The sequence below is a fragment of the Kribbella capetownensis genome (assembly GCF_004331485.1).
Taxonomy (GTDB): domain Bacteria; phylum Actinomycetota; class Actinomycetes; order Propionibacteriales; family Kribbellaceae; genus Kribbella; species Kribbella capetownensis.
This window is the reverse complement of sequence record NZ_SJKD01000008.1, coordinates 333,816-447,185: the sequence shown is the minus strand read 5'-3', so window position 1 is coordinate 447,185 and position 113,370 is coordinate 333,816. Positions and strand designations below refer to the sequence as shown.

Below are 113,370 nucleotides of genomic sequence, written 5' to 3'. Positions count from 1 at the left end.
GCAACGTGTTCGGCATCCAGGGCAACGCGATCACCAACCTGAACAACGCGCAGGCGCAGCTCGCGAACAAGCGGGCCAAGGTCGCCCTGGCCGAGAAGACCGCGGCCGCTGCCCGGGCCGAAGCGGCTCGTACGGTCAAGCAGGTCACGGCGCTGACCAAGCAGGTCGCGGCCGACAAGGCTGAGGCCGCCGCGGTCGCCCAGGTGAAGCTGGTCGCGTTCAAGGCCGCGGAGCGCGAGAAGAACACCGAACAGGCGCAGTACAACGCCCTCGTCGCCGAGCGGAGCCGGGTCGAGCAGATCCTGATCGCCCGCGCGAAGGCCGAGAAGGCCGCGGCCGCACGCAAGAAGGCGGCCCGGGAGAAGGCCGAGCGGGAGAAGGCTCGCAAGGAAGGGCGGCCGCCGCGGAACATTCCGGACGACCCCGGAGGCGGCGGGCTGAGCTACCCGGTCAGCAGCTACATCACGTCGCCGTACGGAATGCGGTTCCACCCCGTGCTGCACTACTGGAAGCTGCACGACGGCACGGACTTCCGCGCCCCCTGCGGTACGCCGATCCGCGCGGCGGCGAGCGGGCGAGTGACGGACAAGTACTACAACGGTGGTTACGGCAACCGGCTGTTCGTGTCGCACGGAGTGATCGACGGCAGCTCCATCACCACGGTCTACAACCACTTGTCGCGGTACAAGGCACGCGTCGGCGAGCACGTCAGCAAGGGCGAGATCATCGGGTACGCCGGGACCACGGGGTACTCCACGGGCTGCCATCTGCACTTCATGGTCTACCAGGACGGCCGGGTGGTTAATCCGATGAAGTGGCTCTGAGCAGTCTGAGATACTGGTCGGATGGTGAAACAGACCGGCCAGCAGAAGCCGATCGCGCAGAACCGGAAGGCGCGACACGACTACCACATCGAGGACGTGGTGGAGGCCGGGCTGGTGCTGACCGGGACCGAGGTGAAGTCCCTGCGGCAAGGCCGGGCCTCCCTCGTCGACGCGTTCGCCGCTGTCCGCGGTAGCGAGTTGTGGCTACAGGGCATGCACATTCCGGAGTACAAGCACGGGACCTGGACCAACCACGAGCCGCGCCGGACCCGCAAGCTGCTGCTGCACAAGGACGAGGTGCAGAAGCTGATCCGGGCCGTCGAGCAGCAGGGCGTCTCGCTGATCCCGCTGTCGCTGTACTTCAAGGACGGGTACGCCAAGGTCGAGCTCGCCACCGGGCGAGGCAAGAAGGACTACGACAAGCGGCACGCGCTGGCCGAGCGCCAGGCCGACCGCGAGGCCCGGCGCGCCCTCTCGGAGCGCACCCGCCGCCGCGACTGAGGGGCCTGGGTAGGCAGGGCTGAGGGCTGCCTGGGGTCGGCTCAGGGGTGGCTGGGGGCTGCACCCGATGGGGCGGACGCCCTCCGGCGCGCAGAGTGGATGCATGTCCACTTCAGACCTGCTGGTGACGCCGGCCCAACGGGACCGCGCCGTCGAGATCCTGAAAGAAATGTACGCCGACGGCCGGCTGGACCACGCCGAGTTCGACACCCGGTTGGAGCTGGCTCTGAAGGCCCGCACCCGTGCCGAACTCAACAGCACCTTCGACGGACTCGTGTCCCGGCCAGTCCCGACGTACGCACCCGCCGCCTTCACCCGGCCGGCCCCGGTGCAGCAGTACTCCGGCGACGGCCGGGGGATGGGGACCGTCGCGCACTGGCTCGGGTACCCGACGTTCTTCGTCGGCCCGGCCATCGTGGTGGCGACCTCGGGCCAGAAGAACCCTGCCGTCCGCAGGCACGCGGTGGAGGCGCTGAACTTCCAGCTGAGCGCGTTCGGGGCGTTCGCGCTGCTGGGGATCATGACAGGGGTGACGGAGGGCTTCACCGGGTTCCTGTTCCCGATCCTCGGCATCCTGTGGTTCATCCTGACCGGGATCGGCGGCCTCGCCACCGCGGTCGGCACGAACTTCCGCTACCCGTTCACGCTGCGTCTGATCAAGTAGTGCCTCTACCCTGGCAGGCATGGCTGTTCCTGTCGGGGCGCGGTGGGAAGTCACGGCGTTCCTAAGCCTGACCGCGGCCACCGGGTTGATCGACGCGGTCAGCTACCTGAAGTTCGGACATACCTTCGTCGCGAACATGACCGGGAACGTCGTCTTCCTCGGCTTCGCGGTGTCGCCGGAGTCGGGGTTCCGGCTTGGTCCGCCGATCGCGGCCGTACTCGGGTTCGTGCTCGGCTCGCTCGCCGGCGGGCGAGCCGCGCGGGCGATGGAGTCGCGGCCTCGGCGGTGGCTGGCGTCGGCCTTCGGGGCGCAGACGATCTTGTTGTGGCTGTGCGCGTTGCTGGTCGGGGTCGGCGTACTCGAGGAGTCGGGCGGGACGTCGTACGTGCTGATCGTGGCGCTGGCAGCTTGCTTCGGGCTGCAGAACGCGACCGTCCGGCATGTCGCGCCGCGGGATATGACGACGACGGTGCTCACGCTGACGCTGACCGGGCTGGCAGCGGACAGCGTCCTCGGCAACGGTCGCTCCGTGAAACCTCACCGCCGGCTGGGGTCGATCGCCGCGATGCTGGTCGGTGCGGCGGTGGGGGCGTTGCTGCTCCGATGGACCACCGGGTGGGTGATCGCTCTGGCCGGGCTGATGGTCGCGGGCGCCGCGGTCATCTTCCTCCGCGCGCCCGAGGCGTCGCCGGCCGCTGACCGTGTGTAACGGGAATGTCGGGTGCGGGTCGCCTGTTGGACTTGGTAGTGTGGATCTTCCACCGCCCTGCGGGACCGGTGGGAGTTTGACAACTCAACAGGGGGTGAACGGTTTCGACTTTGGACGTCTGTTCCAAGGGAAGCGGGCCGAGGATCCAGGGTTATCTCGTTAACGATCTCTGGAAACCAATAACTGCCAATAACCAGCGCAGTAGCTTCGCTCTCGCCGCCTGACGGCCTGAGCACTTAAAGAAGCGGTCAGCCCGGGGATGCTCCCGCCCCGGCTCCTGGCCTCATTTAGGGAGCTTGCTGCACTAGCCCGGTCACGGGGCTGGTGTGGGACATTTACAGTGACTGAGCCTGTCAGCGACGTGTCTGTGAGAGCGCTGGGGCTGAGAAAACGCCTAACAGACTGCGCCCGGAGAAGCCTTGAAACACCGCCGAAGGACGCGGGTTCGATTCCCGCCACCTCCACCCCTGTGAGTACAAGAAGGCCGGTCCCCTTGGGACCGGCCTTCTTGCGTGCAGGTTCCCCCCACGCGACCGCTACGCGCGCTCCTACCGTCGCGTGCTCGCGGCCGCTTCCACCCGCCCCCTTTCCTTGCTTGCGCCGGACTCCTTCGTCGCCCGGCTTGCGACTGCCATGGGGTCTCGTCCCACGATGATTGGCTGTGACGACTCGATTGGGGCCGCACCGATCCGGGATGAACGGACGACGGCCCCAACACCACCGACCACCCTCTCGGCCACAGCACTCCGGTCCCTAGTCGACCGAGGAAGCACGTCTTGGCGACTCCACGGTGCTCTCACAAGCGGGCGACGCAGGAGTCCGCGCAGAGCAAGGAAGGGGCGGGTGGGAGCGGCTGCGAGCACGCGACGGCAGGAGCCGGCGTAGCGGACGCGTCGGGGTGAACCACCAGCCGGCAATCACGGGAGCGCGTCGGGGCTTAGGTGTTGAGGGTGGTGCTGGGGGATTGGCCGTAGGCGGTTCGGTATTGGTTGGCGAAGCGGCCTGGGTGGTGGAAGCCCCAGTGGGCGGCGATGGCGGTGACGGTGGTTTGGGTGGGGTCGGCGGCTTGGAGGTCGGCGTGGGCTTGGGCCAGGCGGACTTGGCGGAGGTAGGCCAGTGGGGTCGTGTCGAGATGCCTCCGGAACGCGAGTTGGATGGCTCGGTTGGTGACGCCGGCGGCGGTGGCGATATCGGCGATGGTGAGGTCGCGCTGGGGGTTCGCCTCGATGTAGCTGATCGCTCGGCGGAGGGTGGCGGGGTGGGCGTCGCGGCGGTTCTCGGCGGTGCGGTCGGTGCGGGTGTTGTTGGGGACCGTGGCCAGGACCATGGCGGCGAGGAACTGCGTGATGGTCGTGGAGATGAGGGGTTCGGAGACGAGAGCCGGGTTGGTGAGTGTCTGCGTGTGCACGTAGTCGATCGCGTCCCGCAATTGCCGCCGGGCCGCGGTCGTGGCGGGGCGGTGGCTGTGGAAGCTGAGCGCCGCGGGCCTTCGCCCCTCGAGTGCGGTCGCGGCAACCCGTTGCAGGACGGTGGGGTCGAGCATGAGGAGGAGCTCGCGCGGGTGCCGCAGCCTGCCCGTGAGCCCACGCTCTCCAGGCGGCAGGAGCAGTACGTCGCCCGGTCCAGCGGAGTACTCCGGGATCTCAACTCCACCGGAACGAAGGCTGCACAGAATGTAGTGGTCGAGCGGATCGGCACGGTAGGACAGATCGGCCCCGAGCTGGAACTCGTCGCTGGTCAGCCCGGGGAGGAAGGTTCGGACGATCCGGGTCCGGGTCGGTACGCCGTTGAGGCCGGACAGGTTCACCCGCGTGTATGTCTCGGACAGAAAGGCCTCGATCTCGTCGATCGTGGTGCTCTCGAAGACGACAGCCATCGCAGCTCAGCAACCCTCCTGGAGGGTCCGGCCTGGGCTGCGACCGTAGGCGGCGTGGTACGAGGCGGTGAATCGGGGGACGGAAAAGCCCCACCGGAAAGCGATCGTGCCGACAGTGACGCCGCTGGCGGGGTCGGTCGTCTGCAGGTCGTGGTGCGCGTGTTCAAGCCGGATCTGTCGTAGGTACTCGAACGGCGTACATTCCAGATGCCGGCGGAAGGCGTACTGGAGTGCACGGGCGCTCGTACCGACGGCCGCCGCGATGTCGTTGACGCCGATCGGTTCGGCGGCATGCGCGTCGATGTAATCCACGGCTCGTTGTACGGACGCCGGCGTCACCCACCCGGGTGAGGGGGCGTACGCGACCCGCAGCGTCGCGTTCGGGAAGACCGCGAGCATCGACGCGATGACGTGCGTGTGCAGTTGCTGGGCGACCAACGGACTGTCCGCGGACGACGGTGCGTCGGTCAGGACGCGGTGGACGTAGTGGCTCACCGACTGCCAGTACCCGCTGAGCCGGGCGTTGAGCGGCAGCCCGGTGCCCAGCCAGAAGTCACTGGGCGGTACGCCGTGCGCCGACTCGGCGGCCTCCTCGAGATCGCCGTAGCTGACCCGCGTCCCGATCGAGTCGAACGGCGGAAAGTCGAGCGTCATCGGGTCGTCCGGCGCACGCATCAGCGAGCCGCCGGCTGGGACCCGCAACTCCCCGCTCGGGACGGTCGCGACGGCCGGTCGCGAGAACCAGACAACGAGCGGTTCCTTGTACGGCTCCGTGTCCACCGCGAAGCCCAGGCCGATATGCCATCGATCGGAGCCCAACGGTCCGCACTGCGTCGTCTCGATCGTCACTGCCCCGGTGGACGGCTGGCCGCCGGCGACTCGCGGACTGGCGGAAGGAAAGATGGCATCCAAGGCGTCCACGACGGCGTCCGACCCCTCGCCGAGCATGAAACCTCGTACGACACCACCAATTCGGGTGCCGTCGGCTGCCGTCACGTTGTCAACCTCCACGAGGACTTCCTCCGAAGCTACGCCCACACACCACGCAGCGAAACCGGACAACCCTCATGGATCGAGCGGCCATGGACAGTGCTGGAACCGGCGCGCATCCTGAAAGCGGTGGGGTCGGGGGGCCCGGGCAAACCGGAGCCATGACCGCGCCAAGGGGGCGATTGGCATGGACAGAGCCGAACGAGGTCATCAACGCAACGAGGACGTCGAACAGATCGACATCGCGCAGGCTCCGGCAGTTCGATCAAATATCACAGCGGCGAAGTTCACCGGGATCGTCTTCATCGTGGCGACCGTGGCCTTCATGGTGGCCGCGACGGTGCTGTCGATGACGTTCGACTGGCCCGACATCCTGCGTCAACCGGCGGATGTGGTGTTGCCCGAGTACGTCGACGGCGGCACGAGCCTGGTCTGGACGTGGTTCGCGGTCGCCTGGACGTACGCGATCCTCGCCGTACCGATCCTGTTGCTGCCGACTGCGCTGAAGCGCCGGGACGACGCGGCTCTGCGGGTCGCGACCTGGGCGGGCGCGGCGTCTGTGCTGCTGGCGCTGATCGGATTCCTGCGCTGGGTTTTCGTAGTACCGCCGCTTGCCGACACGTACGTCAACGGCGACACGGCTACGCGTACGGCGGTCGCCGCGGCGTGGACCGCGCAGCATCAGTACGGCGGCGCGCTACTGGGTGAGCACCTGGGACAACTCCTGGGCATCGCGTGGTCGGTCACCGTCAGCATCATCATCCTGCGAACCAAGGTGATGCCGAGATGGGCAGGCTGGCTGGGGCTGCTCGCCAGCGTGCTGTACTTCACCAACCAAGGCGACATTCTCGCCACCGCGATCCCCAGTTTCCCGGTCTGGGACCTCGGCGGCCTCCTCGGCAGCTACCTGTGGGCAATCTGGCTACTAGTACTCGGCGTACTGCTCCTTCGCCGGCCGAACCCGCCGGCCAACTCCTAGACCATGCCGTTCTGAATCTCCGCGCCCGGACGGCTCAGTTCTTCCGCGCCTCTCAGCGATAGTCGCGGAATGTACGGCGGAGGTCGTCGGTCCACTCGGTGGGGAGTTCCCACGGGATGAAGTGGCCGCCGCCTGGGTGGGCGGTCAGGTTGACGTGGTTGTACCACTCGGCGCGGTCGCTGTTCAGGAAGTTCTGGACGCGTTCCTCGGGGGTGCTGACGCCGGGCGGGTCCTCGTGGCCGACGAACGTGATGCCTGTGGGTGCTTCGATGGCCGGCGTACGGTCGTGCGACGGCGTCCACGGGTAGCGGTTGTTGTTGGCGTAGGTGCGGATCGAGGTGTCGATCGCGTTGCCGGCCCAGTAGATCGTGGCGTTCGTCAGCAGGTCGTCGTCGCTGAACGCCTTGTCGCCGCCGGACCAGCTCAGCCACCGCTCGAGGATCCACGCGAGCATGCCGGCCGGTGAGTCGGCGAGGCCGAAACCGAGGGTGCTCGGGTCCAGGACATGCGTGGCCAGGTGGGCCGCGAACCGCCGTTCCAGCTCGATGATCCGGTCGTGGATCGCGGGCGGCAGGTTCGGCGGGATCGGGTTGCCACCGCTCAGGTCCCAGCCGCGGTCGCCGTTGAAGAACGTGAGTTTCAGGCCCGAGCCGATGTGGATCGCGTAGAGCTCATCGGCGTACTTGTGGCCGAGTTGCCCGGTGACGAGCGCGCCGACGTCGCACCCGGCGGCGGCGTACTTCGGGTACCCGAGGACGCCGGTCATCAGGTCGTGCCAGACGTCCGCGATCTTCCAGAAGTTCATGTCCGGCTGGTTCGTCAGCGGTGTCGAGAACCCGAACCCGGGCAGCGACGGCACGATCACGTCGAACGCGTCGGCCGGATCACCGCCGTACGCCGCTGGATCCGCGAGCGGACCGATCACCTTCGACCAGTGCCAGAACGTCCACGGCCAGCCGTGGCTCAGGATCAGCGGAATCGGTGCCGGCCCGACACCGGGCTTGCGCATGAAGTGGACAGGTACTCCGTTCACGTCGACACGGTAATGCTCGAAGGCGTTGATCGCCCGCTCGGCGGCACGCCAGTCGAACCCGTCGGCCCAGTACTCCACCAGTGCCTGCAGTTGAGTACGACGTACGCCGTAGAAACCGTCGTCGTTCCCGGCGTCGAGCGGCCACTTGGTGGCGGTGAGCCGGCGGCGCAGGTCGTCGAGGACGTCGTCCGGGACGTGGATCGGGCTTGGTTCCAAGGGAAAGCTGGTCATAGTCGCTCCTCAGCGGCGATCTCGGTCAGCCGGGTCAGCACGTCGATGGAGCTCGCGAGTACGTCGCGCTCCTCGGGCGTCAGCCGGTCGACCAGGCGGGAAAGCTTGGTGACCCGTTCGGTATGGCGGGACCGTACGACCTGCCGGCCGGCGCGCGTCAGCGACAGCAGCATCGCGCGGCCGTCGGTCGGGTCGGGGCGGCGTTGCAGGAGGCCGTCCTGCTCGAGCTTCGTGACCAGGCTGGTGAGTGCCGGCTGCTTGAGCTGCTCGGTCGCCAGCAGATCGGTCAACCGGAGTGTGCCGCTGCGCGACAACGTGTGCAGGACCGACAGCGTCGAGAAGTTGAACCTGCGCACCGCGGGCAACCGGATGAAGATCGGGTTGAAGTCCTCGATGGCTGTGGTCAGCCGCTCGACATCCACCTCTGCCGCCATGCCGGAACCGTATCAATAATCGATGTAAGTCCGCACGCGAATTTCTTCGAGTTGCCTGGAGCAACGGTTTCCGCAGGTGTCAGTTGCTGAGGGCAATACCGACGGCGACCGGGTTCTCACCGGACCTGAGGGTGACGGTCGCGGTCGTCAGATTGTCCGGCAGATGGCCCGTGAAGGTGATCGTGCCGTGCTCGGTACCGCCGGACGGGAACTTGCCCGGCCACTGGCTACGGGAGTCGTCGGCGCGGATCGCGTTGCCCTCCGGGCCGGTGAGGGCGACGTTGCTGTCGAGCGGCAGGGCGACCGACTGATCGCCGGCGTTCTTGACCGCAAGCTGCACGCGGGTGAAGTGGCTCGTGTACGTCACGTTCTCGACGGTGACGGTCAGCCCTTCGAATGCCTTCCCGACCGGCTTGACCAGGCGGGCCTCGCCGGACTCCTTACCGGTGACGTAGCCGGCGGCGTACTGGGCTGCGGCGGTGAGCGCGAACCCGCCGACGCCGACGCCGAGCAGTACGACGACGATCGCGACGACTACGGAGACGTTGAGACGGCCGGGGGCGCGTTCCTGCGGGCTGAGTGCGTCCATCAGGGCGACGACCATCGCGGTGATGAGTGCGATGACCGGCGGTACCAGCCAGCGGAGCGGCCCGCCGGGGCCGGAGGAGAGGAAGGTGATGATGAGGTTGATGAAGAGGCCGAGTGCGAGTAATGCGCCTGCTACTGCGAGCACACGGCCGAGCCTGACCTGGCCGACCTCATCCGCGTCTGCGGACCGTCGCGTCTTGGCTTTCGCGGCGCGCGCCTCCGCCGTGCGCGCCTGCCCTGTACGCGATGTCGGCCGGGCGCCGGCTGCACCGCGTGATGTCTGCGGCCCGCCGGCTGGGGCGACGCTTGCTTGGTCCTCGGCCCGACCGGTCTCGGGCCAGCCGGCCGACTCGTTCCGGCCGGCCTGCGACCGGTCGAACTGCACCGGCACAGTCATCCCAGCAGCCCACGGCGACCGAGCCGGCTCCGGATTGTCCGCCGACGGATAAGCCCCCCAGTCCCCAGCCCCAACCGCAACCCCCTCACCCACAACCCCACCAAGCCCCTCATCACCCCGCTCCCCACCCGCCGCCCCAAACTCCCCATCGGCAGGACCAAACGGACCCACACCCTCCTCAGCCCCAGCAGGCGCGAACGGGCTCGAACCCTGGCCACCCTCACCCGACCCGAAGCCGCCCGGCTCACCCCCACCCGGGCCGAACGGGCTAGCGCCCCGCTCGTCTCCGGGTGGGGCGAAGCCCCCCGGCTCAGCCTGGGCTGGCGGGAAGCTGCCTGGCTCGCCCTCGGCCGGGGCGAACGGGTTCGCGCGGTGCTCGCTCTCGGGTGGCGCGAAGCTGCCCGGCTCGCCTTCACGCGGTGCGAAGCCGCTGGGCTCGCTCTCTGGTGGGGCGAATGGGCTTGCGGCTTGCTCGGGTTGGGGTGGGGCGAAGGGGTTTGTGGCTCGGTCGGTCTCGGGTGGTGTGTGCGGGTTTGCGTGCTGGTTGGGGTCGGGTGGGGTGGAGGGGCTTGGTTCCTGGTGGCTGTTGGGTGGGGCGACTGGTCTCGGGCCGCGGTCGGCGAGGCTGGGGCCTCGGTCGGCGGGGTTGGGCGGGGTGAACGCGCTTGCGTCCTGGTCGGGATCAGGTGGCGTCGGCTGTTGCTGGTGGGCGGTGGGTGCGTACGGGCTCGGGTTGGGTTCGGACTCGGGCGGGGCGAAGGGGTTTTGGCCTTGGTCCGCGCGGCTGGTTGGAGGAGTGACCGGGGCGTACGCGGCTGGGTCGCCGAGCGCGAGGGGCTCCGCGAGGGAGAACCGGTCGGCAACCTGGGGCCGCTCTGCGGATCCGGAAGGTGTCGCCGCAGGAGGCTCGCCTGAGTCGGGGTGGTGCGCTGAGGCGTCCGGCTCTCGGTACGACGCCTCGTCGGGCGCGGCGTATGCACGGTCTGCCTGTCCTGAGAACGCGTCCTCCGCAGGCGCGCGGTACGGGTCCTCTGCCGGCGCGGAGTACTGCTCCGCGGGCTCGGCGTACTGGTCGTCCGCGGGCGCGGCGTACTGCTCGTTCGCCGGGGCGGGGTAGGCGTCGGCGGGGTGCGGGAAGTCGGCAGGTGGGGGATACGCGGCCGCTGGAGGGGGCTGAGGCGGAGAGAACGAGGCCGGTTGAGCGTCCGCGGGTGAAGCGAAGGAGCCGGGCGGCGCCTCTGCCTGTGTGAAGGAGGCGGGCGGGGTTTCCGCGGGGGTTAAGGAGGTGGGTGGGGCTTCTGGGGGTGGGGCGGCTTGGGTGGGGGTTTCGTGGAAGGTTAGGACTGAGCGGCCGATGTGGATTTGGTCGTTGTTGGTGAGGGGGGTGGGGGCGGCCAGGCGGCGGCCGTTGAGGGCGGTGCCGTTGCGGGACTCGTCGATGAGGGTCCAGGTGCTGCCCGAGCGCGTGAGGCGGGCGTGGATGCGGGAGATCTGGTCGTCCGCGGTCAGCCGGATGTCGGCGTTGGAGGCGCGCCCGATGGTGATCGAGTCGCTACCGTCCGACAGATCCCAGCGCTGACCGCCCAGCGACAGCGCATGTTCCATTTCCACTACGCCCTAACACCCCACGAAGCAGCCGACTCGTCTGCGCGATTCTGCCTGTACCACCCTCACCTGGTCCAGAGCACCAACAACGCACCGAGCCTAATCAACCGCCGGTACGGCGACCCCGACGGGGCCGCCGTACTGGGTGACGGACGGCACTACCCAAGCGTCATCCGGGGCTCACCGTTGAGCAGGCCGGTGCCGGAGATGGTGCAGGTGCCGCCGCGGTTCTGGGTGTAGGTCTGGCGGACGCAGGAGCGAAGCGCGAGCTGGGCCCAATAGTTCGGGTGCAGGCTCTCCTGGATGTAGTAGTTGGAGCCGACCGTGGTGACGGTGCGGATCTGGTTGATCCACTCGGTCTTGTCGACTGCTGTGGGCTGGGTCCACGAGCTCAGCCCGACCTCCTCGTAGAGACCGACCGAGCTCTCGCACAGCCGGCGGCCGTTGAAGGCTGACTGGAGCTCGAGCAGGCGGACGTTCCCGAGCCCGGACTGCCCGATCGCCGCGCGGACCGTGTTGTTGATGGTGACGAGCGCGGTGTTGTTTGCCCAGTCGGCGTCCGCATTCCAGAATCCGCAGCCGCCCACGCTCTGCCGCGTGTAGCCGCTCTGCCCGTACCGGAACCCACTCCCACCCGGAATCGGCGACGGGTACGTCTGCACCAGCAGCGTCCACGCGTTGTCGCCGTACCCGGCGTTCCGCATCGCGGTGCGCACGTTCTGGAAGGCGGTCGCGATCCTCCCGCGTACGGCGGTGACGTTGGCCGAGGTGAAGTTGGCGACGACCGAGGAGTCGTCCTTGCAGTAGTCCGGGAACCAGGACGGCGACAGCAGGAAGTCGGTCACACACTGCGTGACGATCGACGCGAACTTGAAGTCGTTGCCGCCGATCGAGACGACCACCTGCCGCACGTTGTGGCCGGCCGCGAACTGCTGCAGCATTTTCGCCTGCCCGAGATGCCCTGCGCCGTCGTCGTAGAAGTCGATGCCTGGCTTGAACTCGTCACCAGAGCTGGTCGCGGTGCTGGCGCCGGAGCAGGCCAGGTTCAGTCCGCCGACACCGCCGCCGATGAACGCCTCGGCGGAACTGCTGCGGTGGCACCGTGGGATCTGCTCGGCGGTGCGACTCGCGTTGTCGTGGTAGGCGTGCGCACCGAGCGCGTCGGCCGGTGCTTCGGAGTTGTTCGAGCTGCCGGCCCAGCGGCCTGCCTCGCCCGAGATGTAGGAGTCGCCGAGGGTGACGACGTACGGCGTCCCGGTGCCGGGACCGTCGGCCCGGGCGGGGGTGGCGACCAGGCAGAGCCCGGTCATGGAGAGCACGAGGAACGTGGACACTCGACGCACGAGTGAGCGGGACGGAATGTTCACCGGAGGACCTCTCTCGCCGGAGGGCGGCCGCGGGGCGGCGACTGCCGTGGCAAGAAAGGTACTCAGAAGTAACCGCGAGAGACAGACCGAGAGTGCTGGCACGTTTGCGCCCTGTCACCGCCGTGTCAGGGACGTAACGACAGGAGGTGCCGCCATTTCTCGCTAGTTTCCGCCGCCGAACACGCCTGACGACTCGGCGACGGTCGGGATACCTCCTGTCGTTACGTACCGGGCAGGCTGGCCGGCACGTAGTGCGTCTCCCACCAGGTCTTCCAGCGCGCGTCCAGTGCGTCCCGGTCGACGTCGCCGTACAGGCTGAGGATCGCCATCGCGGAGCCTTCCGGCTTGAGCTCGCCCGGCGGGATGTAGCTGAGCACGAGCAGACCGTTGCCCCAGGCATCGACTGTCAGGCCGACCTGGTGCTCCGAGGTGTACAGGACCTCGCCCTTCACCGCTTCGCCGACCAGGTCAAGCTCGTACGATGTACCGGCCGGCCGGATGTCGACACCCAGCTCATCGGTCAGCGAGGCGGCGCCGGTGCCGACGTAGAACAGCGTCCGCCGCTCGTCGTCCGGGTGCTGCTCCAGCGCGAACTTCAGCTGGTTGACGAACGTCGTCCAGCCCTCGGTGATGTCGTCGTAGTACGCCTCCCAGTCGGGATTCGCGCCGCGCGGCGACCGGGTCAGCGTGATCCGCGACCCGCCCTCGACCGGTTCGACCACGAACCGGTCGCCGTCCCCGAGGACCAGTGTCCCGACCTGGCTGTCGTCGACCTTGGTGAAGTAGATCAGGTCGATCTCCTCCTCCAGCCCGCCCTGGGTGCCTTCGTACTCCCAGCCGTGCCAGTGCCGGATCTTGTCCTTGTTCCGCAGTGCGTCCCAGACCGCCTCGGCCGGCGCGGCCACGGTCACCACGATCCGCGGTGTCTCCTCGCTCATCCTTGTTCTCCTTCGGTACGTCGTGATGCCGGGTGGCCGCCGGCGATCAGGCGATAGGGCCGCCCATTCTCAGTGTCGAACTGTTCGATGGTCCGCCGCACTGCCTCGGTCAGGGCATCGGTGAAGCGGTGTACGTCGCCCGGTTCGGCGAACCGCACCTCGGCCTCCAGCGTGAACGTGAGCAGCCGTTTGCCGTCGGCGTCGGCCGCGCTCTGCATCCGGGCCACGTCCCGGACCGTGCCGGCGGCCACGTCCACCAGGTGCTCGGCGGCGTACTGGTCCTGGATATCGGTGAACGCGTGACCCATCACGGCCGGATCGACCACCAGCGTCGCGGCCTTCGCGCGCAGGATCCGCTCGATGAATCCACGCCGCTGCCGCTCCTCGACGAGCGCGATCAGCCCGGCCTTCTCCAGCTCGCGCAGGTGGTAGTTCACCCGCTGCCGGGGCAGCTCCAGCGCAGCGGCGAGCTGGGTCGCCGAGGACGGCTCGCGGAGCAGTTCGAGCAGCCGCCGCCGGATCGGCGACAGTGCCACGCGCAGCTTCTCCGGCTCCTCGACGTATCCCAGCATGCGCCCAATCTCTCCTTGACAGAAAAATTTGTCAATAGAGTGAACTGCGCTGATGAAACGATGAGCGGCATGGGGTTGGTCGGGCCGCAGTTGCCGGTGGGGACGTAGGTGGTGATCCGGGTCGCGGCACCCGACGACCACGGCGGCACGGCGCAACGCGGGGCCACCGGCCGCGTCGCCGGCATCACCCCGGACGGCCGCTACACGGTGCGGCTCGCCGACGGCCGGGAGACGCTCGCGCGCCGCGACGAGTTGAGTCTGCGTACGGCGTACCAGGACGAGGCGATCGAATTGGACCAGCCGGACGGCCACCGGCTGGTGCTGGAGCACACGATCTACGCGGCGGTCATCGGTTCGAGGGCGTACGGGCTGCAGATCGAGACGTCGGACACGGACAGCCGCGGGGTCTATGTCGCGCCGACCGAGTCGTTCTGGTCGCTGGCCAAACCGCCGACGCACGTCGACGGACCCGAGGAGGAGTGGTTCTCCTGGGAGGTCGAACGGTTCTGTGAGCTGGCACTGAAGGCCAACCCGAATGTCCTCGAGGTGATCCATTCGCCGCTCGTGGTCCAGCAGACACCGTTGGGGGAGGAGATGCTCGAGCTCCGCGGCGCCTTTCTCTCGCAGCTCGTGTATCAGACGTACTCCGGTTATGTGCTGAGTCAGTTCAAGAAGCTGGAGACGGACATCCGCCGCGACGGTGCGCCGAAGTGGAAGCATGTGATGCACCTGATCTGGTTGTTGCTGGCCCGCACTCTGTTGTTGGAGGCAAAGCTCGTCGTCGACGCCGGCCCGTATCGGGATCGGCTGCTGGCGATCAGGCGTGGCGACGTGCCTTGGGCCGAGGTCGAGCAGTGGCGCCTCACCTTGCACGAAGAGCTCGACAAGGCCCTGCAGCGAACGGTTCTGCCGGCCACCCCCGACGTCGCCCGCATCGACGCCTGGCTCCGCTCGGTCCGGAAGAGGAGTCTCGCAACTCCGACGTCGAGCTGACGCCCCGCTCAGCATCTGACCTGCGGGGTCTTCCTTCGTTGTAAAGAGCCGGGGCGGAGCCCTAGGGTATTTACTTAACTTCGTGAAGCATTGACATCTGGGCTGGCGGGGTAAATAGTTCCGTCCTGAAATCAATCAGAAAGCGGAGTGAATCAACAGTGTCGAACATCGAGGTGCTGCAGCTTCGCGCTGCCGGGGTCAGCTTGGTGCTGGACTGCTCGGGTCCCACGCTTCCGTCCGTGCTGCACTGGGGTGCGGACCTGGGTGAGCTGGACGAGCGGGCTCTGCTGGAACTGAGGCGTGGGGCCGGCGCCGTGCAGGACGGCAGCGGTCTCGACGACAACCTTCCGGTCGCGATCCTGCCGGAGTACTCGGCGGGCTGGTTCGGTCTGCCGGGACTGAGCGGCCACCGTGACGGGCAGAACTTCTCCGCGAGCTTCCGGCTGGCCAGCGTCGCGCAGACCGACAACACCGTGCAGATCGACGCCGAGGACGCCGACGCGGCGCTCAAACTCCGCCTCACCATCGAGCTGACCGACTGCGGCCTGGTGCGGGCCAAGGCGGACCTCACCAACACCGGCGGGACGCCGTACACGGTGGACGGGCTGGTGCTCGCGCTGCCGGTTCCGACCGAGGCGACCGAACTGCTCGACCTGACCGGCCGGCACATCGGCGAGCGGCACCCGCAGCGGCACGCGTTCACGCAGGGCGCTCACGTCCGCGACAACCGCCGCGGCCGCACCGGCGCCGACGCAACCCTGCTGCTGATGACCGGCACCAAAGGCTTCGGCTTCCGCGACGGCGAGATCTGGGCCGTGCACACCGCCTGGAGCGGCAACCACCGGTCGTACGCCGAGCGCGGCATGAGCGGGTACGCCGTCATCGGCGGAGGCGAACTGCTGCTCCCAGGCGAGGGACGCGTGCAACCGCAGGGCACCTACAGCACGCCATGGCTCTACGGCTCGTACGGCGTTGGCCTCGACCAGGTGTCGGCCCGCTTCCACGAGCACCTGCGGTCCCGATCTGTCCACCCGCGGAGCGAGCGTCCCGTCGTACTGAACACCTGGGAGGCCGTGTACTTCGACCTCGACCTGGACAAGCTGAAGGCGCTCGCTGACGCGGCCGCCGAGGTCGGGGCAGAGCGGTTCGTGCTGGACGACGGGTGGTTCCGCGGCCGCCGTGACGACCACGCCGGTCTTGGCGACTGGTACGTCGACGAAGGGATCTGGCCGAAGGGCCTGCACCCGCTGGTCGACCACGTCAAGGGTCTCGGCCTGCAGTTCGGCCTCTGGGTCGAGCCGGAGATGGTGAACCCGGACTCGGATCTGGCCCGCGAGCACCCGGACTGGATCCTTGCCACCGGCCACCGGATGCCACCGACCGCGCGGCACCAGCAGGGCCTGAACCTCGGCGTACCGGCGGCGTACGACTACATCCTCGAGCGGCTCGACTCGCTTCTGACCGAGTACGACATCGCCTATCTGAAGTGGGACCACAACCGCGACTTCGTTGACGGCGGCAACCAGCTGACCGGGACGGCCGGCATCCACGAGCAGACGCTCGCGCTGTACCGGCTGATCGACGAGTTGAAGCGCCGGCACCCCGGGCTCGAGATCGAGTCCTGCTCGTCCGGCGGTGCCCGGGTCGATCTCGGCATCCTCGAGCGCACCGATCGGGTCTGGGGCAGTGACAGCAACGACGCGCTCGAACGCCAGACGATCCAGCGCTACACCGAGCTGCTGCTGCCGCCGGAGCTGATCGGCTGCCACGTCGGGCCGCCGAGGGCGCACACCACCGGCCGCACGCAGACGCTGTCGTTCAGAGCGATCACCGCGCTGTTCGGCCACTTCGGCATCGAGTGGGACATCGCGTCCGCCTCGCCGGAGGAGCGCCAGGAGTTGGCGGGCTGGGTTGCCTTGCACAAGGAGCTGCGGCCGCTGCTGCACACCGGCAAGGTGGTCCGTGCCGACCGCGGTCCGGACGACTTCCTGCTGCACGGCGTGGTCGCGCAGGACGGTTCGCGCGCCGTGTACGCCGCCGTACAGCTGACGCAATCGGTGACCTCGGCCGTCGGCCGGGTCCGGCTGCCCGGCCTCGACCCGCAGCGAACCTATCGGGTCCACAAGACCGTGACACCCGGGCCCGAGTCGCGCGCGGCGGCATGGTCGGCCGACGGTGGACAGGTAGAGCTGAACGGCGCAGCGCTGGTGGCGGTCGGCGTACACCTTCCCGCGCAGTGGCCTGAGAACGCGATCTTGCTGGATGTGACTGCGATCGACTGACCCCCAGTCGATCGGCGACTGAAAAGGAGATCCCCGTGACCGTGACAACCAATGCTCCACCTGACAGACAACACAGTCGCGGGGATACCCAGGCGCCGCCTGCTCGGCGGCGAAACCTGGGTGACCTGAAGGTCGCGATGATCTTCCTGGCCCCGGCCACCCTCGGCTTCGTCGTGTTCTACATCTGGCCGACCCTGCGCGGTGCGTACCTGAGCTTCACCGAGTACAGCCTGCTGACGGCGCCGCAGTTCAACGGGCTGGACAACTACCGGCGGATGATCCACGACAGCTTCTTCTGGAACGCGCTCGTGGTCACGGTCGAGTACGTCGTGATCAACATCGGCGTCCAGACCGTCCTGGCGGTCGGCATCGCGATGCTGATGTACCGGCTGACCAAGTCGATCACGGTCCGCGCGGCGATCCTGCTGCCGTACCTGGTCGCGAACGTGGTCGTCGCGCTGGTCTGGTACTGGATGCTCGACTTCCAGGTCGGCATCGTGAACCAGGGCCTCACCTGGATCGGGATCGATCCGGTCGCGTTCTTCGGCGACTCGCACTGGGCGATCCCGACCATCGCCGGCATCAACGTCTGGCGGCACATGGGCTACACCGCGCTGCTGGTGTTCGCCGGGCTGCAGACGATCCCGTCGTACGTCTATGAGGCGGCCGAGGTGGACGGGGCGAGCGAGTGGAAGTCGTTCTGGCGGATCACGCTGCCGCTGCTGCGGCCCGTTCTGGTGATGGTCCTGGTGGTCACCATGATCGGGTCGTTCCAGATCTTCGACACCGTCGCGGTGACGACGCAGGGCGGTCCGATCAACGCGACCCGGGTCATCTACTACTACATCTACGAGCGGGCGTTCACCCGGTTCGACTTCGGGTACGCCTCGGCGATGGCGCTGGTGCTGTTCGCCATCCTCGCGGTGGTCTCGTTGCTGCAGCTTCGGTTGCTCCGGGCAAGGGAGAGTGACCTCGCATGAGAAAGCCACTGAATCTGGGCCGGATCGTCGCGTGGGTCCTGTTGGTCCTGCTCCTGATCCTCACGATCTTCCCGTTCTACTGGATGTTGCGTACGGCGTTGTCCAACAACACCCAGCTCGCCGGCCACCCGAATTCGCTGCTCCCGGTGGAGACCACCCTGGGCGCGTTCAAGCGAGTGCTCGGGTTGTCGACCATCGAGGAGGCGCAGGCACAGGGCGGTTCAGGTGCCTCGGTCAACTTTTGGCTGTACCTGCGCAACTCGTTGGTCGTGGCAACGGTCACGACCGCGTGCCAGGTGTTCTTCAGCGCGATGGCGGCGTACGCGTTCGCCCGGCTGCGCTGGCCCGGGCGGGACAAGGTGTTCGCGCTGTTCCTGGCCGCGCTGATGGTGCCGCCGATCTTCACCACGCTGCCGAACTTCGTGCTGATCAAGAACCTCGGGCTGCTGAACAGCTTCGCCGGCATCATCCTGCCGGGCGCGTTCATGACGCCGTTCGCGATCTTCTTCCTGCGCCAGTTCTTCCTCGGCATCAGCCGGGAGCTGGAGGAGGCGGCGATGATCGACGGCGCCGGGCACCGCAAGATCTTCTTCGGGATGATCATCCCGATGAGTGCGGCGCCGATCGCGACGCTGGCGATCCTGACCTACATCAACTCCTGGAACGACTACTTCTGGCCGTTGCTGGTCGGTCAGCAGGAGAACGTCCGCGTGCTCACGGTCGCGCTCGGTGTGTTCCGGTCGCAGACCCCGCAGGGTGGACCGGACTGGGCCGGGCTGATGGCGGCGACGCTCGTCGCGGCGCTGCCGATGATCGTGCTGTTCCTGGCCTTCGCCAAGCGGATCACCAACTCCATCGGCTTCTCTGGGATCAAATGATGACACTTCTCTCCAGAAGGACCCTGCTGAAGGCAGGACTGGCGGGCCTCGCCGCCTCCGCGGTGGCCGGCTGCAACAACGGTGCCGCCTCGCGCGGCGAAGGCGAAGTCATCTACTGGCTCTGGGACTCCGCCCAGCTGCCGATGTACACCGAGTGCGCCAAGGTGTTCCACGAGCAGAACCCGCAGTACAGCGTGAAGATCGAGCAGTACGGCTGGAACGACTACTGGCCGAAGCTGGTCACCGGGTTCATCTCCGACACCGCGCCGGACGTGTTCACCGGACACTCGTCGAAGTACCCGCTCTTCGCGGACAAGGGCCAGGTGCTGGCGATCGACGACTATGTTGCGAAGGACAACGTTGATCTGAGCATCTACCAGAAGGGTCTGGCCGATCGCTGGATCGGTGCCGACGGCAAGCGGTACGGACTGCCGAAGGACTTCGACACCGAGGTGTACTTCTACAACAGCGCGTTCACCGAGGCGGCCGGGATCAGCACCGAGCAGCTGAACTCGATGACCTGGAACCCGCAGGACGGCGGCACCTTCGAGCAGATCGTCCGCCGGCTCACCGTGGACTCCAAGGACCGTCGCGGCGACCAGCCGGGGTTCGACAAGGACAACGTGAAGGTCTACGGCCTCGGGTACGCCGATGCCGGCGGCGCCGACGGGCAGACCAGTTGGAGCTGGTACACCGCGATCAACGGCTGGAAGTACTCCGAGGGCGAACCGTGGGGGACGAAGTTCTTCTACGGCGACCCGAAGTTCACCGAGACGATCGGCTGGTGGCGCGGCCTCATCACCAAGGGGTACATGCCGACGTACGCGCAGGCGAAGTCCGGGGTCGACGTGACCACGAGCTTCGGTGCGGGCAAGTACGGGATGACCCCGAACGGGTCGTGGATGCTGGCGACGTACGCCGGCCTGAAGCAGGTGAAGACCAAGCTGGCCCGGCTCCCGATCGGCCCGATCGGGAAGCGGATGTCGATGATGAACGGCCTCGCGGACACCATCTGGGCCGGGACCACCCGGCGCGAGGCGTCCTGGGCCTGGGTGAAGTTCCTCGGCTCGCAAACCGCCCAGGACATCGTCGCCAAGGCCGGCGTGGTCTTCCCCGCGGTCTCGGCCAGCCTGCCCGCGGCCAAGGCAGCGTACGCCGCCGACGGCTGGGACGTGACACCGTTCCTCGAGACGGTGGAGGCCGGCGACGTCTTCCCCTATCCCGCCAACCCCAACGCTGCTGACGTGACCGCGGTCATGACCCCCGCGATGGACGCAGTCATGTCCTTCGAAGCCGAACCCAGCTCCCTCACCAAAGCCAACAACGACGTCAACCAAATCCTCTCCACCACCACCTGACGTGGCGTCCGCCGGGGCCCGGCCGCGGGCCTCGGCGGGCTGGGCCGGGGGTTGGGGTCGGGGTTTGCCCGGGAGGGGTGTACGCCCGGGGGAGTACGTCGTACTGCGTCGGTGGGCGCAGGGTGCTCCTGCGGGGGTAGGTGAGGTGTCGCCGCTGAGGCGACGCGGTGACAGGGGATTGAAAGACACGCTTGGTGCAATCGCAGAAGTCGAGCACCGAGGAGTGTCATGAACGACGAGAGGCCGGGCGGACCGATCCGTATCGGCGACAGCGAACGCGAGGACGCGATCAGGCGTCTGGGCGAGCACTACGAAGCCGGCCGGCTCAGCGCGGAGGAGCACACCGAGCGCGTCGGTCAGGCACTGGAAGCGAAGACCGAGGCCGACCTGGCCGGGCTGTTCGCGGACCTTCCGGGTGAGCACCAGGGTGGTGCGAGCGAGAGCCAGGAGGGTTGGACCGGTCCGTGGGGCTGGCAGCGGCCGCCGTGGACGTCGCCGGAGAACGCCGCCGGCGCGACCGGGCCGGGTGGACGCGGGCCTGGTGGTCAAGGCAAGGGCGGACGAGGCAAGGGCGGACGCAGACGGCCGGAGTGGGCTGCTCGGGGACCGTTGGGCAAGATCCCGTTGCCGGTGCTGATCGTGCTCGGCGTGATCGGGCTGATCGCGTCGATCGGGTGCACCGTGGGCGGCGGGCATCCGCCGATCCTGCTGTTCGGACTGATCGTGGCCGCGGTCATCGTGATCCGTAAGCGCCGGCAGGAGCGCCGCGCATGAGGGCGACGTACCGGACCCTCGGTCTGCTGATCGCGATCGCGGTGGTGCTGCAGGTGGCAGCGATCGCGCTGGCCGGCTTCACCATCGCCAAGGATGCCGACGACGGAACCACGATCGGGGCGGACTACAGCAACTTCGGGCAGAGCTACCACAGCATCGCCGGTACGGCCATCGGTCTGCTCGCGCTGATCTTCCTGATCGTGTCGTTCCTGACCGACGTCCCGCGCGGCCGGACCCTGGCCGGGATCGTGGTCGGCCTGGTCGCACTGCAGTTCGTCCTCGCGGTGGTGTCCTTCGGGGTACCGGCGCTCGGCATCCTGCACGGCATCAACGGTCTGGCGATCGCCGGAGTGGCGGGTGCTGCCGCCCGACGCGCCGCCGTACCCAGCCAGACTGTGACCAGTGGCTGACGCGAAACCGCGCCGCTTGCGGGCCCGGTTGATCGCTCTGGGGATCGCTCTGGCGGTACTCGTACCGCTGGGGTATCTCTGGGCGACCAGCCTGGTCCCCGGCGAGTATTCCCCGACCGAGATGGGGTACGCCGACTTCGGCGGCGGACCGGAGTCCGGCGGGCACGAACACCACCACGGCATGAACGTCGCCGACCTCACCGGCCCGCGGACCGGTACGCCGGATGTCGCGGTGACGCTGACGGCGCGGAAGCAGAAGTTCCAGCTCGCGAGCGGTGAGACGGTCGAGGGCTACACGCTCAACGGGACCTCGCCGGGTCCGCTGATCCGGGCGAAGGTCGGCGATCTGGTCCAGGTCACGCTGGTGAACGAATCCGTCAAGGACGGCGCGACGCTGCACTGGCACGGGATCGACGTACCCAACGCCGAAGACGGTGTCGCCGGCGTGACGCAGGACGCCGTACCGGTCGGTGGCAACCACGTCTACCGCTTCCGCGCCGAGCAGGCCGGGACGTACTGGTACCACTCCCACCAGGTCTCCGCCGACGAGGTGAAGGGCGGCCTCTTCGGCACGATCGTGATCGCGCCCAAGGAGCCCGGCGAGGTTGTGGCCGCGATCCACACCTACGACGGGAAGCGGACGATCAACGGTCGGACTGGCTCACAACACATCGACCTGCCTGCCGGTACGACGGCCCGGGTGCGAGTTGTGAACACGGACAACTCGATCCTGCGCGTCGGTCTGATCGGTACGCCGTACAAGGTGGTCGCCGTGGACGGTCGCGACATCCACGGTCCGACAGCCGTCACAGCGGCGTACCCGCTGGCGGCCGGTGCTCGGGTCGACCTCGAGGCCGTGGTGCCCGCGGGTGGGATGCGGCTGGTAGCGGGCGCGGCCAACGTGTCGGTCGGGATCGGTCCGGCAGGCACTGAGCCGCCGTCGGCCGAGTTGCCGGCGAAGACGGTCGATCTGCTGAAGTACGGGACGCCGGCCGCGCTCGGGTTCGACCCGGGGAAGGCCGACCGGAACTTCGAGTACCGGATCGGACGGCGGCCCGGGTTCCTCGACGGGGTGCCAGGGCTGTGGTGGACGATCAACGGCCACAAGTACCCCGACGTACCGATGTACATGGTTGCCGAGGGCGACGTTGTACGGATGAAGATCTCCAACAGCAGCGGTCAGGCGCATCCGATGCACCTGCACGGTCACCACGCGGTTGTGTTGTCCCGCAACGGTGTCAAGACCACCGGCTCACCCTGGTGGATCGACACCCTCGAGGTCGGCAACGACGAGACCTACGAGATCGCGTTCGTCGCCGACAATCCCGGCGTCTGGATGGACCATTGCCACAACCTCCCGCACGCCTCCCAGGGCCTGATGACCCACCTCATGTACGAGGGCGTCAGCACGCCGTACCGGATCGGCGGGAAGTCAGCCAACGAGCCCGAGTGACTGCTCGGAGTGCTGGGCCAGATGCATCGCCGCGATCCGCGCGCACGCCGCGTCGATCGCGGCGCGCTGGGAGTCGTAGGAGCCGTACCAGAGCGGGTTGTCCGGCTGTGGGTCCAGTTCGTCCTCGATGTCGGCGTACCACGCGCCCGCGGTGCGAAACACCCGCGCGTGCAAGTGGATCTCCGTGCCCAGCTCGTTCACCGCACCACTCCCTGGAGTGAGACCGTGTACGTCTCCAGCATGGAACGGGCGAACCGCGGAATCGGCCAGCGACACGCGGAGTGATCAGGTCACCAGAACGCTGATCCGCTGGGCCGAGTTGTTGGCGAAACCACCGCGGTTCCACGGGGCCTCGATCGGCTGCTCGCGGCCGCTGGCGTCGTACGCGCGGACAGTGAGGACATGCTCGCCGGGTGTGGCATCCCAGTCGTGGGTGAAGGCCCGCCAGGCGTACTCGTCGTTGCCGGGGGCATCCAGTTTGACGGTCTGCCAGGTGACGCCGGCGTCGGTGCTGATCTCGACCCGCTCGATCGGCGCCCAGCCGGACCAGGCCCGGCCCTCCAGCGTGATGGTGCCTTCGGCAACGAACCGGTGCCGGCTCATGAAGTCCGGGAAGCCAGGCGGGACCAGCAACGCGCGCGGCTCGATCCGGCTCACCGGCGCGCCCGCATCGTCTTGTCCGGTGCGGAACCGGTACGCGACCGCGTTCTGGAAACCCCCGAACGCGTGGTCGATCAGCTCGATCGACCGGAGCCACTTGACGCTCGCCATCCCGTACCAGCCGGGGACGACGAGGCGCAGCGGATAACCGTGTTGCGGCGGCAACGGCTGCCCGTTCATCTCCCAGGCGATGATCGCGCCGGAGTCGACCGCCTCGGTGAGAGTCAGCCCACGCTGATAGTCCTGCTCGATCCCGCGCTCGACCCCGTGGTCCGCTCCGGTGAACACGACATCCACGGCATCGGAACGGATCCCGGCCGCCCGCAACAGATCGGACAGCAGCACCCCGGTCCACTCCGCCGTACCGACGGCCTCGGTCAGCCACGGCTGGCTGATCGGCCGCGGCTGCAACGTCGCCCGTCCGTTGCCCGCGCACTCCAACGTCACCCGGACGGTACGGCGACCCATCGCGCGCAACTCGGTCAGGCCGAACGACAACGGCTGCTCGACACAGCCGTCGACGGTGAGCCGCCAGTTGGACGCGTTCGTCATCGGGATGTCGTAGTGCACCAGCACGTAGTGCAGTCCGGCCGGCGTCACGTCGTACCGCAACGCCTCCATGGGCATCCCGTGATTACGTGCCGCGAGCTGCAACTCGTCACCGGTGATCCCCTCACCGGTGTCCGCCAACCGCCCCCGCACACTGAATTGCTCGACTGACATGCAGATCCCTCCCCTAGGGCCAACCCTAGAGGTCTCGACCTGTTACAACCAGCCGTTGTCCAGGGCGATGCGGGCGGCTTCGGCCCGGGTCCGGGCGCCGGTCTTGCCGATCGCGGCCGAGAGGTGGTTCCGGACGGTGCCCTCGGACAGGTGCAGATCCTTGGCGATGTCGGCGACGGTGCCTCCCTCGCGGGCGGCCCGCAGTACGTCGGACTCCCGGCCGGTGAGCGGGCTCGTCCCGGCGACGAGCGTTTCGGCGGCGAGTGACGGATCGACGACGCGCAGCCCCTGGTGCACCCGACGTACGGCGTCCGCGAGTTGGGCGGCGGGAGTGTCCTTGACGACGAAACCGGCCGCACCAGCCTCCATCGCGCGGCGCAGGTACCCTGGCCGGCCGAACGTGGTCACCATGAGCACCCGCACACCCGGTACGGCGGTCCGCAGCGCGGCGGCGGCCTCGATACCGTCCAGCCCGGGCATCTCGACGTCGAGCAGAGCGACGTCCGGCGTGGTCGCCTTCGCGGCTGCGATCACCTCGTCGCCGCGACCGACCTCGGACACCACATCCAGATCGGGTTCGAGGTCCAGCAGCGCGGCCAGGGCTCCACGGACCAGCGCCTGGTCGTCCGCGATCAGCAGTCGGATACTCACGGGCCAACTCTGACAGCCAGCCGGAATCCGCTTCCAGCCGCCTGGCCGACCTGCACACTCGCACCGGCCTCGTCGGCCCGTTCCCGCAGCCCGACGAGCCCGTGACCGGACGCGCCGCCGCCGGGCGTCGGCCCCTTCCCGTCGTCCAGTACTTCGATCTGGTTGGCGGTGATCCGGATCGTGCAACGCTTCGCACCGGAGTGGCGTACGACGTTCGTGACGCCCTCCCGGACCACCCACGCGAACAGCTCGCGGTTCTCCTCGGGCACCTCGTCGATCGTGGTCGGCAGGTCCGCCTTGATCTCGGCCGCCTGCAACGCGGCCCGCGCCGACACCAGCTCACCGGCGAGGCTGAGCTCCCTGTACCCGGCAACAGCCGCTCGTACGTCGGCCAGCGCCGCCCTGGCGAGGCTCTCCACATCCGCTACCTCGGCCGCGGCCCGCTCCGGGTTCGCCTCGATCAACCGGCCGGCCAGCTCGGCCTTGACCGTGATCACGGTCAGCGAGTGGCCGAGGATGTCGTGCAGGTCCCGGGCGAACCGGTTCCGTTCCTCCTGGACGGCCAGCCTGGCCATGTCCTGGCGAGTCGCGGTCAGCTCGATACTGCGCTGGATCGCCCGTCGCATCCCGAACACGGCCAGCGCGCCGAGGAAGATCGCGAACCCATAGCTCCCGTCGTCGCTCCAGCCCGGCACCAGTCGCATCGACAGCTCCGCGCCGCCGAGCAACACGGCCACGAGCGCCACCGCAACCCTCACGTCGAGGGCGATCATCGCGATCGCCGCGATGTAGACCAGGCAGGTGAGTGCCTTCTGGCCGGCCGTCGGGAGCATCAGGAACGTCAGTGCCAGCATCCCGGCCAGGTACACGAGCCGCTGCCACATCGGGATGGCGTTGGTCCCGAGGCCGACTCGGCGCATCCAGCCGAAGAATCCGAGGTACGCGATCGCGAAGAGGATCACCGTGGCCAGGCCGAACACCCGCATCGCGCCCTGCTGGGTGGTCGCGATCTCCTGGAACGGCTGGGCCAGGTAGAACAGCCAGATTCCGGCCGCCAGCCAACCCCACCGGCCCGGGCCGGAGCGGTCTCCGCGCTCGGCCAGCGCTTCCAGCAGGGTTGGCGTCCGGCTCATGGTGGTCACGGTATGCCCTGGCTCCGGCTCGCGTCCCTCAGGCCCGCGCGGTGTCGGCCTGGTACCGGCGCAGGCCGATGAAGCCGAGTACGACGGTCCAGCCCAGCACCACCAGCAGTGCCTGCATGTCCAGGCCGCTGTCCGTCAACGCGCTCCGGGAGCTCAGACCGGTCCAGTACGCCGGAGTCAGCTGTGCGATGTGCTTCATCAGCGACGGCATCGAGTCCACCGGCAGCCACAGTCCGCCGAAGGCCGCGATCAGCATCGTGGCCAGACCGGTGATCGGCTGCACGCTGTCCGGCTTGGCGACGTACCCGATGACCAGGCCGATCGCGGCGAACGGCAGGGCGCCCAGCCACGACACCAGCGCGACCGTCACCCACTGCCCGGCGTCCAGGTGCACGTGCCCGACGATCAGGCCGAACAGGAACACGACCAGCAGCGGCGGGATCGCCAGCAGCAGCGACAGGATCACCTTCGTGGTCACATACGCCTGCGGCTTCAGCGGGGTGAGCCGCAGGGTGCGGTTCCAGCCACCGTCGCGCTCGGCCGCGATCACGCCGCCGCTGCTCATCGCGGCCGACATCGAGCCGAACATCGCCATACTCACCATCACGTAGGCGATCGCCGAGATCCCGCCCTCGTTCGCGTCGTCCGGCAGCGTCAGGCCGAAGATCATGAACAGCACCAGGGGCATCAGGATCGAGAAGATCAGCACCCGCCGGTTCCGCAGCGTGCGGCGGATGTCGAACATCAGGTAGTCGCGGTTCATGCGAGGCTCTCCCGTTCCTGGTAGGCACTGTCTGCGCTGATCGCCAGGACGGCGTCCTCGAGATCCGCGGAAGTCACTTCGATGTCGTGGGCGGGGGTGTTGTTCAGCAGGTAGCGCAGGGTGTCGTCGGAGTCCGCGCACTGCAGCAGGACGACGTCGCCGCGGGTCTCGACGTTGCGGACACCCGGCAGCGATGCGAACGCCGCAAGATCGGCGCCAGGCACGGTCGCGCGGATGGTCCGGCCGGAGACGCTCGCCTTGATCTGCGCCGAGGTGCCGTCGGCAACGACCTTGCCGTTGCGCATCAGTACGACGCGGTCGGCGTACGAGTCGGCCTCTTCCAGGTAGTGGGTCGCGAACAGCACGGTCCGGCCGCGTGCGGTCTCGGCGTGCATCGACGCCCAGAAGTCGCGCCGCGACTCGACGTCCATCCCGGTCGTCGGCTCGTCCAGCACGATCAGGTCCGGCTGCGGCAGGATCGCCATCGCGAACCGCACCCGCTGCTTCTGACCGCCCGACAGGCCCTTCATCTTCCGGTCGGTCAGGTCCGCGATGCCGGCACTCTCGAGTGCTTCCCGCACCGGCATCGGGTTCGTGTGCAGGCCCGCGACCAGGTTCAGGAGTTCGCCGACCTTGGCGTCCTCGATGATGCCGCCGCTCTGCAGCATCACCCCGACCTGGCCCTTCGCGATCGCGTCGGTCGGCGTACCGCCGTACACTTGCACGCTGCCCTGGTCCGGCCGTACCAGCCCGAGCAGCATCTCGATCGTCGTGGACTTTCCGGCCCCGTTCGGCCCCAGCAGCGCGACCACTTCGCCGGCCCGGATGGACAGATCCACCCCGGCGACCGCCTGCACCGGCCCGTATTTCTTGGTCACGCCCGTCAGGCTGACCGCAGTCGTTGTCGTCATACCTGAAAGCTTCCGCGAGTACGCCGTTCCGCCCCTGGATCGCTCGTCACGACCCACCCATGACATCCGTCAGCCGGGTCTCAGGGTCGTTCCTCAGGGTCCTCCCGCACCCCGGCCAGATACGCACCGAGCCGACGCACGTAAGGCAACCGATCCTCGGCACTTGCGGGCTCGGCGAGGTGGCGGGTGTTGTAGAGGTTGTCGCCGGGATACCGCGGGAAGACGTGGACGTGGTAGTGCCAGGCGTCCTGGTAGCCGGCCGGCTCGTTGTGTTGCCGGGTGGAAACGCCTTCGCAGTCGTAGGTGTGACGAATCGCGATGGCCATCTCGCGCACAACATCATGTACGGCGTGGCCGTCGGGCGCCGGGAGGTCGTAGAGGTTCTCGTGGTGCGCGGTCGGGACGACCAACACGTGACCGCGATTGTTGGGCCACCAGCGGGAGGCTACGAAGGCGAGTGCGCGGTCCGTTCGCAGTACGACGTCGTCCTGGGTGGTGAGGGCGTCCCCGCCTCCGGCGGCCAGGCGGCAGAACGGGCAGTCGTAGTTGGGCGGCTCATGGTTGAACATTTCGACTCCGATGGAATTGGGTTGACCTGTGGGAGCAGGGCTGTGAGGCTCCGGTGCCGTGTCCAAGGTTCGCAAGTTGCACGACGACGAGGTCGATATCGACGCGTCGTTGGTGGCGCGTCTGCTGACGGAGCAGTTCCCGAGCTGGGCCGGCCTTCCGATCCGCGTGGTCGAATCGTCGGGCACGGACAACGTGACGTTCCGGGTCGGTGATGACCTGGCGGTGCGGCTGCCGCGGACCGCGTCGACGCAGGGGCAGGTCGAGAAGGATCTGACCTGGATGCCGAGGCTGGCTCCGCATCTGCCGCTCGCTGTACCGGCACCGCTGGCGCTCGGGAAGCCGGGAGCGGATTACCCCTTCACCTGGGGCGTGTACCGGTGGCTGGAGGGTGAAGCCTTCCAACTGGACCGGCTCGCCGACCCGGTGACCGCCGCGAGGGATCTCGCCGGATTCGTTCACGCCTTGCAGGAGGTCGACACGACCGGTGCCCCGGTTCCGCCGGACGATCCGTTCAGCCGGGGTACGCCGCTGGCCCCGCGGGACAAGCTGTTCCGCGAAGCGGTCGAGGAGTTGCGGGACGAGTTCGACACCGGAGTCCTGCTCGCGGCCTGGGAGGAGTCGCTGGCGGCGGACACCTGGGACGGTTCACCGCGGTGGATCCACGGTGATCTGATGCCCGGCAACCTACTGGTTGCCGATGGCAAGCTGTCGGCGGTGATCGACTTCGGCACCGCCTGGGCCGCCGATCCGGCGGCCGATCTGCTCGCCGCGTGGTACACCTTCAGAGGCGACTCGCGACGCGCATTCCGCGAGGCGATGGAGGTCGACCACGACACCTGGGCCCGGGCCCGCGCCTGGGTCCTGTCGTTGACGATCATCGCGACCCCGTACTACCGGACCCGCAACCCTGACGCCGTAGCCGGCGTTCACGACTTCGTCGACGAACTCCTGGCCGACTTCACCAACGACTAGTTGTCGAGCTGACAAGGAGCGAAGGCCGCCGGTCCAAGTCAGCTGAGGAAGAGCGAAGGCCGGCCGTCCACCTCAGCTGAGGATGAGCGGGAGGCGCGCGGTCAGATCGCCCAAGGTGGTTTCCTCCGCGTCGGTCGGCGTACGTCGACCGGTCCCCATCAGCAGGACATCCGTGTCGGAGAACTCTGTGGGGAAGGATGCCTCCGCGATCTCCTCGAGCAGGGCACGCGCTGCCGCGAGCGTCTCGGCCGGTGGCGCGTCGGCTGACGGCCGATGGGCGATCAGGTCGAGGTGGTGCAACGTCCACTCGAGCACGTACGCCGACAGGTAGTCGCCGACGGTCAGCACCTGTTCCTTCGTACTGACGCGCGCACCCCGATCAGCGAGTACGGCGGCCCGTCCCGCGGCAGACCCGAGGTCGTCCAGGTGGAACGTCAGCAGCCCTGGATCGCCGTACGCGGCAGCCAGTCGAGGGATCAACGCATCCAGCGGATCGTCACCGGTCGGCGGTGTGTGCGACACCTTCCAGTACGTCGCCGCGTTGCGCGTCGGCTCGGACTCGGCGGGTGTGGCCAGGGTGATCAGCACATCCTGCGCGTCGATGACCAGGTGACACACGAGGTCCCGGACCAACCATCCTGCACAGCCGGACGGCTTCCCGAAGTCCTCCTCCGGCGTCTCCGCGACCGCCGTACGCAACGCTGCCCATGACTCCGCGAACAGATCCACCGCGGTACGGTACCGCTGCTCAGGCGGTGCTGAGGGTTTGCAGACCTTGCCAGAGGAGATCTTGGAGGGTCCGGGCCACCTTCTCCGGAGTGGGTGGGGCGGGGACCCGGCTGCGCCAGATGGCCAGGCGTTCGGTGGCGCCGGAGATGCTTTGCGCGATGATCTCGATCTCGTCGTTGTCGGCGGTGCGGCCGGGTGGGAGGTTCATCCGGACCATCGCGGAGATCAGTTCGATGAAGGCGGCGCGGACCTCGTCGGTGGCGGCCGCTGCGGGGCCGGCGGCGGGGTTGGTGCTGAGCATGCCTTCGTCGATCAGGACGGACCAGGCCTGCGGGTGGTCGTCGAGGAACTGGAACCAGGCGACGAAGCCGGCGTACAGCGCGTCCTCTGCGTCGGTGGCAGCCATCACCGCGTCGGACACGGTCTCCAGGAGTTGGGCCCGGAGGCGGGCGAGGCAGGCGAGGAACAGGCCGTCCTTGGAGCCGTAGTACTGGTAGATCAGGGGCTTCGAGACCCCGACCTCGGCCGCGACGTCGTCCATCGACGTGCCCTGGTAGCCGCGCTCGCCGAAGATCCGCTCGGCGGCCTCCAGCATCTCGCGCTCTCGCGCAGCCCGATTCCGGCGCCGCTTCGGCGGCTCGACACCCTCCACCACCCCACTCTCCACGGCGCGTTCTGCGCCCGACTCAGCGCCGGATTTTGGGGCGGTGCTGACTGCCTGAGGGGATGGCTTGGGCGTGGGGGACGTCACTTGCACACTCTAACTGACTCCGAGTAACTTACTGGGAGTAAGTTGTTGTCCGGAGGCTGGAGGGCTCGATGGCGGACGAGGTCACGCGGGAGACCAGGCATCACCGGATCGTGGTGATCGGGACCGGATTCGCCGGGATCGGGATGGCCGTCCGGCTCAAGCAGGCCGGGTACGACGACTTCGTCGTACTGGAGCGTGCGGACGACGTCGGAGGCACCTGGCGGGACAACACCTATCCGGGCTGCCGGTGTGACGTGCCCTCGCATCTCTACTCGTTCTCCTTCGCGCCGAACCCGGACTGGTCGTCGACGTTCTCGCCGCAGCCCGAGATCGAGGACTACCTGCGCAAGGTCACCGACCGGTTCGGCGTCCGCCGGCACATCCGCTTCGGTCATGCCGTCGAGGCGGCGTCCTGGCAGGACGGTCAGTGGCGGATCCGGACCAGTCAGGGTGAGTTCACCGCCCAGTTGCTGCTGTCCGGGATGGGTCCGCTCGCCGAGCCGTCGGTGCCGACGCTTCCGGGGATCGAGTCGTTCGAGGGAGAGGTCTTCCACTCGGCGCAGTGGGATCATGACCTCGACCTCAGTGGCCGCAAGGTCGCGGTGATCGGGACCGGCGCGTCGGCGATCCAGTTCGTGCCGGCGATCCAGCCGGAGGTCGAGGAACTGCACCTGTTCCAGCGCACGCCGCCGTGGGTGCTGCCGCGGCCGGACCGCAGGATCACCGAGGCCGAGAAGGCCGTGTTCCGCCGGTTCCCCCTGGTGCAGAAGGCGGTCCGGGCCGGGATCTACTGGGGTCGCGAGTCGATGGTGCTCGGGTTCGCGAAGCTGCCGTCGATCATGAAGCAGGCGCAGAAGGTCGCCGAGAAGCACCTCGAGCACCAGGTCCGCGACCCGCTGCTGCGCGCGAAGCTGACGCCGGACTTCACCCTCGGCTGCAAGCGGGTGCTGATCTCCGACGACTACTACCCGGCGATCACGAAGCCGAATGTCGAGGTCGTCACCGACGGGGTCGCCGAGGTCACCCCGACCGGGATCGTCACCGCGGACGGTGTGAAGCACGAGGTCGACACGATCATCTACGGCACCGGCTTCCGGGTGACCGACCTGCCGGTGATGGACATGGTGCACGGCCGCGACGGCCTGTCGCTGCGTGACGCGTGGTCGGGCGGCATGGAGGCACACCTCGGTACGGCGGTCTCCGGCTTCCCGAACTTCTTCCTGCTGATCGGACCGAACACCGGCCTCGGCCACAGCTCGATGGTGTTCATGATCGAGTCGCAGATCGCTTACATCCTGGACGCGCTGAAGACGATGGACAGCGAGGGCCTGCAGCGGGTCGAGGTGCGGCCGGACGTGCAGCGCGCCTTCGTCGACGGCGTCCGGTCCTCGATGCGCAACACGGTGTGGACCCGCGGCGGCTGCACCAGTTGGTACCTCGACTCCGAGGGGCGCAACACCACGCTCTGGCCGTCGTTCACCTTCCGGTTCCGCCAGTTGACCCGCCGCTTCGATCCGGCCGAGTATCGAACTCTCGCTATGTGACATCGATCGTGTTACATTCGATCAGTCAGATAGCTGTGCTGATCGGAGGGCGATCCCGTGCTGGAGCTCTTGCTGCCGCTGCACGGGATCGGCGGGCGAGGCGACCTGCCGGTGCCGCTGTGGCTGGCGATCTACTCCGCCGGCGCGGCGGTGGCGGTCTCGTTCTTCGCCCTCGCCGCGTTCTGGTCGCGGCCGCGCTTCGAAGTTACTGCCGGTAAGTCACTCGACCACCTCACCCGGCTGGTCGACGCGAGGCCGACGCGCTGGATACTCAAGCTCGTCGGGCTGGCAGCACTCGCGCTGATGCTCGGCTCCGCCTGGTTCGGCAGCAGCGAGCCGGCTCTGAACCCGGCGCCGACCTGGCTGTATGTCTGGATCTGGGTCGGCATCATCCCGCTCTCGCTGGTCTTCGGCCCGATCTGGCGCCTGGCCAACCCGTTGCGCACGATCGCGGGCCTCGCGCGCAGGACGTCGTACCGGAAGTTGCCCGAGGGGATCGCCTACTGGCCGGCGGTCGCAGGGCTGGCCGGGTTCCTCTGGCTCGAGCTGGCGTATCCGGACGGCTCCGAGCCGATCGTCGTCGCGATCTTCGCGACGATGTACGCCGCCGCAAATGTTGCCGCGGGCATCGTCTACGGGCCGGCCTGGTTCAGCATCGGCGACAGCTTCGAGGTGTACGCCGAAGTCCTCGCACGACTGAGTCCGCTCGGCCGTGGTGCGGACGGTCGCCTGGAACTGCGGAATCCGCTGGCCGGCCTGGCCACCATGCCCCAGCAGCCGGGGATCGTTGGACTTCTGTGTCTGTTGCTCGGATCAACGGCCTTCGACGGGATCTCGCGCTGGTCTGCCTGGACGCGATTGACCGGCGACCTCAGCCGTACGCAGCACATCGCCGTACACACGCTCGGCCTGATGGTCGCGGTCGCGATCGTCACCGGCTTGTTCCTGCTGGCATCGCGGACGACCGGCGCGGCGCGGATCCGGCCGGGCGTGGTCGGGCGAGCCGGGTTGCCGGGAGCGTTCGTGCACTCGCTGGTGCCGATCGCGATCGGGTACGCCGTCGCGCACTATTTTTCGTTCGCGATGTTCCAGGGCCAGGAGGGTCTGCTGCTCGCCACGGATCCGTTCGGGCGGGGTTGGGACCTGCTCGGGACCAGCGGGATGCGGGTCGACTACGCGTTCCTCGGCACCGGGCTGATCGCGGGGGTCCAGATCGGTGCGATCGTGCTCGGACACGTACTCGGGGTGGTGTCCGCACACGATCGCGCTGCGGAGTTGTTCCGCCGCCGGCAGTTGCGACGGGCGCAGTACCCGATGCTGGCGGCCATGGTCGCCTTCTCCGCGGGCGGGATCGCGCTGGTGACGGCGTCATGATCGCACTGCACATGGGCGGTATCCCCGAGACCGCGATGGTGCTCGGTCCGCTGCTGCTGATCGCCGCCTTCATCCGGATCGCCCGCCGCCACGAGGCCGAAGGCCCGGACGACGAGTACGACGACTGGGACCCGGATCTCGGCGATCTTCCGGCCGAACCGACAGCGTCGGCGGAACCCGCGGAGGTCAGCGAGGGATCGGAGACCCTGACGATCAGGCCGCCTTCCTGATGATCAGGCGGCGAGGGTGAGGGCGCTCAGACGGGGCGGGTTCGGGTGGGCGGCGAGCTCGGCGAGGCGGGCGCAGCCGGCGGCCAGCGCCTCTTGCAGGGTCGGCCACTGGTCGACGCACCAGAACGGGTCGTCGGGCTGACGGTCGAGGTCGTCGTCGATGTCGGCGCACCAACCGCCGGTGAAGGCGTGGTGGACGTGCAGTCTGAGCTTCATGATCGTGGACGTTTCCGGGCGGGACAGCTGGATCAGAACGGTAGCGGGCGGCCGGACGGCGTACGGAGGTCCAGCAGCGTCGTGGTGGTACGGCGGGTGGTCGTCCGTCGGCTCGGCTTCCGGCGGATCTGGATCTGAATCTGGCGCATCATGCACTCCTGAGGACTGAGGACGTCTGGTAGATACACAGTCCCAACCCAGACGTTCGCGCACATGCGGAGAACTACCGAGATCGCCACCCAGACAGCCCTTAGGCAGACCCTCAGGGCGTCTAAGGGAGGAGGCCGGGGTCCTAGGGCGTGCCTCTTAACTCCCCGCCTACTGCGCGGAGTTAAGAGGCACGCCCTAGATGCCGGAGTCGTGGCGGTGGTAGACGTCCGACATCCGCCCCTCGGGGTCCAGGCGAGTAAGGATCGCGTCGGTGATCGCGGTCAGCTGAGTGACCTGCTCGGGGGTCAGCGCGTCGATCACGTGCTCGCGGACGGTGGCGACGTGACCCGGGGCGGCCTCGCGGATCTTGTCCCAGCCGGCGTCGGTCAGACGGGCGTTCGTGGCGCGGGCGTCGGTCGGGCAGGGGAAGCGCTCGATCAGTCCACGGTCCTCGAGCCGTCGTACGACGTGGGACAGGCGGGGGAGGGTGGCGCTGGTGTGCTGGGCGAGGGCGGTCATCCGCAGCGTCCGGTCCGGCGCCTCGGACAGCATCGCGAGCACGAAGTACTCGAAGTGGGTGAGCCCGTTGTCGCGGCGGAGCTGGGAGTCGAGGGCGCCCGGCAGCAGCTCGAGCACCGAGGCCAGCCGGATCCAGGCCGCGAGCTCCGGCTGATCGAGCCATTTCGTCGTCACGGAAACATTCTCCCAGCCAATGGTTGTAGAAACAACTGTCAGAGGTCTATGGTTGTCGCAACAACTGTTGAACACTCATCCAGGAGAAGGTCATGGCACACATCAGCATCATCGGCACCGGCACCATGGGTCAGGCGATCGCCGGACTGGCGGGCAAGGGCGGGCACGCGGTCCAGCTGCTCGGCCGCAACGACCAGGACAAGGTCGCGGGCGACATCGTCGTCCTCGCGGTTCCGTACCCGGAGGTCAAGCAGGTGCTCGCCGAGCGCGGCGACCAGCTGGCAGGCAAGACGGTCGTCGACATCACCAACCCGCTGAACTTCGAGACGTTCGACTCCCTCGTCGTACCGGCGGACTCCTCCGCGGCAGCCGGGATCGCGGCCACACTGCCCGACTCGAAGGTGCTGAAGGCCTTCAACACGAACTTCGCCGCTACGGTCTCGTCCGGCAAGGTCGGCGACGGCACGACTACGGTCCTGATCGCGGGTGACGACGCCGACGCGAAGGCCGAGCTGGCCGGCGTGATCACCGGCGGCGGTCTGCGCGCGATCGACGCCGGCTCGCTGTCGCGGGCCCGTGAGCTCGAGGCCATCGGCTTCGTCCAGCTCAGTCTGGCCGTCGGCGAGAAGATCGACTGGACCGGCGGCTTCACCCTGAACTGAGGTTTCCGACCTCGAGCCCGGGCTGACCGCGGAGCGTTAGCCGGGCGAGGGGAGGGCCTTCGGGTCGAGGCCGAGCTCTTCGTAGGCGACGATCTCGATCTCGCGCGCCATCGCTTCCCGGAACGCCGCGACAAGCGCCTGCCCGGCCAGCGGAATGATGTTCTCCAGCGTGCGCTGGATTTCCGGCCACCCCTCGGCCGGCAATCCGGCGTCGCTGAACTCGCGCCACACCGTGCTGCGGAACAGCTCGACGTACGTCTTGGCCACCGCGTCGGCCTGGGCGAACAGCTTGGGCAGCATCTCGAAGATCGCCTGCATGGGTACGCCGAGCTTGATCACCTCGAGCCCGGTCCGGAGCAGGTCCGGGTTCGGGATCCGGAGCCGGCCGTCGTCCTGCCGCTCCGCGATCCCCAGCTCGACCAGCCGCGTGATCACCGCCGGATCGTGCGGTACGCCGGCCCGCTCGGCCAGCTGGAACTCGTCCAGCACCTCCGGCTCGGACGGGGTCCACGGGTTCACCAGGGTCTCGAAGACGCCGAGCGCCATCGCGCCGTCCGGCAGTTCGCCCATCATCCGCTCGACCGCGGCCAGCGTGTAGCCCTTGCTCAGCAGCTCCTGGACCAGCTTCAACCGGGCGACGTGGTCGTGGCCGTAGTACCCGGTCCGCCCGACCAGGCGTGGCGGCGGGATCAGGCCGCGCCCGGCGTACGCGCGCACGTTGCGGACCGTCATGCCCACCTTGGCGGCGAGCTGGTCGACGGTGAGCTCCTCGTCGTGTGCTTCCACGGTTGACAGTCTTCCAGATCCGACGTTACATAGAAGATGTAACATCAGTCATGGCGCATGAGCGATGGAGGAGTCCGTCGAATGGCGATCCCGCTGGCCACCACCGGAACCGCGACGTTCGACCAGATCGCGATCGTCACCGGCCTGGTCGGACTGATGTACGTCGCACTCGCCGTACTCCTGTGGCGGGAACGGACCGGACGCGTCACGCTGGTAGGACGGCTTGCGGACACCATCGGGAGACTGGACGGAGTCCCCCGATGGGCCGCGCTGACGCCGTACCTGCACGCGGTCTCGCTGCTCGCCTGCGCCTTCGGCGTCTGGTGGGACATCGCCGTGCACATCGACCGCGGCCGCGACACCGGCCCGTTCGGTACGCCGGCGCACTACCCGATCTTCTTCGGCATCCTCGGTGTGATCATCTCCGGCGTCCTGCCGATCGCCCTGGCCCGCAAGCCACTGCCGGCCCGCACGCTCAAGCTCACCAACGGCTGGCGGATCCCGTGCAGCGCCGCGCTCGTCACGGTGTGCGGCACATTCGCGCTGGTCGGCTTCCCGCTGGACGACCTCTGGCACCGCCTGTTCGGTGAGGACGTCACGCTCTGGGGCCCGACCCACCTGCTGATGATCGGCGGCGTGGTCTTCTCGATCTTCGCGCGGCTGCTGGCGCTCGCCGAGGTGGAGCAGCTGCTCGGCATCAACAAGCGCCGCCTGTTCCAGGAGATCGTGTCGGTCGGCGCATTGCTGATTGCCTGGGATCTGTTCAGCACCGAGTTCAACTACGGCGTCCCGCAGTTCCCCTTGATACTGCAGCCGATCCTGATCGTCTTCGGTGCCGCGCTGGCGTTCACGGTGCTGCGGGCTCGACGTGGTCCGGGTACGGCGTTCGCCGCGCTGGCCGTGTACCTGGTGATCCGCGGCGGCATCGCCTGGGCAGTCGACCAGCCGCTGGGCGAGATCCTCGGGCACTTCCCGCTGCTCATCCTCGAGGCGGTGCTGGTCGAGCTGGTGGCGTTTGCCCTCGGCAACAAGAATCGCTTCCGCCTCGGTGCGGTCGCCGGCGCGCTGATCGGGACCGTCGGCGTGGTCGCGGAGTACGCCTGGAGCCACAGCTGGATGCCGATCGCGTGGCCGTCGTCCATGCTCCCGTCGGCTCTCGGGTACGGCGTTGTCACCGGGATTGGAGCCGGACTCGTCGGAGCCTGGCTGGCGACCCGGTACGCCGAGGTCGCGGGAGAGCGGCGTGCGATCGGCATCCGGAACGCGCGGTCGCAGGCGGTACGCCGCACCCATCAACTGGGCGCGGTCGGACTGGTCGCAGTCACGGCGACCGTGTTCTTCTGCGTGCCGCGATCGGCCGAGCCGGGCGTGACCGGGACGGTGTCGTTGGAGCGGGTGGCCACGGGGGCCGAGCCGACGGCGTACGTCACGGTCAAGCTGCAGCCGGGCGACGCGGCCGAGGGGGCGCGGTGGTTCGAGGCGATGGCCTGGCAGGGTGGTGGGCTGGTGACGCACCCGATGGTGAAGGTGGCCGACGGCACCTATCGGTCGGCGGACGCGCTGCCGATGTTCGGCAAGTGGAAGTCGATGATCCGGCTGCACCAGGGGCAGCGCGACCTGGTGGCGATGTGGGTGTACGCGCCGGAGGACCTGGCGATCGAGAAGCCGGCCGTCCAGGTGTCGAACGGGCAGACGGTCGATTTCGTCAACGAGCAGCAGGTGCTGCGGCGGGAGGAGCGGACCGACGTGCCACGATGGATGTGGAACGGCGGCTACGCCCTGCTCGGTGTGGTCGGTCTGCTCGAGATCGCCGGCATCGCCTGGCTGGTCGGGCGTGGCGCCCGTGGTGGGCGCCTGCGTGCCGCCCATCTGGACGCCGGCGAACGGGAACGGGAGAGTGCGTGACGATCCAGGCGGAACGGTCCGGTGTGACCACGACGGACGGCGTACGGCTGAATGTCGAGACGGCCGGATCACCGGATGCGCCGGTGACTGTCCTGCTGGTGCACGGCTGGACCTGCTCGACGCGGTCGTGGCACAACCAGGTCGAGGATCTGCCGCGGATCCTGGGGAACAACGGCGTCCGCGTGGTCACGTACGACCACCGTGGTCACGGTCGGTCGGAGGCCGCCCCGGCCGGGTCGATGCGGATCGAGCAACTGGCCGACGACCTCGAGACCGTGCTGGACAGGGTCGTCGGCGACGGTCCGGTTGTGTACGCCGGTCACTCGATGGGCGGGATGACGCTGATGGCGCTCGCGGACCAGCGACCCGACCTGTTCGGCTCCCGGATCGCGGCGGCGGCGCTGGTCAGTACGTCGTCCGGCCACATCGCGGAGGGCGCCTTCGGCCTCCCCAGGCGGTTTGACTCGGCGGCGGCCGTGGTCGCTCCGCGCGCGATGAACCTGCTCAGCACGCGGCTCGAACGACGTGCGCTCCGAGGACCGCGGCCGCTGTCGGTCCGGGTACGCCGGCCCGCCCTGCGGCAACTGGTGTTCGGGAAGAAGACCGACCCGGCCGAGGTCGATCTGTTCCTCGCGGACCTCGCCAGCCTGCCGGCTCCGTCGTACGGCGGGTTCTTCGAAGCGATCCTCCAGCACGAGCGCGATCAGGCACTCAAGGTGCTGGACCGGCTGCCGGTCGAGATCATGCACGGCACCCGCGACCGGCTGCTGCCACCCCGCCACGCCAACCGGATGGCCGCCGAGCTTCCCACCGCCCGGCTCTGGATGTATCCAGGCGCCGGTCACATGCTCATGCAGGAGCGTCCCCGCGACGTCACCCACCGCCTGGCCTCGCTGGCCCGCAAGGTCACCGCCTAGTCTCGTCGTCGTGCAGAACCTTCTCTCCGATGTCGTTGTCGTCGATCTGACTCGAGCGCTGGCCGGGCCGCATGCGGCGATGATGCTGGGGGATCTCGGCGCTCGCGTGATCAAGGTGGAGGCGCCCGGTGGTGGGGACGACAGCCGGGGCTGGGGGCCGCCGTTCGTCGAGGGCGAATCGACGTACTTCCTGTCCGCGAACCGGAACAAGGAGTCGGTGACGGCCGACCTCAAGTCCGAGGGCGGTCGCGAGTTCCTGACCAAGCTGGTGCAGCGGGCCGACGTACTGATCGAGAACTTCCGGCCGGGAGTGCTGGACCGGCTCGGGTTCGCCGTCGAGCGACTGCACGAGCTCAACCCGGGGCTGGTGATCCTGTCGATCACCGGCTTCGGGCACGACGGGCCGGACGGCGGGCGGGCCGGGTACGACCAGATCGCGCAGGGCGAGGGCGGTCTGATGAGCATCACCGGAGCGGTCGAGCCGACGAAGATCGGCGTACCGATCGCGGACCTGCTGGCCGGGATGTACGGCGCCTATGGTGCGCTGGCGGCGCTGCACGAGCGATCGATCACCGGTAAGGGGCGCGTGGTGCGGACGAGTTTGCTGGCGTCGGTGATCGGCGTGCATGCGTTCCACGGGACGAAGTGGACGGTCGCGGGTGAGCTGCCCGAGCGTGTCGGCAACCACCACGCGCAGATCGCGCCGTACGGGATGTACTCGACGGCGGACGACATCGTCCAGGTCGCGGTCGGCAGCCAGGGGCAGTGGCGGACGTTCGCACCGATCGTCGGACTGGATCCGGACGACGAGCGGTTCGCGGTCAACTCGCAACGGGTTGCCCACCGCAACGAACTGACCGCTGCGATCGAGGAGGCGTTCGCCCACGAGTCGGCGGATGTGTGGCTGGAACGCCTTGCGGAGAAGGGGATTCCGGCTGGCAAGGTGCGCGACTTCCAGCAGGTGTACGAATGGGAGCAGACGCTGTCACAGGGTCTGCTGATCGATGTCGAGCACCCGACGCTCGGCCGGATCCAGCTCCCCGGACCGCCGCTGCGTTTCGACGACCAGCCGTACGCCGGGGCACGCGAGAGCAACCTGCCGCCGCCACAGCTGGGCGAGCACAACGAGTCGGTCAGAGCCTGGCTGGACTCGCAGTAGAGGCGCGAACGACGAGTTCGGGACGGATCAAGGTCTTCCTCGGGCGCTCGCTCCCGCCGCTCTTGAGTCGCTGCATGAGCAGGTCGACGGCCGTCGTACCGACCTCGGCGGCGGGGAGACGGACTGTGGTGAGGGGCGTCTGCAGGTACGCCGCATAGGGGTGGTCGCCGTACCCGGTGATCGCGACGTCGTCGGGAACGGCCAGACCCAACTCGGCGAGCACGCGCAGCAAGCCCAGGGCGAAGTAGTCGTTCCCGGTCACGATCGCATCCGGATGACGGTCGCGCAGCAGCGTCTGCGCGAAGCGGTACGCCTCCTCCGGCTGCCACGGCAGGGCGAGAGAGTCGTAGCGCTTGGTCGGTACGGCGCGGATCGTGTCGTCCTTGACCTTCAGACCCGCGTCCGACATCGCTCGGCGGAAGCCGGCGACACGGTCAGCGGTTGTCGTGATCGGCAGATCTTCTTCCAGCACCAGCAGGCGGCGCGCACCGCCGGCGATCAGGTGGCTGGTCGCTTCGTACGTCCCGCGTTCGTTGTCGACCCCGACCATGTCGCAGTCGAGCTCGGGCACATCACGGTTGACGAACACCAACGGGATGCCGGCGTCACGGACGCGGCGCCAGTGGTCCCACTCGGCCTGGACCGGCACGACCACTGCGCCGTCGACCGCGGACCGCAGCAACGCCTCGGTGGCGCGCTGCTCGTTCTCCGCGCTCTCGTCGGTGACCAGCAGCAGCAACGAGTACCCCTGGGCGCGGACCCGGAGCTCGATGCTGCTGATCAGTTGGGCGTAGAAGGGGTTGGACGGGTTGGTGATGACGAGGCCCAGCGTCATCGCCGAGCCGAGCACGAGCGACCGCGCCAGCGTGTTCGGCACATAGCCGATCCGGGCCGCCTCGGCCTGCACGGCCGCGCGTGTCTTCGGACTGACGCTGTCCTTGTCGCCGAGCGCACGCGAGACGGTGTTCACCGACAGCCCGAGAGCTGCCGCGATGTCCCGCAACGTCGGGCGCCGTGCCTCCGTCATCTTCACCCCCTCGGGCAGCTTAAGCCTTCACAGCCAGGTGGATCCGCACCTGGACCGAACCGTCGACCTTGGCGCGCAGCCGCAACCAGTGGCCGAAACCGCTGACCGGCCAGCTGATCAGCTGTCCCGGCCCGACCCGGTGCTCGGTCGCGTCGAGATCGCACCACGTGATGCCGTCGGGTGAGACCTGGGTCAGGTACGTCGCGGTGCCGTCGCCGCCGACGTGGTGGACGAACCAGCGCGCCTCACCGGCCCAGGCGACCTCGTACGGCTCAGTGGCGAAGCGGGTGTCGAACGTGGTGTCGCGTTCCAGCACCGCCGTCATGGACTGTCGCATGGGCCTACCAATCAACCGAGATGAGGACGGAGTCGAGGAACAGGAAGTTCCTGACGTTGCTGTGGGTGCGGACCGAGAAGTAGAAGTTCAGCAGGTTCTCCAGCGTCTCGTAGCGCTCCTCGTACGGCGGGACCGGGACGTCGCTCATGTCCATCACCCGGTCGTTGACCTGGAGTTCGACGTTGCGCCGCTTCTCGGTGTCAACCACCCAGCGCAGGTAGTGCCAGTTCACCTTGGTCGGGACCTCGTTGTAGCAGAGCTCCTGCGGCTCGCCGAACTGCTGCCAGTCCTCCGGGTTGGGCGCGGTGAAGTCGGCGGCGTACTCCAGTTTCACCTTGCCCTCGAAGTGCTCGCGCGGCGTCGGCTCCGGGACGGTCGGAGCCATCCAGCGCCGGGTGAAGTGGTTGTCCATGTCGGTGTTCTGGTACCGCGCGACCGTGTGATAGCGCAGGCCGCCGTCGCCACACAGATCCGTGGCGACGGTGAAGGCACCGAACTGCGCCTCGGACGGATGCGTATTGCCGTCCCACTGCACGTCGCCGAAGGTGTCGAGCTCCGAGCCTCCGCCGAGCGTCGCCTCGGACTTGAAGGCGAAGTACGTCTCCAGTTGCACGAGCCCGCGGCCGCTCATGGTGAGCCGGCGGATCGCGACCGCGGTGTGGCCCTTGTGCGGCCGGGTGGCGAGCTTGAGCGCGTAGGTCCCGCTGAGCGCGCCGTGGGTGCCGATGTCGAAGAAGTTGCAGGCCGACAACTGCGGCGGCCGGAAGTCCCGCATGTGGTCGTCGACCGTGCTCAGGTCGCCGCGGCCGTTGTAGTTGCCGAGCAGCTCGCACCAGCCGTGCGTCCCGCTGTCGAACTCGTCGAAGGCCAGGATGCGCGGCAACGGCGAGAACTTGGACAGACGGGGATCGGCGGCCAGCAGCGCGCTCCGGACATCGGATGTCGTCACGCAGTGCCTCCCAGAGGATGGATCAGGTGGATGGTCAGTGAAGTTAACGTTCACGGGAATCGACCGTCAACGGGCCGTTTCGCCCTGAGCAACGGTGGTCTATTGACACGTAAATAACACGCTTCTACGGTGCATTAACGCTACCGTTAACGTTCACGGAATCGAGACACCATGCAGTCGCTGAGCCGCGCCCTGACCGTGCTGGCGGAGCTGAACCGTGAGGATCGGCCGTACGGCGTGACCGAACTGGCCGGCACCGTCGGCCTGCACAAGAGCACCGTGCACCGGATCCTGGTGACCTTCTGCGAGCACGGTCTGGCGAGCCGGGTCGACGACCACCGCTACACCGCTCTCGATGGGCTCGCGGCCCTGCGTCGTACGACCGACGGGCGGAGGGGGCCGGAGCGGGCCCTGGCTGATCTCGGTGATCGGCTCGGCCGGCTGGTTGTGCTGGCGAAGCCGTTGCCGAAGATGGCCGGTCGGGTGTTGCAGGTGTCCGCGGTGGCGGGCAGTGCGAGTGCCGCGCCCGTCGAGCCGGGTCATGCGGTGTCGCTGCATCGCAGTGCGCTCGGCCGCGCGTATCTGTCCGCTCTTCCTGCCGACCAGGTGACGGGTACGCCGGATCTGCTCGTCACGCTGCAGCGCATCCGGGTGTCCGGGTTCGCGCACAACTCCCGGCCGGTCGCCTCACTTCCGCGGATGGTCGCCGTACCGGTGCGGGACAACGACGGGCGGTGCGCCGGGGCGTTGGGCGCCGAACTGATTCAGGCGGGTTCGATCGAGGAGGTACGGCGCGTGGTGTCGGTACTGCGGAGCGGCGTCTGATGGGGGCGTACGTCGTCCGGCGGTTGGTGTTCTCGCTGTTCGTGTTGTGGGGCGCGGTGACGATCATCTTCGTCGTGCTGCGGCTGGTTCCCGGCGACCCGGCGTACATCATGCTCGGGCCGGATGCGGACCAGGCGCAGGTGGACGCGCTGCGGGCTCAGCTCGGGCTCGACCACTCGCTGATCCAGCAGTACGCGACGTACCTGGCGAACGTCGTACATCTGGACTTCGGGCAGTCGTTCCGGCTGAACGCGGACTCGATGAGCCTTGTGATGCAACGGGTTCCGGCCACGATCCAGCTGGCGACGACCGCTCTGCTGCTGTCGTTGCTGATCGGGTTGCCGCTCGGGGTGATCGCGGCATTGCGGGCGCACAGCTGGGTGGACCGGACCATCTCGGTGTTCTCGCTGATGGGGCAGTCGACGCCGTCGTTCTGGCTCGGGATCGTGCTGATCCTGGTGTTCGCGCGCGGTCTGAAGGTGTTGCCGAGCGCGGGTTCGGGGACGTGGTCGCATCTTGTCCTGCCGACGATCACGCTCGCGCTGCCGTTCCTGGCGATCCTGGTGCGGTTGACGCGCAGCGGTCTGCTCGAGGTGGTGCACGAGGGCTATGTGCAGACCGCTCGGGCGAAAGGTCTCGGCGAGGGGATCGTGATCCTCGTCCACGCGTTGCGGAACGCGCTGATCCCGATCGTCACCGTGGTCGGGCTGCAGTTCGGCGCACTGCTCGGCGGCACCGTGATCGTCGAGACCGTGTTCGCCTGGCCCGGCGTCGGCCGGCTGCTGATCGACTCGATCGGGCGCCGCGACTACGGCGTCGTCCAGGCCTCGATCTTGCTGGTGGCAACGATCTTTGTGGTGATCAATCTGCTTGTCGACCTCCTCTACGGCTTCCTGGACCCGCGGGTCCGTCTGGCTGGTGACTGACGTGACCTCGACCGAACTCGACCTCACCACCGCGACCGCGCCGCTGGTGAAGAGCAAACGGCGCGGACGGGCCGGATCGGCCCGGATCCGCTTCGGCTTCGTGGTGATCACGGTGTATGTGGTGGCCGCGATCTTCGGGCCTTGGCTGGTTCGGTACAACCCGGTCGACACGCGGACCGCGGACCGGCTGCGGCCGCCGTTCAGCCGGTTGTCCGATGGGTCGTACGCGATCTTCGGGACCGACCAGGTGGGGCAGGATCTGTTCGCGCAGATGTTGCAGGGGGCAAGGATCTCGATCGCGGTCGGGCTGGCGACGCTGGTCCTCGCCGGGACGATCGGGGTGACGATCGGGCTGTCCGCCGGGTACTTCGGTGGCTGGCTGGACGGCGTACTGATGCGATTGGCCGACATTCAGCTCGCGTTTCCCTCGATCTTGCTGGCGATCTTCATCGCGGCGCTGCTCGGACCGTCGGTGGTGAACGTCGTGATCGTGCTGGCGGTGTCCAACTGGGTGACGTTCGCTCGGGTCGCGCGAGGACAGGCGCTGGCGACACGGCGGCGTGAGTTCGTCGACGCGTCGCGGACGTTGGGTGCGGGGACGTGGCGGTTGATTTCGCGGTCGGTGTTGCCGGCCTGCGTCGCGCCCGTGCTGGTGGTGGCGACAGTTGAGATCGGGCACGTGATTCTGGCCGAGGCGTCGCTCAGTTTCCTCGGTCTCGGCACGCCGGCCAGTACGCCGAGTTGGGGCGTGACGATCGCGAACGGGCGCAACTATCTGGCCGATGCGTGGTGGATCTCGACGATTCCGGGAATCGCGCTGGCCTTCCTGGTGGTCTCACTCGGCGTACTCGGTGATGCGCTGCGGGACCGGTACGACCCGCGGCTGAGGAGCCTGTGATGACGGCCTTGATGAGAGTGCGTGAGTTGCGCGTCGAGTTCGACACGTCGGGTGGTGTGGTGACTGCTGTCGATGGCGCGTCGTTCGAGGTTGCTGCTGGCGAGACCGTTGCGCTGCTGGGTGAATCGGGCAGCGGGAAGAGTGTGACCGCGCAGGCCGTGATGGGCATCGTGCCCAAGCCGGCCGGGCGGATCGCCGGTGGGTCGATCACGTACGACGGGCGCGATCTGCTGACGCCCGGTGCCGCGAAGGGCTTGCGCGGGCGTGAGATCGCGATGGTGTTCCAGGATCCGTTGAGTTCGCTCAACCCGGTCTTCCGGGTGGGCGCGCAGATCGGGGAGATGTTCCGGCGGCATCGCGGGGCGTCGCGTCGTGAGGCGCGGGCGGCCGCGCTGGAGTTGATGAAGCGGGTCGGGATCCCGGCGGCGTCGAAGCGGCTGGACGACTATCCGCATCAGTTCTCCGGCGGGATGCGGCAGCGGGTGATGATCGCGATGGCGCTCGCGTTGTCGCCGCGGCTGCTGATCGCCGACGAACCGACCACCGCGCTCGACGTCACCGTGCAGGCGCAGATCATGGACCTGCTCGCCCGGCTCCAGGCCGAGGAGGGCATGTCACTCGTCCTCATCACGCACGACCTCGGAGTCGTCGCCGACGTCGCCGACCGCGTGGTCCTGATGTACGCCGGTCGCGTCGTGGAGACGGGACCGATCCGCGAGGTCTACGAACACAGCGGACACCCGTACACCGCCGGCCTGATGGGCTCGGTCCCCGTCCTCGACGGAGCGCGAGACCGCCTCACGCCCATCCAAGGCTCCCCACCAGATCTCCTGTCCCTCCCCACCGGCTGCTCCTTCCACCCCCGCTGCCACTACGCCGACCCCCTCTGCACCACCGACCAACCAAACCTCCGCCCCCTCCCCACCCCCCCCCCCCAACACCAAGCCGCCTGCCACCACCCGGAAGGAGTCCTCAACCATGCCCCCTAATCCGACTCCCACGGCGCCCTCCGCTCCTGTGTCCTCCATCTCTTCCCTCATCCCGCCGGCGGAGTCGGCGGGGGCAGCACCTTTGTTGTCGGTGCGGGACTTGCAGACTTCTTTTCCGTTGCGGTCGGCGTTGTTGCGGCGGGTGGTGGGAGAGATTCAGGCGGTGGCGGGGGTGTCGTTTGATATTCCGGCCGGTGGGACGTTGGGGTTGGTGGGGGAGTCCGGGTCGGGGAAGTCGACGGTGGCGCGGACGATCATCGGGCTGGAGAAGGCGCGGTCCGGCAGCATCGTGTTCGAGGGCGAGGAGCTCACCTCGTTGCCCAAGGCATCCATGCGCCGGGTCCGGCGGCAGTTGCAGATGATCTTCCAGGACCCGTACGCCTCGCTCAACCCGCGCGCCACCGTCGAACAGATCATCAGCGAAGCCTGGGAGATCCACCCCGACGTCGTACCTCGTAACCGCCATCGCGCCGAGGTTCGCGACCTGCTCGAACGCGTCGGCCTCAACCCCGATCACGCCAAGCGCTACCCGCACCAGTTCTCCGGCGGCCAGCGGCAGCGGATCGGCATCGCTCGCGCACTCGCGCTCCGTCCGAAGCTCGTCATCTGCGACGAGGCCGTCTCCGCGCTGGACGTTTCCGTGCAAGCCCAGGTGCTCAACCTGCTGGCGGACCTCCGCCGCGATCTCGGACTCGCGTACCTGTTCATCGCCCACGACCTGTCCGTCGTACGTCACATCTCTGATCAAGTCGCGGTGATGTACCTCGGGCGGGTGGTGGAGACCGCGACCCAGGACGAGTTGTTCCAGCGACCGCTGCACCCGTACACCCAGGCGCTGCTGTCCGCGGTCCCGGACCCGAAGCCGTGGACCAAGCCCGAACGCGAACCGATCATCATCGGCGGCGACGTACCCTCACCCGCCGATCCACCGTCCTGCTGCCGCTTCCGCACCCGCTGCTGGAAGGCCGAGGACATCTGCGCCGAGCAAGAACCCGTCCTCGAGACCAGGCTCGACCGCCACCCCACCGCCTGCCACTTCGCCACCGACCTAGCCGGAGCCACCCGATGAGCCGTACTGAACTTGTCCTGCTTCGCCACGGCGAATCCCTCTGGAACGCCGAGGACCGCTACCAGGGCCAGATGGGCACCGGCCTCAGTGCGTTCGGCCAGCAGCAAGCGAAGGAAGCCGCGGAGTACCTGCGGGCCGCGGACTTCGATCAGATCGTCGCCAGCGACCTGCAGCGCGTGACCGAAACCCTCCAGCCCTACCTGGACAGCGGTGACCTGCCGGCGGTGCGGGTCGATCGGCGGTGGCGGGAGATTGATGTGGGGTCTTGGGGTGGGCGGACGTTCGCTGATGTGTATGCGGCGGAGCCTGGGGTGGTTGAGGCGTTTGGGCGGGGGGAGGACGTGGCGCGGGGTGGTGGGGAGACGTTCGCTCAGTTGAGGGAACGGGTTTGGGATGCGATTCGGGAGATCGCCGGCTCGGGTGCAGGGCGGGTTCTTGTGGTGACGCATGGCGGGCCGATCAGGGTCGCGACCGCGTCGACGTTGCGGCTGCCGCCGGGCGGCGAGGTGTTGCTGGATCCACCGGTGAACTGCTCGCTGACAACCATCCAGGTCGACGACCTACTCGCAGTAACAACGCTGACGGCGTACAACGTCCCGACCTCGGGAACCGCCTCGACCGAGGAGCAACCGGCATGACGATTGCTTTGAGCAACTTCAGCTTCGTGACGATGACCTACAACCTGTGGGCGGAGTTCCATCTCGAGCAGCGGCAGGACGCGTTGACCGCGCTGTTCACGACCCGCCCGCCGGACCTGCTCGCCGTACAAGAGCTCCGCCCGTCCACCCGCAAGCTGATCGACGACGTACTGCCCGGACATGAACGCGTCGACGGAGCGGCCGGCTGGGAGACCCAGAGCAACCTCTGGTGGCGCCGCGACCTCTTCACCGCCATCGAGTACGGCGCCGAGGACGTCGGCATCCTGTCGCCGGACGCCCGCCTGTTCTGGGTCCGGCTGCGCCCGACCGACGGCCCCGAGCTGATCTTCAGTACGGCGCACCTGACCTGGCCCGGGCACCCGGACGAACGGACCGACCACCGCAACCGCCGTGTCACCCAGGCCCGAGCCATCGCGGAGGCACTGGAGCGCCTGGCCGGCGACGGCGCCTGCGTGTTCACCGTCGACATCAACGACATCGGCCCACCGCAGTGGGAACTCGCGAACGCCGGGTTCCTGGACAGCTTCACCGCACTCGGCCGGCACTCACCGGTGACCCACCCGGTCGTGCCGACGGTGGCCACCGGTCCGATCGGGACCCGGCTGTCACCGCTCGCTTCACCACCAAAGGCGATCGATTGGATCTTCGCCCGCGGCCCGCTCGCCGCCCGCACCAGTGAGGTCGTCGACTTCTTCCACGACGGCCGCGCGCCCTCCGACCACTACCCGGTCGTCGCCACCTACACCTTCACGCGGCCTCCCATCGACACCGCCTCGTGACCCCTGCCCTGCAAAGGAGAACCCCGTGTTGAGGAAGCGAATCGTGGCGGCGGTGGCCGTCGCCGCACTGGCCGCACTGAGTGCATGCTCGCCGGCGAGCGAGCCGAGCGCCGACGGTGGCGGCGAGCAGATCCTGCGCTACGCGCCGGCCATGTTCCCGGTGTCGCTGGACACCCACAAGTTCGCCGGTGAGGAGGCCGTGCAGACCGCGATCCAGCAGATCATGGAGCCGCTGGTCCGGGTCGAGGACGGCAAGATCGTCCCGGTCCTGGCGACCTCCTGGCAGAACCCGGACCCGGACACGTGGGTGTTCAAACTCCGGTCCGGCGTGAAGTTCTCCGACGGTACGCCGTTCACGGCCAAGGACGTGGTGGCGTCGTACGAGCGGCACAAGAAGCTCGATGGTCCGCTGGTTCCGCTCTATGCGACGGTGACGTCGTTCGCGGCGACCGACGACCAGACGGTGACGGTGAAGACGAGCAAGCCGCTGGGCACATTGCTGAGTTCGCTCACGCTGCTGTTCATCGGGCCGGCGGACAAGATCAACACCGACGGGTTCTTCAACAAGCCGATCGGGACCGGCCCGTTCTCGGTCACGGCGTTCCAGCCCGACGAGAAGCTCGAGCTGGCGGCCAACCCGACGTACTGGGACGGGGCGCCGAAGCTGAACAAGCTGGAGTTCGTGAACATCCCGGAGGTCGCCGGCCGGATCACGGCGCTGGAGAACGGCGAGGTCGACGTACTCACGCAGATCCCGCCGGACCAGGTCGGGGAGGTGAAGGGGAGCAGTGGGATCAGCTACGAGACGACGCCGAGCTGGACCTACTACTTCGACTGGTTCAACTCGAACCGGAAGCCGTTCAACGACAAGCGGGTCCGCCAGGCGATGTGGTACGGGCTGAACCTCGAGGGCACGGTCAAGGACCTGTTCGGTGACTTGGCGTCGGTGGCGCAGGCGCCGCTGGCCCAGGGGGTCATCGGTGCGCCGAAGCTGGCGCCGTACAAGTACGACCCGGCGAAGGCGAAGCAGTTGCTGACCGAGGCGGGGTACCCGAACGGGTTCAGTACGTCGATGCAGTGGCCGCTGGAAGGTGGTCCGAACATCCGGGCGCTGGCGCAGGCGATGATCTCGGATTGGGCCAAGATCGGCGTCACGGTCAAGCCGCTGGAGAAGGAACGGGCCCAGTGGCTGGAGGACTTCGGCAAGCTCAACTGGGACATGAACCTGCAGACCAACGTCACCGGCACCGGCGACGCGGACTACACCCTGGCCCGGCTCTACGTCTGCTCGGCCAAGCGCAACGGCTACTGCAACCCCGCCGTCGACAAGCTGCTGCTCGACGCCCGCTCGTCCGTCGACCAGGCGCAACGCCCGAAGCTGTACGAGCAAGCCGGCCAGATGCTGTGGACCGACGCGGTCGGCATCTTCCCCGCCGACCTGGCCTCCAACTCCGCCCACCGCTCCCGGGTCCAGAACTTCGTGATGCCCCCGAGCGGCCGCCCGCTGTTCACGAAGGTCAGTGTGTCGGGGAGCTAGCGGACGCCAGGCACTCAGCAACGATCGCCGTCCGCGCGAGTTCACGCTCACGCGGGCGGCGGTTCGCGTTCGCGGTGGACGTTGTTGAGTGCCGGCGGTCCGCCACCTTTCGACCCTGGTGGAAAAGGTGCCGTGGGAGCCGAAGCTGGGTTACGGATTGGTGCGGACAGTCGGTGAGGGGTTGACGGGCTGGGAGGGGGCGGTCTAGCGTCCGGGAAATCGATTACTCACCGGGTCGCGGAGGTGTCATGGCCGACGGCGCTGCCCTGGTCCGGATGGTCCGGATCGGGAAGCGGTACGGCGGTGTGCAGGCCTGCCGCGAGGTCGACTTCACCCTGGGCGCGGGCGAGGTGCACGCGCTGCTCGGCGAGAACGGCGCCGGCAAGAGCACGCTGATGAAGATCCTGTCCGGCGACGTCACCGACTATGACGGCACGATCGAGATCAACGGTCAGCAGGTCAGCTTCGGCGGACCCACCGACGCGCAGTCGGCCGGGATCGCGATGATCCACCAGGAACTCGACCTGGTCCCGGGCCTGTCCGTCGCCGACAACATCTTCCTCGGCCGCGAACTCCGTACCGCGCTGAAGACGGTCGACCGCCGCCGGATGGAGCGCGAGGCCCGCACGCTGCTGGAACGCAGTGGCGTCAAGCTCGACCCGCGCCGCCCGGTCGGTGAACTGCGCGTCGGCGAGCAGCAACTCGTCACGATCGCGAAGGCGATCTCGCTCGATGCGCGCGTCCTGATCATGGACGAGCCGACCTCCGCGCTGACCACCGCCGAGGTCGAGCGCCTCTTCGAGGTCATCCGCGAACTCCGCAGGTCCGGCGTCGGCATCGTCTACATCTCGCACCGGATGGAGGAGATCGCCCAGGTCGCCGACCGCGCGACCGTCCTCCGCAACGGCCAGATCGTCAGCAGCTTCGACCCCCGCAAGTTGAGCACCGCTGAGGTCGTCGAGGCGATGGTCGGCCGCCCGGTGCAGACCATGTTCACCACTCCCGACACCGACACCGGCGACGAACTTCTCCGCGTCGACAACCTCGCCCTGAGAGCCCGCCGGCCGAGACCCGGCCGCCGCGACCCCAACGGCATCTCGCTGACCGTCCGTTCCGGCGAGATCGTCGGCTTGGCCGGCCTGCTCGGCGCCGGCCGCACCGAACTGCTCGAGACCTTGTACGGCGTCGCCCCGGCGGGCACGCGGTCCGGCCGGATCCTCTTGCAGGGCCAGGAGATCCACCCGCGCCGACCACGCCAGGCACTTGCCCACGGCATCGGTTTCGTTCCCGAGGACCGACGCGCGTCCGGTCTGGTCCTGTTCCACTCGATCCTTGCGAACACGGTCGTCTCGAGCCTTCCGTCGTACGGGCGGCTGGGGGTGATCGCCCGGCGGATGGAGCGGGCCGCGTCGGTGCGGATGGCGGACCGGTTGCGGCTGAAGTTCGGCCGCCTGCAGGACGAGGTCGGCACGCTGTCCGGCGGTAACCAGCAGAAGGTCGTGTTCGGCCGGATGCTGTTGACCGAGCCGAAGTTGCTGCTGCTCGACGAACCCACCCGCGGCGTCGACGTCGGCGCGAAGTCCGAGATCTACCGCCTGCTCGGCGAGCTGGCCGGCCAGGGCATCGGCGTACTGCTGGCCTCGTCCGAGCTGCCGGAGTTGGTCGGCGTCTGCGATCGGGTCGTCGTACTGCGGGACGGGCGCGACGTGGCGTCGTTCAGTACGGCGGACTCCGGCGAAGGCGACCTGCTCGCCGCCGCCATGGGACAGGGCGAAGTGTTCGAAGAAGTGGGAGGAGCCCAGTGACCGTACAGGACGAGACAGCCGCGGCGACGCCGGTGGAGCAGAGCTCCGGCGGAGTGGTCGCCACGCTGTTCCGGTTCCAGAGTGTCTTCGGGCTGCTGGCCGTGTTCATCGCGGCGATCATCTTCTCGCCCCGCAAGGATGGCGAGATCCTGTTCATCAGCGCGGACAACCTCGCGAATGTGGTCCGCGCGGTGTCCGAGATCGGCATCATCGCGGTCGGGATGACGTTCGTGATCCTGATCGGCGGCATCGATCTGTCCGTCGGCGCGGTGCTCGGGCTGGCCGCGGTCGGGTCCGCGGTCCTGATGGTCGAGAACGACTGGGGATTCCTGCCGTCCGTCGTTCTCGTGCTCGCGATCGGCCTGGTCTTCGGTGCACTGCAAGGCGTCGCGACCGCGATGATCGGAATCCAGTCCTTCATCGTCACACTCGCCGGTCTGCAGATAGCCCGAGGTCTGGCCAGGATCTGGTCCGGCGGGCAGGGCGTCGCGATCGCGTACGGCGATGGGCCGCACGAGGCGCCGGACTCGTTCGCGATCCTCGGCGAGCGGACGTTCGGCGGCCTGGTCCCCATCCCGGTGCTGATCTTCGCGGTGGTCGCGATCGCCGCCGTCGTGTTCCTGCGGGTCAGTGCGTTCTCCCGCCATCTGTACGCCGTCGGCGGCAACGAGAAGGCCGCGCGACTGTCCGGCGTACCGGTGGTGCGGGTGAAGATCGCGGTCTTCGCGATCTGCGGTCTGCTCGCGTCGCTGGCCGGCATCGTGCACGCGGTCCAACTCAATCAGGGCAGCCCGAACGACGGGATCGGCTACGAACTGGACGCGATCGCCGCGGTGGTGATCGGCGGGACCAGTCTGGCCGGTGGCCGTGGATCGGTGGCCGGCACGGTCGCGGGCGCGCTGCTGCTCGGCGTACTCAACAACATCCTTGCCCTGAACAACATCGACTCCAACATCCAGCTCCTGATCAAGGGACTCGTCATCGTGGCCGCGGCCGCGCTGCAACGACTCCGCCCCACCTCGTGAGGAAGGTTCCCATGCGCTCTGTGAAGATTCCGCTGGCCGCCGCGGCGATCGCCGCCCTGGTACTGGCCGGCTGTGGCACGACCAACGAACGGACGTCGGACAGCCCGCAGGCGGGTGCGTCGAAGTCCTGCAAGGGGGCCGACGGCAAGTACACGATCGGGATGAGCCAGGCGAACGTGGCCGAGCCGTACCGGCAGCGGATGGACGACGACATCAAGGCAGCCGCCGCGACGGTGCCGCAGTTCGAGGTGAAGTTCGCCGACGCGGCGCAGGACAACGCCAAGCAGGTCGCCGACGTGGAGAACTACATCACCCAGCAGATCGACCTGCTGATCATCAGCCCGAACGAGGCCAAGCCGCTGACCGCGGTGGTGAAGAAGGCCTACGACAAGGGCATCCCCGTGATCGTGCTGGACCGCAAGGTCGAGGGTGACGCGTACACCGGCTTCATCGGCGGCGACAACGTCCAGATCGGCACCGAGGCCGGCAAGTACATCGCCGAGAAGTTGCTGCCGGACGGCGGCAACGTGGTCGAGCTGACGGGGCTGGCCGGTGCCACCCCGCAGGCTGAGCGGCACGAGGGCTTCCTGGCCGGCATCAAGGGCAACCCGAAGGTCAAGGTGATCGCCGCCGCCAGCGGCGACTGGCTGCGGGAGAAGGGCCAGGCGCAGATGGACGCGCTGTTGAAGGCGAACCCGAAGATCGACGTGGTCTACTCCCACAACGACCCGATGGCCGAGGGCGCGTACCTGGCCGCGAAGGCGGTCGGCCGGGAGAAGGAGATGAAGTTCACCGGCATCGACGCGTTGCCGATCCCGTCCGGTGGGATCAAGGCGGTCGAGCAGGGCCGGCTGAGCGCCACCTTCACCTACCCGACCAACGGCAAGGAAGCGATCGCCGCGGCGAAGAAGATCCTGGTCGACTGCGGCACGATCGAGAAGTCGCAGACCCTGCCCACGCGTCTGATCGACGCCTCCAACGCGGCCAAGATCTACGCCGAGGAGAACCCCAACGGCTGATAGGTGTGCAGCTCGACAGGAGGTACCCGCTTCAGCCAGCCGTTCGGCGGCCGGACACGCGGGAACGGCCGGCGCGGCCGGCCTATCTCCTGTTGAGCTGTACGCTGCTCGCCCGTTCGATCAAACGGGCGCCGAGAGTGGTGGTGGTTGGCGGCCGGCTGTTGTCGGCGATCCGGGCCAGCAGCAGCCGCGCCGCCACCGTGCCGATCTCGTACGCCGGTTGTGCGACGACGGACAGCGGTGGATCCACCAGCTCAGCCCACGGTGCGTCGTCGAACGCGACGAGTCCGACCTCGCGGCCGGCCCGGATGCCGCGTTCCTGAAGCGCCTGCAGTACGCCGACCGCCATCGCGCTGTTCGCGATCAGCAGCGCGTCCGGCGGCTCGGCCTGAGAAAGTAGCTCGAGCGCGGCACGATGTGCTCCGGCTGCCTTGTATTCGCTGCGACGTACGAGTCGAGTGGTGCTTCGGCGTTTGGCGGCCTTCAAGCCATCGCGGTAGCCGGCCAGCCGGTCGTCGGCCGTCCGTACGCCGGCGGGTCCGGTGATGCAGCCGATCCGCTCGTAGCCTTGGGCAACCAAATGTGCGGTCGCCTGCTTCGCGGCCTGCCGGGTGTCGACCAGCACCGCGTCGCTGTCCTGCTCGGGCAGCGGGCGGTCCACCGCGACGTACGCCGTACCCCGGCTTGCCAGCTTGGCGACGCTGGTCGCCGTACCGCTGGGGGACAGGATGACGCCGGCGACCCGTTCCTGGATCGCGACGTCGATGTAGCGGTTCTCCTTGTCGGCGTTCTCGTCGGAATTGCACAGCACGACCGAGTAGCCGACCTCGTGCGCGACGTCCTCGACGCCGCGGGCGAGCGCGGTGAAGAACGGGTTCTCCACATCGGAGATGATCAGCGCGACCACGGCCGCCTCCTGGCGGCGCAGCGCGCGAGCCGGGCCGTTCGGCTGGTACCCGAGCTCGGTGGCGGCCGTCCGGACCCGCGCGGCCAGGTCCGGGTCGACCGTGGCCTTGCCGTTCAGCGCCCGGGACACGGTGGCCGTGGACACCCCGGCCCGAGCCGCCACATCACTGATCGTCGGCACCGATCCTCCCTTCGCTGAGGGGAAGACTAGCCGCCCGAGTAAAGGATTACCCAGCGTTCTCTCATGCACTTAACGTACGGAACCTCGGAGCCTTACCAGTGACGTGAGAGGATCACCGGCGTGACTGCCTTGCCGAGTGTTTCGTATTCCATCACCGTTCGCCTCGAGGTGCCCGCGGGTGGCTCGACGGTGAGCAAGCTGACGACCGCGGTCGAGCAGGCCGGCGGTCTGGTCACCGCGCTCGACGTGACGGCCTCCGGCCACGAGCGGCTGCGGATCGACGTCACCTGCGCCGCCGCCGACACCGAGCACGCCGGGCGCTTGGTCGAGGCGATGCGCGCCGTACCGGGCGTCGAGATCGCCCGGGTGTCGGACCGGACGTTCCTGATGCACCTCGGCGGCAAGATCTCGATGGAGGCCAAGCATCCGATCCGCAACCGTGACGACCTGTCGATGATCTACACGCCGGGTGTCGCGCGGGTCTGCCTGGCGATCGCGAACAACCCCGAGGACGCGCGCCGGCTGACGATCAAGCGCAACAGCGTCGCGGTCGTCACCGACGGATCGGCCGTCCTCGGCCTCGGCAACATCGGCCCGAAGGCCGCGCTGCCGGTGATGGAGGGCAAGGCGGCGCTGTTCAAGCGGTTCGCCGGGATCGATGCCTGGCCGCTGTGCCTGGACACCCAGGACCCGGACGAGATCGTGTCGATCGTGAAGGCGATCGCGCCGGGGTTCGCCGGCATCAACCTGGAGGACATCTCCGCGCCGCGCTGCTTCGAGATCGAGGCCCGGCTGCGCGAAGAACTCGACATCCCGGTCTTCCACGACGACCAGCATGGTACGGCGGTCGTCGTACTGGGCGCGCTGTACAACGCGCTGCGCGTCGTCGGCAAGGACATCAGCAACGTGCGGGTCGTGATGTCCGGTGCGGGCGCCGCCGGTACGGCGATCCTGAAGCTGCTGCTCGCGGCCGGGGTCAAGGACACCTGCGTGGCGGACATCGGTGGCGTGATCCACCCGGAGCGCGACGGTCTGTCGCCGGAGCTGCGCTGGATCGCGGAGAACACCAACGCGGCCAAGTACAGCGGCGACCTGAAGGGCGCGCTGGCCGGAGCGGACGTGTTCATCGGGGTGTCGGCGCCGAACATCCTGACCGGTGCGGACATCGCCACGATGAACGACGACGCGATCGTGTTCGCGCTGGCCAACCCCGTGCCCGAGGTCGACCCCGCGGAGGCGGGCGAGCACGCGGCGGTGGTGGCCACCGGGCGGAGCGACTTCCCGAACCAGATCAACAACGTGCTGGTCTTCCCGGGTGTCTTCCGCGGCCTGCTCGACGCGCAGTCGTCGAAGGTCTCGATCCAGATGGAGCTGGCCGCCGCGAAGGCGCTGGCCGGGGTCGTCACCGACGAGGAGCTGAACGCGACGTACATCGTGCCGAGCGTCTTCCACCCGGAGGTGCACAACATGGTGGCGCACGCCGTCCGCGACGCGGCCGGCGGCAAGGCCCCCGCGCACGAGAACTTCCCGGACGACTCCCCGGGGCTGTAGTGACGGCAACGGTGACTCGGGACACCGGCTCGCGGGTGGCGGTGTGGGCGTGGCGGGTCGCGTTCGTGGCGGCCTGCCTGCTGCAGCTGTACGGCGTCTACGCGCCACGGGAGGCAGGTCCGCACGTCGGGATCCCGATGGCGGACAAGTTCGCGCACATGTTCCTGTTCGGGTCGGTCGCGTTCCTCGGGCTGAAGCTGCGGATCCCGGCGCGCTGGTTGCTGGGGGCACTGGTCGCGAACGCGGTCGTCAGCGAACTGGCGCAGTACTTCCTGCTGCCCCAGCGCGACGGCGACCCGTTCGACGTACTCGCGGATCTGATCGGCGTCGCGCTCGGCGCCTGGCTCGGGTTCCGAGTGTTCCGTGGTCCACGGGCGTCGCGCACGACATGATGGGGGTATGACGGCCTCGACTCTGACCGGTTCGCTGCTGGTGGCGACCCCGTTGCTCGACGAGCCGCCCTTCCGCCGGTCGGTGATCCTGCTGCTGGATCACGACGACGACGGCGCACTCGGGGTGGTGGTGAACCGTGCCGCCGACCTGGCCGTGGACCGGGTGCTGCCGGACTGGTCCACCACGGTGAACGAACCCGGGGTGCTGTTCATGGGCGGCCCTGTCGGCACCGACAGCGCGCTGGCCGTCGCCGAGGTGATCGAGACGGCCGACCCACCCGGCTGGCGTGAGTGCTTCGGCCGGATCGGGTTGATCGACCTCGACGTACCGCCGGCGCTGCTGGAGGGGGCGATCCAGCGGATGCGCATCTTCGCCGGGTACGCCGGCTGGTCCAGCGGGCAACTCGAGGGCGAGATCACCGAGGGCGCCTGGTACGTCGTCGAGTCCGAACCCGACGACGTGTTCAGCCTGCACCCGGACACGCTCTGGCGCCGGGTCCTGCGCCGCCAGAACGATCAGATGGCGTATCTGGCGACGTACCCGGACGACCCCACGCAGAACTGAGGCGCGCGCACTTCGGGTCGAGGCCGCGCGGCTCGGCGCGGCCTCTCGCCTGGGCGGGCCCTACTCGCCGCCCTCGTCGTCGCCTGGGTTCAGCGAGTCCCAGATCTCCTTGCACTCCGGGCAGACGGGGAAGCGCTGCGGGTCCCGGCTCGGCACCCACACCTTGCCGCACAGGGCGACGACCGGCGTCCCCATCACCATCGCCTCGGTCAGCTTGTCCTTCGGCACGTAGTGCGAGAACCGCTCGTGATCGCCGGGCTCTGCCGGCGCCGGCTGCGTCCGCTCGTCGACGACCGTCTCGGCCCCCGGGCTCAGCTGAGTACTCATGCCCCCGAGTGTAGGCCGACACACCAGTCGACCCGGGAACTTTCTCCACAGACCGGTCGTACTGCGACACGCCGGTCGGGGTTTGTCGGCGAAGTCAGGTAACGTTCCTGCACGGCCGACAGTCGACTAACGGGGGAGTATGCCGTCCGTGGATTCGAGCGTGCCAGCTGGACCAGCCGTGCTTCCGCCGGCGTATCCGGATCGCGCCGCGTGGGGTACCGCCAGCAAGCTGCGGGCCTGGCAGGCAGAGGCACTCAAGCATTACTTCGACAGCCAGCCGCGAGACTTCCTGGCCGTGGCGACGCCCGGAGCAGGTAAGACCACTTTCGCCCTCACCGTGGCCGCCGAGTTGCTGCATCGGCGGCTGATCGAGCGGGTGACCGTGGTGACGCCGACCGAGCATCTCAAGGTCCAGTGGGCCGAGGCGGCCGACAAGGCCGGGATCGCGATCGACCCGGCGTTCGCCGGCCGGCGCGGCAAGACCAACAAGGACTTCCAGGGCGTCGCGGTGACGTACGCCGGGGTCGCGGTGAACCCGCTCGCCTTCCGGGTCCGGACCGAGCGGTTCAAGACGCTGGTGATCCTGGACGAGGTGCACCACGGTGGTGACGCGCTCAGCTGGGGTGAGGGCGTGCGGGAGGCGTTCGAGCCCGCGGCCCGCCGGCTCTGCCTGACCGGTACGCCGTTCCGCAGCGACGACAACCCGATCCCGTTCGTGACCTACGAGACGGCCCACGACGGGGTCGCCCGGAGCAAGGCGGACTACACCTACGGCTACGGGCACGCGCTGCAGGACCACGTCGTACGCCCGGTGATCTTCATGTCGTACTCCGGCGAGATGCGGTGGCGCACCAAGGCCGGTGACGAGGTCGCGGCGCGGCTGGGCGAACCGCTCACGAAGGACCTGACCGCGCAGGCTCTGCGTACGGCGCTCGACCCGGCCGGCGAGTGGATGCCGGCGGTGCTGGCGGCCGCGGACAAGCGGCTGACCGAGGTCCGCCGGCACATGCCGGACGCGGGCGGTCTGGTCATCTCCGGCGATCAGAACACGGCCCGTGCGTACGCGAAGACGCTGCGCGAGATCACCGGCGAGGCGCCGACCGTGGTGCTGTCGGACGAGAAGGCCGCGAGCAAGAAGATCGCGAAGTTCTCCGCCGACGAGTCGCGCTGGATGGTCGCGGTCCGGATGGTGTCGGAGGGTGTCGACGTACCGCGGCTGGCCGTCGGGGTGTATGCGACGCCAACGTCGACGCCGCTGTTCTTCGCGCAGGCGGTCGGGCGGTTCGTCCGGGCCCGCAAGCGGGGTGAGACGGCGTCGGTGTTCGTGCCGTCGGTGACTCGGCTGCTCAGCTTCGCCGCTGAGATGGAGGTCGAGCGGGACCACGTGCTCGGGCGGAAGAACACGAACGACGATGGCGACATCTTCGCGCTCGAGGACGATCTGCTGGCGAAGGCGAACCAGGCAGAGGGGGCCAGCGACGACCTGGAGGCGAAGTTCGAGGCGCTCGGGTCGGATGCGAGCTTCGACCGGGTCGTGTTCGACGGTGGCGACTACGGGACCGGTGGGGACCAGGCCTCCGATGAGGAGCTGGACTTTCTCGGGTTGCCCGGGTTGCTGGAGCCGGATCAGGTGCGGGAGCTGCTGCGCAAGCGGCAGGCGAAGTCGATCGCTGCGCAGAAGCGGTCGCAGCGGCCGGGGTCGTCCGAGCGAGAGGACCCGACGCCGACCGAGCTGGCGACGCACGAGCAGGTCGCGTTGCTGCGCCGCGAGTTGAACGGTCTGGTCGCCGCCTGGCACCACCGCACCGGTCAACCGCACGGCGTCATCCACAACGACCTCCGCCGAAAGCTCGGCGGCCCAGCCGCGGCCCACGCCTCCTCCATCCAACTCAAGGAACGCATAGAACTAATCCGCGACTGGGCCACCCAACGCCGGGCGTAAAGCACCCGGCTTCGCCGGGGGTGGTGGGGGGTGGCTGGGCCACCCAACGCCGAGCCTAAAAACACCCGGCTCCGCCGGGGGTGGTGGGGAGTGGCTGGGCCACCCAACGCCGCGCCTAAAACACCCGGCTTCGCCGGGGAAAGAGCGCCCGGCTTCGCCGGGGTGGTGGGGTGTGGCTGGGCTTCGCCGGGGGAGGTGGGGAGAGAGGGCGAGGCCGGCCGCGCCGGTGGGTTGGGGTCGGCGGGTCGGCGGTTGGTCAGTGGGAGCAGTTGGACCAGAGGATTGGGCGGCTGAAGCCGTTGTCTCGGTCGCCGGCTGCGTCGTACGCCTGGCCGCGGTCGAAGAGGTAGGTCACCGTGTTGTACCCCTCGGCGTCGATGGCGACCGTCGTCCCGTCCGGGCGAGCCACCTCCGCCTTGCCGTCGTCGGTGGCGTACGCGACGTCTCCGGAACTGTTCACCGCGTCCAGGATCTTCCCCGGGAAGCTGACAACCTGCCCGCTCCGCGTGTTCCAGAGTCCGCCGCTGAAGCTGCCGTTCGCAGCGGTCTGGAGGCCGATGAACCAGCTGCCGCGGATCTCCCGCAGCGAGACGTTCGCCCCGTCCTGGCCGGTGACCAGCACGCCCTTCGCGTCCCAGAGCTTCCAGATCAGGCCGGCCTCGAGCTGCGAGTTCGTGGTGTTGCCGATCACGACACCGGCGTCGTTGATGTCGACGGGGTACGCCGAGCCGCTCGCGCGCAGGCGCTGCGGCCTGCTCCCGGCCGGCCAGACGACACCGATTCCCTTTCCGCTCACAGCGTCCACGCCATACCCGACGACGTCGCCCCGGTTGTTGAGAGCGCTGGCGGTGATCCTCGTGACGTGCGCCGGCGGCGTCAGCTTCCGCACGGTGCTCTTGCCAGCGAACAACCTCACGTCCACTCGATGCGTGGCCCGGACCGATGGTTGCGCGCGCTGTGCCGAAGTGTTGACGTACCGCGAGCGCTGCTGCAACATTCGACTCCCTGTCCTGCAAGAAATCAGCAAATCTACGAAATTTCTCGTCCTTCCCACCGCCCACGACGGAGGACCACTCGATGTCTCAGCAGAACGTTCGACGGCTCCTGCTCGCGCTTGTCCTGATCGCGGCCGGGCTGCTGCCCCTCACCGCGACCGCGACCGCGGCCGTCACCGCCGACCTCTCCAAGACCCTGTCCGCCAGCAGTTCGCTCGGGGAGTATCCGAGCACCAACGCCGGCGACGGCAACCAGAACACCTACTGGGAGAGCGCGAACAGTGCGTTCCCGCAGTGGATCCAGGCCGATCTCGGCTCCACCACTGACGTCAATCAGGTGACGCTGAGGCTCCCCGCGTCCTGGGGCGCCCGCTCCCAGACCATCACCGTCCAGGCCGGCACCAACGCTGCGTCGCTGAGCACCGTCGTCGGCAGTACGGCGTACTCCTTCGCGCCGACGGCGAACAACACCGTCACCATCAACTTCGCCACCACGTCCGCGCGCTACGTCCGGCTGACGGTGACGGCGAACAGTGGCTGGGCGGCCGCGCAACTGTCGGAGTTCGCCGTGGCCGGCCCTGGTGGCGGGCCGATCGAACCACCGACCGGGACGGACCTCGCCGCAAGCAAGCCCATCGAGGCATCCTCCTCGGCCTTCAACTTCGTCGCGACGAACGCGAACGACAACAACCTCGGCACGTACTGGGAGTCCAACGGCTACCCAGCGACGCTGACCGTCAAGCTCGGTTCGAACGCCGACCTCAGTTCAGTCGTGGTGAAGCTCAACCCCGACCCCGTCTGGGGTCCGCGGACGCAGAGCATCCAGGTGCTCGGCCGGGAGCAGGCAGCCACCGGCTTCACCTCGCTCGTCGACCGCACCGACTACCAGTTCAGCGCGTCCGGCAACCAGAACTCGATCACGATCCCCGTCACCGGCCGGTACGCCGACGTACGGCTCCAGGTCTTCACCAACACGGGCGCGCCGGGCGGCCAGGTCGCCGAGTTCCAGGTCTTCGGTACGGCGGCCCCGAACCCTGACTTGGTCGTCACCTCCGCCACGTGGAGCCCGCAGAACCCAACCGAAACCACCCCGATCACTCTGTCGGCCACGGTCAAGAACTCCGGCACAGCCGCGGCGTCGGCCAGCAGCCTGAACTTCCTGCTCGGCGGCTCGGTCGCCGGCACAGCATCCGTCGGCGCTCTCGCCGCCGGAGCCTCATCCACGGTCACCGCCAACGCCGGAACCCGTGCCCAAGGCAACTACACGCTCGCCGCGGTGGCCGATGCCACCAACACCGTCGTCGAGCAGAACGACAGCAACAACACCTTCCAATCACCCACCCAACTCACCGTCGGCCAAGCGGCCGGGCCGGACCTGCAAGTCACCGGCATCACTTCCAACCCAGCCAATCCGGCCCCCGGTGCCCAGGTCTCCTTCACAGTTGCGGTGAACAACCGCGGTACGACGGCGTCCGGTGCCGCGGTCACCCGGCTCACGATCGGCGGCACGACCCTCAACACCAACACGGCGGCGATCGCGGCCGGTGCGACCGCGAACGTCGCGATGACCGGCACCTGGACGGCCACCAACGGCGGCGCCACTCTGACCGCAACCGCCGACGCGACCAACACAGTTGCCGAGACCAACGAAACCAACAACACCCTGTCCAGGTCGATCGTGGTCGGCCGCGGTGCCGCCGTACCGTACACGTCGTACGAGGCGGAATCGGGCGACTACACCGGCACGCTGCTCACCTCGGATGCGGAGCGCACCTTCGGTCACACGAACTTCGCCACCGAGTCGTCCGGCCGCCAGTCGGTCCGGCTGAACTCGACCGGTCAGTTCGTCGAGTTCACCGCGACGGTGCCGGCCAACTCGATCGTGGTCCGCAACTCGATTCCCGACTCGGCCAACGGGCAGGGGCTCGAGGCAACCATCAGTCTGTACGTCAACGGCACCTTCAAGCAGAAGCTGACTCTGTCGTCGCACAACAGCTGGCTCTACGGAAACAGCGACGGACCGGAGTCGCTGACCAACACACCGGGTGGTGACGCGCGCCGCCTCTTCGACGAATCGCATGCCCTGCTCGGTACGTCGTACCCGGTCGGCACGAAGTTCAAGCTGCAGCGCGACTCCGGCGACAACGCGTCGTTCTACATCATCGACATGGTCGACCTGGAGCAGGTCGCGCCGGCGCTCACCCAGCCGGCCGGCTGTACGTCGATCACGCAGTACGGCGCCGTACCGAACGACGGGGTCGATGACGCGGATGCGATCCAGCGGGCCGTCACCGACGACCAGAACGGTGTCATCAGCTGCGTTTGGATCCCTGCCGGGCAATGGCGGCAGGAGAAGAAGATCCTGACCGACGACCCGCTGGACCGGGGTCAGTACAACCAGGTCGGGATCAGCAACACCACGATCCGCGGCGCGGGGATGTGGTACTCGCAGCTCTACTCGACCATCGAGCCGCAGAACGCCGGCGGCATCAACCATCCGCACGAAGGCAACTTCGGCTTCGACATCGACAAGAACGTGCAGTTGTCGGACATCGCGATCTTCGGGTCCGGCCGGATCCGCGGCGGTGACGGCAACGCCGAGGGTGGTGTCGCGCTGAACGGCCGGTTCGGCATCGGGACCAAGATCAGCAACGTCTGGATCGAGCACTCGAACGTCGGAGTCTGGGTCGGCCGCGACTACGACAACATCCCCGAACTGTGGGGTCCGGCAGACGCCCTGGAGTTCAGCGGGATGCGGATCCGCGACACCTACGCCGACGGCATCAACTTCGCCAACGGCACCCGCAACTCGAAGGTGTTCAACTCGTCGTTCCGGACCACCGGCGACGACGCGCTGGCGGTCTGGGCGAGCAAGTACGTCAAGGACCAGTCGGTCGACATCGGCCACGACAACGCGTTCACCAACAACACCGTCCAGTTGCCGTGGCGGGCGAACGGCATCGCGATCTACGGCGGCTACGGCAACAAGATCGAGAACAACCTGATCTACGACACCATGAACTACCCCGGCATCATGCTGGCGACCGACCACGACCCGCTGCCGTTCTCGGGCCAGACGCTGATCGCCAACAACGCGCTCTACCGCTGTGGCGGTGTGTTCTGGAACGAGGACCAGGAGTTCGGTGCGATCACGCTGTTCCCGGCGAACCTGCCGATCCCCGGCGTCACGATCCGCGACACCGAGATCTACGACTCGACGTACGACGGGCTGCAGTTCAAGACCGGTGGCGGTGAGATGCCGAACGTCGCGCTCACCAATCTGCGGATCGACAAGTCGAACAACGGCTCCGGCATCCTCGCCATGGGCGGTGCCCGGGGCAGTGCCACCCTCAGCAATGTCGTGGTCACCAACTCCCGCGACGGCGACATCGTGAAGGAGCCCGGATCGACCTTCATGTTCAGCGGCCAATAGCCGGGCCCAGCCCACGAGCCCTCGCACGCTACCCCGAGGTGCGGGGGCTCAGCCGTGGGACAGCGTCTGGGTGCCGATCACGTCGAGAAGGCGGAGCGCGTGGTCCGACGGCGAGCCGGGCTCAGCGGTGTAGATGACCACCCGCTGGTCGCGTTCGGGGATGACCAGGACCTCGCAGATCACGTCGATCCGGCCGACCTCGGGATGGAGGATCGTCTGGCACAGGCTCTGCTGCCGCGCGACCTCGTGCCTTGCCCAGAGCTCGGCGAACTCCGGACTCCCGGCGAGCAGATCGGACACCAGTTGCGCGATCGCCGGGTCGTCCGGGTAGGTCCCGGTCGCGGCCCGCAGGTCCGCCGCCGCCTCGCGCGCGAACGCCTGGGTCGCGTCCATCCCGTACCGCTCCGCCTGCCGATCGCCGTGCAGGAACCGCAACCGCAGCAGGTTCCGTTCCTTCACCGGCAGGGCGGAGAAGTCCGTCATCAGGGCCGCCGCCTGCCGGTTCCACGCGAGTACGTCGTACTTCGCGTCCAGCACGATCCCTGGTACGTCGAGCCGCCCGAGCATCCGCAGTACGCCGTCCCGCACGTCCGACGGCGGACCCGGGGGAGGACCCGGCTGCTCGCCGGCCAGCCGGAACAGGTGGTCGCGCTCGTCCTCGTTCAGCCGGAGGGCCCGCGCGAGTCCGGTCAGCACCGGGCGTGATGGCCGTGGCCCGCGGCCCTGCTCGAGCCGGGTGTAGTAGTCGGTCGACATGGTCGCGAGACTGGCGACCTCCTCGCGCCGGAGGCCGGGCGTACGTCGGCGCAGCCCGGCCGGTAGCCCGACGTCGGCAGGGGTCAGCCGCTCCCGCCGTACTCGCAGGAACTCCGCCAACTGACCCCGATCCACCTGTCCAGCATCGCAGCCGGGCGGTGACGCCAACCAGGGACTGCCGATCCCAGGGTGAGCTCGCTCTGCCTCGCGACGCCGCGGCTCACCAGTCTGGAGGGCATGACCGAGAAGAAGATCGCGCTCGTCACGGGCGCCAACAAGGGCATCGGCAAGGAGATCGCACGGCAGCTCGGGGAGGCGGGGTTCGTCGTGCTGGTCGGGTCGCGGGACCTGGCGCGTGGCGAGGCCGCGGCGAAGGAACTGGTTGCCGAGGGCCTCGATGCGGCCGCGGTTCAGTTGGAGGTGACCGATGAGCGGTCGGTCCAGGCGGCGGCGGAGATGATCGAGCGTAAGTACGGCCGGCTCGACGTGATTGTCAACAATGCGGCAATCATCCCGGTCGGCGACGACGCGGTGTCGCGGGTGGAGAGCGACGTACTGCGGGAGGCGTTCGAGACCAATGTGATCGGGCTGGTCGGGACGACTCGGGCGATGCTGCCGTTGCTGCGGAAGGCGGAGAGTGCGCGGATCGTGAACCTGTCGACGTCGCTGGCCTCGTTCAGCCAGGTGGGCGATCCGGAGTCGCGGATGTCGACCGTGCTGACTCTCGGCTACAACTCGTCGAAGGCGGCGGTGAACATGGTCACAGTGATGCTCGCCAACGAACTGCGCGGCAGCGGGATCCTGGTGAACGCGGCCGACCCGGGCAACTGCGCGACGGACATGGGTGGATGGGACGCGGCGCGGACGCCTGCGCAGGGCGCGTCCGTCGCGGTCCGGTTGGCAATGCTCGGCGCCGACGGCCCGACCGGCGAGGTCCACGCCGAGGCGGGCCGCCTAGCGTGGTGAACCCGCGCTGAGGTCAGACGAGTGCGCCGGACCAGGCGAGGGCTTGTTTGATCAGATGCCCGCGGCCGCCTTCGAGGTCGGTCAGGAAGGCCGGCTCGAGCGCTTCCTTCGGCGTCAGCCAGGTCAGGTCGAGCGCGTCCTGCCGCGGATTACAGTCGCCGGTCACCGGTACGACGTACACCAGCGCGACCGCGTGCTGGCGCGGATCGTGCAGCGGCGTGACACCGGGCAGCGGGAAGTACTCCGCGACCGTGAACGGCACCGGACTCGTTGGCAGCCGCGGGAACGCGGCCGGGCCGAGGTCCTTCTCGATGTTGCGCTGCAGGGCGTCGCGGATCGACTCGCCGTGCATGACCCGGCCGGACACCAAGGTCCGGATGATCTGCCCGGTCTCGGCCGCCCCGCGCAGCAGAACCCCGACATGCTCGATCTGGCCGGCGGCGTCGACGCGGGCCGGCACGGCCTCGACGTACAGGATCGGCACCCGGGAGCGGGTCTCTTGCAGCGCGATGTCGGAGAGCCAGCCGGGGTTCGGGTCAGGCGTACGAACAGACGTCATGGAGACATCTTTGCTTAAGGCGGCGTCTGGTGGTCCCGCGCCTACGGTCTGAAAGCGGCTCGGTACCGGGAGGGACTGAGGCCGAAGCAGGCGCGGAAGCGGCGGCTGGCGTGGCTCGGGTCGTGCCAGCCGACCATCGCCCCGACGGTCGCGACCGGCAGGTCGGACTCGATCAGCAGCCCGGCCGCCCGCTCGGCCCGGAGCCGGTTCAGGTAGGCCATCGGGGAGACACCGGCGGTCCGCCCGAACAGCCGGACCAGGTAGCCGGGCGCGAGGTTTACCGACGTGGCGAGCCGATCCAGTGTCCACGGCTCGTCGATGCTTGCCTCCAGCAAGCGCATCGCGTGCTGCACGGCCGGGTGCGCGAGGGTCGGCGGCCCGTCACTCGGGATCAGCGCCGCGGACAGCAGGCTGAAGATGTCGGCGCCGAGATAGGCGTTGCGTACTACGAGCCCGTCGCAGCCGGTGTACCCGTGCCAGTCGCCCGGCCGGAGGACGACGACCGAGTCGCGCTGCAACAGGACCTCACCGGCGGCCGAAACGTGCGTGCCCCGCCCGGCGAGCACGACGGCGATCTCGAAGAACGCGTGGCTGTGCGGTGCGACGTCGGCCACCAGCTCGAGGCGCTCGCCGGCGACCGGAAGCCGTTGGTCGGGGAACACCTCACTGCTCAGGATCTGGTGCACGACCGCCTCCAGGAGGTCAGGATCAGTCAAGTATCGGTCAAGGGAGGCCTGTCGCCGCGCACGGATCCAGGCGAGGCTGGAAAGACCTTCCCGCCAACGGATTCCAAGGAGTGGCCCGATGACCACGACCGACCCTACGGCACCCGCCGTACTCGATGAAGAGACCATTTCCGCCTATCGCCGCGCCGGGGTGGTCCGGATCCGGAACATCATCGGCGCCGACGAGGCGGCCCGGTTCCGCGACGCAGCGGTCGCCGCCACCGCGGGCGCCGACGACTACTCGAAGGGCTCGGCGATCTTCAACCAGTACGTCAACGTCTGGCGGCAGGACGACGTACTGCGTGAGCTCACGCTCGATCCTCGGCTGGCCGCCGCGGCGACTGCGCTGGCCGGGGTGCCGCTGCGGATCTGGCACGACCAGCTTTTGATCAAACCGCCGCACAACGGCGCGGCCACCGAGTTCCACCAGGACGCACCGTACTGGCCGCATGCCGGGTCGCGGCACTCGCTGTCCGCCTGGGTCGCGCTGGTCGACGTCCCCGTGGAGCGCGGGTGCATGACGTTCATCCCCGGCTCGCACGATCACCAGGACCTGCGCCGGCAGGACCTGGCCGATCGGGACGACATGTTCCGGGCCGCCCCCGACCTGCGCTGGGAGGAGCGGCTGACCATCCCGCTGCGGGCCGGCGACTGCACCTTCCACAACGCCTACCTGGCCCACTCCGCGACCCCGAACCTGACCGACGATCCGCGGATCGCCCACGTCGCGATCTACGTCGACGCCGAGGCGACGTACTCCGGTGCCGGGCACGTGGTCACTGACGGGCTCGGGCTGACGGTCGGTGAAGCGCTTGACCACGAGCTGTTCCCACGCGTCTGATCCTTCACGTCGTGACATAAGTTGTCACTGTGCCCCTGCTGACTGACATCCGCCCCCTGAAGGAATCGCCGGACTTCCGCCGGTTGTGGGTCGGGTCGACGGTTTCGCAGCTCGGGACGCAGATGACCGCGGTGACGGTCTCGATCCAGGTGTACGCGCTGACCCGGTCGACGTTCGCGGTCGGGCTGGTCGGGTTGTGCGCGCTGGTGCCGTTGGTCGTGTTCGGGCTGTACGGCGGGGCGATGGCCGACGCGATCGACCGGCGGATCCTCGCGCTCGTCTCGTCGACCGGGCTCTGGGTGCTCTCGATGATCCTGGTGCTGCAGTCGCAGCTGAACTGGGGCCAGGTGTGGATCCTGTACGCCGTCGTCGCCTGCCAGTCGGCGTGCTTCGCGGTGAACGGCCCGGCCCGGTCCGCGATCATCCCGCGGCTGATCCGGCCGGAACTGCTGCCGGCCGCGAACACGCTCAGCCAGGCCGCGTTCAACCTGGGCTTCACCGTCGGGCCGTTGGTCGGTGCGGCGGTGATCGCCTGGCACGGGTTCGCGGCGGCGTACCTGGTCGACGTGATCACGTTCACCGCGGCGCTCTACGCGCTGTTCCGGCTACCGGCCGTGCCGCCGACCGGGCTGGTCCGGCGGGCCGGTCTGCAGTCGGTGCTCGAGGGGTTCACGTTCCTGCGGGCGGCGCCGGCGCTGCTGGCGACGTTCCTGGCCGACATCCTCGCGATGGTGTTCGCGCAACCCCGCGCCCTGTTCCCGGCCGTGGCGGGCTCGTTCTTCGCCGGTGGCGTCCGGACCGTCGGCCTGCTGCAGGCGGCGCCGGCGATCGGTGCGCTGATCGGCGTGGTGTTCTCCGGCTGGGTGAGCCGGGTGCGAAGACAGGGAGTGGCGATCGTCGTCGCGATCACGGTCTACGCGGCAGCGGTCGGCCTGTTCGGGTTGTCCCGCACGATTTGGCTGGGTGTCGCGTTGCTCGCGTTGTCGGGGGCGGCTGACATGGTGAGTTCGGCGTACCGGAACACCGTGCTGCAGTCCGCCGCGCCGGATGCCATGCGTGGCCGGCTGCAGGGTGTGTTCACCGTGGTCGTGGCCGGCGGACCGCGCCTGGGCGACTTCGTCGTGGGTACGTCGGCCTCGCTGACGACCCCGACGATCGCGCTGCTCGGCGGGGCGACCGTCTGCATCGTCGGCCTGCTGATCCTGCTGGCCCGCAACCGCCCGTTCCGCGAGTACGACTCCAAGACCCGGGCGCTGAGCTGATCAGCCCCCGGTGACCAGCTTCTTCAGCACGGTCGGCCAGGAGTCGGCGTCGGGGTTGATCTCGCGCATCGGCTTGTCGTCGACGGTGACGACCTTCCGATCGCCCAGTGGCTTCTTCAGCTTGACCGAGCTGAGTGAGATCGCGTCCTCCGGCGGGCACGGCGTGTCCGAGTCGAGCAGGACCATCACCTTGTCGTCCTCCTCGACGACCTTCAGGTCCAGCGAGCAGTTGCTGCCCGAGCCGATCAGCAGGTCCACGTCGTCGTAGCTCGGGCCGTTCTGCATCCACTTCAGGTACTTCGGGTGCTTCTTGTGGATGAGCTGGTAGGTCTCGATCGGCTGCGGCTTCGCCTCCAGCGGCTTGAAGCCGGTCGGGTCGCCGAAGAAGCTGCCGAAGATCTTGTTGATGCACGGGTCCCGGTCGGCCTTCCCGGGGATCGCGCCCCAGGCCTCGGCGGCCTTGTAGCAGCCGTTCCGCTCCCGGTTCAGCGAGATGTTGAACCCGATCAGGGCGACCACCCCGACCACCAGCAGGACGGCGAGCATGCGCCTCGACTTGATCTGCTGCGGGCCGAGAATCCCGGCCGCGCGCCGCGCCTCGGCGGGCTGCAGCGCTGGGTCCTGGGCCGGGTCCACAGCCGGATCCGGCTGTTCCGGGACCTGCCGGAACAGCGCCAGCACCGAGCTCGTCCACTGCGGATTGATCAGCGTCGGGATCGCGTAGAGCAGCGTCAGCCCGATCACGATGGCGATGGCGGGGAGGAGCGCCCAGTAATTTCGCACGGCAGCAAGATACGGGGCCATCGGGCCGCGCCCGAAAAACGGATACTCTTCGAACGTGCCCGCAGAGACCTCGCAGACGCTCGACCGGGGACTCACTGTCCTCGAACTGCTCGCGGACGCCCCGGACGGTCTGTCGATCACCGAGCTGGCCGCCGCATTGGGGGTCAGCCGGACCGTGGTCTACCGGTTGGTGAACACCCTGGAGCTGCACCGGCTGGTCCGGCGCGACTCCGAAGGACGGGCCCGGCTCGGCCTGGCCGTGCTGCACTACAGCCGTCGCGTTCAGCCCACGCTGCGTGACGCCGCGCTTCCGGTACTGCGCTCACTCGCCGAGGACACCGGCGCGACGGCCCACCTGACCGTCGCGGATGGCGAGGAGGCGCTCGCGATCGCGGTGATCGAGCCGAGCTGGACCGATTACCACGTCTCCTACCGGATGGGGTCGCGGCACGCGCTCGACCAGGGCGCCGCCGGCAAGGCGATCCTGGCCGGTCGCCGGAAGCCGGATCCGGCTGGGCGACCGTTCGTGGTCACCTCCGGCGAGTTGCAGGCAGGTGCCCAGGGTGTGTCGTCGCCGGTACTCGGCGTGCCCGGAGTGGAGGCCTCCATCGGGGTCGTCGTACTCGGCAAGCTCGACCGCGAATTCGTCGGCCCGCGCGTTGCGCGGGCCGCCGTCGAAGTAGCCAAACGCCTGGCCTGAGCGGACCTCCCGCACTCACCAACCCCGTGCGCCCCGAGGAGCTCACGCCTGATGAGGTGCTGTCGGGCGCCGCTCGGCCGGGTTAGTGAGTGCTGGACGTCCGGGTTGCTGCCTCGACCAGGGGGAGCACGCGGTGCGGGATCTGCTCTGCGAGGGCGATCACCGTGGATGCCCGCTGGATGCCCTGGACGATCACCACCTGGTCGATCACCCTCTGCAGGTCGGCGTTCGAGCGAGCGACGATCCGGCACCACAGGTCCTCGGCGCCGGTGATCGTGTGGACCTCGAGCACCTCCGGGATCCGCGCCAGCGCCGCCGCGACCGTCGTATGCCCCGACCCCTGCTCGATCTGCAAAGTCGCGAACGCCGTGACCGGGTAGCCGATCGCGGTCGTGTCGATGTCCGGGCCCCAGCCGCGGACGACTCCGTCCCGCTGCAGCCGGTCGAGTCGCGCCTGCACAGTTCCCCGCGCGACCCCCAGCCGACGCGACGCCTCGAGGACGCCGACCCGTGGTTCGGCCGCGAACAGCCCGAGGATCCGGGCGTCCAGCGCATCGACCGACATACCGCGCCTCCCGTAGTGGTCAGACTGACCAAATAGTCCAGCAGGGTTGCCAGCATACTGAACAACCTGCGCAGCAAAACAACGATGTGTTGCGCAACCTGTGTCCTCACCACCAGGCTCAGGCCACGAATCCAACCTGGGAGGATCACGATGACCAGCACCGACCTCACCCCCGCAGAGCTCGACGCCGATCTCGACCTCGACCAGCTCAAGCAGCTCGTCGGCCTGGTGCCGTACGACGAGAGCACCGACCCGTTCCCGGTCACCGCGATGGACGCCGTGGTGTTCGTGGTCGGCAACGCGACCCAGACCGCGAAGTACTACCAGCTCGCCTTCGGGATGGACCTGGTCGCGTACTCCGGGCCCGAGACGGGCAACAAGGACAACAAGGAATTCGTGCTCAGGGCCGGCTCGGCCCGCTTCGTCGTCAGCGGCGGCGTCAGCCCGAAGAGCACGCTGCTCGACCATCACCGCAAGCACGGCGACGGCGTGGCCGACATCGCCCTCGAGGTGCCCGACGTGGACAAGTGCATCGAGCACGCCCGCGCGTGTGGTGCCGTCGTACTCGAGGAGCCGAACGACGTCACCGACGAGCACGGCACGATCCGTCGCGCTGCGATCGCGGCGTACGGCGACACCCGGCACACCCTGATCGACCGCAGCCGGTACGACGGTCCGTACCTGCCCGGGTTCGTTGCGGCGAGCACCCAGGTGACCCGGGCCGAGGGTCACCCGAAGCGGCTGTTCCAGGCGGTCGACCACGTCGTCGGCAACGTCGAGCTCGGCAAGATGGACGAGTGGGTCGGGTTCTACAACAAGGTGATGGGCTTCGTGAACATGGCGGAGTTCGTCGGCGACGACATCGCCACCGACTACTCCGCGCTGATGAGCAAGGTGGTCGCCAACGGCAACCACCGGGTCAAGTTCCCGCTGAACGAGCCGGCCGTCGCGAAGAAGAAGTCGCAGATCGACGAGTTCCTGGAGTTCTACGACGGCGCCGGCGCGCAGCACATCGCGCTGGCCACCAATGACATCCTGCGGACCGTGGACATCATGCGGGCCAACGGCGTCGAGTTCCTGAACACGCCGGACTCGTACTACGAGGACGCGGAGCTGCGGGCCCGGATCGGCGAGGTGCGGGTGCCGATCGAGGAGCTGCAGTCGCGCGGGATCCTGGTCGACCGCGACGAGGACGGGTACCTGCTGCAGATCTTCACCGCACCGATCGGCGACCGGCCGACGGTGTTCTACGAGCTGATCGAGCGGCACGGTTCGCTCGGCTTCGGCAAGGGCAACTTCAAGGCACTGTTCGAGGCGATCGAGCGCGAACAAGAGCGACGCGGCAACCTCTGATCCCCGCCGGCATTTCGACGGATATCCCTCCTGGTTGTCGGTTGTCTGCTCAGATTTCGAGGGAACAACCGGCAACCCCAGCGGTTGTCCGTCGAAGTGTTGGTGGGGGTGGGGTGGCGGTAAACCGGTTACCTGGTGGGGTAAAGATTGCCGGGAGCAACTGGACACGGTGTGTCGCCGTCCGATTACCGGAATGACTGTCGGGGCAGGGGCTGTTCGCGTAGTGTGCCCGGTGAATGGGCGTCGGGGCGTTCGTTCAGGAAGGGTTTCGTCATGAAGACACTGAGCATTCTGCTCAGCACCGCGGGCCTGGCCGGAGTGGGTGCGATCGCCCTCGCCGCGACCCCGGCCCAGGCGGCCGAAGCCGCCACCTGCTCGGGTGCGAGGTCCATCTCGTCGGCACCGATGCTGCGTGATCACAAGCCGCCCAGTTGGGGCACGATCCGCCTGGTCCGGGACAGTTGTTACCAGTACTGGGCCGAGGTCACCATGGTGTCCAAGATGCCGGCCAACGCGAAGGCCAACGCCTTCCTGGTCCAGTACGGCGGAGCCAACAGCGGTCGCGTGCTCAGCTGTGACAGCAGCGGCGGCAACGGCTCGGTGATCCAGGGCCAGCGCACCTGCCGCACACCCAAGGTCAAGGCCACCGCCGGCAGCATCACCTTCACCGCCATCGGCCGCGAGTACCACAACTACGGCGGCGGCTACGAAGAAATCTCCGAAAACGCCACCGCCCGCACCCGCTAACTCACGCCTGGTCCAGAACTGGACATGGTTACTCGAGCGTCAGGTCGGGGGGTGCTACTAGGCTCGCGGTATGAGTGATGTGGTGGAGTTGCTGGCGCAGGTGTTGCCGCGTGAGGCGTTGGTGACTGATCCGGATCGGATGGAGAGTTACCGGTACGACCGGGCGATGTTCTGCCCGGCGGGGATGCCGCTGGCCGTGGTGCTGGCGCGCGAGACGGCGCATGTGCAGGCGGCGGTGAAGATCGCGGCCGAGGCCGGGGTGCCGGTGGTGCCGCAGGGCGCTCGCTCCGGGCTGTCCGGGGCGGCGAACGCGCTGGACGGCTGCATCGTGATCTCGCTGGAGAAGATGGACAAGGTGCTGGCGATCGAGCCGATCGACCGGTACGTCGTCACCCAGCCGGGCGTATACAACGCCGTACTGTCCCGCGCGGTCGCCGAACACGGGCTGTTCTACCCGCCGGACCCGTCCAGCTGGGAGTTCTGCTCGATCGGCGGGAACCTGTCCACCAACTCGGGCGGCCTGTGCTGCGTGAAGTACGGCGTGACCACGGACTACGTGCTCGGCCTGGAGGTCGTGCTCGCGGACGGCCGCGTACTGCGGACCGGTCGGAAGACGGTCAAAGGTGTGGCCGGGTACGACCTGGCCAAGCTGATCGTCGGCAGCGAGGGGACGCTCGGCATCATCACCGAGGCGACCCTGGCGCTGCGTCCGCAGGCGGCCCAGCCGCGGACCATGGCCGCGCTGTTCGACTCCGGACCCGCAGCGGGCGAGGCGATCCTCGAGATCATCCGCAGCGGCGTTTCGCTCAGCCTGCTGGAGATCATGGACCAGACCACCATCCGCGCGGTGAACGCGTACAAGCGGATGGACCTGCCGGAAGAGGCCGCGGCGATGCTGATCGCCCAGTCCGACGCGGGCGGTGAGGCCGGCGCGGCCGACATCGCGATGGTGGCGAAGCTGTGCCGCGACAATGGTGCGATCGAGTGCATCGAGGCGGACGACCCGGCCGAGGGCGAGCTGCTGCTGGAGGCCCGGCGGGCGGCGCTGATCGCGCTCGACGAGCTCGGTACGACGATGATCGACGACGTCGCCGTTCCGCGGTCGCGACTGGCCGAGTTCATCGGCCTGTGCGAGGAGATCGCGAAGGACCTCGACATCACGATCGGCGTTCTCGGGCATGCCGGTGACGGCAACATGCACCCGACGGTGGTCTTCGACCAGACCGATCCGGCCCAGGCCGAGCGGGCGCAGCAGGCGTTCGACAAGGTGATGGAGGTCGGGCTCCAGCTCGGCGGCACGATCACCGGCGAGCACGGCGTCGGCGTACTCAAGCGGACCTGGCTGGCCGAGGAGATCGGCCCGGTCGCGCTCGACGTACACCGCGCGATCAAGCAGGCGATGGACCCGAAGAACATCCTGAACCCGGGCAAGGTCGTCGCCGAGTAAGGAGCCGAGCAGGCGAGAGGTTGCCGGGGCAGCGAACGGCGGGGCTGTGACTGAACCGCAATGGAACTGGTGGGGCCATTCGACGTCCATGGCCGTCGAATGTGACGTCCGGCCAGCACTATGGAAGGTAGTTGACTGAATCTCCGGGGGAATCGATGAGGCAGGGTAGGAGGCGCCCTATGCGCACGTGGCGAATCGGGCGCGCCGCCCCGCCGCTGCCGGGCGTACTCCGCCGTACCGTGCTGCCTGCCGTCGCGGCCGTTGTCGCCCTGACCGCACTGTCCGCCTGCGCGAACGGCAGCGGCCTGCGGGTCGAGGGCGCCGAGCCACCCCCGCCGAGCCCGTCTCCGACTCTCGCCTTCGGCACCACCGGGCCGGCCCCGCGGAGCACCCCCGTCGCGGCCGTCGATCTGCGCCAGGTCCGGGTGAAACTGCTCGCGGACAGGGCGCTGCCGGCGTACTCGCGGAAGGTGCTCGCGAATTGCACCAAGATTGAGCGTTGCCTCAGCCGGGGTAAGACCGTTGATGTTATGCACAGCGGTACGCCCCAGCAGATCGTCTTGATCCACACCGTGGACATGTTCGTCTTCGGCTACTTCGTGATCGCCGTGGAGCCCTCGGGCCTGCGATCGATCTGGAGCCAGAAGGTGGATCAGCCGACGATCACGGCCAGCCCGAAGGGTGACTTGGTGGTCGAGTCCGAGATCTTCACGATCGACGACCCGCCCTGCTGCCCGTCCGGACGGCGGGTCGAGGTTTACCGTTGGGCCGGTCGGCAGATGACCAAGGTGAGCTCGACGGACCAGTAGGGAGACTGAACTTCGGTGGTACCGGAAGAACCGGCAGCGCGCATCCTCATGGTCGAGGACGACGCGGTGATCCGTGAGGCGACCCAACTGACCCTCGAACGCCACGGGTACGACGTGACCACGGCCGAGGACGGCCTGGAGGCGATCGAACGCTTCGAGAAGATCCATCCGGACGTCGTGATGCTCGACATCATGCTGCCCGGCCTGGACGGGATCTCGGTGTGCCGCCGGATCCGGGAGAGCAGCACGGTCCCGATCGTGATGGTGTCCGCTCGTGGTGACGCGCTCGACGTCGTCCTCGGGCTGGAGGCCGGCGCCGACGACTACGTGACCAAGCCCTTCGACACCCAGGTGCTGGTGGCCCGGCTGCGGGCGGTGATGCGGCGGGCGGTGTCCGACCCGGAGCGCCCGGCGCCGTCGGCCGGCTCCGGCGTGGAGTCGTTCGGCGACCTGGAGCTGGACCGGGAGGCGCTCGAGGTACGGCGGGGTGGGAGCACCGTCCAGCTCACGCCGACCGAGCTCAAGCTCCTGATCGAGTTCGCGAACAACCCCGGTGTGGTGCTCAGTCGGTCCACGCTGCTGCAGCGGGTCTGGGACTACGAGTGGGGTGGCGACGGCCGCCTGGTCGACGTCCACCTGCAGCGGTTGCGGACCAAGATCGGCGCGGACCGGATCGAGACGGTCCGCGGATTCGGGTACAAGCTGCGGGCCTGACGTGGGACTGCGCGGCAAGCTCGGTCTCATCTTCCTGCTGGTCTCCTCGCTGGCGATCCTGGTCCTGTGCGTCGCGGTCTACACCCAGGCGCAGTCGGCCCGGCTGGACCGGACCCGCAGCTTCGCGGACGAGCGGATCCTGCTGGCGTCGCAGAGCTACGACCACGACGAGGTCCCGGTGTTCGGGTCCAAGCTGGACGATCCCGAGCTGCCGCCGCAGTTGCGGGAGGCGGTGCTGGAGGGTAAGCGGGCGACCTTCAAGACCGGGTCGCCGAACGCGAAGATGTGGGCCGCGGTCGGGGTCAAGGACGGCAGGATCCTCTCGATCGTGCAGGACTACGACACCAGTGACGACTCGATGGAGGCGCTGCAGCAGGCGCTGATCTTCGGCGGGATCGGAACGGTCGCACTGGTCGCCCTGGTCAGCGTGATCCTGGCCGGCAGCCTGTCGAAACGGATCGTCGCGGTCGCGGGGACGGCGCGCCGGATCGCGGCCGGCGATCTGGACGCGTCGGCGGCCGACACGGTTGGCAAAGGCAAGGACGAGGTGCAGTCGCTGGCCACCGCGCTGGACACGATGGCAACGTCGCTGCGTGGCCAGCTGGAGGCCGAGCGCCGGTTCACCGCGGATGTAGCCCATGATCTGCGTACGCCGGTCACCGGCCTGACCACCGCAGCCGAGCTGCTGCCACCCGGCCGGCCGAGCGAGCTCGTCCGGGACCGGGCGAAGGTGCTGCGCCGCCTGGTCGAGGACCTGCTCGAAATCGCCCGGTTCGACTCCGGTGTGGAGCAGGCGGACCTGGAGTTGGTCGGGCTGGGAGCGTTCGTCGGCTCCGCGGTCGGTCGCCTGCGGATGCAGCAGGCGCTCGCGCCGGACAGTGTGATCGTCCACCAGATCGGACCGGACGAGACGGTGTCGACCGACTCGCGCCGGATCGAGCGGATCCTGGCCAACCTGATCGTCAACGGGCTGCGGCACGGTCAGCCGCCGGTCGAGGTCACGGTCAGCGGCCGGACCGTCGAGGTGGTTGACCACGGCAACGGCTATCCGGAGGAACTGATTGCCGAGGGCCCGCGTCGGTTCCGGTCCGGGATGGCGGAGCGTGGCGTCGGGCACGGTCTCGGCCTGACCATCGCGGCCGGTCACGCGAAGGTGCTCGGCGCCGAGCTGACCTTCGGGTCAGCACCGGGTGGCGGTGCGCTGGCCCGATTGGTCCTCCCTGCGACTGAGACGCAGTCTTGACACAACTATTCACGCCGGCATCGCGTCTCCTCTTGCGTCGGGCTCGCCCAAGAAGCCCAATAAAACGAGGGGAAAGTTCCGCGTCGTGTCCGCGAAGACGGCCAGCGCCTCGGTGAACGTCAGCATCATTAAGTAGGTCGGCTGGGGATGAACAACAAGCGGGGGCCTTGAACAGGCAATAACCTGTTCAAGGCCCCCGCTTCCTGTGTCGGGGGTCCGTCAGCGGGTGCCGTAGACGTTGAGTTCCGCGGCCGATCCGAACACCGCGCCGTTGAGCGAACTGGTCCCGACGAACTTCACGAACCGTCCGGGCGTCGCGGTGAAGTTCACCCGCTGGGCGGCGATCGAATTCGGGAACTCACCGGTAGCGACCGGCGTACCCCAGGTCTGTCCGTCGGTGCTGACGTAGATCTCGTAGCCCTTGAACATCCCGTTCGTCCCGCTCTGCCGAGGCAGGTAGCTGAACCCGTCCACCTGGTACGTCGCTCCGAGGTCGAGCGTGATGTGATGCGGGTACGTCGCCGGAGTGGGCACCTCCGACCAGGCGGAATGCCAGATGGTGCTGGGGTTTCCGTCCAGTGCCTCGATGGCTGCTCCACCTGTTCCGACGTCCTCACTGCTGACGTCCGCCACCTTGATCCGCGACTGCGGCACGATGCCCGGCGGCAACACCGTTGCCTCGGTGGTCGTCGTCGCTCGGCCACCCGTTGCCGTCAGCACGTACTTTCCTTCCGGTGTCCCAGCCGGCGGAGTGACGTCCCAGCTGGTTGTCACACTGGCGCCTGGGGCAACGGTCGCATGTGTCGCCGGAGTGGCCGGAGTGACGGTCCAGCCGTCCGGCCCGGTCAGGCCGAGCGTGATGTGGTTCGCGGCAACGACATCGTTGTTGGTGAAGGTCGTAACGACCGTGTTCGCCTCACCGGAGACGAGGCCGGTCGCGCCTGACACCGCGATCGACGTACAGTCGGCCGGCTCGGACGTCGTACCGAGATCGGTGACGGCAAAGTCGTCCATGATGAAGTCGGCCTGGTCGCCACCGCCGGACAGCTTGCGCAGGCCGACCCAGTAGTCGCCGCCGCAGCCGGCCACGAACTCCTGGCTGAACGTCGCCTTGGTCCGCTGCTCACCGATCGGCGTCGACTTGACCTCGACCGAGTCGGGCCGGTCGACTCCCTGCACCCAGGCGTACTGACCGGCGCGGCCGCTGGCGTAATCGAAGCTCACCTTGTACTTGTGCCCGGGCTGGGAGTTCACTGTCGAAGGAATGGTCCGGTAGACGACGCCCTCGTTCTCCTCGTGTGACTTGAGCGACCAGTCGCCATCCAGAACGTCGTCGACGAGCTTCCCGTTCCAGCCGGCCTGCGTGTACGGCGCGTGCTTGCGAGCCATGCTGGTCCGTGGGTCGGTGACGCCACCGGAATCACCCTTCACGAACGGGCCCCAGCCCTGGTCGACGTTCTCGAAGTCCTCGACCAAGCCGCCACCGGACCGCTTCGTCTCGACCACTCGGACGTCGTCGATCCGGACCTTGGTTGCGCCAGCGACCGCACTGATGGCCAGGTCGGCACTGTTGCCTCTGGCATCGAAGACCACGCGCACGCGTTGGTAGTAGGCGTCATGCTTGTCGTCCGAGGCGACCATGTTCTGGGCCGTGGACCGAATGATCGTGTTCCGCACGCCGTCGACCGTCAGGGTGGTCGGACGGGACTTGCCTGGTTCGACCTCGACCCAGGCCGACGCGCTGTAGGTACGGCCGGGGGTGAGGCCGATGATGCGCTGCTTCAGCGTCGACGCCTTGGAGCCGAGGGACGCGGCCTGCTGGCCGTTCTCGAGGCTGTCGATCGTCGCGCCGCCGGTGGCCTTCCAGGCGGCAAGGTTGCCGGCGTTGAAGCCGGGGTCCTTCAGGTGCGTGCCATCGCCCCAGTTCGCCGGGCGTGGTGCCGGTGCGCTGATCGGATACAGCACGTACGGCTGGCCCGCGATCGCGTCGAGCGTGACGGCTCCCCGTCGTACCGGAACTGTGGCGACCTTCACGCGTCCGGTGTCGGTGAGTTTGTAGACGGCGAAGTTTGGTGCGTGGTCCAGGGCGGGCGGCACCTTCCAGGTGGTGCGGCCGCCGGCTGGGTTGTAGTGGTAAAGCTTCTTGTTGCCGTCCCAGGGGAGCAGGTACTTGTCGCCGTCGAGCACCTTGGCGTCGCCGACGTACACGGTCCGCTTGCCGTCCGCGACCGCGCCGCGGACGCCGCCGGTGAAGGTGATGTCGCTGCTGTTCCAGTCGGTGATCTTCTGCTGCTGGAGGAACTTGGCAGGCAGGTTCTGCTGCCAGATGTTGCGGTAGAACGCGTTCCAGTCGGTCTCGCCGGTCCAGCCCTCGAACTCGACCAGGCTGGCCTGACCGAGGATCGGGTCGTTGTTCCAGACATCCTTCTCGTCGTTGCGGACGAACCGGATGATCTGGGAGTTCAGCCCCTTGTTGGTCGGGCCGCCATAGTCGAGGTCGTTGGCCCAGTGCGACCACAGCGAGGTGCGCTCGTGCCGGTCGGCCCACTCGGTGGCGATCTGCCAGCCCTGGTCGGCGAGCTGCCGGGTCAGGCCGTCGGCGAGCCAGCCGGACTGGTAGTAGACGTCGATGTACAGCTCCTGCAGGTTCTTGTCGGTCTCGTCGCGCAGTTGCTGGAACCGCTTCACGATGTTGCCGGTGGCAAGGTCAGGGCGCTGCTTGATGTAGTAGCTCTGGTTCAGCCAGTTCCAGCCCTTGGAGCTCTTGTCCACCAGGTCCTCGTTGAACGCGTTCGCCTCCGGGTAGGACTCGGTCGCGTTCACGTGGACGCCGAACGCCGCGTTCCAGTCCTTGCCCTTCTTCAGCAGGCTGTTCAGGTCGGTCAGGCCGCCGGCGCGGGTGTTGTAGTTGCCGCCGTAGTCCGGGTGGGCCGAGTCGTGGCCTTCGGCGCCGTACCCCTTCAGCAGGGCCAGCTGGCCGAGTCCGTCGGTGGACAGCGAGATCCGCTTGACGTCGTCCAGGGTGCGCAGGAACGGGTGCGTCGCCTGGCTGGCGAAGTTGAACGGGATGTGCGTGACGACGCGGTCCTTGACCAGGTCGGCGCCCTTCGGCTCGGTCATGATCGAGCGGAACGCGATCGCGCCGTCCTGCCAGTCGACGGTCTTGTCCTTGTTCGCGTCCGGGGTGATCACGATCTTGGCCCAGGGCAACGGTTCGGTGTACGGCGAGGTGTCGGCGCGGTAGGTCCACTGGCCGCTCCACACGCCGACGCGGGTGCTGCCGTCGGCGGCCTTGCGGGCGCGGTGCCAGAACCGGGCGCCGTCGTCGACGGACTGGCCGGACGGCTTGTCGTAGACGGAGTTCGACTCGATCCCGGCGGCCAGGGCGCTGGTGTTCACGAACGCGTACGTCGCTCCGGTGGCGGATGCTTCGGCCGGGGTGGCGGCGGTGATCGGGGTGATCCTGTCGGCGGTGCGGGTGGAGTCCGGGTCGAGGGTGGTGAACGCGGTGGTCGCGCCGGCGTCCGTGCTCGCGACGGAGACGAGGTCGTGGTCCGGGATGTCGATCGTGTGCACCCGGGAGGCTTCGGTGTCGCGGATGGCGTCGATCGCGAAGGTCGTCACGCGGCCGGTGAGGCTGAGGCTCGCGTCGAGCTCCACGCCGGGGAGCGCGTCGAAGGCGAGCTTGTACGACGCCCGGCCGCGGTCGACTGCGGGCGGCGCGGTGAGGTGCGCCGTACGGGCGACGCCGTCGATGGTGACGGTCGAGATGGAGTCCGGTTGGCCGCCGAGGGCTTGGCCGGAGGCGTTGTCGACGTACCTGATCACCCGCGGGAAGTCGGCTCCGGCGGTGACCGTCAGGTCGTTCGATCGAAGCGTCAGATCGCCGGCGGCCTGCGCGCCCGCGGGCACGCTCAGGACACCGGCGGCCATGGTCACGGCCAGCACACAGATCCCCACTGAACGTTTCATGCGGAGAAAGTTCGCACGCAACCGCTAGTTCGTCAAGAGAAACGAACAGTTATGAACAGGATTAGCCAGAGATGATCGTTCCAGTGACCTCGCCTAGGCCGAGGGGTGTGCCGGTGGGGGTGGTGGCTGTGGCGGTGATGGTTACCTGGTCGCCGTCCTGCAGGAACGTGTGTTCTTTGCCGTCGATGACCAGGGGGTCGCGGCCGCCCCAGGTCAGTTCTATGAAGGAGCCTCGTTGGGTTTGGTCGGGGCCGCTGATGGTGCCGGAGGCGTAGAGGTCGCCGGTGCGGACGGAGGCTCCGTTGACGGTCAGGTGGGCGAGCATCTGGGCGGGTGACCAGTAGATGTCTCGGTACGGCGGGCTGCTCACCAGATGCCCGTTCAGGAACACCTGGAAGGTGATGTCGTAGTTGTTCAGGTTGTTGCCTGACAGGTACGGCAGCACGGGCGGATCCTGCGGCGGAAGCGGGACGGCGGCCGGCGAGAGGGCCTCCAGCGACACCACCCACGGCGAGATCGAGGTGGCGAACGACTTGCCCAGGAACGGGCCGAGCGGTACGTACTCCCACGCCTGCAGGTCCCGCGCGGACCAGTCGTTCACGAGTACGACGCCGTACACGTGCTCCTCGAACTCGTCGACGGACACCGGCCGGCCCAGTTGAGAGGGCGCCCCGACGACGTACCCGAGCTCCACCTCGATGTCGAGCCGCTGCGACGGTCCGTACGTCGGCGCGGCCGCGTCCGGTGCCTTCCGTTGGCCCGACGGCCGGACGATGTCGGTCCCGCTCGGTACGACGGTCCCGGCGCGACCGTGATAGCCGACCGGGAGGTGCTTCCAGTTCGGCAGCAGCGGTTCGGAGTCTGGCCGGAACAGCCGACCGAGGTTGGTCGCATGCTGCTCGGAGGCGTAGAAGTCGACGTAGTCCGCGACCTCGAACGGCAGTTGCATGGTCACCGCCGACTGCGGGATCAGATGCGGCTCGACGGTGTCGCGATCATTGGTGTTGCGCACGAGTTCGAGCAGCCAGCCGCGGGTCGCGCGCCAGGCCGGGCGGCCGAGGGCAAGGAAGTCGTTCAGCGACGGCTGCGCGAACAGTTGCGAGCCGTCCAGCATCTGCGCGGACGCGACCGGCGCGAGATCGATGATCTGGTCGCCGATCGCGGCGCCCACCCGCGGCTCCTCGTCGCCGAGCCGGAACACGCCGAGCGGCAGGTTGTCCGGCCCGAACGGCGAATCCGCGGGGATGTCGATCCAGCTCACAGGCCCTCCAGCAGGCTCAAGGCGGTCAGGTCGTGGCGAGGCTCCTCGATGCTGCACGAGCCGAACGACGTGAACCACCGGCGGGTCCCGGCAGCCTGCTGCTCGGACATCTCGCGTGCCCGGGCGGCCAGCGCATCGCCGTCACGAGAAGCCAGCACGGCGGCCACCTCGTCCAGCGAGGCTCCGTCGAGCGACGCCCGGGTGGCGAGCAGCACGTTCAGGAAGCCGTGATGCTCGAACCCGGTGTCCGCAGCGGTATGCCGGACCGCATTGTGCAACCCGGCCGTGCACTTGAACGCGACCTCGCGATCCAGGCAGGCAGTGATGAACGCCGCGATCTGACCCTCTGACGGGAACAACGAGGCATCGAGCCCGCCGGTACGCAGCTTGGCCGCGTACCCCGCGTCGGCGACCACGTCGAGAGCGCGCTCCCACGCTCCGTCCAGGCCGATCTCGACGTACGCCGTCTCCTCGTCGAGGCAGTCGTCACAGGCCCGGACCACGCGCAGTGCGTTCCGGGACAGGTCGTCCTCGTTGCGCAGCCGGACCTCGATCGCGGTGACCTCGACGTCGGTGGAGCGGTCGCCGTACCGGACCGCGGGCTCGATCCCGCCGGCGCCGCCGGTGATCACCACCGCGACCCGCAGCGGCTCGCGGCCGGTGCGGGCGGCCTCGGCGGCGACCTTCATCAAATCGTCGTCGGTGCACACGAAGGGCCCGACCAGATCGGCGTACGGCGCGGTGAGGTGGGCCCGGTGCGCCTCGACAGCCTCGGTCAGCGGCAGGTCCCCGGGCGGGAACATCGCGGCGTCGTCGACCAGGTGCCGGAACAGGGCAGGGACGGTTGACATGGCTCGAAGCCTAACGGATGCTTTCGGTAAGCGGACGCATGCGTTCGATTAACGTACACGGGAGCGGGAGAAATGACGTTCTACCGGCAGGTCGGGCAGGTTCCGCCGAAACGGCACACGCAGTTCCGGAAACCGGACGGTGGGCTGTACTACGAGGAGCTGATGGGGGAGGAGGGGTTCTCGTCTGACTCGTCGCTGCTGTACCACGCCGGCGTACCGTCCGCGATCGTGGACTCGCAGGTGTGGGACCTGCCCGACCTGGCCACCGTCCCGAACCATCCGCTCACGCCCCGGCACCTGAAACTGCACGACCTGTTCGCCGAGACCTCGAAGTCGAACGCCGTCGAGGACCGCCGGCTCGTGCTCGGCAACGGTGACGTCCGGATCTCGTACGCCGTCGCCGAGCAGCCGTCGCCGTACTACCGCAACGCCATCGGGGACGAGTGTGTGTACGTCGAGAAGGGCTCGGCCACCGTTGAGACGGTGTTCGGCGTCCTTAACGCGGTCGAGGGCGACTACGTGATCATCCCGCGGGCGACTACGCACCGCTGGCTGCCCGGGCCGGACGGTGTGTACGCGTACTGCATCGAGGCGAACAGCCACATCGCCCCGCCGAAGCGCTACCTGTCCCGCTACGGGCAGTTCCTCGAGCACTCGCCGTACTGCGAACGCGATCTGCACGCGGCGGGCGAGCCGCTCGTCGTCGAGGACACGGATGTCGAGGTGCTGGTGAAGCATCGCGGCAGCGGCCCGGGCGGGATCGTCGGCAGCCGGATGACGTACGCGACGCACCCGTTCGACGTGGTCGGCTGGGACGGCTGCCTGTACCCGTACACGTTCAACGTGAGCGACTACGAGCCGATCACCGGGCGGATCCACCAGCCGCCACCGGTGCACCAGGTGTTCGAGGGCAACAACTTCGTGGTCTGCAACTTCGTGCCCCGCAAGGTCGACTACCACCCGCTGTCGGTGCCGGTGCCGTACTACCACTCCAACGTCGACTCCGACGAGGTGATGTTCTACTGCGGCGGCGACTACGAGGCCCGGAAGGGTTCGGGGATCGGCCTCGGCTCGATCTCGCTGCACCCTGGCGGGTACGCCCACGGGCCGCAGCCGTCCGCGATCGAGGCGTCGCTCGGCGCGGAGCGGTTCGAGGAGCTCGCGGTGATGGTCGACACCTTCCGTCCGCTCGAGCTGGGCGAGGGCGGTACGGCCGTGGACGACGGCGTCTACGCGTGGAGCTGGGCCGGCCGGCGTAAGTCCTGAGACCCGTGTCGGCGGCGGCCCGCCGGGATGGGAGTGTTGGGGCATGAGCGAGCACCGGGAGGATGCGCAGGCCTTCGTCGTCGGCATCGATCGGGAGGCGGTGCGGGAACGGCGTGCGCTGGTCCGGAAGGTGCAGCGCCGCGGTGCCTGGGTGACGCTGGCGATCGGTGCCGTCGGCATCCTTGCCGCGCTGGTCGCGCTGATCGCCTTCCGTGGATCGGGGCTGTGGCCGTTCGCGCTGCTGTTGATCGTGGCCATGATCCCGCTGGTGCTGAGCACGGTCCTCGCGCTCCGGCTGATCGCCGAACGGCAACGCTGGTACGCCGCCAACGACGTGCAGCCGATCGCGATGCGGATGACTCCGCGCGCGCTCGAGCTGGCCTGCGAAGGAGCGTCGTACCCGGTCGTCCTGCCGTGGGCGACGGTGCGCGGCTTCCGTCAGGAGAAACTGTTCGGGCAGTACACGCTCGAGCTCGACCTGGCGCCGGGCGTGGGCGCCACCACAGCCGGCGTCCGCGGGCTGGACCAGCCGTCAGTGCGGACCGTGGTCAAACCGAACCCGCTGCTCCGACCGACCGGCCTGTTCCTGGTCAAGGCCCTCGATCAGCCGGTCCACGTCATCGACCAGGCCCTCCAGCACTTCTCCGGCGGCACCACCAGAGTCAACCGCTCCAACTAGCAGGGCAGGGAGCGGTAGGTGTAGCCCTGCTTGGTGAGTTTGGTCAGCGCCTGGTCCAGGGCGGCGACGGTTTCGGAGCGGTTGCCGCCGCCGTCGTGCATGAGGATGACGGCGCCCGGCCGCGCACCGGCCAGCAGTGCGTGCTCGATCTTTGCGACGCCTGGCTTGGTCCAGTCCTTGGTGTCGACGTCCCACAGCACCTGGCGCTGGTGCACCGCCGCCGCGGTCGCCTCGATCTTGGCGTTCGTCGCGCCGGTCGGCGGGCGCAGGCACTTCGACTTCACCCCGGACGTGATCTCCTGCCGCATCTTCGCGTCCGGCAGCAGGGTCAGGGTCTTGTGGTCCCAGGTGTGGTTGCCGACGTGGTGACCGGCCGCGCGTTCGAGCGTGACCAGCTCGGGAAACTGCGCGACCTGGATGCCGAGCACGAAGAAGGTCGCCTTCGCGTTGTGCTTGCGCAGTACCTGCAGGACCTTCGGCGTCCACTCGGGCTGCGGGCCGTCGTCGAAGGTCAGGTAGAGCACCTTGCCGTGACCGGTCAGGTTCCAGTCGTCCGCCGGAGCCGTGGTCCGCTGCTGCTCCCGCGACTGGTGCTTCTTCGGCCCGGGCTGGCTCGGCGGAGGCGTCGGCCGCGCCTTGACCGGGACGTTCAGCGGTGCGTGCGCGGCCGTCTGGACGGCAGGCGCGGCACTGGTCACCGATTGGTCGGACGGTTTGGCGGCTTGGGCGAGGACGGCACCGCAGAGGAGGGCGGCGACCAACGGCAGGAGCTTGCCGGGCGGCTTGGTCATGTCCGGCATCTTCTCGTGCCGTCAGGTTCAGCCCGAAATCGGGTCGCGGCGTGTCGCCGTATCGTGTGCCCCGGGCCGGAGACCCCGGCGACGGCGAGACTGCCAGCAGACACGGCGACAGGTGAGGCGGACGATGACGGACAGCGGCGAGCGGACGACGATGACGAGGCGAACGGTGATCGGAGGCGCCGCGGCGCTGGCGGCGGCCGGGTTCCAGGCGGTACCGGCGTACGCGGGTCACGATCCCAAGACGGTCCGGCTGACCGTGATGGGCACCACCGACCTGCACGGCAACGTCTTCAACTGGGACTATTTCAAGAACGCCGAGTACGACGACGCCGCGCACAACGACATCGGCCTGGCCAAGATCTCCACCCTGGTCACCGCGGTCCGGGACCGGGTCGCCGCCGAGCGCCGGGCGCCGCGCCCGCTGCTGCTGGACGCCGGCGACACCATCCAGGGCACTCCGCTGGCGTACTACTTCGCCAAGATCGAGCCCATCACCGGCGGGCACACCCACCCGATGGCCGCCGCGATGAACGAGATCGGGTACGACGCCGCCGCGCTGGGCAATCACGAGTTCAACTACGGCCTCGACATCCTGCGCAAGTTCCAGCGGCAACTGAGCTTCCCGCTGCTCGGCGCGAACGCCCAGGACTGGTCCACGGGGCTGCCGGTGTTCCCGCCGTACGCGCTCAAGCGGGTGCACGTGCCGGGCGAGAAGCCGATCACTGTCGGCATCCTCGGCCTGACGAACCCGGGCATCGCGATCTGGGACAAGGCGAACGTCGAGAACAAGGTCAAGTTCGGCGGCATCGTCGAGCTGGCGAAGATCTGGGTGCCGCGCGTCCGCAAGGCCGGCGCCGACGTGGTGATCGTGTCCGCGCACTCCGGCATGGACCTGTCCTCGTCGTACGGCGACGCCCTGCCGGTGCCGGAGAACGCGTCGGCCCTGATGGCCGAGACGGTCCCGGGCATCGACGCCGTACTGGTCGGCCACGCGCATCTGGAGATCCCCGAGCGGCTGGTGACCAACAAGACGACCGGCGAGCAGGTCGTGCTGAGCGAGCCGCTCAAGTGGGGCATGCGACTGTCGCTGTTCGACCTGGACCTGCAGAAGGTGCGCGGCCGCTGGAAGGTCGTCGGCCGGCACAGCCAGGTGCTGAACGCCAACACCGTCGACGCCGACCCGGAGGTGGTCGCCGTACTGCAGAAGGACCACGACAAGGTCATCGAGTACGTCAACTCGAAGATCGGCACCTGCACGGCGGCGATGTCCGCGGCGACCGCGCCGTGGGAGGACACCGCCGCGCTCGATTTCGTGAACTTCATCCAGGCCGACGCGGTGTCGAAGGCGCTCGTCGGTACGCCGCAGGCCGACCTGCCGGTGCTGGCCATCGCGGCACCGTTCAACCGGGAAGCAGCCATCCCGGCCGGTGACGTGTCGGTGCGGGACCTGGCCGGGCTCTACATCTTCGACAACACGCTCCTCGCGGTGACGATGACCGGTGCGCAGATCCAGGCCTACCTCGAGTTCTCCGCGCAGTACTTCAAGCAGGTGACCGGCGCCGGGCCGTTCCCGTCCGACCAGGTCACCAACGCGCCGACCCCGACCGCGCCGGGCGGGACGCCGGACTACAACTACGACGTGATGGGCGGCCTGACGAAGCCGCTCACGTACAAGATCGACATCGCGAAGCCGGTCGGTTCCCGGATCACCGACCTCGCGTACGACGGGACCGCGGTGGCCGCCGATCAGCAGTTCGTTGTCGCGGTCAACAACTACCGGCAGTCCGGTGGCGGCAACTTCCCGCACGTCTCGACCGCGCCGGTCGTCTACAACCGCCAGGTCGAGATCCGCCAGCTGATGATCGACTACGTGACCTCGACCGGCACCGTCGACCCCGCCACCTTCCACACCACCGACTGGTCGCTGACCTCGAACGGCGCCCCGATCGTGGTCACCGCCTGACGTCCGGTTTTCGGGGAACACGGTTGCAGGTACGCCGTCCGTGTGCACAAACTGCGGGGATGCGGACTCTGCTGAGGGCGGTCGCCGAGCCCAGGGCGACGCGGGCGGCGTACTGGAACGAGGTCGTGGCCGGGTGTCTCGGCGGGCTGGATCTGCGGCTGGACGACGGACCGGACGACCGGGACGAGCTGTTGATCGGGACGGTCGGTCCGCTCCAGGTGGCCGTGTCCCGATCCGGCCCGGGCGAGGCGACCCGGACCGCGGCGCACGCGCGCAGGGAGGACCCCGGGCGCTACGCGTTGTTCGTGCAGGCCGAGGGCCTCACGGTCAGTGAGCAGGACGGTCGTGTTGCCCGCTTCGCCCCGGGGGACATCGGGATCTGCGATCTCTCCCGGCCGCTGCACTGCGCGTACTCCGAGCGCCGGGCGGTCATGCTCTCCTATCCCAAGGCCCTGAGCCCGCTGCCGGAACACCGGGTGGCGGACCTGACCGGCGTCGGCATCCCAGGCTCGGACGGTACGGCGGCGCTGGTCTCCGGCCTGGTCCGGCAGCTGCCGGAGCACCTCGACGCCGACGATGGCGCAAGCGGAGCGCGGATCGGCACCGCCATTCTCGACCTGGTGAACGTCGGCCTGGCAGCCCGGCTGGACCAAGAGCGCACACTGCCTGTCGAGACCCGCACGCGTGCCCTCCTGCATCGATGCCGTGGCTTCATTGAGAGCCATCTGGCGGACACGGCTCTCACGCCGGCCGCGGTCGCCGCCGCCCACCACATCTCGCTGCGCTACCTGCACCGGTTGTTCGAGCCGACCGGTGAGAGCGTCGCCGCGCTGATCCGGTCGCGGCGGCTGGACCGGTGCCGGCGCGACCTGCTCGATCCCAGCCTGCAGGACCGGCCCGTCGCGGCGATCGGCGCGCGCTGGGGGCTGACCAGTCCGGCCCACTTCAACCGGGTCTTCAAGCTGCAGTTCGGGCTGCCGCCGGCCGAGTATCGCACCGTCCACGGTGCGTGGGACGGCAATCGCCTGGCACTGTAGGGCAACGACCGCCCGGCCCGGATGCGCCGACGCTGGGCGCATGAAGATCGCAATGCTTGCCCACGGCACCCGCGGAGACATCCAGCCCGCTCTGGCGATCGGATCGGTGCTGCGCGACCGCGGCCACTCGGTCCAGCTGTGCGTGAACGCCGACCTGGCTGAGTGGGCGGCCCGCTCAGGACTGGCGGTGACGTCGACCGACCTCGACGTCGGTCGGTTCCTGAACTCCGAGGAGGCCCGCGAGATCCTTGCCCACGGCAAGATCTCCACGCTGGTACGACGGGTCACCGCCGACGAGCGCAGGGCCGACGCGTCCATCGCCAACGCTGCCGTCGAGGTGGCGCACGGCGCCGATCTGATGCTGTCGACCCTCGGGATGGCGTTGCGTGGTGCCGCCCTGCACGAGGTGACGGGGCGGCCGGCGGCCAGCCTGTTGTGCGCGCCGATGACGCCGACCGCGGAGTGGGCCAGTCTGGCCGGTCCGGTGCGCGACTTCCGCGTCGGCCGGGTGAACCGTCTCACCTTCGCGGCGTTCGACAACCTGCTCTGGCGGCAGACCAAACCGAGCATCGACAGGCTCTGCCGGCAGTTGGGCGTCGCGCCGATCGACCGGCGGCTACGGATCGGAGAGCTGCCGGCTCTGCACGCCTACAGTCCCAGATTGGTCCCACGTCCATCCGATTGGGGCCCAGGGCAACATCTGGTCGGACCTGCGCTCGCCTCGGGAACCCTGCGATCGGCGCTGGGCGAGGCGGAGCTGCCTGCCGACCTGCGCGGGTGGCTGGCCGCTGGCGAACCTCCGGTGTACTTCGGCTTCGGCAGCATGCCGGTGCCGAAGCCGCGGCAGTTGCTGGACGACATCATGGCGATCTCCGAGCAACTCGGCGTACGAGGCTTAGTTGCTGCTGGATGGACCGACTACGGCGTCGATTCCGCTGAGCTGCCGGATCACGTGTTCCTCACCGGGTCGGACCTGAACCATGACGAGATTCTCCCGCGATGTGTGGCGGCGGTCCACCACGGCGGCTCGGGTACCACCGCCGCCGTGACGCGCGCGGGCATTCCGTCGGTCGTCGTCAGCGTCTTCCTCGACCAGCCCTTCTGGGGTTGGCGTTTGAGCAGCCTGGGCCTCGGCGTGAGCCTCCCCTTCCGTTCGCTGAATCGCTCCCGCCTGGCCAGTTGCCTCACCCAGGTTCTCGATCCGACGTACGCCGCCAGATCCCGTGCGTACGGCGATCTCCTGCGAACCGAGAATGGCCCCGAACAAGCAGCCGACGTCGTCGAGCAGGAGCTGTCCGGCGATCATGCGGGCTGATCGGTGGGGAGGGTGCCGGGTGGACCGAGGACGACGTCACCGAGCTCGGTGGTGACAGCCATGAACAGGTCCAGGTCCATCTCGGTGTCGGGCGTCGCGAGGCGGGCCGGAGTGGCGGAGCGCGCGATCAGCTCGGCGAATCCGGCCGGCGTGGAGATGTGGAGGGCGTGGCAGCCCATCGGTCCACTACGGATCGCGTGCGGGACGTTCATCGGGATCCGGAGGAAGTCACCCGACCGGAGCTCGACGAAGTCGTCACCCGCCCACACGCTCAGGCCACCCGACACCACCCACAACCGCTCCTCGTACCGGGTGTGCAGGTGCAGCGGCGTCATCTCGCCGGCCGGCTGCCAGGTGTTGCTGAGATCGTGCCTCCCGCCCGTCTCCTCTCCGGTGGTGAGAATGGTTGCCCGGAGCCCTTGCCCGAGCACGTAGCTGCGCTCACCGATGTCGGTCATCCGTCCTGCCTCTCTCGCTGCGGTGTCTTCCGCGACCGTAGGTGCGCCGTACCCCGGCCGGTCAACGAGCGGCGGCCGACTGTGCGCGCGGTGTCAATTCCGGTGCGCTGCCGGACCACACGTGAGAGATTCTGGACTGCACCTGTAAGTCCACGCCCCGGCCGGACAGAGACCGGGTATGACGCAACTGCAGACGACGGCCCGTCCGGGGTCAGGGCAGGGCCGACTCGCCATCGTCGTCCACGACGCGGGCCTGGCCTAAGACCTCGGAATGACCCCTGTCCCGACCACAGACTGACGTCCGGCTGATCAGGAACCCCTTCGACGGTCACCGGTGTCCGGGTGAACGGCGTACGCACGCTGCCCGAGCTCCGAGGTCTTGACCTCGGCAAAGGCTAAGTGATTTAGTCAGTTTGTGACTTACTCAGCAGCCGAGGTGCCGCCCAGTCTGTCCGATCGACTGACGGAGTCGATCCTGCAGATCATCTGGGAGCGTCGTCTGAGCCCTGGCGACCCGATTCCGTCCGCGCGTGAGCTGGCGAAGAAGTTCGCGATCACGACGCCGACGGTGCGCGAGGCGCTGCGGAAGCTGGAGGCGACCGGTGCGGTGGAGTTCCGGCACGGGTCCGGGACGTACGTCGGCCCGACGATCAACAACCTGATCCTCGCCAACCCGCACCGTCCGCCGATCACCAAGGAGTCGGTCCTGCAGCTGATCAGCGCCCGGCTGGTGATCGAGCCGGCGATCGCCTGGGAGTCCGCGCTCGCCGCCCGGCCGGAGAACGTCGAGCGGCTCGAGGCTGCTGTCACCAACGCCCTCGTCCCACCGGGCGGCCCGGCGTTCGCGCTGAACTTCCACGTCGAGCTGGCCGCCGCGGCCGGCAACCCGCTGCTCGCCGAGGTGCTGACCTCGCTGCTGAAGGTCAGGGTGCGCGAGCAACAGCAGATCCGGCAGCTGTACGACAACCGTCAGCGCGATCACGAGGAGCACCGCGCGATCGCCGACGCGGTCCGGAAGCATGACGCGGAGGCGGCGCAGGAGCTGACCCGGCAGCATCTCGCCAACATCCGCACGGCGGTCCGAGCCGCGCCGGAGCTGTCATGACCGGCGGCTTTCCGGAAGAAAAGCGTCACCAGGCGGCGAGAAGTTTCCGAAGACTGGCAGAGTTGACGACCGACGAGGCGGCCGAAGCGGTACGCCGTTCTCCGCTCGTCATCATCCCGGTCGGAGCGCAGGAGCAGCACGGCGGCGGCATGGCGATGGCCACCGACACCGTGCGGGCCGTCGGCGTCGCGGATCGGGTGGCCGAACGGCTGGCCGGTCGCGCCGTGATCGCCCCGGTCGTTCCGTACGGCATTTCGCCGCACCACATGGCCTTTGCCGGGACCGTGTCGTTGTCCCCGGCAACCTTCATGCAGGTGCTGCGGGATGTGATCGCGAGTCTGCAGGACCACGGCTGGCGGCAGTTTCTCGTCATCACCGGCCACGGCGGGAACAATGCTGCACTGTCTGTCCTGGCACAGGAGTACGTCCGCCAGGACCTCACCTTCGCGTGGACACCGATCACCTCCGTGGTGTCCGACCTGATCGTCGATGTCAGCGAGGTCCACGGTCACTCCGGTGAAGCCGAGACCGCGCAGATGCTGTACCTCGCCCCCGACCTCGTCCAGGCCGACCGCCTGGAGCCTGGTGCCACCACGCTCGACGAGTTGACCACCCCGGCCCGGCTGTCCCGGCAGGCGCACGGACCGCGTCTGTCCGTCGGGTTCGACGTGTACCACAAGCGTGGCGTGCTGGGAGATCCCCGTCGCGCCACTGCCGAGGACGGCCGTCTCCTGGTCGAGACGGCCGCCGACCGCATAGCCGCCTTCGCCGACGAACTGCTCTCGGCCTGACCCCAAAGACCCCCGCTCACTGGACCCCGGCTCAGGTGGTCCAGGCGCGAGCCTGCCCGCTCGCCTGCCCGAGGAGGCACCCCTGATGAACCTTTCACGCCCCAAAACGCTCGGCGCGCTCCTGATCGCCGCCGGCCTGCTGACGATCGGGTTGCCATCGGCAACTGCCGCCACAGACTCCCGGAGTACCGGTTGCGGCAAGCAAGCAGTCTCCACCGGCGACTACGAGGTCGTCAGCGGTGGACTCACCCGGACGTACCGCCTGCATGTCCCGGCGAAGTACAACTCCAGCAAGGCGTCTCCGTTGATCGTCGTCTACCACGGCCGCGGCAAGACCGGCGCGCAGACGGAGGCCTTCTCCGACCTGTCCAAGCTCGACGCGATCGTTGCCTACCCCAACGGTGTGATCGGTGACGAGGACAAGCAGGCCTGGCAAGGCGCGCCGTACTCGGCCCAGGGCGTCGACGACGTCAAGTTCACCGCCGACCTGCTGGACAAGCTGGAAGGCGAGCTCTGCGTCGACACCGACGCCGTCTACGCGACCGGCAAGTCGAACGGCGCCGGCTTCACCGGCATCCTGGCCTGCCAGATGGCCGACCGGATCGCCGCGATCGCTCCGGTCTCCGGCGCCTTCTACATCGAGGGCAAGCGCTGCGCGCCCAGCCGCCCGGTTCCGGTGCTCGACATCCACGGCACCGGCGACACCACGATCCCGTACGGCGGCGACGGCCAGCGCGACCTGCCGAGCGTTCAGACCTGGGTTCGTGACTGGTCCGTTCGCGACCACTGCGACCAGGACCCGCGGATGTCCCAGCAGGGCGACGACGTACTGAAGTTCACCCACAAGGGATGCAAGGCCGATGTCGTCCACGTCGCCGTCACGGATGGCGGGCACTCCTGGCCGGGGTCGGACTCGACCTCGGGACCGGGCTACGTCACCCAGACGTTCGAGGCGCACGAGCTGATCGGCGCCTTCTTCACGACGCACAAGCTGAGGCACTGACATGAGTACGACGACCGACACAAGGGAGCAGTTGCCACGCCTGGTCCGGGCGATGGCGGTGATCGAGCGGGCCGGGAACGCGCTGCCGCATCCGTTCTGGTTGTTCTGGATCCTGTCCGGGATCCTCGCGGTGGTGAGCGCGATCCTGGCCGGGTTCGACATCTCGGTGGTGTCGCCGAAGGACGGCAAGACCGTTGCGGTGCAGAACCTGCTGTCCGGCGACGGCCTGCAGATGGCGGTGTCGACGGCGATCTCGAACTTCGCCGAGTTCCCGCCGATGGCGACCATCGTGGTAGTGATCATGGGCGTCGCGCTGGCCGAGCGGACCGGGTTCCTGCAGGCGCTGATGCGGGTCAGCGTGTCCCGGGTGCCGCAGTCGATGGTGGTGTTCGCGGTGGCGTTCGCCGGCACGATGGCGCACGTGGCGTCGGCCGCGGCGTACATCATCCTGGTGCCGCTCGGCGGACTCGCGTTCCGCGCGGTCGGCCGGTCGCCGATCCTCGGCATCGTGGTGGCGTACACCGCGATCGCCTCCGGGTACGACGCCAGCCCGATCCCCACCCCGAACGACGCGATCTTCGCCGGCATCACCACGGCGGCGGCAAAGACAGTGGACCCGAACGCCTACATTTCGCCGCTGTCGAACTGGTTCTTCAACATCGCATCCTCCGTCCTGCTGGCGTTGGTGATCACGCTGGTCACCCGGCTGGTACTGAGCAAGCGGACCGATCTCGAGGCCGACCCGGATGCGCCTGGTGACGATCCGGACCAGCTCAAGGTGTCCGTTGCCGAACGCACCGGTCTGCGCCGGGCCGGGATCGTCTTCCTGCTCGCGGCCGTCGCGATCGTCGCCGTACTGGTGCCGCACGACTCACCACTCCGAGGTGAGAACGGAAGCATCGTCGAGTCGCCGTTCCTGGACGGGATCGCGATGGTCGTCGCCGTGCTGTTCGGCATCGTCGGCATCACGTACGGCGTGACGGTGAAGGCGATCGAGCGGGCGGCCGACGTACCGAAACTGATGGCCGAGGGCATCAAACAGATGGCGCCGGTACTGGTGCTGTTCTTCGCGATCGCGCAGTTCCTGGCGTACTTCGACTGGAGCAACATCGGCGATCTGCTGTCCGCGGAGTCGGCGCGGGTGCTCGGTGATCTCGGCGCACCGAAGGTGGTGATCTTCCTCGGCATCCTGGTGCTGCTGACGGTGATCAACGTGCTGGTGACGAGCGGATCGGCGATGTGGTCGCTGACCGCGCCGATCCTGGTGCCGATGATGCTGCTGCTGAGTGTGCCGGCCGAGACCACGCAGGCGCTGTTCCGGATCGCCGACTCGGGATCGACCGCGATCACACCGATGAGCCCGTACTTCGTGATGGCGCTCGGGTTCCTGCAGCGGTACCGCAAGGACGCCGGCGTCGGCACGCTGGCGTCGTACACGGTGCCGCTGGCGATCGCGATGACGGTCGCCTGGACCCTGCTGTTCCTGGCCTGGTGGGCGCTCGGGATCCCGCTCGGTCCGGGGGCCCCGGTCAGGTGACGTTGACGCCGGCGGTGCGGAGATCGGTCAAGGCCTGCTGCGTGCTACCCGGCGCCACGCCCGCGGTCAGGGTGGTGAGAACCGTCGTACCGAAGCCCTCTTTGCGGGCGTCGAGCGCGGTCGCCCGGACGCAGTAGTCGGTCGCGATCCCGCAGACGTCGACGTCGGTCACGCCCTTGGTCCGAAGCCAGTCGGCGAGTGCGTGGCCGCCCTCGTGGGACTTCCCCTCGAAGCCCGAGTAGGCGGCCGCGTACTCGCCCTTGTCGAAGATCGCGTCGAACGGCTGGGGGTCGAGGTTCGGATGGAAGCTCACGCCATCGGTGCCGGCCACACAGTGCCGCGGCCAGGAGTGGACGAAGTCGGGGTCGTCGGAGAAGTGGTCGCCCGGGTCGATGTGGTGGTCCCGGGTGGCCACGACGTATGCGTACTGACGGTCCCTCGGCTCGGCCTCGTGCCACTTGTGCAGCAGTTCGCCGATCCGGAACGCGACATCGGCTCCACCGCTCACGGCCAGGCTCCCGCCCTCGCAGAAGTCGTTCTGCACATCCACCACGATCAGTGCCCGGGCCATCGCGACGCTCCTTTTCCAGGTGTCCCTGAGGCCACGGTACAAGCGTGAACGCCGCTCGGTGCCCAGCGCGCGCCGCGCCGCGCTACTCCGGCAGCAGCGAACCGCCCGTGACACGCAGGATCTCGCCCTGGATCGCCCGGGTCCGCGGCGACGTGAGGAACACGATCGCGTCGGCCAGGTCAGTGGTCTCGGGCAGCCGCCGGGCGCTGAACCTGCTGGCGAACTGATCCACCGCGGGCTTCGGCAGGGCCCGGTGCCGGCCGTTCTCCAAGGTGATGCCGGGCATCACGACGTTGACCAGGACACCGTCCTGACCGAGATCGTGCTGCAGGCTCGCGACCAGTCCGTGCAGCCCTGCCTTCGCGGCGCTGTACGGCCAGGCGCCGGCCATACCCCGCTCGGCCAGGTCCGTGGAGATCAGCACCAGCCGCCCGTGCTCCGACCGGCGCAAGGCCGGTGCGACCTGCTGCACGAGGTGGAAGTTCCCCTCGAGATTCGCCCGCATGACCGGGATCCACCAGTCGGGCTTGGCATCCTCGACCTTCGTCGGCCGATCGTGAAACCCCGCGCTGCCCCAGTCGACTGCGTTCCCCACGACCGCATCCAGCCCACCCCACTGCCCGACCGTCGCCTCGACTGCAGCCGCGATCGTCTCCGGCTCGCTCAGATCCATCGGTACGACGTACGCCGTACCGCCGGCCGCCTCGATCTCCTCCGCGACCCCTTCCGCAGCGTCCTTCCGCGAGTTGTAGGTGATCGCAACCCGCGCCCCCTCCCGCCCGTACGCCACCGCGGTCGCCCGCCCGATCCCCGAAGACCCACCGGTCACCAACACCGCCGCGTCGTTCAGCCCCAGTTCCATGACCCGCTCCTCCTGCAATAGTTAGTCGGCTAATCACAAAACTTAGCCAACTAACTATCCACGCGCAAGCCGCCGTTCGGCGGAGGCGCTGTCAGGGTGGCCTGAGCTGACAGTTATCGTGTCGTGGCAGAAAGTCACGGGCCCGGAGAGGCTCGCCGGTTTCAGGGGGCTGAGGGCGTCGATGAAGAAGGCAGTTCTGGCAGTTGTCGCGGGTGCGGCTGTGGTCGCCGCGGCACTGGTTCCGTCGGGGCCGCCGGTTGCGGCGGCGATGTCGGGGTTCGGGTCGGCCGTGTCCGCGGTCGGGAAGGTGACGTGGCAGACCAACGACAGCGTGAACGCGCTCGCCGTTGCGGGTGACACGGTGTACGCCGGGGGTCTGTTCACCCGGATCCGGCAGCCCGGCAAGGTGGAAGGGCAGGGGGAAGCGGCCCGCACCTACCTGGCCGCCTTCGATCGGACCACCGGTACGCCGACCGTCTTCGCGCCGAAGCTCAACGGCGCGGTCTGGAGCATCGCCAGCTCCCTGGATGGCAAGTGGGTCGTGGTCGGCGGTGACTTCACCACCGTCGACGGCGTGGCCAGACAGCACATCGCGATGTTCAGCGTTGCCACCGGCAAGCTGGTGGCCGGCTGGGATCCGGCGGTGAGCTACCGGGTCGCGGCGCTGGCGATCCAGGGCACCTCCGTCTACCTGGGTGGCTCGTTCCAGCGGGTCGACAAAGCGGTGCGCAACCGGGTGGCAGCGGTCGCGCTGAGCACCGGCGCGCTGCTGCCGTGGGATCCGGACGCGGACAACGACGTGTACGCGCTCAAGTCGTCCGACGACGGCACCCGCATCTTCGTGGGCGGTGGCTTCAGCGAGCTGAACGGCGATCACCACTGGGCCCTGGCGATGGTGAACCCGACGACCGGTGCCGTCTTCGACATGCCCGCCGCGGATGCCATCCCCGAACCGTCGCCGGACTGCATGAGCCGGGTCAGGGACATCGACACGGCCGATGGCCGAGTCTTCGTCGCCAACGCCGGCAGCGGGATCGGCTGCTACGACGGCGTCCTGGCTGCCGACGAGACGACCGGCAAGCTGCTGTGGCAGAGCCAGTGCCTGGGTGCGACCGAGGCGATCAAGGTCATCGGCAACTGGCTCTACAAGGGCTCGCACGCGCACGACTGCAGCAAGGACGGTGGCTTCCCGGACAAGACCGGCATGCACCACCTGCTGGTGGAGAGCGTGATCAACGGCAAGCTCGGCCCCTGGTACCCGAACACCGACGCGGGCGGCGAGACCCTGGTCGGACCGCTGGCCTTCGCGTCCGGCGGCAACGACCTGTGGGTCGGCGGTGACTTCACCACGGTGAACGGCAAGCCGCAGCAGGGCCTCACGCGGTTCGACAACGCACCCGGCGGTGCCAAGCCGGCCGTGCCCGCGGCGCCGAAGGTCGCCAGCACCCGAGCCAACCAGAGTTCCGTCAGCTTCACGACAGTGGTCGATGCAGACAACATCGCGCTGAGCTACGTCCTGTACCGCGGCACGACGAAGGTCGCCAGCTGGTCGCGCAGCTCGTACTCCTGGACCCAGCCGACCGTGCAGACCTTCACCGACACCGCGGTGCGCAGCGGCCAGACCGTCAGCTACCACGTCGAGGTCGGCGACGGCCGCAACCTGAGCAAGAGTGCGGCCGTGGCGGTAAAAATCCGCTGACCTGCGCGGCGGGCTCGGGGTAGGCTCGGCGCGACCTCGAGGAGTTGGGACATGGTCGGCAGATCTCGCACGCGTTGACCTCAGCCGTCATCGCGTGCTGCTTCCACCGAGCGGCACAGCGAGCCTTCGCCTGCCCGGGTGTCGCCGTACCCGGGTGTCTCAAGGGACTCCTTCTCGTGCCGCTGTCTTTCCGTGCGCCCACGCTGTGGGCCGATCGTGACTTCCTCCGGCTCTGGCTCGGCCAGTCCGCCTCACAGTTCGGCGCCTTCGCCAGTCAGGTGACGCTGCCGCTGGTGGCGGTGACCTCGCTCGGGGCGAGCGCCGCGCATCTCGGCGCGCTCCGGGCCGTGCAACAGGTGCCGATCCTGCTGATCTCGCTGTTCGTCGGCGTCCTGGTCGACCGCTGGCGATCCCGCGCCGTGATGGTGTACGCCGACCTCGGCCGCGCGCTCGCCCTCGCGGCGGTCCCGCTCGGCTGGATGCTGGGGATGCCGTTCCTGTACGTCGTGGCGTTCGCCGTCGGCGTGTTCACGGTCTGCTTCGACGTGGCGTTACAGGCGTCGTTCCCGCGGCTGGTCGACCGCGATCAGCTTGCTCAGGGCAACAGCATGCTGGAGACCACCCGATCGGCCGCGCAGATCTGCGGACCGGCCCTCGGCGGTGGGCTGGCCTCGTTGCTCACCGCCCCGATCGCCGTGCTGGCCAGCGCCGCCTTCTTCGTGGTCTCCAGCCTGTCGATCGGACGCATCCGTGGTCTGACGAGCACACCCTCGGCCGATCGAGTTCGTCTCGGCCGGCAGATCAGGGAAGGTCTTCGGATCGTCATCCGCGACGGTTCGCTGCGGGCGGTGGCGATTGCGACCTGCATCTACCAGTTCTCCTTCACGGCGCTGACTACCGTCTACCTGCTCTTCCTGGCGCGCACCCTCGAGCTGCCGAGTGCCGTCGTGGGTCTGGTTCTCGCCGCGTTCGGACCGGGCGTCCTGATCGGCTCACTCCTGTCCGGATGGCTGCCCAGGTGGTTCGGCTACGGCCGGGTCGTGGTGTTCGCCGCCCTCATCTCCGATGTCGTCATGCTGTGCACCTCCGGTCTGCACGGCTCCGGACCGGCGACCGTCGCCGCCCTGATCGCGATCAACGTCCTGTACGGCGTCTTCAGTCAGACCGTCGATGTCGCCGTGACGGCGATCCGCCAGGCCATCACCCCGCTGCCGATCCAGGGCCGGGTCGTCGCCACGATCAACTTCCTCGGCATGGGCCTGACGCCACTAGGCGCGCTGCTGGGCGGTGCCGTGGCCGGCGCCTTCGGCATCCGGATCGCGCTTCTGCTCGCGACCGCGGGCATGTTCCTCTCGCCGTTGGCCCTGAGCCTGTCTCCACTGGCTCGGCTGGGGACTAGCCTGGCGCGATGAAGCGGATCTTGGTGACCGGAGTGTCCGGCGTCGGGAAGTCCACCGTCGTGGCGCGCCTGGCCGAGCTGGGTCACCACGCCGTGGATCTCGATTCGCCGGAGTGGTCGGAATGGGTCGACAGCGCGGACGGTTCCGGACCGACTCCGTCGCAGTCGGGCAAGGACTGGCAGTGGCGGGAGGACCGGGTCCGGAAGCTGCTGGCGGACGACAGTGACGGCGTACTGTTCGTCAGTGGGTGTGCGGCGAACATGGGTATCTTCCGCGACCGCTTCACCGGTGTCGTCCTGCTCAGCATTCCAGCGGAACTGATGGCCGAACGGCTCACCCACCGGACGACGAACGCGTACGGAAAGGATCCGGCGGAACTCGCCCGCAGCCTCGATTTCAAGGACTCGGTAGAACCGTTGCTGCGAGCAACAGCCGACCTGGAGCTGGACGGCACCGAACCGCTCGCGCAACTCGTCAGCCGGATCGAGCGTTTCGCCGCCGACCTCTGAGCTGCGCCGCCGCGTCGAGCGCGGCGAGTCGGTCGCGAAGCCCGGCCGAGTGGACCGGCAGGAACTCTCCGGCCATGGCGAGGGCCTGCCGCAGGTCATCGGCGCTCCGCTCGGGCTCCCCGGTCGCCGCCGCGTGATCGGCCAGGCTTTCCAGCCGTGCATCAGGTACTGGTGGTGCTTGTCGGCCATCGCGGCGTGCAGGACCTCGTTGAACAGGCCGGCACCCTCGTCCAGGTCGCCGTTCGCCAGCAAGCTGTCACCCAGGCTGAGCCGTCCTTGCCACGGGATCTGCAGCGGCCCCAGCAGCTCGATCCGTAGCGGAACGTTCACCCACCGCAGTCTGCCTTGCGACAGGAGCACCCAGCAATCGATTGTCTCATCGGCTGATCGGGCGCCGGCGGACCGCGTGATGCTCGTCTCGGATGCCGCTCGCGGTGAGATTTTGCCGGGTTGTTGGTCGCGATCGTGGTTGGCTGGCGGGTGATGGACGAGATGACGGTGAGCGCGTGACCGGCCCAGAGCACCTGGCGGTGGTGGCCGCGGGACTCGGGGCGGGGGTGCTCACCTCGACGGTCGGAGTCGCTTCCCTGATTAGCTTCCCGGTCCTGATCGCGCTCGGGATCCCGCCGGTTGTCGCCAACGCGTCGAACACGGTCGGACTGCTGCCGGGTGCGCTGAGCGGATCGTTCGGCTATCGCCGCGAGCTCCGCGAGGTGCCGCGACCGCACACGATCGCCGTCGTCCTGACCTGCGCGATCGGGGCGATCGGGGGTGCCGCGCTGCTGCTGGCGTTGCCGGCGGAGGTGTTCGCAGCGGCGGCGCCGTGGCTGATCCTCTTCACCTGCTTGATCGTCGGCGTACAGCCGTGGATCTCGACCTGGCTGCGATCGCGGCACGAGCAGCCGGCCGGGGAGCGGACGAGGATGTCGCCGGCGACCACCTTCTTCGCCGCGCTGACCGGCGTGTACGGCGGGTACTTCGGTGCCGGCGCCGGCGTGATGATGATGGCGGTGCTCGGCCTGGGCCTCGACCTGGAACTGCGGATCGTCAATGCCCTCAAGACCCTGGCCCTGCTGGCCGCGAACCTTGTTGCCAGCGTGATCTTCGTCTTCGTCGCCGACCTCAACCTGACCGCCGCCGCCCTCCTGGCCGCAGGCTCTGTTGTCGGTGGGTACGTCGGCTCACACATCGGCCGCCGCCTCCCGAGCGGACTGCTGCGTGCTTTGATCGTGCTGGCCGGAATCACTGCCGCGGTCCTGATGCTGCGCTGACAACGGAGGTGCCCAATCACCGAACTGCCGAACGATCTGCCGATCCTCGAGCGCGACGCCGTCCGTCTCGTCGTTCGTGACAGCAAGGACCGCATCCTGCTCTTCCACACGCGTGAGGTGACCGCGCCCGAGCTGGGCGAGTGGTGGGAGCTGCCCGGCGGCGGCATCGACGAGGGCGAGACCCCGCTGGACGCCGCGCTCCGCGAGCTGCGCGAGGAGACCGGGATCAAGGCGACCCCCGACCAGGTGAGTACGCCGACCTGGCGACGTACGGCGTCGTTCCGCCATCGCGACGTACGGCACCTCCAGCACGAGGTGGTGTGCGAGGTGAGGCTCGACGGGCCGGGACCGGACGTCGACGAGACCGAGCGGTTCGACTACGAGAAAGAGGACTACTTCGGCTTCCGCTGGTGGCCCATCGCCGACGTGGTGGCGAGTCAGGACGTGTTCTACCCGGGCAACCTGCCGGGGCTGCTGACGTCGTTCCTGGCCGGGGACGAGATCGACGAGCCGTTCGAACTCTGGTCCTAGACGTGCTGCAGGATCGCGCCGGCGGTGATCAGTAGGCAGATGCCGCCGTTGATGTACTTGTGTGAGTACAGGATCGCGACGAACTCGCGGATCGTTGCCGTCGGCCAGTAGTACGCCGCGGTCGGGGAGCCGACCACCTGCCCGTTCACCTTCGCCTTCCGCGCGGTGAGTGCGGCCCGGAAGGCGTGGAAGTTGTTCGTCACGATCAGGCAGCGGTACGCCGGCACCCGGCTCACCATCAGTTCCCGGCTGAAGGTCAGGTTCTCCGTCGTACTCGTCGACCGGTCCTCACGCAGGATCCGGTCCGCAGGCACACCCCCATCGATCAGGTACGACGCCATCGCGTGCGACTCGGGCACGTCCTCGTCGGGCCCCTGTCCGCCCGACGTGATGATCATCGGCGAGCGGCCCTTGCGGACAGCCCGCCCGTACACCTGCTTGGCCCGGTCCAGCCGGCTCGCCAGCAGTGGCGGGACGCGTGAGCCGCGCAGCCCGGACCCGAGAACGACGACGAAGTCGACCTTCCGGGACGAGCGCACCCGGCTGTAGACGAACGCGTAGGCGAGGAAACAGACGAACAGGAACGAGATGTAGGTCAGCACCCCGACCAGGATCGACCGGACCGCATCGAATGGTTCCCAGCTGAGCTGCTGGACCGCGATGCCGAAGATGACCAGCCCGATGATGCCGAGACCGGCGAGCAGCGACAGCAGGGTGGCCGGCCGGCGGCCCTCCCGGCGCAGCATCGTGACGCCGTTGATCACGAGGAAGATCGCGAGCACCACGATCGCCACCGGGATGGCGACCACGATCGCCAGCACCAGCCAGCGCGCGGCGGTGCCGCTGACGGAGTCGAGCGCGAAGATCACCCCGAGCCCGGCGAACATCAGCGTCAGGACCAGGAAGATCCCGTTGCGGAACAGCCGCCGGTCGTGCAGGAAGCTGAGCGCGAAGACGAGGAACCAGAACCCGGCGATTCCGAACGAGATGAGCATCGGGCGCCATCAAACCATCTGATGGCGCCCGATCGCTCACGCCAGGCTGGTCAGTGACGAGATCGAGGCCTTGTGCAGGTGGGTGATCGCGGTGCCGGTGGACAGGGCGCCTCCGACCCTTCGTGATGTGCGAGAGTCGTGGCGGGACCGGCGCGTGAGGAAGGTGTACTTCATGACAAATGTCACGAACTGGGCGGGGAACGTCAGCTTCGCGAGCGCGCTGCGGCGGCCGGGGTCGGTGGGCGAACTGCAGGAGATCGTGGCGTCGAGCGAGAAGGTGCGCGTGCTCGGCACCGGGCACTCGTTCAACCGGATCGCCGACACCACCGGCACATTGGTCAGCGTCGCGGACCTGTCGCAGGTGATCGAGGTCGGCGAGCGTGGGGTGACGGTCTCGGCCGGACTCCGGTACGGCGAGATCACGGCGGCTCTCGAGGCCCGAGGGCTCGCGCTGCACAACCTCGGTTCGCTGCCGCACATCTCGGTGGCCGGTGCCTGCTCCACCGGCACCCATGGCTCGGGCGACACGAACGGTCCGCTCGCGGATGCGGTCAACGCGATCACGTTCGTCGACGCGTCTGGCGAGCTCGTCACGCTGACCCGTGACGACCCGGACTTCGCCGGCGCGGTGGTCTCGCTCGGCGCGCTCGGTGTCACTGTCAGCCTCACGCTCGACGTCCAGCCGTCGTACCAGATCAGTCAGGTCGTGTACGACGGTCTGCCGGTGGAGCGGCTGGCCTCGGACTTCGCCGCGGTGATGGGCAGCGCGTACAGCGTCAGCGCCTTCACGGACTGGGTCGATCCGGACGTGATGGTGTGGCGCAAGCGGCGTGGCGACGCCCCGATCGAGGCGGAGTGGCTGGGCGCGAAGGTCGCCGACGGCCCCCGTCACCCGATCAAGGTGATGCCGGCCGACTACGCCACCCAGCAGGGCGGCGTACCGGGTCCGTGGAACGAGCGGCTGCCGCACTTCCGGCTCGAGTTCACCCCGAGCAACGGAGACGAACTGCAGTCCGAGTACTTCGTCCCGCGGGAGCGGGCGGCCGAGGCGTTCGACGTACTGCGGGCCCTGGGCAACCAATTCACGCCGGTCCTCCAGGTGTCCGAGGTACGAACGATCGCGGCCGACGAGCTGTGGTTGAGTCCGAGCCAGGGCCGGGACACGGTTGCGCTCCATTTCACCTGGATCCAGGACGAGGACGCCGTACGGCCGGTCGTGGCCGCGCTCGAGGAGGCGCTGGACTCGCTGGACGTGCGGCCGCACTGGGGCAAGGTCTTCGCCGCCGACGCCGCCTTGCTCCGGGCGCGTTATCCCAGGGTGCCCGACTTCATCGCACTCGCGGCGAAGTACGACCCCGCCGGCAAGTTCCGCAATCCCTACCTGGACACGTATCTACCCAGTGTCCCGTGAGTGGTGTAGCTCGACCACCGACAGCGGCAGATCCTCGATCCGGTACGACGGTGACGGTGCGCGCAGGAGGGTCCCGCTCACGTGGTGGGCGCTGTTGCTCAGCACGACCCGGCCCTGGTCGTTGACGATGGCAACCTTCCGGTGGGTCGCCCGTAGGCACGGCAGGATCGCCTTCTCGAAGGTGAACACCCGGACGTCCGCGCCGGCCACGCCGACGAACCGGTCGTCGACCACGACGGGCACGGTGAAGGTCAGGGTGTAGTCGTCGGTGCAGAGGTAGTCGACGTACGGGCCGGTGATGTGGCGACGGCCGGTGGTCCGCGGTACGTCGTACCAGGGCAGAGAGCCGTAGTCGTAGAAGTTCTCACCGCGCGGATCGGTGTCGACGATCAGGCGCTCGGCCGAACCGTTGCTCAGCATGAACCACTCCAGCCACCAGCGGGAGTCGGCCAACGTGTCGACGGCCGCGACGAATCCCGCGCCCTGGATCAGGCCGTCCGGATCCTCGAGCGCCGGGCCGACGAGCGTCGTGACCGCGCCCAGGTCGCCGCGCCGGACCGTCGGCTGATCGGTGAACACGGCACCGACGTCCGCGGCGATCCGGTCCGCGAGCCCGAAGGCCGCGCCGACCACCACCCCGACCTGCTCCAGGACGGCGTCGACTCCAGCATCTGGTGCAAGGTCCGTGCTCATCAGTCCTCCAGGGCCAGTCTGAGGTCGATCAGCCGCGCCGTCGAGTCTGCGACGCGCTCTTCCGCGGCCGTCCGTGCGGCATCGCCGTTGGTTCGCTCGATCGCCGCGACGACATCCCGGCAGCTCTGCACGGTCCGGCGGTGGCTCTCGTCGTCGCCGAACGCCAGCCAGAGCAGCGTGCCGACCTCGGCCTGCAGACTCACCTCGGCGCGGTAGAGCCGGGTGGACTGCGCGGTCGCGGCCACTTCGATGTGGAACTGCGCATCCGCGCGGCGACGGGCGCCGAGACCCTCGGCGTTCTCCAGGCTGTCGCACACCACGCCGAGGCGCTGTACGTCGTCCGGCGTCGCCCGCTCGGCCGCGAGTCTGGCCGCCGTACCCGCGATGGCGCTGTAGTGGTCGCCGAGATCGCGAAGCTGCGCGAGGCTCAACTCCTCCAGCCGGTCCCGGACGATCGCGGCGGACATCTCCTCCTGGGCCCGGACGAAGCTGCCACCGCCCCGCCCGCGCCGGGTGTGGATCAGGCCGCGCAACCGCAGTGACGACAGGGCCTCGCGCACCGTGGTGGTGGAGACGCCGAAGATGCCGGCCAGGTCGGACTCGCCCGGCAGTTGCTCCGAGTCCGGGAGCAGGCCCAGCGCGATCGCGTCGGTCAGGCGGCGCTCGACCAGTTCCGAGCGGCTCAGCGTCTCCAGCGGTGCGAACACCGCCGCCGCGCCACTGCCGTAGAACCGCAGCGCCATCCCGCCCCTGCCTTTCTCGGTCACCCGGACACAACTCCGGAACATTCGCACCGATCTCTTGAACTTTAACATCTGATTTCATATGTTTACGGCCACCAGAGACAGTCCCCGGCCACGGGAGTGTGCGCGATGCGAACTGTGCGGAATCTGATCAACGGAACCCCGCGAGACGCGCTCAGCGGCGCCACCAGCGAGCTCGTCGATCCGGCCACCGGCAAGGTCTTCGGTACGGCGCCACTGTCCGGCGACGAGGACGTGGACGCGGCGTACCGGGCGGCGGACGCCGCTGCGCCGGGCTGGGCCAGGGCGACTCCGAGCGAGCGGCAACGCGCACTGCTGCGGTTCGCCGACAGGGTCGAGGCGGAGGCGGAGGCCCTGGTCGCCGCCGAGTCGGAGAACACCGGCAAGCTGCTCGAGCTGACCCGCACCGAGGAACTCGACGTCATGGTCGACCAGTTGCGCTTCTTCGCGGGCGCAGCGCGGCTCCTCGAAGGCAAGTCCGCGGGTGAGTACCTGGCCGGTCACACGTCCTGGGTCCGCCGTGAGCCGATCGGTGTCGTCGGCCAGATCACGCCGTGGAACTACCCGATGATGATGGCGGTCTGGAAGTTCGGTCCGGCCCTTGCCGCGGGCAACACCGTGGTCCTGAAGCCGGCCGAGACCACCCCGGTGACGACGGTGATGCTCGCGGAGCTCGCGGCCGAGGTGCTGCCGCCTGGCGTGTTCAACGTCGTCTGTGGTGACCGTGCGACCGGGCAGGCCGTGGTTGCGCATCCGGTCCCAGGCCAGGTCAGCATCACCGGCTCGACCCGGGCCGGTTCCGAGGTCGCCAGTACGGCGGCTCTCGATCTCAAGCGCACGCACCTCGAACTCGGCGGCAAAGCACCGGCTGTCGTCTTCGCGGACGCGGACCTCGCCGCGGCGGTCGAGGCGATCGGGGTCGGTGGCTACTTCAACGCCGGCCAGGACTGTACGGCGGCCTGCCGGGTGATCGTCGACGCCTCGGTGCATGACGAGTTCGTGCAGACGCTGGTCGACTGGGCGCGGTCGAACGCGCGCCCGGGGCTCGCGAACGACGGCGACGCGCTGTTCGGGCCGCTGAACAGCAGCCTGCAGCTGGACCGGGTCCACGGCTTCCTGGCCCGCATGCCCGAGCACGGCTCGATCGCATTGGGTGGCGAGCGATCCGGAGGAGCCCTTGCCGACGGCTACTTCCTGGACGCGACCGTCGTCACTGGGCTGCGGCAGGACGACGAGATGATCCAGGACGAGGTGTTCGGTCCGGTCATCACTGTGCAGTCGTTCAGCGACGAGGACGAGGCCCTGCGGATGGCCAACGGCGTGCGCTTCGGTCTCGCGTCGAGTGTGTTCACCACCGACCACTCGCGGGCACTGCGGATGTCCGCGGCCCTCGACTTCGGCTGCGTCTGGATCAACACGCACATCCCGCTCGTGGCCGAGATGCCGCACGGCGGCTTCAAGCACTCCGGGCACGGCAAGGACCTGTCCCTGTACGGCGTCGAGGACTACACCCGGGTCAAGCACGTGATGTCGGCGATCGGATGACGAGCTTGGGTGAGCAGGTGACGACCCAGACGCCGCCGGACACGGCGGCGGCGGTCAGCCTGCGCGGCCTGCGGAAGACGTTCGGCGAGGTCGCCGCGGTCGACGGTGTCGACCTCGACCTGGCCGAGGGCGAGTTCTTCTCGATGCTCGGCCCGTCCGGCTCCGGCAAGACCACGGTGCTGCGGATGATCGCCGGCTTCGAGGAGCCCACCGCCGGCCGGATCCTGCTCGGGGGCGTCGACGTCACCGAGCGGCCGCCGTACGCGCGGGATGTGAACACGGTCTTCCAGGACTACGCGCTGTTCCCGCACATGAGTGTGTTGCAGAACGTCGAGTACGGGTTACGGGTGAAGGGTGTCGACCGGCGGTCGCGCCGTACCAGGGCTCTCGAGGCGCTGGAGACGGTCCGGCTGGAGGGGTTCGGGGACCGCCGGCCGAGCCAGCTGTCCGGTGGCCAGCGGCAACGAGTGGCGCTGGCCCGGGCCTTGGTGAACCGCCCGAAGCTGCTGTTGCTGGACGAGCCGCTCGGGGCCCTCGACCTGAAGCTGCGCCGGGAGATGCAGCTCGAGCTCAAGGCGTTGCAGCGTGATGTCGGCATCACCTTCGTGTTCGTCACCCACGACCAGGAGGAGGCGCTGACGATGAGCGACCGGATCGCCGTGTTCAACGGCGGCCGGATCGAGCAGCTGGCCGGTCCGGCCGAGCTGTACGAGCATCCGGCGAGCGCGTTCGTCGCCGGGTTCGTCGGTACCTCCAACCTGCTCGAGGGCGACGTCGCAGCGGCCGTCCTCGGTACGCCGGGCCTGTTCACCGTCCGGCCCGAGAAGATCGACATGCACACCCGGGACGCCGCCGCCGGCCCGGGGAGCTGTACCGCCACCGGTGTGGTCCGCGAAGTGGTGTACCTCGGCTCGGCCACGCAGGCCGTGGTCGACCTGGACGCCGGTGGCTCGCTGATCGTCCTGCAGCAGAACCGTTCCGTGCAGGACCAGCTCGCGCATCGGGGTGCGCAGGTCCGCCTCACCTGGCGCCGCGAACACACCGTCGAGATCGGCGGTTCCGCCTAGCAAGTCCCACCGCCCCAACCCTTTGGCAAGGAGCTTTCGATGAAGAGACTCAGTGCGGCGGCGAGCCTGGCAGTGCTCGCTCTGATCGTGGCAGCGTGCGGCACGTCCGGTGGTTCCGACGACAGCTCTGATGACGGGGCGGCCGGGACGAGCGGGTTCACCCCGCCGGACCTGAAGAAGCTCGACACGCTCGGAGCCGGGGAGGGCAAGCTCAGCGTGCTCGCCTGGCCCGGGTACGCCGAGGACGGCTCGAACGACCCGAAGGTGGACTGGGTCTCGTCGTTCGAGAAGGAGACCGGCTGCCAAGTCACGGTGAAGACGTTCGGTACGTCGGACGAGGCCGTCAGCCTGATGAAGACCGGGCAGTACGACGTGGTGTCGGCCTCCGGCGACGCGTCGTTGCGGCTGATCGCGGGCGGACAGGTGGAGCCCGTGAACACCGACCTGATCCCGAACTACGCCGACGTCTACCCGTTCCTGAAGGACCGGCCGTGGAACTCGGTGAAGGGCCAGATGTACGGCGTACCGCACGGGTACGGCGCGAACCTGCTGATGTGGCGGACGGACAAGGTGACGCCGGCGCCGACGTCGTGGGGCGTGGTCTTCGACGCCAACTCGCCGTACAAGGGTGCGGTGACGGCGTACGACTCGCCGATCTACATCGCCGACGCCGCGATGTACCTGATGGCGACGAAGCCTGACCTGGGGATCAAGAACCCGTACGCGCTGGACGAGAAGCAGTTCACCGCGACCGTGGATCTGCTCAAGCAGCAGAAGGCGCTGGTGTCGGAGTACTGGTCGGACTACCTCAAGGAGGTGCAGGCGTTCACCAGCGGCAACTCGGTGGTCGGCACCACCTGGCAGGTGATCGCGAACGTGGCGACCGGCGAGAAGGTCCCGGTGCAGGTGACGGTCCCGACCGAGGGCGTGACCGGCTGGTCCGACACCTGGATGCTGAGCGCGACCTCGAAGAACAAGAACTGCGGCTACCTGTGGATGAACCACATCGTCAGCCCGGAGGCGAACGCGGCTGTGGCCGAGTACTTCGGCGAGTCCCCGGCGAACGCGAAGGCTTGTGCGCAAACCGCGGACAAGAACCACTGCACCACGTTCCACGCCGGTGACGAGGCCTACTCGCAGAAGATCTGGTACTGGACCACCCCGATCGAGCAATGCCTGGACGGCCGGACCGACGTCAAGTGCACCGACTACAGCCGCTGGACCCAAGCCTGGACCCAGATCAAGGGATGATGAGCAGTCTTCATCGCCATCCGCGGGTTCGGTTGGGGTTGTTGCTGGGTCCGCCGATCTTGTGGCTTGGGGTTGCGTACCTGGGGGCGTTGGCGGCGTTGTTCGTCACCGCCCTCTGGTCGCAGAACAGCTTTACCGGGGTGATCGAGCGGGAGTGGACGCTGGACAGCTTCCGGACGCTGTTCACAGTCGAGGTGTACCGGACCATCGCCTTGCGCACGATCGGGGTCGCCCTTCTGGTGACCTTGATCGATGCGGTGGTCGCGTTCCCGATCGCGCTGTACATGTCGAAGGTGGCGCGTCCGGGGCTGCGCCGGTTCCTGCTGGTGGCGGTGCTGATGCCGTTGTGGGCCAGCTATCTGGTCAAGGCGTACGCGTGGCGTGGGATGTTCGCCGAAGGCGGCCTGGTGTCGTCGATGTTCGAGGCGGTCGGGCTGAAGTCGCCAGGGTTCGGCCTGACCGCGACGGTGGTCACGCTGGCCTACCTATGGCTGCCGTACATGATCCTGCCGATCTACGCCGGCCTCGAACGGCTGCCGGATTCGTTGCTGGAGGCCTCGGCCGATCTCGGTGCGAAGACCCCGCAGACGATCCGGCGGGTGATCCTGCCGGTGGTGGTGCCGGCCATGGTGGCCGGGTCGATCTTCACCTTCAGCCTGACGCTGGGCGACTACATCGCCGTCCGGATCGTCGGCGGCACCAATCAGTTGCTGGGCAACGTTGTGTACGACAACGTGGGTGCGGCCAACAACCTGCCGTTCGCGGCCGCGGTCGCCACCATCCCGGTCGTGGTGATGCTGGGGTACCTGGCCGCGGTACGTCGTACCGGAGCGATGGAGAGTCTGTGATGACGATCTCCGGACCGACGCGGATGGTGTTGAGGATCCTCACCATCGTGATCCTCGCGATCATCTACATCCCGTTGCTGTTGGTGCTGGTGAACTCGTTCAACGTGAACAAGACGTTCGCGTGGCCGCCGCGGGACTTCACGCTGGAGTGGTGGCGGCGCGCGGCCGAGAGCCAGGGTGCGCTGGATGCGCTCTGGGTGAGTGTGCGGGTCGGGCTGGTGGCGACAGTGATCGCGCTGGTGCTGGGGACGATGATCGCGTTCGCGCTGCAGCGGTTCAGCTTCTACGGGCGCGACTCGGTATCGCTGCTGGTGATCCTGCCGATCGCGCTGCCTGGCATCGTCACCGGGATCGCCCTGAACAACGCGTTCCGGACCATCTTCGGGTTCGAACTCGGGTTCGGCACGATCGTGATCGCGCACGCGACGTTCTGCATCGTGACGGTCTTCAACAACGTGATCGCGCGGCTGCGGCGCACCGGCGTACATCTGGAGCAGGCATCGGCCGACCTCGGTGCGTCCGGGTTCACGACCTTCCGCCTGGTCACGTTCCCGCTGATCCGGTCGGCGCTGCTGGCCGGCGGGCTGCTCGCGTTCGCGCTGTCGTTCGACGAGATCATCGTGACCACGTTCACGGCCGGCGCGAACCAGCAGACGCTGCCGATCTGGATCTTCAACAACCTGTTCCGGCCGAACCAGGCGCCGATCGTCAACGTGGTCGCGGCCGCGCTGATCGTGTTCTCGGTCATCCCGGTCTGGCTGGCACAGAAACTCTCGGGCGACGCGGAATCACTAGGAGCAGGACGATGACGGTGGGGCAGGAACGCAAGCTGGTCACGGAGATCCCCGGACCGCGCTCGGTCGAGTTGATGGCACGGGTACGGCGGTCCGTCGCGCGGGGGATCGGGATCGCGCTGCCAGTGTTCGTCACCGAGGCCGGTGGCGGGATCGTGGTGGATGCCGATGGCAACCAGCTGATCGATCTCGGCTCTGGGATCGCGGTGACGAACGTCGGCAACGCGGCACCGCAGGTGGTGAGCGCGGTGCAGGAGCAGGTGGCGCGGTTCACCCACACCTGCTTCATGGTCACGCCGTATGCCGGCTACCTCGAGGTGTGCGAGGCGCTGAACCGGATCACGCCCGGGGACCACGAGAAGCGGTCGGTGCTGCTGAACTCCGGTGCCGAGGCGGTCGAGAACGCGGTGAAGATCGCGCGCTCGCACACCCGGCGGAACGCGGTGGTGGTGTTCGACCACGGGTATCACGGGCGGACCAACCTGACCATGGCGATGACGGCGAAGAACGCGCCGTACAAGGACGGGTTCGGCCCGTTCGCGCCGGAGGTGTACCGGGTGCCGACGTCGTACCCGTATCGGGACGGCCTGAGTGGACCGGAGGCCGCGGCCCGGGCGGTGGCGTCGATCGAGAAGTACGTCGGTGCGTCGAACGTCGCGTGTGTGGTGATCGAACCGATCCACGGCGAGGGCGGGTTCGTCGTACCTGCTCCCGGGTTCTTGCCGGCGGTGGCCGAGTGGTGCCGTTCGGCTGGGGTGGTGTTCGTCGCGGACGAGATCCAGACCGGGTTCGGGCGGACCGGCGACCTGTTCGCGTGCTCGCACGAGGGCGTCGTACCTGATCTGATCACACTGGCGAAGGGCATCGCGGGCGGTCTGCCGCTGGCAGCCGTGACTGGGCGCGCGGAGATCATGGATGCGCCGCACGTGAGTGGTCTCGGCGGCACGTACGGCGGGAACCCGGTGGCATGTGCCGCGTCGCTGGCGGCGATCTCGATGATGGAAGCCGAGGACCTGCCGGCCCGGGCGCGGGAGATCGGCGAGATCATGCTGCCCGCGTTGCGCGATCTGGCGGCGCGACACCCGATCATCGGCGATGTCCGCGGGCGGGGCGCGATGATCGCCATCGAACTGGTCACGGCGTCCGGTGAGCCGGATCCGATCGCGACCGG

110 protein-coding genes, 1 other RNA gene and 1 pseudogene (2 of these 112 running past the window's edge) are annotated in these 113,370 nt (G+C 68.4%); 70 read left to right on the top strand and 42 right to left on the bottom strand.

The window, feature by feature from the left end:
* The 5 genes from E0H75_RS32900 to ssrA form a co-directional block, all read left to right on the top strand.
* Positions 1-824 carry the 3' portion of a M23 family metallopeptidase gene (locus tag E0H75_RS32900; RefSeq protein ID WP_131517581.1) on the top strand. 604 nt of this gene lie to the left of the window's left edge, so 824 of the gene's 1,428 nt are visible here — the last part of the coding sequence; the start codon falls outside the window, past its left edge; the stop codon is at positions 822-824.
* 21 nt (positions 825-845) lie between these two features.
* The gene (gene smpB / locus E0H75_RS32895; RefSeq protein WP_131517580.1) at positions 846-1,325 is read left to right on the top strand and encodes an SsrA-binding protein SmpB; all 480 of its coding nucleotides are present in this window, start codon (positions 846-848) and stop codon (positions 1,323-1,325) included.
* 103 nt (positions 1,326-1,428) lie between these two features.
* On the top strand, positions 1,429-1,989 hold the full coding sequence (locus E0H75_RS32890; RefSeq protein ID WP_238163401.1) for a DUF1707 and DUF4870 domain-containing protein: 561 nt from the start codon (positions 1,429-1,431) through the stop codon (positions 1,987-1,989).
* 19 nt (positions 1,990-2,008) lie between these two features.
* On the top strand, positions 2,009-2,698 hold the full coding sequence (locus E0H75_RS32885) for a YoaK family protein (RefSeq protein WP_131517578.1): 690 nt from the start codon (positions 2,009-2,011) through the stop codon (positions 2,696-2,698).
* Between the two features lie 90 nt (positions 2,699-2,788).
* Positions 2,789-3,165, top strand: a transfer-messenger RNA (tmRNA) gene (gene ssrA, locus E0H75_RS32880).
* Between the two features lie 470 nt (positions 3,166-3,635).
* Here ssrA and E0H75_RS32875 read toward each other — a convergent pair.
* Positions 3,636-4,574 (bottom strand): AraC family transcriptional regulator, encoded by a 939-nt coding sequence (locus tag E0H75_RS32875; RefSeq protein ID WP_131517577.1) that lies wholly within the window; start codon positions 4,572-4,574, stop codon positions 3,636-3,638.
* A 6-nt stretch (positions 4,575-4,580) separates the two neighbouring features.
* Positions 4,581-5,585 (bottom strand): helix-turn-helix transcriptional regulator, encoded by a 1,005-nt coding sequence (locus E0H75_RS32870; RefSeq protein WP_131517576.1) that lies wholly within the window; start codon positions 5,583-5,585, stop codon positions 4,581-4,583.
* Between the two features lie 166 nt (positions 5,586-5,751).
* Here E0H75_RS32870 and E0H75_RS32865 point away from each other — a divergent pair, with 166 nt between their 5' ends.
* Positions 5,752-6,543, top strand: coding sequence for a DUF4386 domain-containing protein (locus E0H75_RS32865; RefSeq protein ID WP_131517575.1), 792 nt, complete (start codon positions 5,752-5,754; stop codon positions 6,541-6,543).
* A 52-nt stretch (positions 6,544-6,595) separates the two neighbouring features.
* Here E0H75_RS32865 and E0H75_RS32860 read toward each other — a convergent pair whose 3' ends face one another.
* The 7 genes and pseudogenes from E0H75_RS32860 to E0H75_RS32835 form a co-directional block, all read right to left on the bottom strand.
* Positions 6,596-7,807 (bottom strand): epoxide hydrolase family protein, encoded by a 1,212-nt coding sequence (locus tag E0H75_RS32860; RefSeq protein ID WP_131517574.1) that lies wholly within the window; start codon positions 7,805-7,807, stop codon positions 6,596-6,598.
* The gene (locus E0H75_RS32855) at positions 7,804-8,241 is read right to left on the bottom strand and encodes a MarR family transcriptional regulator (RefSeq protein ID WP_131517573.1); all 438 of its coding nucleotides are present in this window, start codon (positions 8,239-8,241) and stop codon (positions 7,804-7,806) included. Before E0H75_RS32855 ends, E0H75_RS32860 begins: the two co-directional genes overlap by 4 nt.
* 79 nt (positions 8,242-8,320) lie before the next feature.
* Positions 8,321-9,226, bottom strand: coding sequence for a hypothetical protein (locus tag E0H75_RS44350; RefSeq protein WP_238163400.1), 906 nt, complete (start codon positions 9,224-9,226; stop codon positions 8,321-8,323).
* Positions 9,227-10,615: 1,389 nt separating this feature from the next.
* A pseudogene (locus E0H75_RS45105) lies at positions 10,616-10,831 on the bottom strand (FHA domain-containing protein); the annotation flags it as partial.
* 158 nt (positions 10,832-10,989) lie between these two features.
* Positions 10,990-12,198 carry an SGNH/GDSL hydrolase family protein gene (locus E0H75_RS32845; RefSeq protein ID WP_238163398.1) on the bottom strand — a complete coding sequence of 403 codons (1,209 nt, stop codon included), beginning with the start codon at positions 12,196-12,198 and terminating at the stop codon, positions 10,990-10,992.
* Positions 12,199-12,419: 221 nt separating this feature from the next.
* Complete coding sequence (locus E0H75_RS32840; protein ID WP_131517571.1) at positions 12,420-13,136, bottom strand: SRPBCC family protein; 717 nt, start codon at positions 13,134-13,136, stop codon at positions 12,420-12,422.
* A complete protein-coding gene (locus tag E0H75_RS32835; RefSeq protein ID WP_238163397.1) occupies positions 13,133-13,708 on the bottom strand; it encodes a winged helix-turn-helix domain-containing protein in 576 nt (191 codons plus the stop codon). The genes E0H75_RS32840 and E0H75_RS32835 overlap by 4 nt, the downstream gene beginning before the upstream one ends.
* Before the next feature lie 111 nt (positions 13,709-13,819).
* Between E0H75_RS32835 and E0H75_RS32830 the strand changes: the two genes are divergently transcribed.
* The 8 genes from E0H75_RS32830 (at position 13,820) to E0H75_RS32795 (ending at position 22,836) form a co-directional block, all read left to right on the top strand.
* Positions 13,820-14,701 carry a nucleotidyltransferase domain-containing protein gene (locus E0H75_RS32830; RefSeq protein WP_238163396.1) on the top strand — a complete coding sequence of 294 codons (882 nt, stop codon included), beginning with the start codon at positions 13,820-13,822 and terminating at the stop codon, positions 14,699-14,701.
* A gap of 158 nt (positions 14,702-14,859) precedes the next feature.
* Entirely contained in the window at positions 14,860-16,983 is a 2,124-nt protein-coding gene (locus tag E0H75_RS32825; protein WP_131517570.1) for an alpha-galactosidase, read from the top strand.
* A gap of 137 nt (positions 16,984-17,120) precedes the next feature.
* The gene (locus E0H75_RS32820) at positions 17,121-17,963 is read left to right on the top strand and encodes a carbohydrate ABC transporter permease (protein WP_202873289.1); all 843 of its coding nucleotides are present in this window, start codon (positions 17,121-17,123) and stop codon (positions 17,961-17,963) included.
* Complete coding sequence (locus E0H75_RS32815; protein ID WP_131517569.1) at positions 17,960-18,841, top strand: carbohydrate ABC transporter permease; 882 nt, start codon at positions 17,960-17,962, stop codon at positions 18,839-18,841. Before E0H75_RS32820 ends, E0H75_RS32815 begins: the two co-directional genes overlap by 4 nt.
* Positions 18,838-20,199 (top strand): ABC transporter substrate-binding protein, encoded by a 1,362-nt coding sequence (locus E0H75_RS32810; RefSeq protein WP_131517568.1) that lies wholly within the window; start codon positions 18,838-18,840, stop codon positions 20,197-20,199. Before E0H75_RS32815 ends, E0H75_RS32810 begins: the two co-directional genes overlap by 4 nt.
* Positions 20,200-20,427: 228 nt before the next feature.
* Positions 20,428-20,973, top strand: a complete 546-nt coding sequence (locus E0H75_RS32805; RefSeq protein WP_131517567.1) for a DUF1707 SHOCT-like domain-containing protein — start codon at positions 20,428-20,430, stop codon at positions 20,971-20,973.
* Positions 20,970-21,383: a hypothetical protein gene (locus tag E0H75_RS32800; protein WP_131517566.1), complete on the top strand. Its 414-nt coding sequence runs from the start codon at positions 20,970-20,972 to the stop codon at positions 21,381-21,383. Before E0H75_RS32805 ends, E0H75_RS32800 begins: the two co-directional genes overlap by 4 nt.
* Positions 21,376-22,836, top strand: coding sequence for a multicopper oxidase family protein (locus tag E0H75_RS32795; protein WP_238163395.1), 1,461 nt, complete (start codon positions 21,376-21,378; stop codon positions 22,834-22,836). The genes E0H75_RS32800 and E0H75_RS32795 overlap by 8 nt, the downstream gene beginning before the upstream one ends.
* Here E0H75_RS32795 and E0H75_RS32790 read toward each other — a convergent pair.
* The 7 genes from E0H75_RS32790 to E0H75_RS32760 form a co-directional block, all read right to left on the bottom strand.
* The gene (locus tag E0H75_RS32790) at positions 22,816-23,037 is read right to left on the bottom strand and encodes a hypothetical protein (RefSeq protein WP_131517565.1); all 222 of its coding nucleotides are present in this window, start codon (positions 23,035-23,037) and stop codon (positions 22,816-22,818) included. The genes E0H75_RS32795 and E0H75_RS32790 overlap by 21 nt on opposite strands.
* Before the next feature lie 84 nt (positions 23,038-23,121).
* Entirely contained in the window at positions 23,122-24,219 is a 1,098-nt protein-coding gene (locus E0H75_RS32785) for a sulfite oxidase (RefSeq protein ID WP_131517564.1), read from the bottom strand.
* Positions 24,220-24,261: 42 nt separating this feature from the next.
* Positions 24,262-24,870 (bottom strand): response regulator transcription factor, encoded by a 609-nt coding sequence (locus E0H75_RS32780; protein WP_131517563.1) that lies wholly within the window; start codon positions 24,868-24,870, stop codon positions 24,262-24,264.
* A complete protein-coding gene (locus tag E0H75_RS32775; RefSeq protein ID WP_131517562.1) occupies positions 24,867-26,003 on the bottom strand; it encodes a sensor histidine kinase in 1,137 nt (378 codons plus the stop codon). The genes E0H75_RS32780 and E0H75_RS32775 overlap by 4 nt, the downstream gene beginning before the upstream one ends.
* A gap of 37 nt (positions 26,004-26,040) precedes the next feature.
* Positions 26,041-26,775 (bottom strand): ABC transporter permease, encoded by a 735-nt coding sequence (locus tag E0H75_RS32770; RefSeq protein ID WP_131517561.1) that lies wholly within the window; start codon positions 26,773-26,775, stop codon positions 26,041-26,043.
* Complete coding sequence (locus E0H75_RS32765) at positions 26,772-27,686, bottom strand: ABC transporter ATP-binding protein (RefSeq protein WP_131517560.1); 915 nt, start codon at positions 27,684-27,686, stop codon at positions 26,772-26,774. The genes E0H75_RS32770 and E0H75_RS32765 overlap by 4 nt, the downstream gene beginning before the upstream one ends.
* A gap of 80 nt (positions 27,687-27,766) precedes the next feature.
* The gene (locus tag E0H75_RS32760) at positions 27,767-28,255 is read right to left on the bottom strand and encodes an HIT family protein (RefSeq protein WP_131517559.1); all 489 of its coding nucleotides are present in this window, start codon (positions 28,253-28,255) and stop codon (positions 27,767-27,769) included.
* 58 nt (positions 28,256-28,313) lie between these two features.
* Here E0H75_RS32760 and E0H75_RS32755 point away from each other — a divergent pair, with 58 nt between their 5' ends.
* Positions 28,314-29,228 carry an aminoglycoside phosphotransferase family protein gene (locus E0H75_RS32755; protein ID WP_131517558.1) on the top strand — a complete coding sequence of 305 codons (915 nt, stop codon included), beginning with the start codon at positions 28,314-28,316 and terminating at the stop codon, positions 29,226-29,228.
* A 72-nt stretch (positions 29,229-29,300) separates the two neighbouring features.
* Here the strand turns inward: E0H75_RS32755 and E0H75_RS32750 are convergent, their stop codons facing one another.
* Together E0H75_RS32750 and E0H75_RS32745 are read right to left on the bottom strand one after the other, a co-directional pair.
* A complete protein-coding gene (locus tag E0H75_RS32750; RefSeq protein WP_131517557.1) occupies positions 29,301-29,957 on the bottom strand; it encodes a maleylpyruvate isomerase N-terminal domain-containing protein in 657 nt (218 codons plus the stop codon).
* A gap of 19 nt (positions 29,958-29,976) precedes the next feature.
* Positions 29,977-30,609, bottom strand: coding sequence for a TetR/AcrR family transcriptional regulator (locus tag E0H75_RS32745; protein ID WP_238163394.1), 633 nt, complete (start codon positions 30,607-30,609; stop codon positions 29,977-29,979).
* Between the two features lie 167 nt (positions 30,610-30,776).
* Here E0H75_RS32745 and E0H75_RS32740 point away from each other — a divergent pair, with 167 nt between their 5' ends.
* The 3 genes from E0H75_RS32740 to E0H75_RS32730 are packed head-to-tail and all read left to right on the top strand — an operon-like array spanning position 30,777 to position 33,856.
* On the top strand, positions 30,777-32,252 hold the full coding sequence (locus tag E0H75_RS32740) for a flavin-containing monooxygenase (RefSeq protein ID WP_131517556.1): 1,476 nt from the start codon (positions 30,777-30,779) through the stop codon (positions 32,250-32,252).
* A gap of 57 nt (positions 32,253-32,309) precedes the next feature.
* Positions 32,310-33,626, top strand: a complete 1,317-nt coding sequence (locus tag E0H75_RS32735; RefSeq protein ID WP_238163393.1) for a hypothetical protein — start codon at positions 32,310-32,312, stop codon at positions 33,624-33,626.
* Positions 33,623-33,856: a hypothetical protein gene (locus E0H75_RS32730; RefSeq protein WP_131517555.1), complete on the top strand. Its 234-nt coding sequence runs from the start codon at positions 33,623-33,625 to the stop codon at positions 33,854-33,856. Before E0H75_RS32735 ends, E0H75_RS32730 begins: the two co-directional genes overlap by 4 nt.
* A 3-nt stretch (positions 33,857-33,859) precedes the next feature.
* On the opposite strand, the gene E0H75_RS32725 is transcribed toward E0H75_RS32730, so the two are convergent.
* The gene (locus tag E0H75_RS32725) at positions 33,860-34,072 is read right to left on the bottom strand and encodes a hypothetical protein (protein ID WP_131517554.1); all 213 of its coding nucleotides are present in this window, start codon (positions 34,070-34,072) and stop codon (positions 33,860-33,862) included.
* A 345-nt stretch (positions 34,073-34,417) separates the two neighbouring features.
* Complete coding sequence (locus E0H75_RS32720; RefSeq protein ID WP_131517553.1) at positions 34,418-34,915, bottom strand: MarR family winged helix-turn-helix transcriptional regulator; 498 nt, start codon at positions 34,913-34,915, stop codon at positions 34,418-34,420.
* Positions 34,916-35,007: 92 nt separating this feature from the next.
* On the opposite strand from E0H75_RS32720, the gene E0H75_RS32715 reads away from it, so the two are divergent.
* A complete protein-coding gene (locus E0H75_RS32715; protein ID WP_131517552.1) occupies positions 35,008-35,577 on the top strand; it encodes an NADPH-dependent F420 reductase in 570 nt (189 codons plus the stop codon).
* A 36-nt stretch (positions 35,578-35,613) separates the two neighbouring features.
* Here the strand turns inward: E0H75_RS32715 and E0H75_RS32710 are convergent, their stop codons facing one another.
* Positions 35,614-36,363: a MerR family transcriptional regulator gene (locus E0H75_RS32710; RefSeq protein ID WP_238163392.1), complete on the bottom strand. Its 750-nt coding sequence runs from the start codon at positions 36,361-36,363 to the stop codon at positions 35,614-35,616.
* Between the two features lie 81 nt (positions 36,364-36,444).
* On the opposite strand from E0H75_RS32710, the gene E0H75_RS32705 reads away from it, so the two are divergent.
* From E0H75_RS32705 to E0H75_RS32695, 3 genes are read left to right on the top strand one after another with little or no spacing between them, the layout of a single operon-like run.
* Positions 36,445-38,268, top strand: a complete 1,824-nt coding sequence (locus E0H75_RS32705; protein WP_131517550.1) for a hypothetical protein — start codon at positions 36,445-36,447, stop codon at positions 38,266-38,268.
* Positions 38,265-39,185: an alpha/beta fold hydrolase gene (locus E0H75_RS32700; protein ID WP_238163391.1), complete on the top strand. Its 921-nt coding sequence runs from the start codon at positions 38,265-38,267 to the stop codon at positions 39,183-39,185. Before E0H75_RS32705 ends, E0H75_RS32700 begins: the two co-directional genes overlap by 4 nt.
* 10 nt (positions 39,186-39,195) lie before the next feature.
* Complete coding sequence (locus E0H75_RS32695) at positions 39,196-40,344, top strand: CaiB/BaiF CoA transferase family protein (protein WP_131517549.1); 1,149 nt, start codon at positions 39,196-39,198, stop codon at positions 40,342-40,344.
* Here the strand turns inward: E0H75_RS32695 and E0H75_RS32690 are convergent.
* Genes E0H75_RS32690 through E0H75_RS32680 form a run of 3 tightly spaced genes read right to left on the bottom strand, consistent with a single transcriptional unit; the run spans position 40,319 to position 42,657 of the window.
* Entirely contained in the window at positions 40,319-41,371 is a 1,053-nt protein-coding gene (locus E0H75_RS32690; protein WP_131517548.1) for a LacI family DNA-binding transcriptional regulator, read from the bottom strand. The genes E0H75_RS32695 and E0H75_RS32690 overlap by 26 nt on opposite strands.
* 19 nt (positions 41,372-41,390) lie before the next feature.
* The gene (locus tag E0H75_RS32685) at positions 41,391-41,708 is read right to left on the bottom strand and encodes a hypothetical protein (protein WP_131364503.1); all 318 of its coding nucleotides are present in this window, start codon (positions 41,706-41,708) and stop codon (positions 41,391-41,393) included.
* 4 nt (positions 41,709-41,712) lie between these two features.
* Entirely contained in the window at positions 41,713-42,657 is a 945-nt protein-coding gene (locus tag E0H75_RS32680; protein ID WP_131517547.1) for a DUF6772 family protein, read from the bottom strand.
* Positions 42,658-42,828: 171 nt separating this feature from the next.
* Here E0H75_RS32680 and E0H75_RS32675 point away from each other — a divergent pair, with 171 nt between their 5' ends.
* The 11 genes from E0H75_RS32675 (at position 42,829) to E0H75_RS32625 (ending at position 54,188) form a co-directional block, all read left to right on the top strand.
* Entirely contained in the window at positions 42,829-43,482 is a 654-nt protein-coding gene (locus tag E0H75_RS32675; protein WP_131517546.1) for a helix-turn-helix domain-containing protein, read from the top strand.
* Positions 43,482-44,408 (top strand): nickel ABC transporter permease, encoded by a 927-nt coding sequence (gene nikB, locus E0H75_RS32670; RefSeq protein WP_131517545.1) that lies wholly within the window; start codon positions 43,482-43,484, stop codon positions 44,406-44,408. The genes E0H75_RS32675 and nikB overlap by 1 nt, the downstream gene beginning before the upstream one ends.
* The gene (locus E0H75_RS32665; RefSeq protein ID WP_202873288.1) at positions 44,401-45,306 is read left to right on the top strand and encodes an ABC transporter permease; all 906 of its coding nucleotides are present in this window, start codon (positions 44,401-44,403) and stop codon (positions 45,304-45,306) included. Before nikB ends, E0H75_RS32665 begins: the two co-directional genes overlap by 8 nt.
* Positions 45,306-46,295, top strand: coding sequence for an ABC transporter ATP-binding protein (locus E0H75_RS32660; RefSeq protein ID WP_131517544.1), 990 nt, complete (start codon positions 45,306-45,308; stop codon positions 46,293-46,295). Before E0H75_RS32665 ends, E0H75_RS32660 begins: the two co-directional genes overlap by 1 nt.
* Before the next feature lie 37 nt (positions 46,296-46,332).
* Positions 46,333-47,364: an ABC transporter ATP-binding protein gene (locus E0H75_RS32655; RefSeq protein WP_420323310.1), complete on the top strand. Its 1,032-nt coding sequence runs from the start codon at positions 46,333-46,335 to the stop codon at positions 47,362-47,364.
* Positions 47,361-48,002 (top strand): histidine phosphatase family protein, encoded by a 642-nt coding sequence (locus E0H75_RS32650; protein WP_131517542.1) that lies wholly within the window; start codon positions 47,361-47,363, stop codon positions 48,000-48,002. The genes E0H75_RS32655 and E0H75_RS32650 overlap by 4 nt, the downstream gene beginning before the upstream one ends.
* Positions 47,999-48,802, top strand: a complete 804-nt coding sequence (locus E0H75_RS32645) for an endonuclease/exonuclease/phosphatase family protein (protein ID WP_131517541.1) — start codon at positions 47,999-48,001, stop codon at positions 48,800-48,802. The genes E0H75_RS32650 and E0H75_RS32645 overlap by 4 nt, the downstream gene beginning before the upstream one ends.
* A gap of 25 nt (positions 48,803-48,827) precedes the next feature.
* Positions 48,828-50,339: an ABC transporter substrate-binding protein gene (locus E0H75_RS32640; protein ID WP_131517540.1), complete on the top strand. Its 1,512-nt coding sequence runs from the start codon at positions 48,828-48,830 to the stop codon at positions 50,337-50,339.
* Positions 50,340-50,587: 248 nt separating this feature from the next.
* Positions 50,588-52,144 (top strand): sugar ABC transporter ATP-binding protein, encoded by a 1,557-nt coding sequence (locus tag E0H75_RS32635; RefSeq protein ID WP_131517539.1) that lies wholly within the window; start codon positions 50,588-50,590, stop codon positions 52,142-52,144.
* Positions 52,141-53,169 (top strand): ABC transporter permease, encoded by a 1,029-nt coding sequence (locus tag E0H75_RS32630; protein ID WP_131517538.1) that lies wholly within the window; start codon positions 52,141-52,143, stop codon positions 53,167-53,169. The genes E0H75_RS32635 and E0H75_RS32630 overlap by 4 nt, the downstream gene beginning before the upstream one ends.
* A gap of 11 nt (positions 53,170-53,180) precedes the next feature.
* Entirely contained in the window at positions 53,181-54,188 is a 1,008-nt protein-coding gene (locus E0H75_RS32625) for a substrate-binding domain-containing protein (RefSeq protein WP_131517537.1), read from the top strand.
* 82 nt (positions 54,189-54,270) lie between these two features.
* On the opposite strand, the gene E0H75_RS32620 is transcribed toward E0H75_RS32625, so the two are convergent.
* Entirely contained in the window at positions 54,271-55,275 is a 1,005-nt protein-coding gene (locus E0H75_RS32620; RefSeq protein ID WP_131517536.1) for a LacI family DNA-binding transcriptional regulator, read from the bottom strand.
* A 120-nt stretch (positions 55,276-55,395) separates the two neighbouring features.
* On the opposite strand from E0H75_RS32620, the gene E0H75_RS32615 reads away from it, so the two are divergent.
* From E0H75_RS32615 to E0H75_RS32605, 3 genes are read left to right on the top strand one after another with little or no spacing between them, the layout of a single operon-like run.
* On the top strand, positions 55,396-56,826 hold the full coding sequence (locus tag E0H75_RS32615; protein ID WP_131517535.1) for an NAD-dependent malic enzyme: 1,431 nt from the start codon (positions 55,396-55,398) through the stop codon (positions 56,824-56,826).
* An 11-nt stretch (positions 56,827-56,837) separates the two neighbouring features.
* Positions 56,838-57,218: a VanZ family protein gene (locus E0H75_RS32610; protein WP_238163390.1), complete on the top strand. Its 381-nt coding sequence runs from the start codon at positions 56,838-56,840 to the stop codon at positions 57,216-57,218.
* Between the two features lie 7 nt (positions 57,219-57,225).
* The gene (locus E0H75_RS32605) at positions 57,226-57,783 is read left to right on the top strand and encodes a YqgE/AlgH family protein (protein WP_131364478.1); all 558 of its coding nucleotides are present in this window, start codon (positions 57,226-57,228) and stop codon (positions 57,781-57,783) included.
* 60 nt (positions 57,784-57,843) lie between these two features.
* Here E0H75_RS32605 and E0H75_RS32600 read toward each other — a convergent pair whose 3' ends face one another.
* Positions 57,844-58,110, bottom strand: a complete 267-nt coding sequence (locus tag E0H75_RS32600) for a DUF3039 domain-containing protein (RefSeq protein WP_131517534.1) — start codon at positions 58,108-58,110, stop codon at positions 57,844-57,846.
* Between the two features lie 139 nt (positions 58,111-58,249).
* Here E0H75_RS32600 and E0H75_RS32595 point away from each other — a divergent pair, with 139 nt between their 5' ends.
* On the top strand, positions 58,250-60,052 hold the full coding sequence (locus tag E0H75_RS32595) for a DEAD/DEAH box helicase (protein WP_131517533.1): 1,803 nt from the start codon (positions 58,250-58,252) through the stop codon (positions 60,050-60,052).
* A gap of 256 nt (positions 60,053-60,308) precedes the next feature.
* Here E0H75_RS32595 and E0H75_RS32590 read toward each other — a convergent pair whose 3' ends face one another.
* Entirely contained in the window at positions 60,309-60,968 is a 660-nt protein-coding gene (locus tag E0H75_RS32590) for a hypothetical protein (RefSeq protein WP_131517532.1), read from the bottom strand.
* 161 nt (positions 60,969-61,129) lie between these two features.
* On the opposite strand from E0H75_RS32590, the gene E0H75_RS32585 reads away from it, so the two are divergent.
* Positions 61,130-64,480 (top strand): CARDB domain-containing protein, encoded by a 3,351-nt coding sequence (locus E0H75_RS32585; protein ID WP_131517531.1) that lies wholly within the window; start codon positions 61,130-61,132, stop codon positions 64,478-64,480.
* Positions 64,481-64,528: 48 nt separating this feature from the next.
* On the opposite strand, the gene E0H75_RS32580 is transcribed toward E0H75_RS32585, so the two are convergent.
* Positions 64,529-65,371, bottom strand: coding sequence for a helix-turn-helix transcriptional regulator (locus E0H75_RS32580; RefSeq protein ID WP_131517530.1), 843 nt, complete (start codon positions 65,369-65,371; stop codon positions 64,529-64,531).
* A 102-nt stretch (positions 65,372-65,473) separates the two neighbouring features.
* Here E0H75_RS32580 and E0H75_RS32575 point away from each other — a divergent pair, with 102 nt between their 5' ends.
* A complete protein-coding gene (locus E0H75_RS32575) occupies positions 65,474-66,202 on the top strand; it encodes an SDR family oxidoreductase (protein ID WP_131517529.1) in 729 nt (242 codons plus the stop codon).
* Between the two features lie 13 nt (positions 66,203-66,215).
* On the opposite strand, the gene E0H75_RS32570 is transcribed toward E0H75_RS32575, so the two are convergent.
* Both E0H75_RS32570 and E0H75_RS32565 read right to left on the bottom strand, forming a co-directional pair.
* Positions 66,216-66,761: an NUDIX hydrolase family protein gene (locus E0H75_RS32570; RefSeq protein WP_131517528.1), complete on the bottom strand. Its 546-nt coding sequence runs from the start codon at positions 66,759-66,761 to the stop codon at positions 66,216-66,218.
* A gap of 41 nt (positions 66,762-66,802) precedes the next feature.
* Positions 66,803-67,477 (bottom strand): helix-turn-helix domain-containing protein, encoded by a 675-nt coding sequence (locus E0H75_RS32565; protein ID WP_165554183.1) that lies wholly within the window; start codon positions 67,475-67,477, stop codon positions 66,803-66,805.
* 88 nt (positions 67,478-67,565) lie between these two features.
* On the opposite strand from E0H75_RS32565, the gene E0H75_RS32560 reads away from it, so the two are divergent.
* Complete coding sequence (locus tag E0H75_RS32560; RefSeq protein ID WP_131517526.1) at positions 67,566-68,327, top strand: phytanoyl-CoA dioxygenase family protein; 762 nt, start codon at positions 67,566-67,568, stop codon at positions 68,325-68,327.
* A 29-nt stretch (positions 68,328-68,356) separates the two neighbouring features.
* Positions 68,357-69,589, top strand: coding sequence for an MFS transporter (locus tag E0H75_RS32555; RefSeq protein ID WP_202873287.1), 1,233 nt, complete (start codon positions 68,357-68,359; stop codon positions 69,587-69,589).
* Here E0H75_RS32555 and E0H75_RS32550 read toward each other — a convergent pair whose 3' ends face one another.
* Positions 69,590-70,372 carry a hypothetical protein gene (locus E0H75_RS32550; RefSeq protein WP_238163389.1) on the bottom strand — a complete coding sequence of 261 codons (783 nt, stop codon included), beginning with the start codon at positions 70,370-70,372 and terminating at the stop codon, positions 69,590-69,592.
* A gap of 55 nt (positions 70,373-70,427) precedes the next feature.
* Between E0H75_RS32550 and E0H75_RS32545 the strand changes: the two genes are divergently transcribed.
* Positions 70,428-71,072: an IclR family transcriptional regulator gene (locus tag E0H75_RS32545; protein WP_131361751.1), complete on the top strand. Its 645-nt coding sequence runs from the start codon at positions 70,428-70,430 to the stop codon at positions 71,070-71,072.
* A gap of 82 nt (positions 71,073-71,154) precedes the next feature.
* On the opposite strand, the gene E0H75_RS32540 is transcribed toward E0H75_RS32545, so the two are convergent.
* On the bottom strand, positions 71,155-71,637 hold the full coding sequence (locus E0H75_RS32540; protein WP_131361752.1) for an Lrp/AsnC family transcriptional regulator: 483 nt from the start codon (positions 71,635-71,637) through the stop codon (positions 71,155-71,157).
* 150 nt (positions 71,638-71,787) lie between these two features.
* On the opposite strand from E0H75_RS32540, the gene hppD reads away from it, so the two are divergent.
* The 6 genes from hppD to E0H75_RS32510 all read left to right on the top strand — a co-directional run bounded on the left by hppD (position 71,788) and on the right by E0H75_RS32510 (position 77,950).
* Positions 71,788-72,990 (top strand): 4-hydroxyphenylpyruvate dioxygenase, encoded by a 1,203-nt coding sequence (gene hppD, locus E0H75_RS32535; RefSeq protein WP_131517524.1) that lies wholly within the window; start codon positions 71,788-71,790, stop codon positions 72,988-72,990.
* Between the two features lie 273 nt (positions 72,991-73,263).
* The gene (locus tag E0H75_RS32530) at positions 73,264-73,737 is read left to right on the top strand and encodes a DUF2690 domain-containing protein (protein ID WP_131517523.1); all 474 of its coding nucleotides are present in this window, start codon (positions 73,264-73,266) and stop codon (positions 73,735-73,737) included.
* A 70-nt stretch (positions 73,738-73,807) separates the two neighbouring features.
* On the top strand, positions 73,808-75,184 hold the full coding sequence (locus E0H75_RS32525) for an FAD-binding oxidoreductase (RefSeq protein WP_131517522.1): 1,377 nt from the start codon (positions 73,808-73,810) through the stop codon (positions 75,182-75,184).
* Between the two features lie 179 nt (positions 75,185-75,363).
* The gene (locus tag E0H75_RS32520) at positions 75,364-75,993 is read left to right on the top strand and encodes a hypothetical protein (protein ID WP_238163388.1); all 630 of its coding nucleotides are present in this window, start codon (positions 75,364-75,366) and stop codon (positions 75,991-75,993) included.
* Between the two features lie 15 nt (positions 75,994-76,008).
* A complete protein-coding gene (gene cseB / locus E0H75_RS32515) occupies positions 76,009-76,707 on the top strand; it encodes a two-component system response regulator CseB (RefSeq protein WP_131361756.1) in 699 nt (232 codons plus the stop codon).
* Between the two features lies 1 nt (position 76,708).
* Entirely contained in the window at positions 76,709-77,950 is a 1,242-nt protein-coding gene (locus E0H75_RS32510; RefSeq protein ID WP_131517521.1) for a HAMP domain-containing sensor histidine kinase, read from the top strand.
* Between the two features lie 219 nt (positions 77,951-78,169).
* On the opposite strand, the gene E0H75_RS32505 is transcribed toward E0H75_RS32510, so the two are convergent.
* The 3 genes from E0H75_RS32505 to E0H75_RS32495 form a co-directional block, all read right to left on the bottom strand.
* Positions 78,170-81,922 (bottom strand): endo-alpha-N-acetylgalactosaminidase family protein, encoded by a 3,753-nt coding sequence (locus E0H75_RS32505; RefSeq protein ID WP_131517520.1) that lies wholly within the window; start codon positions 81,920-81,922, stop codon positions 78,170-78,172.
* Between the two features lie 61 nt (positions 81,923-81,983).
* The gene (gene fahA, locus E0H75_RS32500) at positions 81,984-83,183 is read right to left on the bottom strand and encodes a fumarylacetoacetase (RefSeq protein ID WP_131517519.1); all 1,200 of its coding nucleotides are present in this window, start codon (positions 83,181-83,183) and stop codon (positions 81,984-81,986) included.
* Positions 83,180-84,034, bottom strand: a complete 855-nt coding sequence (locus E0H75_RS32495) for a hypothetical protein (RefSeq protein WP_131517518.1) — start codon at positions 84,032-84,034, stop codon at positions 83,180-83,182. The genes fahA and E0H75_RS32495 overlap by 4 nt, the downstream gene beginning before the upstream one ends.
* 72 nt (positions 84,035-84,106) lie before the next feature.
* On the opposite strand from E0H75_RS32495, the gene E0H75_RS32490 reads away from it, so the two are divergent.
* Together E0H75_RS32490 and E0H75_RS32485 are read left to right on the top strand one after the other, a co-directional pair.
* On the top strand, positions 84,107-85,300 hold the full coding sequence (locus E0H75_RS32490; RefSeq protein WP_131517517.1) for a homogentisate 1,2-dioxygenase: 1,194 nt from the start codon (positions 84,107-84,109) through the stop codon (positions 85,298-85,300).
* A 43-nt stretch (positions 85,301-85,343) separates the two neighbouring features.
* Positions 85,344-85,979 (top strand): SdpI family protein, encoded by a 636-nt coding sequence (locus E0H75_RS32485; protein WP_131517516.1) that lies wholly within the window; start codon positions 85,344-85,346, stop codon positions 85,977-85,979.
* Here the strand turns inward: E0H75_RS32485 and E0H75_RS32480 are convergent.
* Positions 85,976-86,770 carry a polysaccharide deacetylase family protein gene (locus tag E0H75_RS32480; RefSeq protein ID WP_202873286.1) on the bottom strand — a complete coding sequence of 265 codons (795 nt, stop codon included), beginning with the start codon at positions 86,768-86,770 and terminating at the stop codon, positions 85,976-85,978. The two genes, E0H75_RS32485 and E0H75_RS32480, sit on opposite strands and share 4 nt — an antisense overlap.
* A 133-nt stretch (positions 86,771-86,903) precedes the next feature.
* Between E0H75_RS32480 and E0H75_RS32475 the strand changes: the two genes are divergently transcribed.
* From E0H75_RS32475 to E0H75_RS32465, 3 genes are read left to right on the top strand one after another with little or no spacing between them, the layout of a single operon-like run.
* Positions 86,904-88,742: a bifunctional metallophosphatase/5'-nucleotidase gene (locus E0H75_RS32475; RefSeq protein WP_131517515.1), complete on the top strand. Its 1,839-nt coding sequence runs from the start codon at positions 86,904-86,906 to the stop codon at positions 88,740-88,742.
* Positions 88,743-88,801: 59 nt separating this feature from the next.
* Entirely contained in the window at positions 88,802-89,779 is a 978-nt protein-coding gene (locus tag E0H75_RS32470) for a helix-turn-helix domain-containing protein (protein ID WP_131517514.1), read from the top strand.
* 40 nt (positions 89,780-89,819) lie between these two features.
* Positions 89,820-91,094, top strand: coding sequence for a glycosyltransferase (locus E0H75_RS32465; protein WP_131517513.1), 1,275 nt, complete (start codon positions 89,820-89,822; stop codon positions 91,092-91,094).
* Here the strand turns inward: E0H75_RS32465 and E0H75_RS32460 are convergent.
* Positions 91,082-91,552, bottom strand: coding sequence for a cupin domain-containing protein (locus E0H75_RS32460; protein ID WP_131517512.1), 471 nt, complete (start codon positions 91,550-91,552; stop codon positions 91,082-91,084). The two genes, E0H75_RS32465 and E0H75_RS32460, sit on opposite strands and share 13 nt — an antisense overlap.
* Before the next feature lie 415 nt (positions 91,553-91,967).
* Here E0H75_RS32460 and E0H75_RS32455 point away from each other — a divergent pair, with 415 nt between their 5' ends.
* The 4 genes from E0H75_RS32455 to E0H75_RS32440 all read left to right on the top strand — a co-directional run bounded on the left by E0H75_RS32455 (position 91,968) and on the right by E0H75_RS32440 (position 95,988).
* Positions 91,968-92,657 carry a FadR/GntR family transcriptional regulator gene (locus E0H75_RS32455; protein WP_238163387.1) on the top strand — a complete coding sequence of 230 codons (690 nt, stop codon included), beginning with the start codon at positions 91,968-91,970 and terminating at the stop codon, positions 92,655-92,657.
* Positions 92,658-92,719: 62 nt separating this feature from the next.
* A complete protein-coding gene (locus E0H75_RS32450) occupies positions 92,720-93,448 on the top strand; it encodes a creatininase family protein (RefSeq protein WP_238163386.1) in 729 nt (242 codons plus the stop codon).
* 85 nt (positions 93,449-93,533) lie between these two features.
* The gene (locus tag E0H75_RS32445) at positions 93,534-94,451 is read left to right on the top strand and encodes a CE1 family esterase (protein ID WP_131517510.1); all 918 of its coding nucleotides are present in this window, start codon (positions 93,534-93,536) and stop codon (positions 94,449-94,451) included.
* A gap of 1 nt (position 94,452) precedes the next feature.
* Positions 94,453-95,988 carry an AbgT family transporter gene (locus E0H75_RS32440; RefSeq protein ID WP_131517509.1) on the top strand — a complete coding sequence of 512 codons (1,536 nt, stop codon included), beginning with the start codon at positions 94,453-94,455 and terminating at the stop codon, positions 95,986-95,988.
* Here the strand turns inward: E0H75_RS32440 and E0H75_RS32435 are convergent.
* Together E0H75_RS32435 and E0H75_RS32430 are read right to left on the bottom strand one after the other, a co-directional pair.
* On the bottom strand, positions 95,981-96,559 hold the full coding sequence (locus E0H75_RS32435) for a nicotinamidase (protein ID WP_131517508.1): 579 nt from the start codon (positions 96,557-96,559) through the stop codon (positions 95,981-95,983). The two genes, E0H75_RS32440 and E0H75_RS32435, sit on opposite strands and share 8 nt — an antisense overlap.
* 82 nt (positions 96,560-96,641) lie before the next feature.
* The gene (locus tag E0H75_RS32430) at positions 96,642-97,421 is read right to left on the bottom strand and encodes an SDR family NAD(P)-dependent oxidoreductase (protein ID WP_131517507.1); all 780 of its coding nucleotides are present in this window, start codon (positions 97,419-97,421) and stop codon (positions 96,642-96,644) included.
* A 181-nt stretch (positions 97,422-97,602) separates the two neighbouring features.
* Here E0H75_RS32430 and E0H75_RS32425 point away from each other — a divergent pair, with 181 nt between their 5' ends.
* The 6 genes from E0H75_RS32425 (at position 97,603) to E0H75_RS32405 (ending at position 102,831) form a co-directional block, all read left to right on the top strand.
* Entirely contained in the window at positions 97,603-99,120 is a 1,518-nt protein-coding gene (locus E0H75_RS32425) for a WD40 repeat domain-containing protein (RefSeq protein WP_131517506.1), read from the top strand.
* A gap of 176 nt (positions 99,121-99,296) precedes the next feature.
* Entirely contained in the window at positions 99,297-100,532 is a 1,236-nt protein-coding gene (locus E0H75_RS32420; RefSeq protein WP_238163385.1) for an MFS transporter, read from the top strand.
* A complete protein-coding gene (locus tag E0H75_RS32415) occupies positions 100,529-101,029 on the top strand; it encodes an AAA family ATPase (RefSeq protein WP_131517505.1) in 501 nt (166 codons plus the stop codon). Before E0H75_RS32420 ends, E0H75_RS32415 begins: the two co-directional genes overlap by 4 nt.
* Before the next feature lie 156 nt (positions 101,030-101,185).
* On the top strand, positions 101,186-101,347 hold the full coding sequence (locus E0H75_RS43275; protein WP_165554181.1) for a hypothetical protein: 162 nt from the start codon (positions 101,186-101,188) through the stop codon (positions 101,345-101,347).
* Positions 101,348-101,535: 188 nt separating this feature from the next.
* A complete protein-coding gene (locus E0H75_RS32410) occupies positions 101,536-102,300 on the top strand; it encodes a sulfite exporter TauE/SafE family protein (RefSeq protein WP_131517504.1) in 765 nt (254 codons plus the stop codon).
* Positions 102,301-102,315: 15 nt separating this feature from the next.
* On the top strand, positions 102,316-102,831 hold the full coding sequence (locus E0H75_RS32405) for an NUDIX hydrolase (protein WP_131517503.1): 516 nt from the start codon (positions 102,316-102,318) through the stop codon (positions 102,829-102,831).
* Here E0H75_RS32405 and E0H75_RS32400 read toward each other — a convergent pair.
* On the bottom strand, positions 102,828-103,826 hold the full coding sequence (locus E0H75_RS32400) for a YdcF family protein (RefSeq protein ID WP_131517502.1): 999 nt from the start codon (positions 103,824-103,826) through the stop codon (positions 102,828-102,830). The genes E0H75_RS32405 and E0H75_RS32400 overlap by 4 nt on opposite strands.
* A gap of 172 nt (positions 103,827-103,998) precedes the next feature.
* Between E0H75_RS32400 and E0H75_RS32395 the strand changes: the two genes are divergently transcribed.
* Positions 103,999-105,237: a D-arabinono-1,4-lactone oxidase gene (locus E0H75_RS32395; protein WP_131517501.1), complete on the top strand. Its 1,239-nt coding sequence runs from the start codon at positions 103,999-104,001 to the stop codon at positions 105,235-105,237.
* On the opposite strand, the gene E0H75_RS32390 is transcribed toward E0H75_RS32395, so the two are convergent.
* Both E0H75_RS32390 and E0H75_RS32385 read right to left on the bottom strand, forming a co-directional pair.
* Entirely contained in the window at positions 105,220-105,930 is a 711-nt protein-coding gene (locus tag E0H75_RS32390; RefSeq protein WP_131517500.1) for a cache domain-containing protein, read from the bottom strand. The genes E0H75_RS32395 and E0H75_RS32390 overlap by 18 nt on opposite strands.
* Entirely contained in the window at positions 105,930-106,673 is a 744-nt protein-coding gene (locus E0H75_RS32385; RefSeq protein ID WP_131517628.1) for a FadR/GntR family transcriptional regulator, read from the bottom strand. Before E0H75_RS32385 ends, E0H75_RS32390 begins: the two co-directional genes overlap by 1 nt.
* Positions 106,674-106,802: 129 nt before the next feature.
* Here E0H75_RS32385 and E0H75_RS32380 point away from each other — a divergent pair, with 129 nt between their 5' ends.
* The 6 genes in view from E0H75_RS32380 to gabT are tightly spaced (at most 39 nt apart) and all read left to right on the top strand, a layout consistent with a single transcriptional unit that may run on beyond the window.
* The gene (locus tag E0H75_RS32380; protein ID WP_202873285.1) at positions 106,803-108,239 is read left to right on the top strand and encodes an aminobutyraldehyde dehydrogenase; all 1,437 of its coding nucleotides are present in this window, start codon (positions 106,803-106,805) and stop codon (positions 108,237-108,239) included.
* A 17-nt stretch (positions 108,240-108,256) separates the two neighbouring features.
* Positions 108,257-109,306, top strand: coding sequence for an ABC transporter ATP-binding protein (locus tag E0H75_RS32375; RefSeq protein WP_238163384.1), 1,050 nt, complete (start codon positions 108,257-108,259; stop codon positions 109,304-109,306).
* 39 nt (positions 109,307-109,345) lie between these two features.
* Positions 109,346-110,557, top strand: coding sequence for an ABC transporter substrate-binding protein (locus tag E0H75_RS32370; protein ID WP_131517497.1), 1,212 nt, complete (start codon positions 109,346-109,348; stop codon positions 110,555-110,557).
* On the top strand, positions 110,557-111,405 hold the full coding sequence (locus tag E0H75_RS32365) for an ABC transporter permease (RefSeq protein ID WP_202873284.1): 849 nt from the start codon (positions 110,557-110,559) through the stop codon (positions 111,403-111,405). The genes E0H75_RS32370 and E0H75_RS32365 overlap by 1 nt, the downstream gene beginning before the upstream one ends.
* Positions 111,405-112,214: an ABC transporter permease gene (locus E0H75_RS32360; RefSeq protein WP_131517495.1), complete on the top strand. Its 810-nt coding sequence runs from the start codon at positions 111,405-111,407 to the stop codon at positions 112,212-112,214. The genes E0H75_RS32365 and E0H75_RS32360 overlap by 1 nt, the downstream gene beginning before the upstream one ends.
* On the top strand, positions 112,211-113,370 hold the 5' portion of the coding sequence (gabT, locus tag E0H75_RS32355) for a 4-aminobutyrate--2-oxoglutarate transaminase (RefSeq protein WP_131517494.1). 154 nt of this gene lie beyond the right edge of the window; the window shows 1,160 of its 1,314 coding nt (coding positions 1-1,160); the start codon lies at positions 112,211-112,213; its stop codon lies beyond the right edge, outside the window. Before E0H75_RS32360 ends, gabT begins: the two co-directional genes overlap by 4 nt.

Bases quoted from the DNA above. Each gene is read 5' to 3' on its own strand.
- smpB (WP_131517580.1), top strand. From the start codon at position 846: ATGGTGAAACAGACCGGCCAGCAGAAGCCGATCGCGCAGAACCGGAAG.
- E0H75_RS32890 (WP_238163401.1), top strand. From the start codon at position 1,429: ATGTCCACTTCAGACCTGCTGGTGACGCCGGCCCAACGGGACCGCGCC.
- E0H75_RS32885 (WP_131517578.1), top strand. From the start codon at position 2,009: ATGGCTGTTCCTGTCGGGGCGCGGTGGGAAGTCACGGCGTTCCTAAGC.
- E0H75_RS32875 (WP_131517577.1), bottom strand. From the start codon at position 4,574: ATGGCTGTCGTCTTCGAGAGCACCACGATCGACGAGATCGAGGCCTTT.
- E0H75_RS32865 (WP_131517575.1), top strand. From the start codon at position 5,752: ATGGACAGAGCCGAACGAGGTCATCAACGCAACGAGGACGTCGAACAG.
- E0H75_RS32860 (WP_131517574.1), bottom strand. From the start codon at position 7,807: ATGACCAGCTTTCCCTTGGAACCAAGCCCGATCCACGTCCCGGACGAC.
- E0H75_RS32855 (WP_131517573.1), bottom strand. From the start codon at position 8,241: ATGGCGGCAGAGGTGGATGTCGAGCGGCTGACCACAGCCATCGAGGAC.
- E0H75_RS44350 (WP_238163400.1), bottom strand. From the start codon at position 9,226: ATGACTGTGCCGGTGCAGTTCGACCGGTCGCAGGCCGGCCGGAACGAG.
- E0H75_RS32840 (WP_131517571.1), bottom strand. From the start codon at position 13,136: ATGAGCGAGGAGACACCGCGGATCGTGGTGACCGTGGCCGCGCCGGCC.
- E0H75_RS32835 (WP_238163397.1), bottom strand. From the start codon at position 13,708: ATGCTGGGATACGTCGAGGAGCCGGAGAAGCTGCGCGTGGCACTGTCG.
- E0H75_RS32820 (WP_202873289.1), top strand. From the start codon at position 17,121: ATGATCTTCCTGGCCCCGGCCACCCTCGGCTTCGTCGTGTTCTACATC.
- E0H75_RS32815 (WP_131517569.1), top strand. From the start codon at position 17,960: ATGAGAAAGCCACTGAATCTGGGCCGGATCGTCGCGTGGGTCCTGTTG.
- E0H75_RS32810 (WP_131517568.1), top strand. From the start codon at position 18,838: ATGATGACACTTCTCTCCAGAAGGACCCTGCTGAAGGCAGGACTGGCG.
- E0H75_RS32805 (WP_131517567.1), top strand. From the start codon at position 20,428: ATGAACGACGAGAGGCCGGGCGGACCGATCCGTATCGGCGACAGCGAA.
- E0H75_RS32800 (WP_131517566.1), top strand. From the start codon at position 20,970: ATGAGGGCGACGTACCGGACCCTCGGTCTGCTGATCGCGATCGCGGTG.
- E0H75_RS32785 (WP_131517564.1), bottom strand. From the start codon at position 24,219: ATGTCAGTCGAGCAATTCAGTGTGCGGGGGCGGTTGGCGGACACCGGT.
- E0H75_RS32775 (WP_131517562.1), bottom strand. From the start codon at position 26,003: ATGAGCCGGACGCCAACCCTGCTGGAAGCGCTGGCCGAGCGCGGAGAC.
- E0H75_RS32770 (WP_131517561.1), bottom strand. From the start codon at position 26,775: ATGAACCGCGACTACCTGATGTTCGACATCCGCCGCACGCTGCGGAAC.
- E0H75_RS32765 (WP_131517560.1), bottom strand. From the start codon at position 27,686: ATGACGACAACGACTGCGGTCAGCCTGACGGGCGTGACCAAGAAATAC.
- E0H75_RS32760 (WP_131517559.1), bottom strand. From the start codon at position 28,255: ATGTTCAACCATGAGCCGCCCAACTACGACTGCCCGTTCTGCCGCCTG.
- E0H75_RS32740 (WP_131517556.1), top strand. From the start codon at position 30,777: ATGGCGGACGAGGTCACGCGGGAGACCAGGCATCACCGGATCGTGGTG.
- E0H75_RS32730 (WP_131517555.1), top strand. From the start codon at position 33,623: ATGATCGCACTGCACATGGGCGGTATCCCCGAGACCGCGATGGTGCTC.
- E0H75_RS32725 (WP_131517554.1), bottom strand. From the start codon at position 34,072: ATGAAGCTCAGACTGCACGTCCACCACGCCTTCACCGGCGGTTGGTGC.
- E0H75_RS32715 (WP_131517552.1), top strand. From the start codon at position 35,008: ATGGCACACATCAGCATCATCGGCACCGGCACCATGGGTCAGGCGATC.
- E0H75_RS32705 (WP_131517550.1), top strand. From the start codon at position 36,445: ATGGCGATCCCGCTGGCCACCACCGGAACCGCGACGTTCGACCAGATC.
- E0H75_RS32690 (WP_131517548.1), bottom strand. From the start codon at position 41,371: ATGACGGAGGCACGGCGCCCGACGTTGCGGGACATCGCGGCAGCTCTC.
- E0H75_RS32685 (WP_131364503.1), bottom strand. From the start codon at position 41,708: ATGCGACAGTCCATGACGGCGGTGCTGGAACGCGACACCACGTTCGAC.
- E0H75_RS32675 (WP_131517546.1), top strand. From the start codon at position 42,829: ATGCAGTCGCTGAGCCGCGCCCTGACCGTGCTGGCGGAGCTGAACCGT.
- nikB (WP_131517545.1), top strand. From the start codon at position 43,482: ATGGGGGCGTACGTCGTCCGGCGGTTGGTGTTCTCGCTGTTCGTGTTG.
- E0H75_RS32660 (WP_131517544.1), top strand. From the start codon at position 45,306: ATGACGGCCTTGATGAGAGTGCGTGAGTTGCGCGTCGAGTTCGACACG.
- E0H75_RS32650 (WP_131517542.1), top strand. From the start codon at position 47,361: ATGAGCCGTACTGAACTTGTCCTGCTTCGCCACGGCGAATCCCTCTGG.
- E0H75_RS32645 (WP_131517541.1), top strand. From the start codon at position 47,999: ATGACGATTGCTTTGAGCAACTTCAGCTTCGTGACGATGACCTACAAC.
- E0H75_RS32635 (WP_131517539.1), top strand. From the start codon at position 50,588: ATGGCCGACGGCGCTGCCCTGGTCCGGATGGTCCGGATCGGGAAGCGG.
- E0H75_RS32625 (WP_131517537.1), top strand. From the start codon at position 53,181: ATGCGCTCTGTGAAGATTCCGCTGGCCGCCGCGGCGATCGCCGCCCTG.
- E0H75_RS32605 (WP_131364478.1), top strand. From the start codon at position 57,226: ATGACGGCCTCGACTCTGACCGGTTCGCTGCTGGTGGCGACCCCGTTG.
- E0H75_RS32600 (WP_131517534.1), bottom strand. From the start codon at position 58,110: ATGAGTACTCAGCTGAGCCCGGGGGCCGAGACGGTCGTCGACGAGCGG.
- E0H75_RS32595 (WP_131517533.1), top strand. From the start codon at position 58,250: ATGCCGTCCGTGGATTCGAGCGTGCCAGCTGGACCAGCCGTGCTTCCG.
- E0H75_RS32585 (WP_131517531.1), top strand. From the start codon at position 61,130: ATGTCTCAGCAGAACGTTCGACGGCTCCTGCTCGCGCTTGTCCTGATC.
- E0H75_RS32575 (WP_131517529.1), top strand. From the start codon at position 65,474: ATGACCGAGAAGAAGATCGCGCTCGTCACGGGCGCCAACAAGGGCATC.
- E0H75_RS32570 (WP_131517528.1), bottom strand. From the start codon at position 66,761: ATGACGTCTGTTCGTACGCCTGACCCGAACCCCGGCTGGCTCTCCGAC.
- E0H75_RS32560 (WP_131517526.1), top strand. From the start codon at position 67,566: ATGACCACGACCGACCCTACGGCACCCGCCGTACTCGATGAAGAGACC.
- E0H75_RS32540 (WP_131361752.1), bottom strand. From the start codon at position 71,637: ATGTCGGTCGATGCGCTGGACGCCCGGATCCTCGGGCTGTTCGCGGCC.
- hppD (WP_131517524.1), top strand. From the start codon at position 71,788: ATGACCAGCACCGACCTCACCCCCGCAGAGCTCGACGCCGATCTCGAC.
- E0H75_RS32530 (WP_131517523.1), top strand. From the start codon at position 73,264: ATGAAGACACTGAGCATTCTGCTCAGCACCGCGGGCCTGGCCGGAGTG.
- E0H75_RS32525 (WP_131517522.1), top strand. From the start codon at position 73,808: ATGAGTGATGTGGTGGAGTTGCTGGCGCAGGTGTTGCCGCGTGAGGCG.
- E0H75_RS32520 (WP_238163388.1), top strand. From the start codon at position 75,364: ATGCGCACGTGGCGAATCGGGCGCGCCGCCCCGCCGCTGCCGGGCGTA.
- E0H75_RS32505 (WP_131517520.1), bottom strand. From the start codon at position 81,922: ATGAAACGTTCAGTGGGGATCTGTGTGCTGGCCGTGACCATGGCCGCC.
- E0H75_RS32495 (WP_131517518.1), bottom strand. From the start codon at position 84,034: ATGTCAACCGTCCCTGCCCTGTTCCGGCACCTGGTCGACGACGCCGCG.
- E0H75_RS32490 (WP_131517517.1), top strand. From the start codon at position 84,107: ATGACGTTCTACCGGCAGGTCGGGCAGGTTCCGCCGAAACGGCACACG.
- E0H75_RS32485 (WP_131517516.1), top strand. From the start codon at position 85,344: ATGAGCGAGCACCGGGAGGATGCGCAGGCCTTCGTCGTCGGCATCGAT.
- E0H75_RS32480 (WP_202873286.1), bottom strand. From the start codon at position 86,770: ATGACCAAGCCGCCCGGCAAGCTCCTGCCGTTGGTCGCCGCCCTCCTC.
- E0H75_RS32475 (WP_131517515.1), top strand. From the start codon at position 86,904: ATGACGGACAGCGGCGAGCGGACGACGATGACGAGGCGAACGGTGATC.
- E0H75_RS32470 (WP_131517514.1), top strand. From the start codon at position 88,802: ATGCGGACTCTGCTGAGGGCGGTCGCCGAGCCCAGGGCGACGCGGGCG.
- E0H75_RS32465 (WP_131517513.1), top strand. From the start codon at position 89,820: ATGAAGATCGCAATGCTTGCCCACGGCACCCGCGGAGACATCCAGCCC.
- E0H75_RS32460 (WP_131517512.1), bottom strand. From the start codon at position 91,552: ATGACCGACATCGGTGAGCGCAGCTACGTGCTCGGGCAAGGGCTCCGG.
- E0H75_RS32445 (WP_131517510.1), top strand. From the start codon at position 93,534: ATGAACCTTTCACGCCCCAAAACGCTCGGCGCGCTCCTGATCGCCGCC.
- E0H75_RS32440 (WP_131517509.1), top strand. From the start codon at position 94,453: ATGAGTACGACGACCGACACAAGGGAGCAGTTGCCACGCCTGGTCCGG.
- E0H75_RS32435 (WP_131517508.1), bottom strand. From the start codon at position 96,559: ATGGCCCGGGCACTGATCGTGGTGGATGTGCAGAACGACTTCTGCGAG.
- E0H75_RS32430 (WP_131517507.1), bottom strand. From the start codon at position 97,421: ATGGAACTGGGGCTGAACGACGCGGCGGTGTTGGTGACCGGTGGGTCT.
- E0H75_RS32425 (WP_131517506.1), top strand. From the start codon at position 97,603: ATGAAGAAGGCAGTTCTGGCAGTTGTCGCGGGTGCGGCTGTGGTCGCC.
- E0H75_RS32415 (WP_131517505.1), top strand. From the start codon at position 100,529: ATGAAGCGGATCTTGGTGACCGGAGTGTCCGGCGTCGGGAAGTCCACC.
- E0H75_RS32400 (WP_131517502.1), bottom strand. From the start codon at position 103,826: ATGCTCATCTCGTTCGGAATCGCCGGGTTCTGGTTCCTCGTCTTCGCG.
- E0H75_RS32395 (WP_131517501.1), top strand. From the start codon at position 103,999: ATGACAAATGTCACGAACTGGGCGGGGAACGTCAGCTTCGCGAGCGCG.
- E0H75_RS32390 (WP_131517500.1), bottom strand. From the start codon at position 105,930: ATGAGCACGGACCTTGCACCAGATGCTGGAGTCGACGCCGTCCTGGAG.
- E0H75_RS32385 (WP_131517628.1), bottom strand. From the start codon at position 106,673: ATGGCGCTGCGGTTCTACGGCAGTGGCGCGGCGGCGGTGTTCGCACCG.
- E0H75_RS32380 (WP_202873285.1), top strand. From the start codon at position 106,803: ATGCGAACTGTGCGGAATCTGATCAACGGAACCCCGCGAGACGCGCTC.
- E0H75_RS32370 (WP_131517497.1), top strand. From the start codon at position 109,346: ATGAAGAGACTCAGTGCGGCGGCGAGCCTGGCAGTGCTCGCTCTGATC.
- E0H75_RS32365 (WP_202873284.1), top strand. From the start codon at position 110,557: ATGAGCAGTCTTCATCGCCATCCGCGGGTTCGGTTGGGGTTGTTGCTG.
- E0H75_RS32360 (WP_131517495.1), top strand. From the start codon at position 111,405: ATGACGATCTCCGGACCGACGCGGATGGTGTTGAGGATCCTCACCATC.